This is a genomic window from Microvirga rosea (assembly GCF_020595095.1).
Lineage (GTDB): Bacteria > Pseudomonadota > Alphaproteobacteria > Rhizobiales > Beijerinckiaceae > Microvirga > Microvirga rosea.
On sequence record NZ_JAJDOP010000003.1, the window covers coordinates 288,358 to 403,700 of the forward strand.

Annotated in this window: 100 protein-coding genes, 3 tRNA genes, 1 pseudogene and 1 riboswitch (2 of these 105 only partly in view); of the genes and pseudogenes, 46 read left to right on the plus strand and 58 right to left on the minus strand. The window is 60.6% G+C overall.

What is annotated here, in order from left to right; all coding sequences use genetic code 11:
• The 3 genes from LJD17_RS09350 to LJD17_RS09360 all read left to right on the plus strand — a co-directional run.
• On the plus strand, window positions 1-335 hold the 3' end of the coding sequence (locus tag LJD17_RS09350) for a helix-turn-helix domain-containing protein (RefSeq protein WP_227383905.1). The gene continues 589 nt to the left of window position 1, outside the view; 335 of the gene's 924 nt are visible here — the last part of the coding sequence; its start codon lies off the left edge, out of view; it ends in the stop codon at window positions 333-335.
• A 66-nt stretch (window positions 336-401) separates the two neighbouring features.
• On the plus strand, window positions 402-2,696 hold the full coding sequence (locus LJD17_RS09355; RefSeq protein ID WP_227383906.1) for a DUF1217 domain-containing protein: 2,295 nt from the start codon (window positions 402-404) through the stop codon (window positions 2,694-2,696).
• 48 nt (window positions 2,697-2,744) lie between these two features.
• Window positions 2,745-3,311 carry a hypothetical protein gene (locus LJD17_RS09360; protein ID WP_227383907.1) on the plus strand — a complete coding sequence of 189 codons (567 nt, stop codon included), beginning with the start codon at window positions 2,745-2,747 and terminating at the stop codon, window positions 3,309-3,311.
• A 56-nt stretch (window positions 3,312-3,367) separates the two neighbouring features.
• Here the strand turns inward: LJD17_RS09360 and LJD17_RS09365 are convergent, their stop codons facing one another.
• The 3 genes from LJD17_RS09365 to LJD17_RS09375 are packed head-to-tail and all read right to left on the minus strand — an operon-like array spanning window position 3,368 to window position 6,494.
• Complete coding sequence (locus LJD17_RS09365) at window positions 3,368-4,192, minus strand: carbohydrate ABC transporter permease (RefSeq protein ID WP_227383908.1); 825 nt, start codon at window positions 4,190-4,192, stop codon at window positions 3,368-3,370.
• Window positions 4,189-5,142: a carbohydrate ABC transporter permease gene (locus LJD17_RS09370; protein ID WP_406600791.1), complete on the minus strand. Its 954-nt coding sequence runs from the start codon at window positions 5,140-5,142 to the stop codon at window positions 4,189-4,191. Before LJD17_RS09370 ends, LJD17_RS09365 begins: the two co-directional genes overlap by 4 nt.
• A 20-nt stretch (window positions 5,143-5,162) precedes the next feature.
• Window positions 5,163-6,494 carry an ABC transporter substrate-binding protein gene (locus LJD17_RS09375; protein WP_227383910.1) on the minus strand — a complete coding sequence of 444 codons (1,332 nt, stop codon included), beginning with the start codon at window positions 6,492-6,494 and terminating at the stop codon, window positions 5,163-5,165.
• Between the two features lie 140 nt (window positions 6,495-6,634).
• On the opposite strand from LJD17_RS09375, the gene LJD17_RS09380 reads away from it, so the two are divergent.
• From LJD17_RS09380 to LJD17_RS09395, 4 genes are all read left to right on the plus strand, one after another.
• The gene (locus tag LJD17_RS09380) at window positions 6,635-7,522 is read left to right on the plus strand and encodes a dihydrodipicolinate synthase family protein (protein WP_227383911.1); all 888 of its coding nucleotides are present in this window, start codon (window positions 6,635-6,637) and stop codon (window positions 7,520-7,522) included.
• Complete coding sequence (locus LJD17_RS09385; RefSeq protein WP_227383912.1) at window positions 7,519-8,193, plus strand: GntR family transcriptional regulator; 675 nt, start codon at window positions 7,519-7,521, stop codon at window positions 8,191-8,193. Before LJD17_RS09380 ends, LJD17_RS09385 begins: the two co-directional genes overlap by 4 nt.
• A gap of 6 nt (window positions 8,194-8,199) precedes the next feature.
• Window positions 8,200-9,147, plus strand: a complete 948-nt coding sequence (locus LJD17_RS09390; RefSeq protein ID WP_227383913.1) for a PfkB family carbohydrate kinase — start codon at window positions 8,200-8,202, stop codon at window positions 9,145-9,147.
• A 292-nt stretch (window positions 9,148-9,439) separates the two neighbouring features.
• Window positions 9,440-9,661, plus strand: a complete 222-nt coding sequence (locus LJD17_RS09395) for a hypothetical protein (RefSeq protein WP_227383914.1) — start codon at window positions 9,440-9,442, stop codon at window positions 9,659-9,661.
• 19 nt (window positions 9,662-9,680) lie between these two features.
• Here LJD17_RS09395 and LJD17_RS09400 read toward each other — a convergent pair whose 3' ends face one another.
• Window positions 9,681-11,309, minus strand: coding sequence for an NADP-dependent glyceraldehyde-3-phosphate dehydrogenase (locus LJD17_RS09400; RefSeq protein WP_227383915.1), 1,629 nt, complete (start codon window positions 11,307-11,309; stop codon window positions 9,681-9,683).
• A gap of 140 nt (window positions 11,310-11,449) precedes the next feature.
• The gene (locus LJD17_RS09405; protein WP_227383916.1) at window positions 11,450-12,493 is read right to left on the minus strand and encodes a dipeptidase; all 1,044 of its coding nucleotides are present in this window, start codon (window positions 12,491-12,493) and stop codon (window positions 11,450-11,452) included.
• Window positions 12,494-12,858: 365 nt separating this feature from the next.
• On the opposite strand from LJD17_RS09405, the gene LJD17_RS09410 reads away from it, so the two are divergent.
• From LJD17_RS09410 to LJD17_RS09440, 7 genes are all read left to right on the plus strand, one after another.
• Complete coding sequence (locus LJD17_RS09410; protein ID WP_227383917.1) at window positions 12,859-14,457, plus strand: ABC transporter substrate-binding protein; 1,599 nt, start codon at window positions 12,859-12,861, stop codon at window positions 14,455-14,457.
• Window positions 14,454-15,467, plus strand: coding sequence for an ABC transporter permease (locus LJD17_RS09415; protein ID WP_227383918.1), 1,014 nt, complete (start codon window positions 14,454-14,456; stop codon window positions 15,465-15,467). Before LJD17_RS09410 ends, LJD17_RS09415 begins: the two co-directional genes overlap by 4 nt.
• Window positions 15,467-16,366, plus strand: a complete 900-nt coding sequence (locus tag LJD17_RS09420) for an ABC transporter permease (protein ID WP_264478330.1) — start codon at window positions 15,467-15,469, stop codon at window positions 16,364-16,366. The genes LJD17_RS09415 and LJD17_RS09420 overlap by 1 nt, the downstream gene beginning before the upstream one ends.
• On the plus strand, window positions 16,366-17,196 hold the full coding sequence (locus LJD17_RS09425; protein WP_227383919.1) for an ABC transporter ATP-binding protein: 831 nt from the start codon (window positions 16,366-16,368) through the stop codon (window positions 17,194-17,196). The genes LJD17_RS09420 and LJD17_RS09425 overlap by 1 nt, the downstream gene beginning before the upstream one ends.
• On the plus strand, window positions 17,193-17,933 hold the full coding sequence (locus LJD17_RS09430; RefSeq protein ID WP_227383920.1) for an ABC transporter ATP-binding protein: 741 nt from the start codon (window positions 17,193-17,195) through the stop codon (window positions 17,931-17,933). The genes LJD17_RS09425 and LJD17_RS09430 overlap by 4 nt, the downstream gene beginning before the upstream one ends.
• 54 nt (window positions 17,934-17,987) lie before the next feature.
• A complete protein-coding gene (locus LJD17_RS09435) occupies window positions 17,988-19,508 on the plus strand; it encodes a serine hydrolase domain-containing protein (RefSeq protein ID WP_227383921.1) in 1,521 nt (506 codons plus the stop codon).
• Between the two features lie 184 nt (window positions 19,509-19,692).
• The gene (locus LJD17_RS09440; RefSeq protein ID WP_227383922.1) at window positions 19,693-20,583 is read left to right on the plus strand and encodes a LysR family transcriptional regulator; all 891 of its coding nucleotides are present in this window, start codon (window positions 19,693-19,695) and stop codon (window positions 20,581-20,583) included.
• A 9-nt stretch (window positions 20,584-20,592) separates the two neighbouring features.
• Here the strand turns inward: LJD17_RS09440 and LJD17_RS09445 are convergent, their stop codons facing one another.
• From LJD17_RS09445 to LJD17_RS24350, 9 genes are all read right to left on the minus strand, one after another.
• Window positions 20,593-22,242 carry an MFS transporter gene (locus LJD17_RS09445; protein WP_227383923.1) on the minus strand — a complete coding sequence of 550 codons (1,650 nt, stop codon included), beginning with the start codon at window positions 22,240-22,242 and terminating at the stop codon, window positions 20,593-20,595.
• Window positions 22,243-22,401: 159 nt separating this feature from the next.
• Window positions 22,402-23,199 (minus strand): MBL fold metallo-hydrolase, encoded by a 798-nt coding sequence (locus tag LJD17_RS09450; protein WP_227383924.1) that lies wholly within the window; start codon window positions 23,197-23,199, stop codon window positions 22,402-22,404.
• Complete coding sequence (locus LJD17_RS09455; protein WP_227383925.1) at window positions 23,196-24,005, minus strand: TatD family hydrolase; 810 nt, start codon at window positions 24,003-24,005, stop codon at window positions 23,196-23,198. Before LJD17_RS09455 ends, LJD17_RS09450 begins: the two co-directional genes overlap by 4 nt.
• A 77-nt stretch (window positions 24,006-24,082) precedes the next feature.
• Window positions 24,083-25,396, minus strand: a complete 1,314-nt coding sequence (locus tag LJD17_RS09460; protein WP_227383926.1) for a family 1 glycosylhydrolase — start codon at window positions 25,394-25,396, stop codon at window positions 24,083-24,085.
• Window positions 25,397-25,440: 44 nt separating this feature from the next.
• Complete coding sequence (gene metG, locus LJD17_RS09465) at window positions 25,441-27,033, minus strand: methionine--tRNA ligase (protein ID WP_227384294.1); 1,593 nt, start codon at window positions 27,031-27,033, stop codon at window positions 25,441-25,443.
• The gene (locus tag LJD17_RS09470) at window positions 27,030-28,091 is read right to left on the minus strand and encodes a DNA polymerase III subunit delta' (RefSeq protein WP_227383927.1); all 1,062 of its coding nucleotides are present in this window, start codon (window positions 28,089-28,091) and stop codon (window positions 27,030-27,032) included. The genes metG and LJD17_RS09470 overlap by 4 nt, the downstream gene beginning before the upstream one ends.
• The gene (gene tmk, locus LJD17_RS09475; RefSeq protein WP_227383928.1) at window positions 28,081-28,749 is read right to left on the minus strand and encodes a dTMP kinase; all 669 of its coding nucleotides are present in this window, start codon (window positions 28,747-28,749) and stop codon (window positions 28,081-28,083) included. Before tmk ends, LJD17_RS09470 begins: the two co-directional genes overlap by 11 nt.
• Window positions 28,749-29,963 carry a D-alanyl-D-alanine carboxypeptidase family protein gene (locus LJD17_RS09480; protein WP_227383929.1) on the minus strand — a complete coding sequence of 405 codons (1,215 nt, stop codon included), beginning with the start codon at window positions 29,961-29,963 and terminating at the stop codon, window positions 28,749-28,751. The genes tmk and LJD17_RS09480 overlap by 1 nt, the downstream gene beginning before the upstream one ends.
• Window positions 29,964-30,040: 77 nt before the next feature.
• Window positions 30,041-31,060, minus strand: coding sequence for a septal ring lytic transglycosylase RlpA family protein (locus tag LJD17_RS24350; RefSeq protein ID WP_406600784.1), 1,020 nt, complete (start codon window positions 31,058-31,060; stop codon window positions 30,041-30,043).
• Window positions 31,061-31,516: 456 nt separating this feature from the next.
• Here LJD17_RS24350 and LJD17_RS09490 point away from each other — a divergent pair.
• Window positions 31,517-31,606, plus strand: a tRNA-Ser gene (locus LJD17_RS09490).
• 199 nt (window positions 31,607-31,805) lie between these two features.
• Here LJD17_RS09490 and cobO read toward each other — a convergent pair.
• Window positions 31,806-32,411 (minus strand): cob(I)yrinic acid a,c-diamide adenosyltransferase, encoded by a 606-nt coding sequence (gene cobO, locus LJD17_RS09495; protein WP_227383930.1) that lies wholly within the window; start codon window positions 32,409-32,411, stop codon window positions 31,806-31,808.
• Window positions 32,412-32,514: 103 nt separating this feature from the next.
• A riboswitch (cobalamin riboswitch) is annotated at window positions 32,515-32,703 on the plus strand.
• Window positions 32,704-32,815: 112 nt separating this feature from the next.
• On the opposite strand from cobO, the gene LJD17_RS09500 reads away from it, so the two are divergent.
• From LJD17_RS09500 to cobJ, 8 genes are read left to right on the plus strand one after another with little or no spacing between them, the layout of a single operon-like run.
• Window positions 32,816-33,454: a HupE/UreJ family protein gene (locus LJD17_RS09500; RefSeq protein WP_227383931.1), complete on the plus strand. Its 639-nt coding sequence runs from the start codon at window positions 32,816-32,818 to the stop codon at window positions 33,452-33,454.
• Between the two features lie 18 nt (window positions 33,455-33,472).
• Window positions 33,473-33,868 (plus strand): DUF1636 family protein, encoded by a 396-nt coding sequence (locus tag LJD17_RS09505; protein WP_227383932.1) that lies wholly within the window; start codon window positions 33,473-33,475, stop codon window positions 33,866-33,868.
• 26 nt (window positions 33,869-33,894) lie between these two features.
• Window positions 33,895-34,932 carry a cobalamin biosynthesis protein CobW gene (cobW, locus tag LJD17_RS09510; protein WP_227383933.1) on the plus strand — a complete coding sequence of 346 codons (1,038 nt, stop codon included), beginning with the start codon at window positions 33,895-33,897 and terminating at the stop codon, window positions 34,930-34,932.
• Window position 34,933: 1 nt separating this feature from the next.
• Window positions 34,934-38,248 carry a cobaltochelatase subunit CobN gene (gene cobN, locus LJD17_RS09515; RefSeq protein ID WP_227383934.1) on the plus strand — a complete coding sequence of 1,105 codons (3,315 nt, stop codon included), beginning with the start codon at window positions 34,934-34,936 and terminating at the stop codon, window positions 38,246-38,248.
• Window positions 38,245-39,540, plus strand: coding sequence for a precorrin-3B synthase (gene cobG, locus LJD17_RS09520; protein ID WP_227383935.1), 1,296 nt, complete (start codon window positions 38,245-38,247; stop codon window positions 39,538-39,540). The genes cobN and cobG overlap by 4 nt, the downstream gene beginning before the upstream one ends.
• Window positions 39,537-40,169, plus strand: coding sequence for a precorrin-8X methylmutase (locus tag LJD17_RS09525; protein ID WP_227383936.1), 633 nt, complete (start codon window positions 39,537-39,539; stop codon window positions 40,167-40,169). Before cobG ends, LJD17_RS09525 begins: the two co-directional genes overlap by 4 nt.
• Before the next feature lie 11 nt (window positions 40,170-40,180).
• Window positions 40,181-40,921, plus strand: a complete 741-nt coding sequence (locus tag LJD17_RS09530; protein ID WP_227383937.1) for a precorrin-2 C(20)-methyltransferase — start codon at window positions 40,181-40,183, stop codon at window positions 40,919-40,921.
• A complete protein-coding gene (gene cobJ / locus LJD17_RS09535; protein ID WP_227383938.1) occupies window positions 40,918-41,682 on the plus strand; it encodes a precorrin-3B C(17)-methyltransferase in 765 nt (254 codons plus the stop codon). Before LJD17_RS09530 ends, cobJ begins: the two co-directional genes overlap by 4 nt.
• Here the strand turns inward: cobJ and LJD17_RS09540 are convergent.
• Window positions 41,664-42,416 (minus strand): cobalt-precorrin-6A reductase, encoded by a 753-nt coding sequence (locus LJD17_RS09540; RefSeq protein WP_227383939.1) that lies wholly within the window; start codon window positions 42,414-42,416, stop codon window positions 41,664-41,666. The genes cobJ and LJD17_RS09540 overlap by 19 nt on opposite strands.
• Between LJD17_RS09540 and cbiE the strand changes: the two genes are divergently transcribed.
• From cbiE to cobM, 3 genes are read left to right on the plus strand one after another with little or no spacing between them, the layout of a single operon-like run.
• A complete protein-coding gene (gene cbiE / locus LJD17_RS09545) occupies window positions 42,415-43,668 on the plus strand; it encodes a precorrin-6y C5,15-methyltransferase (decarboxylating) subunit CbiE (protein WP_227383940.1) in 1,254 nt (417 codons plus the stop codon). The genes LJD17_RS09540 and cbiE overlap by 2 nt on opposite strands.
• Window positions 43,665-44,051, plus strand: coding sequence for a cobalamin biosynthesis protein (locus tag LJD17_RS09550; RefSeq protein ID WP_227383941.1), 387 nt, complete (start codon window positions 43,665-43,667; stop codon window positions 44,049-44,051). Before cbiE ends, LJD17_RS09550 begins: the two co-directional genes overlap by 4 nt.
• Window positions 44,048-44,821 (plus strand): precorrin-4 C(11)-methyltransferase, encoded by a 774-nt coding sequence (gene cobM / locus LJD17_RS09555; RefSeq protein WP_227383942.1) that lies wholly within the window; start codon window positions 44,048-44,050, stop codon window positions 44,819-44,821. The genes LJD17_RS09550 and cobM overlap by 4 nt, the downstream gene beginning before the upstream one ends.
• Before the next feature lie 11 nt (window positions 44,822-44,832).
• Here cobM and LJD17_RS09560 read toward each other — a convergent pair whose 3' ends face one another.
• A complete protein-coding gene (locus LJD17_RS09560) occupies window positions 44,833-45,936 on the minus strand; it encodes a cobalt-precorrin-5B (C(1))-methyltransferase (protein ID WP_227383943.1) in 1,104 nt (367 codons plus the stop codon).
• A gap of 70 nt (window positions 45,937-46,006) precedes the next feature.
• Here LJD17_RS09560 and cobA point away from each other — a divergent pair, with 70 nt between their 5' ends.
• On the plus strand, window positions 46,007-46,801 hold the full coding sequence (gene cobA, locus LJD17_RS09565; RefSeq protein WP_227383944.1) for a uroporphyrinogen-III C-methyltransferase: 795 nt from the start codon (window positions 46,007-46,009) through the stop codon (window positions 46,799-46,801).
• The gene (locus LJD17_RS09570) at window positions 46,798-48,120 is read left to right on the plus strand and encodes a cobyrinate a,c-diamide synthase (protein WP_227383945.1); all 1,323 of its coding nucleotides are present in this window, start codon (window positions 46,798-46,800) and stop codon (window positions 48,118-48,120) included. The genes cobA and LJD17_RS09570 overlap by 4 nt, the downstream gene beginning before the upstream one ends.
• Window positions 48,121-48,244: 124 nt before the next feature.
• Here LJD17_RS09570 and LJD17_RS09575 read toward each other — a convergent pair whose 3' ends face one another.
• Both LJD17_RS09575 and LJD17_RS24355 read right to left on the minus strand, forming a co-directional pair.
• On the minus strand, window positions 48,245-50,023 hold the full coding sequence (locus LJD17_RS09575; RefSeq protein WP_227383946.1) for a methyl-accepting chemotaxis protein: 1,779 nt from the start codon (window positions 50,021-50,023) through the stop codon (window positions 48,245-48,247).
• Between the two features lie 264 nt (window positions 50,024-50,287).
• Entirely contained in the window at window positions 50,288-50,632 is a 345-nt protein-coding gene (locus tag LJD17_RS24355) for a PilZ domain-containing protein (protein WP_227383947.1), read from the minus strand.
• A gap of 255 nt (window positions 50,633-50,887) precedes the next feature.
• Here LJD17_RS24355 and rimO point away from each other — a divergent pair, with 255 nt between their 5' ends.
• Window positions 50,888-52,204 (plus strand): 30S ribosomal protein S12 methylthiotransferase RimO, encoded by a 1,317-nt coding sequence (gene rimO, locus LJD17_RS09585; RefSeq protein ID WP_227383948.1) that lies wholly within the window; start codon window positions 50,888-50,890, stop codon window positions 52,202-52,204.
• Window positions 52,205-52,269: 65 nt separating this feature from the next.
• Here the strand turns inward: rimO and pncA are convergent.
• From pncA to LJD17_RS09610, 5 genes and pseudogenes are all read right to left on the minus strand, one after another.
• Window positions 52,270-52,915: pseudogene (gene pncA / locus LJD17_RS09590) on the minus strand (bifunctional nicotinamidase/pyrazinamidase).
• Window positions 52,916-52,997: 82 nt separating this feature from the next.
• Window positions 52,998-54,074, minus strand: a complete 1,077-nt coding sequence (locus LJD17_RS09595; RefSeq protein ID WP_227383949.1) for a BMP family ABC transporter substrate-binding protein — start codon at window positions 54,072-54,074, stop codon at window positions 52,998-53,000.
• Window positions 54,075-54,167: 93 nt separating this feature from the next.
• Window positions 54,168-55,085: an ABC transporter permease gene (locus tag LJD17_RS09600; protein WP_227383950.1), complete on the minus strand. Its 918-nt coding sequence runs from the start codon at window positions 55,083-55,085 to the stop codon at window positions 54,168-54,170.
• On the minus strand, window positions 55,082-56,158 hold the full coding sequence (locus tag LJD17_RS09605) for an ABC transporter permease (RefSeq protein WP_227383951.1): 1,077 nt from the start codon (window positions 56,156-56,158) through the stop codon (window positions 55,082-55,084). Before LJD17_RS09605 ends, LJD17_RS09600 begins: the two co-directional genes overlap by 4 nt.
• Window positions 56,148-57,692: an ABC transporter ATP-binding protein gene (locus tag LJD17_RS09610; RefSeq protein ID WP_227383952.1), complete on the minus strand. Its 1,545-nt coding sequence runs from the start codon at window positions 57,690-57,692 to the stop codon at window positions 56,148-56,150. Before LJD17_RS09610 ends, LJD17_RS09605 begins: the two co-directional genes overlap by 11 nt.
• 203 nt (window positions 57,693-57,895) lie before the next feature.
• Between LJD17_RS09610 and LJD17_RS09615 the strand changes: the two genes are divergently transcribed.
• Window positions 57,896-59,131 (plus strand): UbiH/UbiF family hydroxylase, encoded by a 1,236-nt coding sequence (locus tag LJD17_RS09615; protein WP_227383953.1) that lies wholly within the window; start codon window positions 57,896-57,898, stop codon window positions 59,129-59,131.
• Between the two features lie 75 nt (window positions 59,132-59,206).
• Here LJD17_RS09615 and LJD17_RS09620 read toward each other — a convergent pair whose 3' ends face one another.
• Window positions 59,207-60,175, minus strand: a complete 969-nt coding sequence (locus LJD17_RS09620; protein ID WP_227383954.1) for an AEC family transporter — start codon at window positions 60,173-60,175, stop codon at window positions 59,207-59,209.
• A gap of 69 nt (window positions 60,176-60,244) precedes the next feature.
• On the opposite strand from LJD17_RS09620, the gene LJD17_RS24035 reads away from it, so the two are divergent.
• Both LJD17_RS24035 and hspQ read left to right on the plus strand, forming a co-directional pair.
• A complete protein-coding gene (locus LJD17_RS24035) occupies window positions 60,245-60,370 on the plus strand; it encodes a hypothetical protein (protein ID WP_264478332.1) in 126 nt (41 codons plus the stop codon).
• Entirely contained in the window at window positions 60,367-60,696 is a 330-nt protein-coding gene (gene hspQ / locus LJD17_RS09625) for a heat shock protein HspQ (RefSeq protein ID WP_227383955.1), read from the plus strand. Before LJD17_RS24035 ends, hspQ begins: the two co-directional genes overlap by 4 nt.
• Window positions 60,697-60,774: 78 nt before the next feature.
• On the opposite strand, the gene LJD17_RS09630 is transcribed toward hspQ, so the two are convergent.
• Window positions 60,775-61,560, minus strand: a complete 786-nt coding sequence (locus LJD17_RS09630) for an invasion associated locus B family protein (protein ID WP_227383956.1) — start codon at window positions 61,558-61,560, stop codon at window positions 60,775-60,777.
• Window positions 61,561-61,778: 218 nt separating this feature from the next.
• Between LJD17_RS09630 and LJD17_RS09635 the strand changes: the two genes are divergently transcribed.
• Window positions 61,779-63,590: an extracellular solute-binding protein gene (locus LJD17_RS09635; protein ID WP_227383957.1), complete on the plus strand. Its 1,812-nt coding sequence runs from the start codon at window positions 61,779-61,781 to the stop codon at window positions 63,588-63,590.
• A 128-nt stretch (window positions 63,591-63,718) separates the two neighbouring features.
• Entirely contained in the window at window positions 63,719-64,063 is a 345-nt protein-coding gene (locus LJD17_RS09640; RefSeq protein ID WP_227383958.1) for a hypothetical protein, read from the plus strand.
• A gap of 6 nt (window positions 64,064-64,069) precedes the next feature.
• Here LJD17_RS09640 and LJD17_RS09645 read toward each other — a convergent pair whose 3' ends face one another.
• From LJD17_RS09645 to LJD17_RS09655, 3 genes are all read right to left on the minus strand, one after another.
• Window positions 64,070-64,963, minus strand: a complete 894-nt coding sequence (locus LJD17_RS09645; protein WP_227383959.1) for a serine hydrolase domain-containing protein — start codon at window positions 64,961-64,963, stop codon at window positions 64,070-64,072.
• 4 nt (window positions 64,964-64,967) lie between these two features.
• Window positions 64,968-68,489, minus strand: coding sequence for a transcription-repair coupling factor (gene mfd / locus LJD17_RS09650; RefSeq protein ID WP_227383960.1), 3,522 nt, complete (start codon window positions 68,487-68,489; stop codon window positions 64,968-64,970).
• Between the two features lie 69 nt (window positions 68,490-68,558).
• Window positions 68,559-68,855, minus strand: coding sequence for an FAD assembly factor SdhE (locus LJD17_RS09655; protein WP_227383961.1), 297 nt, complete (start codon window positions 68,853-68,855; stop codon window positions 68,559-68,561).
• An 89-nt stretch (window positions 68,856-68,944) separates the two neighbouring features.
• Here LJD17_RS09655 and recG point away from each other — a divergent pair, with 89 nt between their 5' ends.
• On the plus strand, window positions 68,945-71,062 hold the full coding sequence (gene recG, locus LJD17_RS09660) for an ATP-dependent DNA helicase RecG (protein WP_227383962.1): 2,118 nt from the start codon (window positions 68,945-68,947) through the stop codon (window positions 71,060-71,062).
• A gap of 5 nt (window positions 71,063-71,067) precedes the next feature.
• On the opposite strand, the gene glmS is transcribed toward recG, so the two are convergent.
• Together glmS and glmU are read right to left on the minus strand one after the other, a co-directional pair.
• Entirely contained in the window at window positions 71,068-72,894 is a 1,827-nt protein-coding gene (gene glmS, locus LJD17_RS09665) for a glutamine--fructose-6-phosphate transaminase (isomerizing) (protein ID WP_227383963.1), read from the minus strand.
• 107 nt (window positions 72,895-73,001) lie between these two features.
• Window positions 73,002-74,375: a bifunctional UDP-N-acetylglucosamine diphosphorylase/glucosamine-1-phosphate N-acetyltransferase GlmU gene (gene glmU / locus LJD17_RS09670; RefSeq protein ID WP_227383964.1), complete on the minus strand. Its 1,374-nt coding sequence runs from the start codon at window positions 74,373-74,375 to the stop codon at window positions 73,002-73,004.
• A 182-nt stretch (window positions 74,376-74,557) separates the two neighbouring features.
• On the opposite strand from glmU, the gene LJD17_RS09675 reads away from it, so the two are divergent.
• Together LJD17_RS09675 and mdoH are read left to right on the plus strand one after the other, a co-directional pair.
• Window positions 74,558-76,126 (plus strand): glucan biosynthesis protein, encoded by a 1,569-nt coding sequence (locus LJD17_RS09675; protein WP_227383965.1) that lies wholly within the window; start codon window positions 74,558-74,560, stop codon window positions 76,124-76,126.
• The gene (gene mdoH / locus LJD17_RS09680; RefSeq protein WP_227383966.1) at window positions 76,102-78,291 is read left to right on the plus strand and encodes a glucans biosynthesis glucosyltransferase MdoH; all 2,190 of its coding nucleotides are present in this window, start codon (window positions 76,102-76,104) and stop codon (window positions 78,289-78,291) included. Before LJD17_RS09675 ends, mdoH begins: the two co-directional genes overlap by 25 nt.
• A 15-nt stretch (window positions 78,292-78,306) precedes the next feature.
• Here mdoH and gcvA read toward each other — a convergent pair whose 3' ends face one another.
• The 13 genes from gcvA to LJD17_RS09745 all read right to left on the minus strand — a co-directional run bounded on the left by gcvA (window position 78,307) and on the right by LJD17_RS09745 (window position 92,761).
• Window positions 78,307-79,242, minus strand: a complete 936-nt coding sequence (gene gcvA, locus LJD17_RS09685; RefSeq protein WP_227383967.1) for a transcriptional regulator GcvA — start codon at window positions 79,240-79,242, stop codon at window positions 78,307-78,309.
• A gap of 339 nt (window positions 79,243-79,581) precedes the next feature.
• Window positions 79,582-81,225 carry a Na/Pi cotransporter family protein gene (locus tag LJD17_RS09690; protein WP_227383968.1) on the minus strand — a complete coding sequence of 548 codons (1,644 nt, stop codon included), beginning with the start codon at window positions 81,223-81,225 and terminating at the stop codon, window positions 79,582-79,584.
• 150 nt (window positions 81,226-81,375) lie between these two features.
• The gene (locus LJD17_RS09695; protein ID WP_227383969.1) at window positions 81,376-82,011 is read right to left on the minus strand and encodes a MarC family protein; all 636 of its coding nucleotides are present in this window, start codon (window positions 82,009-82,011) and stop codon (window positions 81,376-81,378) included.
• A gap of 108 nt (window positions 82,012-82,119) precedes the next feature.
• Window positions 82,120-83,658, minus strand: coding sequence for a 3-hydroxyacyl-CoA dehydrogenase (locus tag LJD17_RS09700; RefSeq protein WP_227383970.1), 1,539 nt, complete (start codon window positions 83,656-83,658; stop codon window positions 82,120-82,122).
• Between the two features lie 11 nt (window positions 83,659-83,669).
• Window positions 83,670-84,437, minus strand: coding sequence for an enoyl-CoA hydratase-related protein (locus LJD17_RS09705; protein WP_227383971.1), 768 nt, complete (start codon window positions 84,435-84,437; stop codon window positions 83,670-83,672).
• Window positions 84,438-84,454: 17 nt separating this feature from the next.
• On the minus strand, window positions 84,455-84,886 hold the full coding sequence (locus LJD17_RS09710; protein WP_227384295.1) for a RidA family protein: 432 nt from the start codon (window positions 84,884-84,886) through the stop codon (window positions 84,455-84,457).
• An 8-nt stretch (window positions 84,887-84,894) separates the two neighbouring features.
• On the minus strand, window positions 84,895-85,362 hold the full coding sequence (locus LJD17_RS09715) for an acyl-CoA thioesterase (protein ID WP_227383972.1): 468 nt from the start codon (window positions 85,360-85,362) through the stop codon (window positions 84,895-84,897).
• A gap of 9 nt (window positions 85,363-85,371) precedes the next feature.
• Window positions 85,372-86,583, minus strand: a complete 1,212-nt coding sequence (locus LJD17_RS09720; protein WP_227383973.1) for an acyl-CoA dehydrogenase family protein — start codon at window positions 86,581-86,583, stop codon at window positions 85,372-85,374.
• A 1-nt stretch (window position 86,584) separates the two neighbouring features.
• Window positions 86,585-87,421 (minus strand): enoyl-CoA hydratase family protein, encoded by an 837-nt coding sequence (locus LJD17_RS09725; protein WP_227383974.1) that lies wholly within the window; start codon window positions 87,419-87,421, stop codon window positions 86,585-86,587.
• On the minus strand, window positions 87,418-87,927 hold the full coding sequence (locus LJD17_RS09730) for a MarR family winged helix-turn-helix transcriptional regulator (RefSeq protein WP_227383975.1): 510 nt from the start codon (window positions 87,925-87,927) through the stop codon (window positions 87,418-87,420). The genes LJD17_RS09725 and LJD17_RS09730 overlap by 4 nt, the downstream gene beginning before the upstream one ends.
• A gap of 1 nt (window position 87,928) precedes the next feature.
• The gene (locus LJD17_RS09735; RefSeq protein ID WP_227383976.1) at window positions 87,929-88,696 is read right to left on the minus strand and encodes an SDR family NAD(P)-dependent oxidoreductase; all 768 of its coding nucleotides are present in this window, start codon (window positions 88,694-88,696) and stop codon (window positions 87,929-87,931) included.
• Between the two features lie 2 nt (window positions 88,697-88,698).
• Entirely contained in the window at window positions 88,699-91,053 is a 2,355-nt protein-coding gene (locus tag LJD17_RS09740) for a bifunctional salicylyl-CoA 5-hydroxylase/oxidoreductase (RefSeq protein ID WP_227383977.1), read from the minus strand.
• Between the two features lie 55 nt (window positions 91,054-91,108).
• Window positions 91,109-92,761 (minus strand): benzoate-CoA ligase family protein, encoded by a 1,653-nt coding sequence (locus tag LJD17_RS09745; protein ID WP_227383978.1) that lies wholly within the window; start codon window positions 92,759-92,761, stop codon window positions 91,109-91,111.
• 284 nt (window positions 92,762-93,045) lie between these two features.
• Here LJD17_RS09745 and LJD17_RS09750 point away from each other — a divergent pair, with 284 nt between their 5' ends.
• From LJD17_RS09750 to LJD17_RS09775, 6 genes are all read left to right on the plus strand, one after another.
• Complete coding sequence (locus LJD17_RS09750) at window positions 93,046-94,221, plus strand: ABC transporter substrate-binding protein (protein WP_227384296.1); 1,176 nt, start codon at window positions 93,046-93,048, stop codon at window positions 94,219-94,221.
• Window positions 94,222-94,352: 131 nt separating this feature from the next.
• A complete protein-coding gene (locus tag LJD17_RS09755; protein ID WP_227383979.1) occupies window positions 94,353-95,273 on the plus strand; it encodes a branched-chain amino acid ABC transporter permease in 921 nt (306 codons plus the stop codon).
• A gap of 9 nt (window positions 95,274-95,282) precedes the next feature.
• Window positions 95,283-96,314 (plus strand): branched-chain amino acid ABC transporter permease, encoded by a 1,032-nt coding sequence (locus LJD17_RS09760; RefSeq protein ID WP_227383980.1) that lies wholly within the window; start codon window positions 95,283-95,285, stop codon window positions 96,312-96,314.
• Window positions 96,307-97,062 carry an ABC transporter ATP-binding protein gene (locus LJD17_RS09765; RefSeq protein ID WP_227383981.1) on the plus strand — a complete coding sequence of 252 codons (756 nt, stop codon included), beginning with the start codon at window positions 96,307-96,309 and terminating at the stop codon, window positions 97,060-97,062. The genes LJD17_RS09760 and LJD17_RS09765 overlap by 8 nt, the downstream gene beginning before the upstream one ends.
• The gene (locus LJD17_RS09770) at window positions 97,062-97,760 is read left to right on the plus strand and encodes an ABC transporter ATP-binding protein (protein WP_227383982.1); all 699 of its coding nucleotides are present in this window, start codon (window positions 97,062-97,064) and stop codon (window positions 97,758-97,760) included. The genes LJD17_RS09765 and LJD17_RS09770 overlap by 1 nt, the downstream gene beginning before the upstream one ends.
• 13 nt (window positions 97,761-97,773) lie before the next feature.
• Window positions 97,774-98,598 carry an alpha/beta hydrolase gene (locus LJD17_RS09775; RefSeq protein ID WP_227383983.1) on the plus strand — a complete coding sequence of 275 codons (825 nt, stop codon included), beginning with the start codon at window positions 97,774-97,776 and terminating at the stop codon, window positions 98,596-98,598.
• 15 nt (window positions 98,599-98,613) lie between these two features.
• On the opposite strand, the gene mmsB is transcribed toward LJD17_RS09775, so the two are convergent.
• The 8 genes from mmsB to ytfQ all read right to left on the minus strand — a co-directional run bounded on the left by mmsB (window position 98,614) and on the right by ytfQ (window position 108,076).
• Window positions 98,614-99,810, minus strand: a complete 1,197-nt coding sequence (gene mmsB, locus LJD17_RS09780; protein WP_227383984.1) for a multiple monosaccharide ABC transporter permease — start codon at window positions 99,808-99,810, stop codon at window positions 98,614-98,616.
• Window position 99,811: 1 nt separating this feature from the next.
• Window positions 99,812-101,341 (minus strand): multiple monosaccharide ABC transporter ATP-binding protein, encoded by a 1,530-nt coding sequence (gene mmsA, locus LJD17_RS09785; RefSeq protein WP_227383985.1) that lies wholly within the window; start codon window positions 101,339-101,341, stop codon window positions 99,812-99,814.
• A gap of 78 nt (window positions 101,342-101,419) precedes the next feature.
• On the minus strand, window positions 101,420-102,484 hold the full coding sequence (gene chvE / locus LJD17_RS09790; RefSeq protein ID WP_227383986.1) for a multiple monosaccharide ABC transporter substrate-binding protein: 1,065 nt from the start codon (window positions 102,482-102,484) through the stop codon (window positions 101,420-101,422).
• Window positions 102,485-102,740: 256 nt separating this feature from the next.
• Window positions 102,741-103,571 carry a FadR/GntR family transcriptional regulator gene (locus tag LJD17_RS09795; RefSeq protein ID WP_227383987.1) on the minus strand — a complete coding sequence of 277 codons (831 nt, stop codon included), beginning with the start codon at window positions 103,569-103,571 and terminating at the stop codon, window positions 102,741-102,743.
• 10 nt (window positions 103,572-103,581) lie between these two features.
• Complete coding sequence (yjfF, locus tag LJD17_RS09800) at window positions 103,582-104,544, minus strand: galactofuranose ABC transporter, permease protein YjfF (RefSeq protein WP_227384297.1); 963 nt, start codon at window positions 104,542-104,544, stop codon at window positions 103,582-103,584.
• The gene (gene ytfT / locus LJD17_RS09805) at window positions 104,544-105,548 is read right to left on the minus strand and encodes a galactofuranose ABC transporter, ATP-binding protein YtfT (RefSeq protein ID WP_227383988.1); all 1,005 of its coding nucleotides are present in this window, start codon (window positions 105,546-105,548) and stop codon (window positions 104,544-104,546) included. Before ytfT ends, yjfF begins: the two co-directional genes overlap by 1 nt.
• Window positions 105,549-107,057: a galactofuranose ABC transporter, ATP-binding protein YtfR gene (ytfR, locus tag LJD17_RS09810; protein WP_227383989.1), complete on the minus strand. Its 1,509-nt coding sequence runs from the start codon at window positions 107,055-107,057 to the stop codon at window positions 105,549-105,551.
• A gap of 89 nt (window positions 107,058-107,146) precedes the next feature.
• Window positions 107,147-108,076, minus strand: coding sequence for a galactofuranose ABC transporter, galactofuranose-binding protein YtfQ (gene ytfQ, locus LJD17_RS09815; protein WP_227384298.1), 930 nt, complete (start codon window positions 108,074-108,076; stop codon window positions 107,147-107,149).
• A 190-nt stretch (window positions 108,077-108,266) separates the two neighbouring features.
• Here ytfQ and LJD17_RS09820 point away from each other — a divergent pair, with 190 nt between their 5' ends.
• The 3 genes from LJD17_RS09820 (at window position 108,267) to LJD17_RS24230 (ending at window position 112,883) form a co-directional block, all read left to right on the plus strand.
• On the plus strand, window positions 108,267-110,000 hold the full coding sequence (locus LJD17_RS09820; RefSeq protein ID WP_227383990.1) for an IlvD/Edd family dehydratase: 1,734 nt from the start codon (window positions 108,267-108,269) through the stop codon (window positions 109,998-110,000).
• A 32-nt stretch (window positions 110,001-110,032) separates the two neighbouring features.
• On the plus strand, window positions 110,033-110,965 hold the full coding sequence (locus tag LJD17_RS09825) for a dihydrodipicolinate synthase family protein (RefSeq protein WP_406600785.1): 933 nt from the start codon (window positions 110,033-110,035) through the stop codon (window positions 110,963-110,965).
• 466 nt (window positions 110,966-111,431) lie between these two features.
• Window positions 111,432-112,883: a sensor domain-containing diguanylate cyclase gene (locus tag LJD17_RS24230; protein ID WP_227383992.1), complete on the plus strand. Its 1,452-nt coding sequence runs from the start codon at window positions 111,432-111,434 to the stop codon at window positions 112,881-112,883.
• Window positions 112,884-112,995: 112 nt separating this feature from the next.
• Here the strand turns inward: LJD17_RS24230 and LJD17_RS09835 are convergent.
• From LJD17_RS09835 to LJD17_RS09860, 6 genes are all read right to left on the minus strand, one after another.
• Window positions 112,996-113,072, minus strand: a tRNA-Arg gene (locus LJD17_RS09835).
• A 22-nt stretch (window positions 113,073-113,094) separates the two neighbouring features.
• Window positions 113,095-113,400: an ETC complex I subunit gene (locus tag LJD17_RS09840; protein WP_227383993.1), complete on the minus strand. Its 306-nt coding sequence runs from the start codon at window positions 113,398-113,400 to the stop codon at window positions 113,095-113,097.
• 40 nt (window positions 113,401-113,440) lie between these two features.
• Window positions 113,441-113,517 (minus strand) — tRNA-Pro (locus LJD17_RS09845).
• Window positions 113,518-113,579: 62 nt separating this feature from the next.
• The gene (locus LJD17_RS09850; protein WP_227384299.1) at window positions 113,580-113,990 is read right to left on the minus strand and encodes a DUF192 domain-containing protein; all 411 of its coding nucleotides are present in this window, start codon (window positions 113,988-113,990) and stop codon (window positions 113,580-113,582) included.
• A 57-nt stretch (window positions 113,991-114,047) separates the two neighbouring features.
• Window positions 114,048-114,593 (minus strand): cold-shock protein, encoded by a 546-nt coding sequence (locus tag LJD17_RS09855; RefSeq protein ID WP_227384300.1) that lies wholly within the window; start codon window positions 114,591-114,593, stop codon window positions 114,048-114,050.
• A 194-nt stretch (window positions 114,594-114,787) separates the two neighbouring features.
• Window positions 114,788-115,343, minus strand: the 3' portion of a protein-coding gene (locus tag LJD17_RS09860) for an SIR2 family NAD-dependent protein deacylase (RefSeq protein ID WP_406600786.1). Its footprint extends 209 nt past the window's final position; the window shows 556 of its 765 coding nt (coding positions 210-765); the start codon falls outside the window, past its right edge; it ends in the stop codon at window positions 114,788-114,790.

Sequence of the window (115,343 nt, forward strand, 5' to 3'; positions counted from 1 at the left end):
TCGATCCGAACCTGAATCTCGCACGTCTTGCCCGGCGGAGTGCGGTGCCCGCAAAACAGCTCTCTATCACTATTAACCGAGCGACCGGGCAGAATGTGTCCCGATACATAAACTCTTACCGAATTCGCCACGCGTGCGAGCGTCTTGCCGCCGGCAGCAGCGTGACCAACGCCATGCTGGAGAGCGGCTTCAACACAAAATCCAATTTTAATCGGGAATTTCAAAGAGTTACGGGACAGTCGCCAACGAGCTGGCTCGCAAACGAGCACAACCGAGCGGCCAGAGGGAGGGAGGTTGCTTCGAAGGGCTCAGGCATTCGAGCGGAATTGAACTGATCGCAGCATTCGAGGGAAACCAGACGGACCATTTCAAACGCGGATTTAACCAAGCCAAACAAATAATTGGAACCGAGCTGGCAGCCTAGCTTCAGACAAGGGAAGGAATGTATACTTGCTAAAATCGAGAAGTCCGTTGTTGGAATGGCGATGCTGTCAACATATCTGAACTACAAGCTGATCAACAAAGATCTCCGGCAGAGCCTCGACCGGGTGGCCGACCAGACGACGGTCCTCCGTGAAACGAAATACTATAAAGAGAATATCGGAAAAATTGGCTCGGCCAAAGAGTTCCTTGCCGATCACCGCCTCTACAAGTACGCGATGGAAGCCTATGGCCTGGACGACATGATCTACGCCAAGGCGTTCATGCGCAAGGTTCTCGAGAGTGATCTCAATGATGAGAACAGTTTCGTCAACCGCTTGTCCGATGAGCGCTACAGGGACTTCGCCAAAGCCTTCCAGTTCACAGCCGACGGAACAACGGCGGCAAAGCCGGATATCCAGACCGACAAGCAAGAAGACGATTTGCTTGATACCTATAATCAAGAAATTGCCAACAAAGCTAAGGCGGTTGAGGACGATACCGACTATTACAGCAAGACGGTCGCCAAGCTGACGAACATTGATGGCTTCGTGAACGACCGGCGTCTGGTTGAATATTCACTCAAGGCCTTCGGCATTGATCCGACGTATTATTCAGCCCAGATCATGCGTAAGATCCTGACCAGCGATCCTTCCGACCCAAGCAGTTACATCAATTCGATCAAAGACCCCGCCTACGCCGAGATTGCCGAGTCGCTCCAAGCCTTAGCGGACTCGTTCAACTTCAATTCGGACGGAAGTCTCCCAGCTGGAACTCCTGTCCAAACGACGGCTCAGATTAAATCCCTGACCGAAACCTACGTGCTTTCGGTCCCGGATCGTGTCACGCCGATGGCCGCACAACTGAATACGGATTATTTCGAGAGCAAGGCGTCTCAGATCACCTCGGTTACGCAACTCATGGGTGACGAGAGGCTCTTGAGCTATGTCCTGACGACCTTCGGCCTCGAGGACAACGCGACAACCCGCGCAAACCTTCCCAAAGCTCTGACGAGCGACCTGTCCAATCCAGCTAGCTTTGCCAATACATCGAATAACGACACCTATCGGAAGCTTGCTCAGCTTTTCAATTTCCTACCTGATGGAAAGGTCCCGACGGGCCAAAAGATGCTCGGTCGCGACGAGCTCGCCGAGGTCACCGTGACCTATATGGCAGCCTATGATGACGCCGACCAGAAGGACGACAGCGAGAAAATTGCATTCTACAAGAACATGATCGACGTTGTCGAAGACGTGGACGGATTGGTGAACAACTTCATCCTCTACGACTTCGTCATGGAGGCTTTCGGCCTCGATCCCGACACAGAGTCGAAAACGACAATCCGAAAGGTTCTGACCAGCGATCTGTCAGATCCCAACAGCTTTGCCAATCAGACCCGAGACAGCCGGTACATCAATCTTGCGGAGGCCTTCAACTTCGACGCCTCTGGCAAGCCTCGCATCCCTCGTACGGCCCAGTCGGAGGGAGAAATCTCCTCGACAGCGAGCGCTTACCTGGTCGGCGCGACGGGGCGCGGCCAAACACTGGATCAGGCCAAAACTGAAACCGTCTACTATCGCGAGCAGATCGACCGGGTCACTTCGTTAAAGGACCTGTTGGATAACAAGCGCTTGCTGACCTATGTCCTTGAGGCTTTTGGCGTAACGCTGCCGAGCACTCCAGCCGACTTCATGGAACAGGTCATGAAGAGCGACGTCGACGATCCCGATAGTTTTGCAAATAAGCTCGAGGATCGGCGTTTTGCGCAGATCGCGGCGTCATTCAACTTTGACACCGATGGAAATCTGGTGGTGCGCCCTGAAGACCAGTCGCAATCACGGCGCGGCGTCATGAACACCATCGAACTGCATACGCGACAGACTCTCGAAAAGCAGTCCGGTGAAGAAAACGAAGGTTTACGTCTGGCCCTGTACTTTCAGCGTAAGGCATCGGGCATAACCTCCGTATATAGCATCTTGGCGGATAGAGCGCTTCAGCAGGTTGTCTTCAAGGCTCTTGGCCTCCCTGACGAAATGGCCCAAGCGCCCGTCGATCATCAAGCCGAGCTTTTGAAGAGCAGACTAAATCTCGATGACTTCAAGGACACTGAAAAGCTCGAGAGATTCCTTTCGCGTTTCAGTATCAGGTACGACATGGAAAACGACACCTCCACTTCCCTCGCGACTGCTCTGTTTCAGAATGCGGGCCAGAACGAGGTCAGCGTTAATGCAATGGTGAGCTTCGCTCAGCTCCGGGCATCGCGCTACTATTCGTAGCCAGAATAAGAAACAGGCACTTGAACCGACCAGGCGGTAGTTTCAATAATGAAATCGACGAAAGCCGCCATTTTCGTAAGCGTTGCGCTTTCTGCCGGCCATATCGGTAGCGCCGCTGCGCAATCCGCCGTCTATACGGAGATCAAGGGCGAGGGTTGCAAGCAGCTTAGGAGCGAAGCTGAATATAGTGAATGGCAGTGCCTGGGTCCTGTCGGACAGCGCGTCTTGTTTGCCGATATGGGTTTGATGTTTGGCGTCCAATTTGGAAAGGACGCTAAGCTGCAGCCTCCTTTTCGTGCTGCGGCAGCCTCTATCGGCAACAAGATTGAGTGGCGGCTCGACACCTCCGGACAACCCTACGCCTCTATCTTTCGCGCTTTTGTGAGCGAAGAGATCAATGCACCAAAGAAGCAGCAGGTTCATCAGGTCCTTGTCGTTACAAAGATCGACGGCGCTCGGGCCTGTCATATGGCTTACGTGAACGCGAAACTTCAGAACGCGAATGCAAAAGCCGCTGAGATCGCAGACACGAGAGCGGCTGGTTTCAAGTGCGGGCAGGACATTCCCGAGAGGATCGGTGAACCACAGAGATTTTATGATGCGGAGTCATCATAAAGGCCGCTTCGATCATGAGGCCTCAAGGCTGAATCACCCAACGGATCAATTGGCGCTCACCCGCCCTTCACAGCCCCGGCCGTGAGACCTGCAATAATCTGCCGTTGAGCGATGATAGTCAGAACGAGAACCGGAAAAGTCACGATGAGAGCCGCCGCAGCCAATGGGCCCCAGCTGAGCTGCTCGAACGACAGCATGTTGTAAACGGCAACCGGCAAGGTTCGCGTTTCGCGACCGGCGAGCACTACCCCAAAGACGAAGTTATTCCAGGAAAAGATCACCGCGAGGATGAACGCGACGGTGATCCCTGGCTTTGCAATCGGCAGCGCGACGTGGCGAAAGACGTGCCAGCGGTTGGCGCCATCAATAACGGCAGCCTCTTCGAGCTCAAGCGGTGTCGTCTCGAAGTAGCCAATCATGATCCAGATGACGATCGGGACCGTAATAACCAGATGTGCAATGACTTGCGGCAGGAGGGTTCCCATCAATCCCAGCCACTGAAACAAAAGAAAAAGTGGGATCAGGTAGGATAGTCCCGGCGTCATGCGCGCAATAAGCACCACGACAGCGGCCTTCGTTGCCCGCATGCGTGCAATGCCGTAGCCCGCCGGAACGCCGATCAGAAGGGCGAGCCCAGTCGCAGCTCCCGTGACGATCACGCTATTGAGGAAGAACAATCCGAAGCGATTAGACTCGAATACACCCGTGTAGTTCTTCCAGGCAAAACGCTCTGGGATCAAAATCGGCGGATAAGCAGCGTTATCGACTTCGAACTTGAGTGATAGCGATAGCATCCAAATGAAGAAGAGTACGGCGGGAGACGCCAATACCAACGCCACGAACAGCATTCCAAGCGTATCAAGAGTCCTCCGGACGTTCATGCGCCCCCCTGTACGTCGATCCACTTGGTCCGCTGACGGAGATGCAGCATGAGAAGCGAGAGTGCGATCACGAGAACAAAGAACACGACGGCAATCGCCGAGCCATAGCCGACATCATAGTAAGCGAATGCCACGCTATAGAGGTAGAGATTGATGGTCTCCGAGGCGGTGCCCGGACCGCCTTGGGTGATCGCATAGATGATGTCGAAACTCTTGAGCGCATCGATGGTGCGGATAATGACGGCCACCATAAGAAACGGCGCGACCATGGGAAGCGTAATGTAACGAAAACGCTGAAAGGCGTTGGCCCCATCGATGGCAGCACTCTCGTAAGGCTCGGTCGGAATGGCCGCCAGTCCGCCAAGGACGATCAACATGACGAGCGGTGTCCACTGCCAGGTCTCGACAAGGACAAGCGAGGGAATGACCGTCGCAGGGTTGAACACCCAAGATTGCGGAGGAATGCCGATGAGTGAGAGAAGGTAGTTCAACACCCCTAATTGAGGGTGGAACATCATCGTCCAGACAAGGGCAATCGCTACCGGAGTCGCCATCATCGGCATAACGAAAAGGCCGCGCAAAACACCGCGGAAGGGAACCCGGGCGTTGAAGATAAGCGCAGCAAGCGTGCCGAATATCAGCGGCAGGACCACAGCCAGGAATGTATAAACCAGGGTGTGGCCGACGGAAGCGATGAACCGCTCGTCCGAAGCAAGGCGTGCGTAGTTGGACAGGCCGGAGAAGCGGCGGGCGCCGCCGACGGTCCACTCATGCAGGCTCATCCAGACGGTAAAGCCCCACGGGAAGACGATGACTGAGCCGACCACAGCAACGGCCGGGATCACAAAAGGCCAATAGGTGCTGCGGGGGCGAGCACCTGCAACGGGCGCCGCCTCCGCTACGTTTTTCGGGTGCTGCTCAACAATGGCAGCTATAGGACCATCCTGCATCGCCATAAGGCAATAAACCGCTAGGCTTTCTCGCTGCGCTCAAGGATCGGCTTGAACTGCTCCGTCGCTTTCTTCAGCTCTGCCGCAGGATCTCCACCTGAAATGAGGTTTGTCAGGGCAATACCCATAATATCCCGGAACTCGGTAACTGGCTGGACGACCGGAAGGCCCAGCTTGCTGATCTTTCCGGACTCAACGACGGCATCGATCCACGCCGGCGGCATCTTTACGCCCTTGCGAACGTCCTGATCGTTGAGGATGGAAGGACGGAACGGGACGCCGCCGCCCGCCTGCAGGAGTCGGGCACCCATGAGTTTCGAAATGGCCCATTGGCAATAAAGAAAGGCCGCCTCCTTGTTCTTGCTGGCAGCCGTAACGCCGATGCCATCACCGAAGGTCGCGGAGGCCTGGGCCTTCGGGCCACGGGGCATGACGCCATAACCGACCTTGCCGACGACACGCGATTTCTCAGGGTCCTCAAGCGGTGGGGCGAAACCAACGCCATCGAGCCACAAGCCGATCTTTCCCTGCAAGAATGCAGATTGGCACTCCGACCAGTTGAACCCGGCAACACCCTGTGGCGCAGATTTGGTGAGGAGACGTTGATATAGCCGAGCTGCCTCGATCGCCTCCGGCGTATCCGTCATCAGGTTCCCGTTTGCGTCAACCGGATCGACACCGTAACCCAAAAGAAAACTTGTCCAGACAGGTACATTGGCGTTCTTCAAACCGCGGGCGACGAAGCCGTAAGTGCCCTCCTTGCTGTCCGTCAGCGCCTCCGCGGCCTTCACCATTTCATCGAAGGTCTGGGGATAGGAGAGCCCCTTCTTTGCGAAGAGATCCTTGTTCCAGTACACCATCCAATAATCGACGGAGAAAGGCAGAGACAGCATCTGTCCCTGAGGGTTCTTTGCATAAAGCAGCCCCGCCTGGGAGAAGTCGCTTTCCGTCAGTGTAGGATCGGTCAGCTCGGGATTCTTCATGAAGCCACTGATATCGGCAAGCCAATTGGCTTTCTCGAACTGACGTTTCTGGACGTGATAGCTGATGTGAACCACGTCGAAGCTGGGGCTTCCGGAGTTCAGCTCGATAACGGCTTTCTGCCGCTGCTGCTGCTCCGGGGTCTGCTCGGAGGAGACCTGGATTCCCGTCAGATCGGTAAATTCCTTCTCATATTTCTGAAGCACCTCACCACGCGGACTCTTGATGAGGTTCACGCCGATTTTCGTGCCGGCGTACTTTTTCCAATTGACCTCCGCAAAGGCAGGAAGTGTTCCGCCAAGGCTGCAGGCTGCAGCCGCAGTGGTTGCGAGAAATGTACGGCGCGTGAATGAACGTGCTGTCTCAGACATATGTCAGTTCCCTCCCCTTGTTGCGTTCATCGACCATTCTGGTTCGTTTCTTTGCTTGCAACCGATTAAGCACCATGTAACATGTTAGTGTCAACAGCCCCGTTGAACTGCCTGAACCGTACCGGTTTTCGGAGGTCATCTTGTCGCTCAGCTTCGGCATTAGCCCGGCCCTCGTCACTCCATTTACGGATGGTGGCGTGGACGTTCGACGTCTGGCTGCTCACGCTCAGGATTGTATGGCTCGTGGCTGCAGAACTGCAACGATCTTCGGAACAACAGGTGAAGGGCCATCCGTGGGCTCAGCGGAGCGTGACCGGGTTGCTCGTGAAATGATCAGCCTGGGAGTTCCGGCGGACCGCATGGTGGAAGGCGTCATTGCCTGCTCTCTCGAAGAGGCTGCCGAGAGCACCAGTCGAGCATTGCGGCGGGGTGCAGATGCTGTGCTGCTCGCGCCACCCTTCTACTTCCGGCCTGTGCCCGACGACACGGTCTTTGAATGGTATGCCTCAGTATTCGATGCTGTCGGCACAGGCATCAGAGACGTGCTTCTTTATCACATCCCCGGGATGACAGGGGTTCCGCTATCACACCACGTGATTAAGCGCCTGCTTGAGCGCTTTCCTCGGGCGATTCGCGGAGTGAAGGATAGTGCGGGCGATTCCGAGGCAACCTTTGCGCTGATTAAAGCATTTCCAGAGCTCGAAATTCTTGTTGGCGACGAAAGATACCTCGGACGCGCCTGTGCGGCCGGCGCCGCTGGCTCGATCTGCGGCGTGGCAAATATCGTGCCCGAGGCCATCATCGATTTAGCGAAGGCCGGTGGCGACGATCCTCGGATTGTCGAGCTTGTCGACGAAATCACTCGATACCCGATCATTCCGATGGTGAAGGCCCTACTGGCCCATCTTCGTCAGGACGGCGTTTGGGCCCTCGCCCGTCCTCCTCTTCCGACGATGAGCGGGAGAGATGCGGCTCGCGCGATCGAATTATTGATGCGCATCCGTCAATCTGCCGAAGGTGTCGTATGACCATGGCTCGAGCGGCCCCTCGGGCTGAACTCAAACTTCGCGAGAGGGCCTATGATGCTTTCACTGAGCATCTGTTGCGCAGCGAGATCAAGCCCGGTCAGTTCGTCACTCAGCGCGAGCTCGTAGCCCTCACGGGGCAACCACTCGGTGCCATTCGGGAGCTCATTCCTCGCCTTGAAGCAGAAGGGTTGATCATCACTGTTCCTCAAAGGGGACTCCAAATCCTCCCTCTCGATATTACTCTAGTTCGCAATGCTTTTCAGTTTCGTCTGATCCTTGAGCGTGAGGCGATTGCCATGTTCTGTCAGGCCGCCAGCGATACGGCGCTTCGAGAGCTTGAGGCCAGACATCGATCCATCGTGACCTCGGCGGAGAGACATTTAAGCGAAGATATCATTGCAGAAGCGCAGGACGTCGACCGCGCATTCCACGAAACAGTGATCGACGAACTCAACAATGACATCATATCAAGAGTTTATCGGGTGAATTGGATCAAAGTTCGGCTCATTCGGCAAAGCGAGACTAGCCTTGATGAGCAGCTCGTCGTCCCCGTCATGCGTGAGCACCTCGCGATTATCGATGCGCTAAAACGCCGTGACGTTACTGCCGCCGTCGAGACGGCAACCGCCCATATTATGAATGCGCGGTCCAGAGCGCTCCGACTAGGATAGTCTTAGATGTTCGACGGTAGGCCTGTGATCTGCGTCGGATGCGCGTTTTGGGATACGATCTTCAAAATAAAGGAACTTCCCTCTCGAGGCATCAAAGTGCTTCCAGAGCGCGTTGTTCAATCTGCATCCGGTATGGCGACTGCGGCTGCAGTGACGATCGCCCGCCTTGGCGGTGCGGTTGACCTGTGGGCACGGGTTGGAGATGACGCTGCCGGTGAAAGCTTCCTGAAAGACCTAGCCCGCGAGACCGTTCGAACTGGGTCGATCAGAATAGTTCCAGGCGCCCGCACAGCCATCTCGACCATTCTCGTCGATGATGCCGGCGAGAGGATCGTCGTCCCCTACACCGATTCTTCGCTGGATAGCGATCCAAGCTGGCTCCCCCTTCCCAATGTAGCAGAGGCCAGTGCGGTTCTCGCCGATATGCGGTGGCCCGAAGCGGCGCGGGCATCGTTTGCAGAGACGCGCCGCCGGAATATCCCGTCCGTCCTTGACGCGGACGTCGCTGCCCCCGACCTTCTCCGAGAGATGATAGCCTTGGCAGATCATGTTCTGTTCTCGGAAGTGGCGCTCCAGTCGCTCGTGCCTCACTCATCGCCGCAGGATGCATTGCGAAAGATCGTGAAGGGGCTTAGGGCGAAAGTTGTCGGCGTGACGCTCGGGGCTGCTGGCGCACTGATATGGCAACGTGATACCGAGGACGGAAGAATCCGTCGCTTTCCGTCGATCCCCATTGATGCCGTAGATACATTAAACGCCGGCGATATCTGGCACGGTGTCTACGTCTACGGCTTAGCTTGCAATTGGGACATAGAACGAACAGTCAAGATGGCGAACATTGCAGCCGCTATGAAGTGCGAGCATTTCGGTGGTCGGAATGGTGCTCCATACCTCGCTGAACTTCTTGAGCGCAGTCGCGCTCTCATCCCCACAATGCAGGAGATGCGGGTTTAAAGACAGACTTGATGGGTGGTTGTTTGGAAAAGCTGTACTTGAGTTCGTTCTTGAAGCAGGTTGCGCCTTGTAGATGATGAATTGCTAAGCAAGCCGCCAGGAAACAATACGCTTAGTGGGAACCTAAATCTTTATCCAACCTTTCTTCTGTGACGTTCGCAGATCAGATCTTTGAGATCGTTACTCTGATTTCACAGGGCGTTTTTCCGCAACGGGGGGAGAGATTCATCTGATTCAATCCATGATGTCGCGGAGATTCCTCATCAAATTATAAGCTCGTCAGTTGAAAATAATGAAGAACACCAGTTGGAATTTTGTGGGTACGGCTTGTTACGGCGCCTTGATCGGCATGCTTGCCGTCATCGCACATGAGACCTATGAGGCGCTCTCCGATGAGATCCCGGAGACCGACCCCTTCATTCATGTCATGGGCGAGATGATAATATTTGGCATCGGCGGAGCGATCTTGTTTACCGTTGGTGCAAAGCTCTGGCTCTCGAGCAAAAACGACTGAGCAAGATTATGGTGACTCCTTAAAACAGAAATCTTGTGTTGATAAAATTCGATTTATGCTCGGATACGATCGCATCCAGTAATTGCTTGTTAGGCTCTGTCTGTTTTGTTGCGATCATGGAGCGTATCGAGAAAGAGCGTAAGGCATCAGTGACCGAGAGCGTTCCCTCTGCGGAATCCTTCCTGCCGGTGAACGGAAAAACATCTGGTCCGCGCTGACACTGGCAGTTGATGTTGACCCGGCAGACCTGATTGACGAGCGGATCAACCAGTTGCCCGATTTGATCCGGGCTCGAGCTGAAGATGCTGACCTGTTGCCCGTGCTCGGATGTAATGACGTACTCGAGAGCCGTTTCGAGGTCATCGAACGACATCACGGGGACGATCGGGCCGAATTGTTCCTCGCGGTAGAGCTTCATGCCCTCCTTCACCGGATAAACCACTGCTGGATAGAAGAGCGTACCGCAAGCTGTAGCGCCACCATCGTTAACGACGCTGGCGCCATTTGCTTTTGCGTCCTCTACCAGTTGAGTCATGTAGTCGACTTTGCCTGGCTCCGGCAGCGGGGTAATATTGACCCCTTTCTCCCAAGGCATGCCGACTTTCAATTTCCTGAGTTCTTCGACGAAGCGGCGAAGGAAGGTCTCCACAATGGACTGATGGACGATCAGCATTTTAAGCGCCGTACAACGTTGTCCATTGAAGGACAGCGTCCCAAGAAGGCACTCCTTTACCGCCAACTCGATATCCGCGTCCGGTAAAATGATAGCGGCATTCTTGGCGTCCAATCCCAGAATGGCGCGAAGACGGTGTGCCTTAGGGTGAAGTTTTTTCAGATGGTCGGCGACTTTGCTGGAGCCGATCAGCGTCAAAACATTGATCTTTCCCGTATCCAGCAGACGCGGCACGATCACTGAACCTCGTCCATAGACCGTATTGATCACACCCTTTGGAAAGGCGCTCTGAAAAGCCTCCAGGAGCGGTTGGAACAAAAGGGTTCCAAACCGGGGCGGCTTGAACACGACCGTGTTGCCCATGATCAGAGCAGGAATGAGCGTGGCAAATGTCTCGTTCAAGGGATAGTTGTATGGCCCCATGCAGAGCACGACCCCAAGCGGAGTCCTCCTGATCTGGCCGATTGTTCCCTCAACAACGAGAAAGCGCGAATTGCTGTTGTCGAGCTCTTTCAAGGCATCGATCGTCGCACGAATATAGTCGACAGTTCGATCGAACTCTTTCTCGGAATCGGACTGAGACTTGCCGATTTCCCACATGATCAGCTGAATGACCTCCTGGCGGCGTGAGATCATCTGGCTGGTGAAATCTTGCATGCACGCAATACGCTCAGCAACCGTCATGGTTGGCCAGAGGCCCCGTCCGGCGTCGTAAGCTTCGACGGCTGCTGCGAGGGCCTCCTCGGCTTCGGTCTCGCCTCCCATAGGATAGCTGCCGAGCTCGATCTGGCGGAGATTCCCCCTCTCATCTCGGACGCACACAGGAGACCGAACTATTTCGACAGCGCCATCCCACGGCTTCAGCTGGCCGTTAACCAGATAACTCCTCTGGTGAACCGGAGCGGGCGGACCGAACTGAGCCGGAATCTCGCCCTCTGCTGGAAAGAGCTGCTTTAATTTGTCAGGGCTCATCATCCCGGCCGTTCCCATCAATAAACCTGAGTCGGTTTGGGATATTGCCAGGGCCAGCCGCCCGCGCCTAGCGGGTAATCTCTTGTGTCGGTTTCTCGGCGGTACTCGCTGAGTTTCCCAGCACCGAAAGATGTGACGAAAGGTCAGCCGCCCCAGGTTCGCTCGAGGACCCGGATCCAATTTTCACTGCAGATCTTTCGGACAGCCTGGTCATCGTACCCGCGAAGCCTCAGGGTTTGGACGAGAGCCGGAAGGCAACTGGCATCTCTTAGGGCATCAGGAACCGTGGTCCCATCAAAATCCGAGCCCAGGCCTACCCGATCGATACCGATCCGCTCGGCGAGATAGTCAATATGATCAACAATCTCGTCCAATCGTGTTGATGGATCCTTGCGCCCATCGCGACGAATGAACATGGTACCGAAATTCACTCCCACAAATCCGTCGCTCTCCCGAATGGCATCAAGCTGGCGATCCGTCAGATTCCGGGAATGAGGTGTCAGTCCATATGCATTTGAGTGACTTGCCACGAGGGGAGCGTTGCTCAACTTCGCGATGTCCCAGAAGCCTTGTTCGTTCAAATGGGACAAGTCGATCATGATCCGAAGCTCGTTGCATGCGCGAACAAGGTTTCGACCATGCTCCGTTAAGCCGGGGCCGATATCGGGCGAAGAGGGGAACCGGAACGGCACCCCATGACCGAAGATGTTTTGGCGGCTCCAAACAGGTCCAAGCGACCGAAGACCGGCTTCGTAAAGCACATCGAGCATCCGCAGCTCGGCATCGATCATCTCGGCGCCTTCGACATGCAGGATGGCTGCCAGAACACTTTTCTCCATAGCATTGCGGATTTCCGCAGCAGTTCTGCAGATTTTCACACGGCCCGAGGATGCCCGCTCAACCCGGACGAGCAGGGAGACTAGTTCGAGGGTGGCGTCCCTTGCCTCTTCCAGGGAGGGCGGAAGGGCTTGGGGCTTTCCGTCTTGTCCCATTCCGTTGGATAGCGAGGGGACGAACACGGCGAACAGCCCTCCGGCAAAACCACCAGCCTCCGCCTTCGGCAAATCAAGGTGCCCTACCTGCCCCCCCTGGAGAAAATCCTCCTCTGGGGTCCTGCTTCCCGAGCGCCAGAGCCGAAGCAACACATCATTATGTCCGTCAAACACGGGGATAAGGCTATTGGTCATGTTCGTCACACGAAAGGGCGGGATCGCCGGATGCTTCCCCTGTACGTCCTAACGCGATGCTTCCGCCAATTCGAATTCAGACGAGGGTGATGAGACTCTTGCATAGGACCGTGATGCATGGAGCGCATAACGGATGCCATTTTCAGAATTTGTCACGCCAAACCTCAGGCGTGTACGTTGCCTGCGTCAAGGAGCGGCAGGCGAATAGAGGTTCTCGGGCCCTATGCTCGAAATGAAACTCAGTTTCGCACAGTGCTGGAGCCTTGATTAAACAAAAGCGGCGAGATCACTCATATGAAAAGGAGATCTCAAAGCGGTAGAAGGGCCCAAAGCCCAAAACCTTCCTGACGTGAGGTGAAAACGGGATGCTAAATCGGCGCAATTTTCTCGCAGGTACTGCGGCTGCATCATTTTTCAGCTATGTGGGCCTGTCCGCGGCTTTTGCCGACACCCCCAAGGATATTCTTGTGGTGGTGCAGCAACTCGACAATATGACGAGCCTTGATCCGCACGAGAGCTTCGAAGCGGTCGGCAGTGAGATTAGCAGCAATTGCTATCAGAAGCTCGTCAAGCCCAGTCTCGACAAACCTTCCGAGATCGTCGGTGACCTTGCTGAATCGTGGGACGCAGCAGCTGACGGCAAGTCCCTGACATTCAAACTTCGCAAAGATGCGAAATTCTCAAGTGGGCAACCTGTGACGGCGGAGGACGCTGCGTTTTCCCTGCAGCGGGCCGTGATCATGAACAAGGGCCCCGCCTTTATCATCAATCAGTTCGGCTTCACGAAAGACAATGCGGCCGAGCGTATCAAAGCCACGGATGCCCAAACGCTCGTTCTCACCCTGGCAGAGCCCACTTCGCCATCTTTCCTCCTTTACTGTCTGTCGGCCAATGTAGGCAGCATTGTCGAGAAGAAGATCGCTCTGGAGAAGGCACAAGGCGACGATTTCGGAAACGGCTGGCTTCGCCAGAACACGGCGGGCTCCGGTGCCTGGACACTTCGGGCGTGGAAGCCAAGCGAAAGCATCATGCTCGACGCGAATCCGCACGGGTCCTACAAGGGCAACATCAAGCGGATCATCCTTCGTCACATCGTAGATCCGTCCGCTCAGCTTCTCATGCTTCAGAAGGGTGACGCGGACATTGCGCGCAATCTGACGACGGAACAGCTTCGGACCCTTCAAGGGGACCCCAACTACAATCTGATTACCAAGGGCGTTGCTTCGCTCATGGTCATTTCGATGAATCAGAAAAATCCGAACTTGGCGAAGCCTCAGGTTTGGCAAGCAATCAAGTGGGCTCTCGATTACGAGGGAATGCAGAAGAACATTGTTCCTCTCACCCATGTTGTGAACCAGAGCTTCCTCCCTCAGGGTTTCCCTGGAGCTATCCAAGACAAGCCATTTCAAAAGAATGTTGCGAAGGCCAAAGCCCTGCTTGCTGAGGCCGGTCTTGCGGATGGGTTCGAGGTCACGATGGATCACTACTCGGCGCAGCCCTATCCGGACATCGCCCAGACGATCCAGGCAAACCTTGCGGAAATTGGAATCCGCGTGAAGCTGATGGCCTCCGAGAACCGCCAAGTCCTCACGAAGATGCGAGCCAGACAGCATGAATTGATCCTGACGGCATGGGGATCTGATTATTTTGATCCCAATACGAATTCGGAAGCGTTCTGCGTCAACACCGATAACTCCGACAACGCACTGAATCGGACGTTGGCTTGGCGCTCCGCATGGAAGGACGACAAGTTCACCGAGCAATCCGTTGCCGCTCTCAAAGAGAAGGATCCGACAAAGCGTATTGCCCTCTACGAGCAGCTACAGCGCGATCATATGGCGAACAGCCCCTTCGCCCTGATGATGCAGGCGATGACGACCGCAGCCTGTCGCAAGAATGTGTCGGGGGTTCGTCTCGGCACGTTGTCCGATACCCACTCCTACGCAGGAGTCGGAAAAGCGTGAGCAAAGGACTCAATGCGCTGGCGGGACTTCTCGCCAGCGTCTTTCTCACACTGTTCGGTTTGGTCATAGTGACCTTCCTGATCGGTCGCGTGATGCCTATCGACCCCGTTCTGGCGGCGGTCGGCGATAACGCTCCTCAGGAAGTCGTTGAGCGCGTTCGTCAGGAAATGGGCCTGGATCAGCCCCTGCTGGAGCAGTTCCTTCGTTACGTGGGGCAGCTTCTGCACGGAGATTTGGGTCGGTCGATCCTTACGCAAAATCCCGTCACCAGTGATATCGCCCGGTATTTTCCCGCAACCCTCGAACTCGCGACGGCAGCGATCATCTTGGCGGCCTTGATCGGAATTCCCTTAGGAGTCTGGTCCGCAGTCCGGCAGGGCACGTGGATCGACCAAACGATCCGCGTTGTTTGTCTGGCTGGCCATTCCGTCCCTGTATTCGTGCTCGCCCTCCTCTGCCTCCTCATTTTCTATGCGATGCTTGGAGTAGCTCCCGGCCCCGGCCGGCAAGATATCATCTTCCAGGACATGGTTCCTCATGTGACTGGATTATTGACGGTCGATTCTCTGATCGCCGGAGACTGGGATGCATTCTGGGATGCTCTGGCTCATATGATCCAGCCCGTTTGCATTCTGGCCTATTTCAGCATGGCCTATATTACGCGCATGACACGCGCGTTCATGCTGGATGCCCTAAAGGGTGAATACGTCATCACTGCCCGTGCAAAGGGTCTTCCGCCTCGCAAAGTCATCTGGCTGCACGCTTTTCCCAATGTGGGCGTGCAGCTCGTCACGGTGCTGGCCCTCACCTATGCCGGCCTCCTCGAAGGCGCCGTCGTCACCGAGACCGTATTCAGCTGGCCCGGGCTGGGTCAGTACCTCACCGTCTCCCTCATGAATGCCGACATGAACCCCGTCGTCGGAGCAACGCTTCTGGTCGGCTTGGTTTATGTGGCGCTCAACCTGTTGGCCGATGCCCTTTACCGGCAACTGGATCCCCGAGTCCGATAATGACAGCTTTCTCACAACAATGGCTGCTGACCGAGACGCCATCGTCGCGCAGTCAAGCCGCATGGGGACGGCGCTACCGCGCTTGGTTGGCCCTGCGGTCCAACACGCTTGCAATGATCGGCCTCGTGGTGATCGTGACATTCGTCGTTCTCTCCCTGGCTGCTCCCCTTCTGGCCACGCATGATCCCGGATCACAGGATCTCGCAAACCGGCTGGCACGGCCTTCCGCGGCACACTGGTTCGGGACCGACGAGCTCGGACGGGACCTTTATTCACGGATCCTCTATGGGGGACGTGTTACCCTCGGCATGGTTATCGCAGTCGTCGTTCTCGTGGCCCCTTTAGGCTTGGCGATTGGATGCATCGCCGGGTACTTCGGGGGGATCGTCGATCGCATCCTGATGCGCGTGACCGACGTCTTTCTTGCGTTCCCACGTTTGATTTTAGCCCTGGCCTTCGTGGCCGCGCTAAAGCCCGGAGTCGAGAGCGCCATTCTCGCCATCGCGCTTACCGCTTGGCCGCCATATGCCCGCCTCGCACGGGCCGAGACCATGACGGTCCGCAACAGCGATTATATCGCCGCATGCCGTCTGACGGGAGCTCCTTCAGGACGGATCATTCTTCGGCACGTCGCTCCTCTTTGCATTCCGAGCCTCATCGTTCGGATAACACTGGACATGAGTTCGATCATCATTACCGCTGCAAGTCTCGGCTTTCTCGGTATGGGGGCGCAACCGCCCTCCCCTGAATGGGGAGCAATGATCGCGACTACGAAGCGGTTCATCTTCGAACAATGGTGGGTGCCGACAATTCCTGGAATCGCGATCTTCATGGCCTCCCTCGCCTTCAATTTTCTCGGCGACGGCCTCCGAGACGTCCTTGATCCGAAGCAGCGCTGATGCTTGTCGACATTCAAAACCTCCGTATCGCGTTCGAAAGCCGCTCAGGCATCTTCGAAGCTGTTCGTGGCGTTTCGCTTCATATCGGGACAGAGAAGCTCGGTATTGTGGGTGAAAGCGGCTCGGGAAAGTCACTCACGGCTCGCGCCCTCATGCGCCTCCTACCGACCAATGCGCGGGTTACGGCCGATCGGATGGCATTTGACGGGATAGACATCCTGAATGCTGACGAGAAGGCAATGTTGCGCATTCGAGGAAAGCGCGCCGGGTTTATTCTCCAGGATCCGAAATATTCTCTCAATCCTGTCATGACGATCGGTCGACAGGTCACCGAGGCTTGGAAGACCCACAAAGGTGGAGGGAGAAAGGAAGCGAGAGAGGCCGTGATCGATCTTCTTGCTCAGGTCCGAATTCGCGATCCGCACAGAGTTTATGATCTTTATCCGCATGAGGTTTCCGGCGGAATGGGGCAACGCATCATGATCGCCATGATGCTTGCCCCTGATCCTCAGCTCCTGATTGCCGATGAGCCGACGAGCGCTCTCGACGCTACGGTTCAGGCAGAAATTCTGCGGTTAATGGAGGATCTCGTATCTCGGCGCGGCATGGGGCTGCTTCTCATTAGCCATGATCTTCCTCTCGTGTCGCATTTCTGCGACCGAGTCGCAGTCATGTATGCGGGGCGTATCGTCGAGGAGCTCTCCGCAGGGAGTCTTGCCCAGGCTCAACATCCGTATACCCGAGGACTGCTGAACTGCCTGCCCTCCCTCATCCACCCCAAATCGCGTCTGCCGGTCCTCAACCGGGACGAGGCATGGCTCCAGTCATGATCGATGTTGATCAATTGCGCGTTCGCTTCGGCGACAACGAAGTTGTCAAAGGGGTTTCTTTCCAAGTGCCCAGCGGCGGCAGCTTTGGCATCGTCGGCGAGAGCGGATCGGGAAAATCCACGGTCCTCAGAGCAATGTCCGGACTGAACAGCGCTTGGACAGGCAGAATTGCGATCAACGGCCAGTCCTTGGGAGCGCGTCGGGATCGGGCGTTCTTTCGCACCGTGCAGATGGTCTTTCAGGATCCTTATGGCTCGCTGCACCCGCGGCAAACCATCGATCGTATCCTGAGCGAGCCTTTGCTCGTTCATGGTATCTCTGACATCGAGCGCCGGATTGAGAAGGCTCTTGCCGAAGTCGCCCTACCATCGACGGCACGCTTCCGATATCCCCATCAACTCTCTGGAGGGCAGCGTCAGCGGGTTGCCATTGCAAGAGCCTTGATTTCCGAACCCGAGACATTGCTCCTTGACGAGCCTACCAGCGCTCTGGACGTATCCGTTCAGGCTGAAATCCTGAATCTGCTGGCAGACCTTCGGGAACGACGCCACCTCACTTACATCCTGGTCAGTCATAACCTTGCAGTCGTCACGCATCTTTGCCCTCAGGTTGGAGTGATGATCGGCGGCGAGATGGTGGAACAGCTCAGTGCGGATGATCTTCGCTCTGGGCAAACAATGCACCCTCATACTGCAGAATTGCGCGCGCTCAGCGTCGACCTGGAAGAGGTCCCCTAGCCGCTCCCCTACACTCTCTCGTCTCGGCCAAGGTCGATACGTCAGGAGACAACCATGTCTGCGTGTTCATCGAAATTACATTGGTCCGCCGCGACAAAGGTGACGGAAGAAATCGCTAGTATCTGGGAAAGCGAGGGCGGTCCTGGCGGCGCAGTGCTTGTCTTTGATGAAAACGATAGTCGCATCGAAGCCGCTGGTGGGTTCGAAAGTCTCGCGACCCGCGTGCCCTTCTCGGCTGACACCGGCGTGCGCTACGCCTCCATCACCAAGCATGTTCTGGCCTCGATTGTTCTCCGGACGCCTGAGCTGATCAGCCTTGATGATCGCCTCGGACAACATCTCGCCCAGCTTCGAGCTCCGATGGCGGATGTGACGGTCGGGCAAGCCCTGGACATGACCGGCGGGTTGCCTGACGTGCGCGAGACCCTGTCACTTCTCGGCCTGTCGGTTCATACCGCAACTGAGGCTGAGCCTATCCTGGAATTTCTCGGCGAACTTGCCGCGCTCAATTTCCCGGCGGGCCACGAAATCTCCTACTCGAACACCGGCTACCGCCTCGTCGAAGCAATTCTCAAATCGAAGGGGTTCTTGTTCGACAACTTGGTTCAGGAACAGATCTCCGGGCCTCTCGGCATCGACATTCGCGCGCCGGAGCTTTGGTTCGATCCTGTTTCCAATCTCGCGCCGGGATATTGGAAGTCCCCCAATGGATGGCAGCTGGGAACAGCAGGGCTTCACCTCTCCGCCTCGGGTAGCTTAACCGGCAGCGCGCGCCATTTGGCCAAATGGCTTCAAACGCTCCTTGGGGATCGCGGCCCCGGTGCGGGCCTGCTCCCGCGCTTGGCCGCGCCGCGGCACCTTCATGATGGAAGAGAGACGCAATATGGACTTGGTCTTGCCAAAGCGGGGCTCGGCGAGCGGCAGTTTCTCGGCCACGGCGGCTCCCATGCCGGGTATAAATCTCAGTTTCTGCTGGATCCTGAAACGCGCGTAGGTGTCGTGATTGTGTCGAACCGCGAGGATACCGCGCCCTCCCTTCTCGCCTTGAGAGTCATGGCGGCACTCTTCGGGAAAAGCCTGCCGCCACGTAGCCGATGGATTCCGGACGGTCTCTATGCAACCGAAGCCGGTCCATATTGGCTGGAAGTTTCGGACGGCATCGCAACCTTCCTCGGCACGGGAGATACACTCTATGAAGGAGAGGGCGGCTGGTCGGTGTCTCTCTCAGCCCATATGCCGATGCGACTGCGGTGGACAGGCGAAGCCGTTGAAGGGGAGATCGGCCACGCGGCTCGTCGGTTCTTCCCTGTAAAACCCGATGATACTCTATCTCGTGTTCAGGGACATTGGACGTCCCACCGGTTTCACGCGTCCTTCACGATTCAGGACAGCCGGCTGCAGATGGGTGTCGGACCAGCTCGAACAAGCTCTCCTCTTATTTCCCTTGGTGCCGACCGGCTTCTTATGAATGGGAAGGATGGTCCCTGGCCGAAGCGGCCAAGCCTCGTCTTCGAGGGCGACCACGTCCTGCTGGCATTGAACCGCAGTCGCATCCTTCATTTTGAACGTGGATAGTACAAGGTTGCGTCTGCCCCAATACGGAGATGCTGCCTCTCCGAGAGACGGAAGTCCTGTGACGCGGGTCCTCATTTGCAAGATTTGCCGACTTGGCTAGTGTGCCGCAGCCCCGGCTACGGTCGGTCTCGCGACTGACAGCCGATGGGTGAAGTGAAAGGGCCATCCTCACGCGGAGTCGGGCATGGAAATCAAATGGCTTGAGGATTTCATCAGCCTTGCGAACACTTTGAGCTTCTCACGCTCCGCCGAAGAGCGGCACGTGACGCAGTCCGCCTTCAGCCGCCGCATCAAGCAACTTGAAACGTGGGTTGGCGTCTCTCTCGTCGATCGCGCGACTTTCCCAGCTCACCTGACACAGGCCGGTCAGGAATTTCTCCCGGTGGCTCAGGAGGTTGTCAGCAATCTTTACCGGACGCGAAACGACGTCCGCGGCAGTCAGGGCGTCAAAGCCAATACGCTCAGCTTTGCTGCACTGCATACCCTCTCGATCACATTCTTCCCCCGCTGGCTCCAGAGCCTCGAGCCAAAGTTTGGGACCCTTTCGACCCGTCTGAGCGCAGACAACAGTGTCGAAGGGTTCGTGAATTCCTTGATCGAGGGCGAAAGCGACTTCCTCCTAATCTATGCTCACCCTGCGGTATCCGTCATGATCGACACGGCCCGGTTTGAGTACAGAACTCTGGGGCGTGAGGTCATCATCCCGGTTTCGGCACCTGACCCTAGCGGCCGTCCGCTTCACTCAATCGACCTGAAGGGTGGGCCCTTACGATACTTGGCGTACGGACCCGGGGCCTTCTTTGGACATGCGTTGAAAAGTCTTTTCGATGAGCGTCCTTTGGATCGCGTCACTGTCTACGAAAACACCATGTCCGAAGGACTCAAAGCAATGGTCTTGGCAGGCTGGGGATTGGCCTGGATTCCAGAAAGTATCCTGGTTGACGATCTGGCCCGAGGCCGAGTTGTGCGCGCAGGAGACCCTTCCTGGGACTTGAGTGTGGATATTCGTCTTTATCGGTATCTGGCGAACGATCGCCCCATCGTGAAGCGCTTCTGGGCCGCTCTCGATCAGTAAGCTGTCGTCCTAGTACGTCGTCGGCTGGCGATGGAGCGATTCCGGAGGAACCCCTCCAGTCTGGCGCTCGATCATTCGGCGCACACGAGGCCTTTCCGGACCCTGATGGAGTTCTCGCAGACGCTCACCCACGACCGCGTCCGCCTGGGTCATACGCTGGTTCTGTCGAACGTAATCGAGCCATGTGGGGCTGTGATAGCGTTCTACCCAGATACTGGGATTCTCAAGATCCCGGAGCAGCGTCCAATGTCGCGCTCCGTCACGGCGCCGGATACGTTTGCGCTCCGCCATCACAGCAAGAAAGCGTCGTATATCGTCTTCACGAATGATCCACTCGATCGTGATGACGATGGGTCCACTGCGGGGAAGGATCCGGAGAGCGATTTCCGGCTCTGTCCAGCGATCCAAAGGATCGAGGTTGAGAGACTTCAACTCGGGCAGAGCGAACTTCAATCCCAGCGCGGCACCTGCAACCAGCGCGGACGCCGCGATCAAGAGTGAATTGGCCGTCCCGAAATTCTCTGCGAGCGCACCCCAGATCCAACTTCCGAGTGCCATGCCGCCAAACGTCGACATCTGATAGAGCGCAAGGGCGCGACCTACCACCCAACGGGGCGATGAAAGCTGGACGGTTGCGTTGAAGCTCGATAGGGCCAGAACCCAGCTGGCCCCCGCTCCAGCCATGGCGGCCATTGTCAAACCCAAGTTCGGACTCAACCCGGCGACGGCGGCTCCCACCGCGAAAATCAAAAATGCGATCCGGACCAGCGCCTCCATGGACAAGGCCAGCCTGAGCCGAGCGCTCACGGCGGCACCCGCAACCGCCCCCGCACCAAATGCGCCGAGCAGCAGACCGTATGTGAGTGGCCCCCCACGGATGAGATCCCTGGCGATCAAAGGCATCAGCGCTTGAACGGAGATTGCTGCCAAGCCGAATACACCACCGCGGATAAGCACGGATCCGATATGCGGAGACATGGCGACATATCGAATTCCGGCGGCCATCGCTGCGCCGAGGCTTTCGGGAGGCAATGTCCGTTGAGGCGTTGGAGGATGCCAGCCGGCTAGGACGGCAATAAGGCCGATATAACTGACTGCGTTGACGGCAAAGGCGGCAAACGCGCCAGCTGCGGCGACAATCACACCGCCGATGGCAGGCCCTACGCTTCGGGCGATATTGAAGCCCATGCTGTTCAACGCGATGGCAGCGGGCAGATCATCGCGCGGCACCATCTCACCCACCAGGGACTGCCAAGCTGGCCCGTTAAAGGCAGTCCCACAACCAACCAGAAAGGTGAAGGCAAGCAGCAGCCAAGGGGTAACGAGACCGAGATAGCTGAAGATCGTGAGTGCGATTGACACCCCTAGAAGGAATAGCTGGGAAGCCAACATCAACTTACGACGGTCGGAATTATCCGCAATGGCGCCTGCCGTAAGGGAAAAAAGCATAACCGGAAGCGTTGTGGATGCCTGGACCATGGCAACCAAGTCCGCGGAGCCGCCGATGGACGTCATAAGCCAGGCTGCACCGACGGACTGAATCAGGCCGCCGAAGTTGGAACCTAGACTGGCGATCCAAACTGCGCGGAAAATCCGATGTCGGAACGGCGCCAGGGCCGATGGCCGGCTCCTGGATATATCAGTTTCCTCAGCGTTCATCACCGCAGGACCTTACGGCATTTTTGCCGAGTCGAAACAACTACGGGACAAAATGAACCTCATGAGCCTAACAGGAGGTTGATTCACGTCGGGTTACTCTTCCGCCTTCGGCTCCCTGAATGGGCACCGAATGATCGTATGAAATGCCCTTACCCGGGATCAAGGAACCTCGATCCTCAGTCCGTCGTAAGCGGGTTCTATGTGTGAGGGTAGCCTGCGCGAAAGCTCCTCGTAGTCGAGATCGGTGTGTAAATTCGTAAGAATGGCTCGCTTCGGTCGAACCCTTTCGATCAGCGCCAAAGCCTCGGCGACCGAGAAATGGGTTGGATGAGGCGCATAACGCAAGGCGTCGAGGATCAGCACATCGAGACCGCGAAGGTGATCAACGCTGGCCTCGGGCATCGAGCTGACATCAGGCGCATAGGCAATGCTGCCGAAGCGAAACCCGAGAGCATCGATATCCCCATGAATCATCTTGAACGGAACGGCTTCAAGAGCGCCGCCAGGTCCGTCGACCACCACAGGAACATCCACCTGCAAACGATGGGCCGTCAAAATGGGTGGATATCCGCTTCCAGGCGGCGCTTTGAAACAATAGCCGAACCGGCTCATGAGCAACTCGCTCGTTACGCGGTCCGCATAAATCGGCACACGGCGGTGCATGGCGATTACGAGAGGGCGGAGATCATCGATCCCATGCGTATGATCCGCATGCTCGTGAGTGATGAGCACGCCATCAAGGCGGGAAACCTGGGCACTGAGCAACTGCTCCCGAAGATCTGGGGAGGTATCCACGAGGACACTCGTGGTACCGTTCTCTGTCATCCTCTCGACAAGGACGGAGCACCGTCGTCTCCGATTCTTCGGATTGCTGGGATCACAGGCCCCCCAGCCGACGGCGACCCGTGGCACACCACCGGATGATCCGCAGCCGAGGATCGTCAGCGCTAGCGTCATCCCGTGACAGCCTGTCCGGTAACGCCATCGATCAAGGCGGCTTTGCTGAATAGCCTGTAGAAGTTAGCCGTGGTCATCTCGGCAATCTGGCTCTCATCGACGCCGACGACGTCGGCCAGAACCTGCGCCGTGTGTTTTACAAAGGCGGGCTCATTCGTCTTACCTCGATGAGGCACAGGCGCAAGGTAAGGGGCATCGGTCTCTACAAGCAGCCGATCCCGAGGTACGGCTGCGGCGATCCTGCGGATCTCGTCCGAGTTCTTGAACGTTAAAATCCCGGAAAATGAAATATAGAGGCCAAGGTCCACACCAACGGACGCCAGCTCGGCTCCTGAAGAATAGCAGTGAAGGACCGCCTTGAATGAGCCCTGTTTCATCTCATCCCGCAGGATCACGATCATATCCTCATCCGCGTCGCGGGCATGGATGACAAGGGGAAGCCCGGTCTCGCGGGCTGCCGCAATATGGGTACGAAAGACCCGCTGCTGCACGTCCCGAGGGCTCTTATCGTAAAAGTAGTCGAGGCCGGCCTCACCTATCGCGACACACCGGTTGTGCTCGGACAGCTTGGCCAAGGCTTCCGCGGATATATCCGGTTCAAGCGCGGCGTTATGGGGATGGGTTCCGACCGTGAAGAACACGGCCTCGTTTTGTTCCGCAAGCTCGCGGTACACCTCGAAGCGAGCCACGTGGGTCGAAATCGTAACCATCCGACGGATACCAACTGTACCGGCGGCGGCCAGGATTTCGGGAAGTCGACCCTGCAGATCCGGAAAATCCAAGTGACAATGACTATCGACCAACACGTGCTTTCCCCTTCTGGCCCAAAGTCCACCTTCATAAAGCGGATAGGACAGCGTTCGTCTAGACGGTTCGCGCACTGTTATCTGGAAACCTGATGGCGCTCCTCTTCCTCTTCATTCTGTCGCATCGTCCGGGCAACCTCCCGGCGCCGCCGCACGGGGCGCTCATCGTATTCGCTCGGGAGCGCAACCGGAACCACGAGGCAAACACTTTGGGCGGGGAGGACATCGCGCCAGTCCTGGATAAGTTGCCGGTAGGCTCGCCCAACGGGTCGGATATTACGGTCAAGATCGTAAAGGCCGACCGGACAGACGCGGTTGTTCTCCTCCCGTAGCGCCACATCCCAGTCGACCTGGTCGGTCAGCGAATACCAAGTGAAACCAACCACTGGGACCCCGGTGTTGCGGATTCGCAGGACGTTAGCCCATTGCTTCCAAAGCCAGTTAACCGCTTCGTCCCCGGCCGGGCCCTGCATGATATTGGTTTCCGTATGCATGACCGGCAGCCGATACCGATCGTAGTACTGACGCGTAATCTCGTCGTAACCGAAAACATCTCCGGCTGCACTCGTCACGCCATTTGCCTGAACCCGATGCTCATTGGTGATGTAGTAGTCGTTTCCCATGATGCAGTGATGCCTCAGGGAGGAGCGATCTAGGAAGAAATGGTACTCTTCCCGCGTCATCCCATTATCCATCAGGAATTCGTACATCTCCGAATCGACGCGCCGACCGTAGTTCAGATCGAGGGTGAGGAATCTCTTCGAGTTCATCACCTCCGCAGGCTTGATCGCGGCCGGATTTTCGGCGTGGAAGTACTCCGACGACTCGCTTTGCACGAAGATTGCATCCGGCCGAACCTGCAGAATTCGCTCCATTGCAAGAACATTGGCTTTAACGATGTGTTTGAGGGCGGTCACGAAACCCTTGTCCGTCGTGAGCTGCTCGTTCCACCATCCATATGATGCCGAGAAGAGGGCACAGATGAACATTTCGTTGATAGGAGTGTAGAGCTGGACCCATGGGAAGCGCTTGGCGAAATCTTGCGCGTAGGAGGCAAACAGCTCAGGAAAGTCCGGGTTCTGGAAGTTCTCTATCCAATCCGGGACGCCAAAATGGCAAAGATCGACAATGGGGATGATATCGCGCTGTTCCAACTCGCCGAACGTCATATCGGTGAAGGACCAATCGTAGCGCCCAGGGCCAATGAACGTCTTATGAAGAGGGGGACCGTAGCGCAGAACGTTGATCTCGAGCTCGCGCAGCAGGTCGAAATCTGTCCTCCAATGTTCATAATGGCCGCACTTCTCGAGTTCATCGATGCGGGTGCGGCCATTGTTGATCGTCGGGATGCTGTTCTCGATCCCGGTCGCAAACATGAAGGTTTTAAACATCGAAGCTTCCGCTGATGGCGCAGTGGCCGTCCTAGGCGGAAGTGTTAGACAGCCTCCGCCTCCACATAACGCGGAAAGATCGGCTCAGGTTGCGGGAGAGCTTGGCCGGACTTGAGCCGATAGGTTGCGCCGATGCGCGCCAAAACTCGGTCATCCTCCGAAATTCCGAGCAAATTCAGCAACTTGCCTGCCGCAACCGGTACGAATGGCTGCGCCATAATTCCGATGGCCCGGAGAACTTCAGCCGTAACATAAAGGACTGTTGCCATCCGCGCTGGGTCTTGCTTGCGCAAAACCCACGGTTCCTGAGAGGCAAAATACCGATTGGCTTCGGCCACGACCCCCCAGATTTCGCTCAAGGCCGTATGAAGCGCAAAATCGTTCAGTGCCGCCCGAGTCTTGCCCGGCAAGGCATCCGCTTGCCAGAGAATATCCTGGTCTGCCTGAGACAGCTCACCTGGTGTGGGGACCGCACCCGCGCAATTCTTGGCAATCATCGACAGGGATCGTTGCGCCAAGTTGCCGAGATCGTTGGCCAGATCGGCATTGATGCGGTTGACGATTGCTTCGTGCGAATAGTTGCCGTCCTGCCCAAACGGGACTTCCCGCAGGAAGAAATAACGGAGCTGATCGACGCCATAGGTCTCCGCGAGGTCGAAGGGATCAATGACGTTCCCGACGGATTTTGACATCTTCTCGCCGCGGTTAAAAAGGAATCCATGGCCGAAAACACGCTTCGGCAGCGGAATCTCTGCCGACATCAGGAAGGCCGGCCAGTAAACCGTGTGGAATCGGACGATGTCCTTCCCGATGATGTGAACATCCGCAGGCCAATAGTGCCAGCGTGGATCGTTCTCATCCGGGAAGCCGCACCCGGTCAGGTAGTTATTGAGCGCATCGATCCAAACATACATCACATGTTTCGGATCGGACGGAACCGGTAGGCCCCAGTTGAACGTGGTTCGGCTGATCGACAGATCCTGCAAACCGGAGCGAACAAAGCTGACAATCTCGTTGCGACGAGTTTCTGGGCTGACGAAATCAGGGTTGGCTTCATAGTGAGCAAGCAGTCGATCCTGGTATGCCGATAGGCGGAAGAAATAGCTCTCCTCCTCGATCCACTCTACAGGAGTACCAGTAGGAGCGCGCCAGCTGCCATCGGGCTGCTTGGTAAGCTCCGCCTCGTCGTAATAAGCCTCGTCCCGAACCGAGTACCAGCCCGCATATTTCGAGAGATAGATGTCGCCCCTCTCCTGCATCCGACGCCAGAGTTCCTGGGTGGATGGAAGGTGATCGGCATCAGTGGTCCGAATGAAGCGGTCATATGAGCAGTTGAGGCGATCGGCCATCGCCTTGAATTTTCCGGCCATATCATCGACGAAGGCCTTTGGAGACATGCTGTTCCGGTCAGCGGTTTGCTGGATCTTGAGCCCGTGCTCGTCCGTCCCGGTCATGAAGAACACATCGAATCCGTCGATGCGCTTGAAGCGCGCAATCGCATCAGAGGCGACGATCTCGTAGGCATGACCGATATGGGGAGCTCCATTCGGGTACGAGATGGCCGTCGTGATGTAGAATTTCTCTTTCTCGGCCATAGCTGATCCTTGCTTGAACGACGTGTCCCAACGGCGCCTCAGGCGGCCTGCCGAACGGCATCGGCAAGGTCATCGAACAACGTCAGGATAAAGGGCCGGCGGTCGAGGTTGAAGACATCGATCTCTCTCGCCGAATGGGCGATCTTCTCACATACCTCCACCAAAGGCGCAAGGCGTTGCGCGCCAAGGTTCATTTGAGCATGGAGATGGCCCGAGACCCAGCGCTGCACGGTGTCGAGCATCAGCTCGTAGTCCTCATCGGCATCCCGTCTGGCAAGTGCCTCGGCAAGGGAGAGCACCTGCCCGGTTTCCGTGCGCGGCAGCTGATCGAGCAGCCGCGTGACATGGCCAATGAGTGCCACCTTATCCGCATCCAGAAGCTCCAGCGTTCGCCGCACCGAGCCCTCACCCAGGTTCAGGGCCTGTTCCAGAATCTCCGAGGAAACATCAGCCCACGGGGGGCCTAGGGACAAGATCGCCGACCGGACCGCGGGCGGCGGCAGGGGACGCAACAGCAAACGCCGACAGCGCGAGCGTATCGTCGGCAGGACTCGTTGAGGCGCGTGGCTGACGATTAGGAAAAGCGAGCGCGGAGGCGGTTCCTCGATCAGTTTCAGCAAAGCGTTGGCGCTCGCGCTCGTGAGATCTTCCGCACTGTCGACGATGCAGATGCGATAACCGCCATCGGCTGCCGTGGACGAAAAAGTTGCTAATGCCCGCCGAACGGCATCGACCGGAATCGTCGCCGATGGAGCCTTCTTGTCGGTGGCTGGCGCTCGTCTCAACACGGCCATATTAGGGTGGGACAGTGCAGCAACCTGGCGGGCGATCTGGTTCTCCCTTGAAGTGTCGAGGGTCTTGATCGAGGCGGGATCGAGCCGGGGATCAAGCATGGCCCGGGCGACCCGATAAGCCAGAGTTGCCTTGCCAATTCCTTGCGGCCCGCCGATCAGCCAAGCGTGATGAAGACGGCCGTTGCGGAGGCCCGTCAGAAAGGCCTCTTCCCCTTCGGAATGTCCAAACAATGAAAACTGCTCTCGGGGATGCGGCGCACCATCGAAGCGATCAGGTTCGTCGAACTCTGTCTTGTCACGCGACATGGGAGACTCTTGTCCCGGCGAAATCGGGCAGCCTGTTCTGGAGAGCCGTCCAAATCGCCCGTTCCACGTCGTCGGGATCCTGGGTTGCGTCGATGACAACGCAGCGATCGGGAGCCTCCTTCGCGATCGCCAGAAAGCCTTCCCGCAGCGCGCGGTGGAACGCGATGTCCTCCTGCTCGAAACGATCTGCTCTCTCGCCTTTTCCAGCTTGCCGCTCGCCTGCGCGAGACAGACCGATTTCAGCCGGCAGATCGAGGATAAAGGTCATGTCGGGACGTAAGCTCTTGAGGGCAACCTGCTCGAGACTCTCAATGAGGCTTCGGCTTACTTGGCCTGAAATACCCTGGTAGACCTTTGTCGAATCCGCAAACCGGTCACACAGGACGTGCACGCCGTTTGCCAAGGCTGGAATTATTACCGTGTCGATATGGTCGATGCGCGCCGCAGTGAACAGAAGAGCTTCGGCAAAAGGGCCCATATGTTTGGCCTCTCCGCCGAGAATAAAGGATCTGATCTTCTCGGCTTGAGGCGATCCCCCCGGCTCCCGTGTGGCAATGACCTTGAAATCCAGTCCAGACAGGCGTCGCTGGAGCCGCTCGATCTGCGTGGATTTCCCGGCCCCCTCTCCTCCTTCAAATGTGATGAAGCGACCAGTCATTAGATACGTTCGAGCAAGCTTGAGAAGGCACGCCGCACCCAACCAGTGCTGAATTCCATCAAACCATCCAGAGCACGTTGGCTCAACGTCCCCACTTGGATATCTTCGTCGGCATAGAGCGGAACCTCGACGGCTTTCGTCTCGCCCCTGTTGACCTGAAGCTTGGCCACCTCAGTCCCTTTCTGAACCGGCGCCTTCAGTGGGCCAGTATAGATCACCCGGGCAGTCACTCGCTCCGCCTCTCCACGAGGAACAAGTACACGAACCGGCCGCTTGGAAACAAGCGGGAGTGAGCGTCGGTCGCCGCCGAAGACCTGTGCTTCGCCGACGATCTGTCCTTCCTGGAACAGCTGGCGCGTCTCGAACGCACGGAAGCCCCAGTCCAGCAGCTTACGGGACTCGGCAGCACGGTCTTTGGCCGTCTTAAGACCGTTGACCACCACAATGAGGCGTTGCCCGTTCTGCACCGCCGACCCCACGAGGCCATAGCCTGATTCTTCGATGTAGCCGGTTTTCAGGCCATCTGCTCCAAGATTGAAAGCAAACAACGGGTTGCGGTTCTGCTGGCGTATCTTGTTCCAGATGAATTCGCGCTCCCCGAACATTTTGTAATAGTCGGGGTAGGTCTCGATGATGTGAAGCGCGAGCTTGGCAAGCTCACGTACCGTCACCTTCTGAGTAGGCTCGTGGTAACCCGTTGGATTGCGGAATGTGGACTTCGTCAACCCGATCGCCCGGGAACGCTCATTCATCCGCCGTGCGAAGTTCTCTTCAGTTCCCGAAATGCCCTCGGCAATAGCAATAGCTGCATCGTTGCCAGATTGAACAATGAGTCCCCGCAAGAGATCCTCAAGGCGGACACTCGTGTTCACCTTCGCGAACATGGCGGATCCGCCTGATCCCGCGCCACCCGTCCGCCAAGCATGCTCGGAAATCCCGAATTCCGTATCCATGGTTAGGCGGCCGCTCTTCAGTTCGTTGAAGACAACCTCTGCAGTCATGATTTTTGCCATGCTTGCAGGCTCGACCAAGTCGTCGGCGTTCTTCTCAAAGAGCACGGCCTGAGAGTCCGCCTCAACGAGAATCGCAGTCGGCGCGGACGTTTGGAACGATTCCGCTCGAGCCTCCAAATGAAAGCTGAAGAAAGAAAAAAGGCTAGAAATTACAAAGGCAAAGGCGATATTCTTGATGAAAGATCGATGACGAATAGGCATATTCCAGCTCTTCCCCTAGGAAAGCTGGAATCTGTAGCACAATTTGCGCAAATCAACGCCAGACTTGTGGCGTTCGTTCAGCGAAGGAAACGGCTTTGATCCAGCGCCTTGAATGATTCGCTCTTCTGAAAACCGGTCTTTCCCTCTTCTGGGGCATAATACAACCCAGCCACAACGGGGCGGGACGGAGGAGCGACCTTTACCGAAAGAGAGCTGACCGTAACCGGGGTGACAGCTCCCGGAATTGTGCCCAGATCAAACGGGCGCTCGGGTGGGAGAGGAATGTGCCCCGCTGTGCTGCCGGCGGCCGCCACAGTCTGGGGCTCCTCGGTGGCAGAGGCAAAGGCTCCGGCAACGTTATCCGAGGGAGCCATCGTCCGGAGTGCAACTCTGTCAACAGGAGAACTTGGCTGCGGCGTCGCTGAAGCGATCAAGGTCGGCCCAGCCTTGTTCAACGAGGCTGGCATCCCGTCTGTGCGAAGACTTGCAAGGAGAATCCGATCATCGCTGCCGTTCGTGGAGGCAGGACCGACATAATCGACTTTCACGCGAGCGGTGCCAGCCTGTTTGAAGCCTAGAGCGAGAGCGGCGCGCTCCGATACGTCGATGATACGATTACCGTGGAACGGACCGCGATCATTCACCCGTACGATCATGGAATGACCGTTCTGGAGGTTGGTCACCCGGGCATAGCTCGGGAGCGGCATCGTTGTGTGGGCCGCGGCTACCGAAACGCGGTCAAAAACTTCGCCGTTGGCGGTTTTGCGCCCATGGAAGCTGGAGCCATACCAGGAAGCAAGACCAACGCCGGAATAGCCGGTGGGGTTTTCATGAGGCACATAGGTGCGACCAGCGATCACGTACGGCTTGCCGACAAGTTTCTGTCCCCCGCCCTTCGGAACCGGCTCTCCGTCCGCAACGACGCGTGGACTTGGCGCGACGCCGTATTTCGGGTCAATCCCGCTACGGTTGTTAGAGCAATTAGCCACCGTCAATGCAATCGCGGCCACCCCTGCAACGCGGATGGCGGCCCGGCAATTGAGAAGCGAGCGCTCTGAAACGCCTGCCGTCTCTTCCTCAGCGCGATAACAATCCATGTCGCCTCGCATCCCCTTGTCCGCATCTATTCGCGGCGGCTCGGTATTCCCGAACATTCAGTAAGTGCATTTTGACCTGCTAAAGAAAGGTTAAATGGTCGAGTTGTCAATGGCTAAGTTGCCACATTCGAAACACTATTAATTCATGGAATTATATCAATTAAATCAGTGAGTTGAATTAATCTATTAATGTTCATTTGATGCGCTTGCCACATTTCGTTAACAAGCCTCGCACTGTTCGTTCTGGTTTGCCAGCCGGAACCGCGGACCCTATTAAACTTGTCAGAACGGTCTACGCACATAATAACGTCAGTTTCGGAGAAGGTGCCGCTCTGGGACAAGCCGTCCTTCCTACCTTGGCCTAGGGGTGGGACATGTTGAGTTGACGAGAACCTATCGACGGCCTTAGACACGGCAATCTTGAGAGACTGAGACGGAAATCCAGCTCTGTCTTTCGGAGGGGTGGCCGAGTGGTTTAAGGCAGCGGTCTTGAAAACCGCCGTGGGTGCAAGCCCACCGTGGGTTCGAATCCCACCCCCTCCGCCATTTACCGACACCACAATCCTCCCAAGCGACCGTTGAGAGAACGGCCTGGCTTTGCGTGGCTGTCAAAGGGGCTTCTATAATACCGAAGCTTCAATGCGCCATTCCACTCGAGCTTTTTGCCTCCCACGCCGGCTCGATGGTTTCCAAAAGCCCGGAGCTTTGCCCTGCTATCCCTGACGTCTTGACCTATGGACAGGCATCAAAACTCGATGCCTTCCTGGGCTTTGACGCCGGCAGCGAAGTGGTGCTTCACCAAGGTCATCTCGGTGACCAGATCGGCAGCCTCCATGAGCTCCGGCTTTGCGTTGCGCCCGGTGACGACGATGTGCAGGTCATTCCTGCGCCTCGAGAGAGTTCCTATGATTTCGGCAAGGTCCAGATAGCCGTAGCGCAGAGCGATATTGAGTTCGTCCAGCACCAGCAGGCGGATATTCTCGCGCTCCATCAACTCCTTTGCTTGAGCCCATGCCCGCTCAGCGGCCGCCACGTCGCGAGCCCGGTCCTGGGTCTCCCACGTAAAACCCTCTCCCATCGTGTGCCATTCGATCTGGTCGGAGAATCGCTCGAAGGCAAGGCGCTCCCCCGTTTCCCGTGCGCCCTTGATGAATTGCACGACGCCCACGTTGAAGCCGCGCCCAAGGGCTCGGAGCATAAGGCCGAAGGCCGCCGTCGACTTGCCTTTGCCCGGTCCCGTATTAACGATGAGAAGCCCCTTTTCCACCGTTTTCGAGGCGACCTCACGGTCTTGCACTTCTTTACGTTTGATCATCTTGGCGCGGTGGCGCGCCCCTTCGTCCAAGGTCATGCGGTCGTGTATCCGTGTCAGGGGACCGCACCATGACGAGCGCTGGAGAGGATTTCAAGCCGAGCCTTCGACATCGCGAGGCTTGAAAGTTGTCTCATGCACCGGTAAGCATTGTGGTGACGGTGCTCCGGCGACGGGGTGAAAAGGGAATGCGGTGAGATACCGCGGCTGCCCCCGCAACTGTAAACGGCGAGCCTGCGCTCCACATGCCACTGGGTTTTAATCCTGGGAAGGCGGTTGTGCAAAGCATCGACCCGTGAGCCAGGAGACCTGCCGTCATTACCAGCTTCTGTGGGTCTATCGGACGGGGTGTGCCGGTGGTGACAGTAGTCGTGCGACTGGCAGTCGTTCGATTCCGTCCGTGGAAGCCCAACAGACCTTATGGTCTCCGGACGGAGATAACGATGCCTGCATCCCGCCTGTTTAAGTTTCGCGTTCTCGCTCTGACCCTCGGCCTCGCCGCGGCAACCCCGGCATTCGCCCATCATGCCATGGGCGGGATGATGCCATCGACATTCGCTCAGGGGCTACTCTCAGGTCTGGGGCATCCTGTGATCGGCCTCGATCACCTTGCTGCCCTTGTCGGCGTTGGCCTGGTCTCCTCCCGCTTCACGCGGGGCTTGGTGCTTCCCACGTTCTGGATGATTGCCATGGCAGCGGGCGTCGGCCTGCATCTGGCAAGCGCCGATATTCCCTATGCCGAGCTGCTCGTGGCGGTAAGTGTCGTCATCATCGGCATGGCCGCTACTATTCGTACCACCCTACCCTTCGCGCTGATAGCGCTGCTCTTTGCAGCGGGCGGAGCTGTACACGGCTATGCCCTGGGGGAATCCATCGTGGGGGCGGAATCGACCCCGCTCGTTGCTTACCTAATCGGTCTCGTTGCTATTCAGACGGCTTTGACCACCGGCATCACCCTGGCCGCGCGCCGTCTCTCCAAGACGCCGATCTCGGCCCCTTCCCTCCAGCTCCGCCTTGCGGGCCTCGCGATCACGCTCATAGGCGCAACAGTTACGATTTTGTCTTTGACCGCTACCGCTTAAGCAAAGCGGTCATGAGCCATGCCCTCATCCCCTGAGGAGATCTGTCTTCATGTGTGCATCACCTGCCGTGAGGCGGGTGGCCCTGAAGACAAGGAGTTACGGCCCGGCGCAATCTTGTGCCGGGCTCTTACCGCAGCACTTTCCCAAAAAGGCTCACCTCCCGTGCGAGTGAAGCCGGTGGAGTGTCTTTCCGTGTGCAAGCGCCCTTGCACCATCGCAGTGTCGGCGCCCGGGCGCTGGACATACATCTACGGCGACCTGAAAGCCGATACGGCGGTGGACACCATTATTGATGGACTTCGCCGCTATGCCGCCACATCGGACGGTCTCGTACCCTGGCGGGAGCGGCCTGAGGCGTTCCGCAAGGGCGTGATTGCCCGCATTCCCCCCTTAAAGACAAGCGGTACCGCTTGAGATAAGCGGTCGAAAGGCTCTCCTCCATGAGCGATCTCACCAAGATCCCCTGCACCATCATCACCGGCTTCCTCGGTGCGGGCAAAACCACCCTCGTACGCCACCTGTTGGAGAATGCAGGGGGCCGTCGCCTCGCGGTTCTCGTCAACGAGTTCGGTGATCTCGGCTTCGACGGGTCCTTCATCGAGGGCTGCGGGATCGAAGGCTGCACACAGGACGACATCGTCGAACTGCCGAACGGCTGTCTCTGCTGCACAGTGGCGGACGATTTCGTGCCTGCCTTGAACACGCTGCTCAATCGGCCGAATCCACCTGAGCACATCCTCATCGAGACCTCTGGCCTCGCTTTGCCGAAGCCTCTGGTACGCGCGTTCAACTGGCCGGACATCCGCTCCCGAGTCACAGTCGATGGAGTCATCGCCGTAGTAGACGGGCCTGCCGTCGCCTCCGGCGCGTTCGCCGAAGATCCTGACGCGCTGAGCGCCCAGCGTGCTGCGGATACTTCCGTCGACCATGAGAATCCCCTCGAAGAGGTGTTCGAGGACCAACTCCTTTGCGCAGATATCATCCTGCTCAACAAGATTGATCAGATGCAGTCGGGCGAGCACGCCAAGGCTCTGGCTGAAATCAACGAGCATCTTCCTCGCGCCGTGAAAGTGATCGAGACGGTCCAAGGAAAGGTCGATCCGAAAGTACTGCTCGGCCTCGGTGCTGCCGCGGAAGCCGATCTCGAGGCTCGCCCTTCCCATCACGAAACCGCTGAAGACCACGATCACGATGATTTCGAAAGCATCGCGCTTCCGATTGATCCGGTTGCAACGCCGGAAATGCTGGTCGCCCGTGTCGAACGGGCTGCGGAAGCCTCAGGTGTGTTGCGCATCAAGGGCTTCGCACCGGTGGAAGGCAAACCTATGCGTCTCGTCGTCCAGGGCGTCGGCCGGCGCGTGGGACATCACTTCGACCGCCCTTGGAAGGCGGATGAGGTGAAAGAGGGACGAATGGTGGTGATCGGCCTGAAGGGTTTCGATCTTCAGGCGGTCGAATCGGCTCTGCGCAACGGGTGAGATGCACCTCCTTCCGATCACAACGGTATCGCTCGATGACGGCTCGGAGGCTATCGACCTCCAGCAGCCGTCGGGAGACATTGTGGTTCTGTCCTTCGCGGACAGTGACCTCGGTGTGCTGGCGGCTGCCTACGGACGGAAGCCCGAGGGTCCCTCGCTTCGACTGGCATCACTGCGGCGCTTACGACATCCCCTCTCCGTCGATCTTTACATCGACAAGACTGCCGCAAACGCGCGCTTTGTGCTCGTGCGCTGCCTCGGTGGACGTGATTACTGGCGCTACGGTCTGGAGCGCTTGCTCGACACATGCCGTTCACGGGATGTGAAGCTTGCGGTGATACCGGGAGACGATCGCCCAGATTCGAGGCTCTCAGCCTATTCGACGGTTTCGTCGTCACTTTGCGAAGAGCTGGAAGCCTACTTCCAAGCAGGCGGCATCGACAACATGAGCCGGCTGCTCGCACGGATCCATGCGGAAATCGGTTATTCCGAGACACATCCTGAGCCGCCGCACCCTGTGCCGCGCGCCTTCGCTTGGACGCAGGAGTACGGCATTGCCGAGCCGGCATCATATCTCGAAGAACTGCCGGAGAAAAAACCGCTCGCGCTTATCCTCGCCTATCGCTCAGCTATTCTAGCAGGCGACACTCGTCCGATCGAGGCCCTGTCGGATGCTCTCCGCGAGCGCGGCCTTGCGCCGTTTGTAATAGCGGTTTCCAGCCTGAAGGACGCGGAAGCGGTTGCTACCTTGCGCCAAGCGCTTAAAATGCGCCGTCCCGACATCATCGTCACGACCACCGCATTCTCCGCACGGGACGATGCGGGATTCGTGCTGGACGAAGCCGATTGCCCTATCCTTCAAGCTATTCCTGTCGGGAGCATGAAGGAGGCTTGGGAAGCATCCCCACGGGGGCTTTCAGCTGCCGATCTCGCTATGCAGATCGCTCTTCCCGAGTTCGACGGCCGGATTACAGCGGGCCCTCTCTCGTTCAAGGCTGAGGAACCTGCAGATCCAGCCCTTGGCTTTTCCCATCGCGTGCAGATTCCGGACGCTCCCAGCGTCAATGCGGTAGCATCAATGGCAGCTGCCTGGGTACGCCTCGCCCGCACGCCGCGCCAGGAACGCCGGTTGGCCCTCGTTCTCTCGGATTATCCGGCGCGGGGTGGCCGTGCGGGTTTTGCGGTCGGGCTCGACACTCCGGCCAGCGCCTGCGCAATTCTCGATTTGCTGCAGGAAGGCGGCTACGACGCGAAACGGGATTTTACCTCCGCTGAATTGATGCCGCGCCTTACGGGTCAAGAGCGCTCTTTAGCGGTTCCGCTCGCTTCCTATCGCGCATGGCTGGCGTCCCTTCCGTCCGCGCTACGAACCGCCATTGAAATGCACTGGGGCGAACCGGAGTGCGATCCGACTCTCGACGGGGATACTTTCCGCTTCCGTGCTCTGCGTGCCGGTAACGTCCTTGTCGCTCTTCAGCCCGACCGGGGTCATGGACTGAATCGCAAGAATTTCTATCACGATCCGGAATGCCCCCCGAGCCATGGCTATCTGGCCTTCTATTACGGCTTGAGATCACTGGAAGATATCCATGCCCTCGTACACCTGGGCACCCATGGAACGACGGAGTGGCTGCCCGGGAAGGTGGTAGCACTCTCATCCAACTGCTGGCCCCGCATCGTTACGGGCCATGTTCCGGTGATCTATCCTTTCATTGTCGATGATCCCGGCGAGGCGGCGCCTGCCAAGCGCCGTCTCGGCGCGGTCACAGTCGGTCATCTTACGCCTCAGACCGGCGGCGCGGGATTGCACGGCGAGGCGGCCGCCCTGCGCGAACTGGTGGAAGAGTTTTCCTCCGCTCAAGTCTTCCATCCAGGCCGGGCTGATCTCATTGCCCGAGAGATTTTGGAAAGAGCGAGAACCAGCGGTCTTGCTGCCACCTGCGGAGTTGGCGATTCGACCCGCATGGATGAGGCGCTGACGCGCCTTGATGCTCACCTCTGTGACCTTGGCGAAGTCACGATCCGAGAAGGCCTCCACATTTTCGGCCATGCGTCGGAGGAGTTCGACGCATGTCGCGCTGGTGAGCGCGAGGGTCTGCTGCGCGCCCTTGACGGACGGTTCGTCACTCCAGGGCCTGCGGGATCGCCCTCCCGGGGGCAGACGGACGTACTCCCCACAGGCCGCAATCTCACGACCCTAGACCCTCGTGCGATACCGACACGCGCTGCGACAGAGCTGGGTTGGCGAGGAGCCGCGGAAGTGGTGCGGCGCCACCTTCAAGAGGAAGGCGATTGGCCACGGCGGATCGTGATGGATCTATGGGCCTCGCCCACGCTCCGCTCTGGCGGCGAGGATATCGCCCATGCCCTCGCTCTCATGGGGGCGCGTCCTACCTGGGACCACGCATCAACCCGCGTAACCGGGTTCGAAATCGTGCCTCAGCCGCTTCTCGACCGCCCTCGCGCGGACGTGACCATTCGGGTTTCCGGTGCATTCAGAGATACGTTTCCTGATCAGATCGCGCTTCTCGACCAAGCCGCCCGGGCCGTAGCCGCTCTGGACGAAGAGGATGAGTGGAACGAGCTTGCAGCTGCCCGCAGACGTGGCGAGGCGCTATCCCGCGTGTTTGGCTCACCACCTGGGGTTTATGGCGCGGGCGTCTCTGCCCAGGCTCTGGACGGTAAATGGAACACCAAAGGTGATCTTGGCCTCACTTACCTAGAAGCCACATCTCATGCATTTGGCGCCGTAGGAAAAGCTCACCTTGATACGAGCTTTCCACGACGCGTCCGCCAGGCGGAAGCTCTCGTACATGTGAGCGACGTGGCTGAGCGGGATCTTCTGGATGGAGACTCCGCAGCCGATGTGATCGGCGGCTTCGCAGCGGCGGCTGAAATGCTAGGGTCAAAGCCCGTAATCTACAGTCTCGACACCAGCCGGCCTTTAAATCCGAAGGCCCGTATCCTCGCTGAGGACATGGACCGGCTTGTGCGCGGTCGTCTCACCAACCCTCGCTGGATAGCAGGCCAGCTCCATCATGGCTGGCGCGGAGCCGCCGAAATCGCCCAGGGAGTCGACGCACTCTTCGCATTTGCCGCCACTACGGATGCTGTTTCGACGACCGCATTCGACCTTCTGTTCGCAACACTTATCGCGGATGAAACCGTCCGCAACAAAATTGCTGACGCGAACCCAGACGCCGCCCAGGCCGTTTGGAACCGTCTTGCAGAGGCATGGAAACGAGGCCTGTGGCAAAGCCGCCTCAATTCGGCGGCAGCCCTGTTTGATGAGAAGCGACAAGAGGTGGCGGAATGATCGATCCAACCTCCCCCTTGCGCCGGGGATGGTGCCCGGGTGTGCGACGCCCCATGGCGACCGGTGACGGTCTGCTTGTTCGCATCCATCCGCAGGCCGGCAGGCTGACCACCGGCCAGACCCGACTTATTGCGCAGGCCGCCCAGCAATACGGTAATGGCCACCTCGACGTCACCGCACGCGGTAACCTTCAGATTCGCGGCGTCCGTGAAGAAACCTATGCTCCACTGGCGACCCTTCTCGACAGAGAAGGCTTGGTCGAGCCCGAAGGCAGCGGGCCCAACCGCCTTGCCGTGGTGTCACCGCTTGCAGGACTCGACCCGCGCGATCGTTTCGACACCCTGAAGCTCGCGCAAGCGATAGAGCACCAGGTCGGCATCAGCGATGGTTTGCCGCCAAAGCTCTTCATAGCGGTGGACGGGGGTGGCTCCATGCCGCTCGAGGCCATAGGGGCGGATCTCCTTCTGCTGGCGCACGGCGAGGCCGTTGCCTTCGGTGTTACCACAACCCAAGGCACACGATGGATAGGAGCGTCCTCCTTAAGCTTTGCTCCTGAAGCTGCTCGATTGATCCTCTCTACCTACGCCCAAATGTGGGCGATGGGGAGAACGGCGGTCCGACGATTGCGCGATCTTCCGCCTGATCTCCTGCGGGAACTTGCGAGTATTGCGGAACTCAAAGCCACGTCGGCGCCGAATGCACGCCCCCCCGTGCCGCCGGCAGGCCTTCTGGGAATCGAAGGGGGCCACCAGGCGGTTCTTCTTGCGCTGCCCTTCGGTCGCTGCACCAGTGGACAATTGGAGCAGGTTGCCAGGTGGAGTGAACGGTACGACACCAGGGAAATCCGCCTGTCGTTTACGCGTGGTATTCTGTTGCCGGGGATCGCAGACGCAGATCTCGCCATATTGCGCGACGAAGCCCGAAACGCAGGCTTCATTACCGATGCCTATGACCATCGCCTCTCGCTGTTCGCCTGCCCCGGCAAGCCCGAATGCAAGAGCGCCGTCTCGCATGCCCCTACAGACGCTCTGAGGATCGCAGGCGCTTGCGGCCCCCTGCTCGCGAGAGGCGCAAGCCTCCACGTCTCCGGTTGCAGCAAAGGGTGCGCCCATCCCTCTTCGGCCACTCTGACGTTGGTGGGCCGCGATGGCGGCGGTTACGACATAGTTCTCAACGGTTCAAGCCAAGATGCCGCATCATGCCATCTCTCGATCGAGGAACTTATGAGGCGTCTATTGCCGCTGGATGGATCAGATGATCTTCGTCGTGCACTGCTGGGGAGCGCACCATGAACAACAGTCGTGCTTACATCCGCGAAGGTGCGGAGATTTACCGCCGGTCATTCGCAATTATTCGTGCCGAAGCTGACCTGTCGCGTTTCTCCGGCATTGAGGAACGCATCGTTGTTCGCATGATTCACGCCTGCGGGATGACGGATCTGCCGCAAGATGTGGAGCTGTCGTCTGGCTTCGCCGAGGCTGCCGAGAGGGCTCTCAAGCGTGGTGCCGCGATCCTGTGCGACGCCAAAATGGTAGCGAACGGTGTCACTCGTGCCCGCCTGCCCGCGAACAATCCGGTGATCTGTACTCTCGACGATCCTCGTGTTCCTGCTCTTAGTGCCGAGCTGGGTAACACTCGGTCTGCAGCCGCCATGGAGCTGTGGCGTGAGTATCTCGAAGGTTCGGTCGTGGTGTTCGGCAATGCGCCGACCGCCCTCTTCCGCCTGCTTGAAATGCTCGATTCCGGTGCGCCCAAGCCTGCGGCGGTGATCGGTATTCCCGTGGGCTTCATCGGTGCTGCTGAATCAAAGGAAGCGCTTTCTCGGGACGGGCGTGTCCCATTCCTTGTCGTCCATGGACGCCGTGGCGGCAGCGCCATGGCAGCGGCGGCAGTCAATGCTCTTGCTAATGCGACCGAGTGAGGCGACGCACGATGGCTCAGGACGAAATCCGCTTCTTCGGTCTAGGGCTCGGCCCTGGAAACCCGGATTATATGACGGTGCGGGCCCGCACGGTGCTGGAGACGGCAGACCGACTGGTTCACTTTTGCAAGCGCGGCCGACGCGGCAACGGGCGTACCATTGCGGATGCGGTGGTGGGCGCAGACCAGGAGCGGGAAATTGCCCTCGTCTATCCGGTGACCACGGAGATCCCGGCGGATCATCCGGATTATGCCGCAGCCCTTGCACCCTTCTATGAAGCGGCGTCAGTCCGGCTGCTCTCCGAGATCGAGGCCGGCCGTACCGTCGCCGTGCTGTGCGAGGGTGATCCCTTCTTCTACGGGTCGTTTATGCACCTGTGGTGGCGGCTCAAGGACAGAGTGCCGACTGAGATCGTGCCTGCGGTCTCCGGCATGTCCGGAGCATGGACACGGGCCGGGGTACCAATCACATGGGGGGACGACGTGCTCACGGTAATCCCGGGAACGCTGTCCGAGGCGGAGCTTGTCCGACGTCTGTCGAGTACCGATGCCGCTGTCGTGATGAAGCTCGGACGCAATCTGCCCAAGGTACGCAGCGCCCTCGCCGCCGCCGGTCTTCTGGAGCGGGCGATCTACGTTGAACGTGCCACGATGTCCGGGGAAAAAATCATCCCCCTGCCCGACATGCCGGAAGAAATCGACGCACCCTATTTCTCCCTTGTCATCGTTCCTGGACAGGGAAGGCGCGTATGAGAGGCCGATTGACCGTCATCGGCCTTGGACCGGGCGATCCGCGCTGGCTGACGCCAGCAGCATCCGAGGCGCTCGCTTCGGCCACCGACCTCGTGGGCTACGGACCTTATCTGGACCGCGTGCCTGACAGGCCGGGCCTGCGCCGCCATGCCTCCGATAATCGCGTCGAGCTTGACCGCGCGCGCTTTGCGCTCGATCTCGCTTCAACGGGATGTGACGTTGCTGTGGTATCCGGTGGCGATCCGGGTGTCTTCGCCATGGCGGCGGCGATATTCGAGGCGGTTGAGACCGGCCAGCCTTCTTGGCGTGGGATCGATATCCGCGTAGAGCCCGGCATCACGGCAATGCTCGCTGCGGCGGCTCGCGTGGGGGCGCCACTTGGCGGCGATTTCTGCGCCATTTCACTTTCCGACAATCTGAAGCCCTGGGAGACGGTGGAGACCCGTCTGCGAGCGGCCGTCGCAGCGGATTTCGTGGTTGCGCTTTACAACCCCATATCGAGAGCTCGGCCCTGGCAGCTCGGCTCGGCCCTGGAGCTCGTTGCCGAGCACCGGGGACCCAACACGCCAATCGTTCTGGCTCGGGCGGTAGGACGGCCTGATGAGTGCATCAGGATCCTTGCGCTTTGTGACGTCGACGCCTCCATGGCCGATATGTCCACAGTCGTGATCATCGGCGCGAGCACGACACGGCTGATCGCAAAGCCCGACGACAGTGCACCTTACGTCTACACGCCTCGTTTCTACGGGGTGCGATCATGACGTTGCTCGAGCCATTCCAGCACCGCGTCCACGCAGGTGACCTCCTCAACGCCGTGGGGCTTTTCGGGCCGCGCCACGACGATGACGGGCAGACCGAGGGTGCGCGCAGCAGCAATCTTGGGATAGGTCGCAGCTCCACCGGAGTTCTTTGTTACCACCACTTCGATGCGCTCGCGCAACAGCAGCGCACGCTCGGCGTCCTCATCAAAGGGCCCCCGATTCTGGATGGTGACGACATTCGGAACGGGCAACGCATCGCCCACAGGCTCGATGGTGCGGACCAGATACGAATGCTGGGGCGCGGCCGCAAAGGACGAAAGCTCAAGGCGACCAACGGTGAGAAAGACACGTCGCGGCTCAGCTCCGAGAGCACGAACCGCAGCCCCTATATTCGGTACATCGATCCAGCAGTCCCGCGGCTGTCGCATCCAGGCCGGACGCCGCAAGGCGAGAAGCGGAACGCCGGTTCGCGCGCAAGCCTCAGCGGCATTGCGGGACATGAGTGCGGCAAAGGGATGGGTTGCATCGACGACTCTCTTCACACACTCGTCACGCAGGAAGCGAACCAAGCCCTCAACCCCGCCAAAGCCCCCGATGCGGGTGGGAATGGGCAAGGAGCGCGGATCGCTGGTGCGGCCCGCCATGGACAAAATCGGGTTGAATTCGGATCGTTCACGAAGTTGCGCCACGAGCGCGGAGGCTTCGGTGGTGCCGCCCAGAATGAGAATGCGCATGAGCCCCTTTTCCCTGAATCCTGATCAGAAGTCGAGCGCGGCTCCGGAACGGCCGTGGCTCACGATCATCGGCATCGGCGAGGATGGGCGCAAAGGCCTTTCGGGTCCCGCTCTGGCTGCGTTGGACCAGGCGGATCTCGTAATTGGCGGAGCGCGCCACCTGGAGCTCGCCGCACCACTCTCGGCACCGACGCTCACGTGGCTGAGCCCCTTCGGCGAAAACTACGCCATGATCCTGGCGCGTCGGGGGCAACCCACCTGCGTGCTCGCAACCGGCGATCCCTTCCATTACGGCATCGGCGCAGAGCTTGCCCGGTTGATCCCGGCAGGGGAAATTATTACCCATCCCCACACGTCGGCCTTCAGTTTGGCTGCTGCCCGGATGGGCTGGTCGCTGCCGGAGTGCGAATGCCTAAGCCTCCATGGCCGGGCATTGGAAGTTATCGTTCCGTATCTTCAACCGGGAGCGCGCCTGCTGGCATTGTCATGGGACGGCTCAACGCCGAAGAAGCTCGCGGATCTTCTGACCGCGCGCGGACTTGGAAGCTCCACCATTACCGTGCTCGAGGCTATGGGGGGGGCATTGGAGAAGGTTCGCCACGCTACGGCTTCCAGTTTTAACGTTCTGGAGACGCACCCGCTTAACACAGTGGCCGTCGAGGTCGTAGCAGAAGGAGATTCTCGGATCGTACCCCTCGCGCCGGGCCTTCCCGACTCCTGGTTCGAAAACGATGGCCAGCTTACCAAGGCCGAGATACGCGCCCTTACGCTCAGTGCGCTCGCCCCGCGAGCCGGTGAGATGCTGTGGGATATCGGCGCAGGTGCCGGCTCGGTTGGGATCGAGTGGTGCCTGCGACACCCGCGGAATCGCGGCATCGGCATCGAGCAACGAGACGATAGGGCCCAACGCGCGCGGCGCAACGCTACGGAGCTCGGCGTCACCACACTCGATATCCGGCTTGGCCGTGCTCCTGAAGCTCTTTCGGGTCTGGCTCCTCCGGATGCGGTCTTCATAGGTGGGGGAGTGTCTGAACCCGGCGTATTCGATGCTGCCTGGGTCGCTCTCAAGTCTGGCGGGCGCCTCGTCGCCAACGCGGTCACCTTGGAGGCCGAGACCCTGCTCGGCACTTTATACACTCGTTACGGCGGCACAATGCGGCGCTTGGCGCTCTCGCGGCTGGAGCGCATCGGCGGCATGCATGGTTGGCGGGCGGCAATGCCCGTGACGCAATGGGTCGTGCGAAAGCCATGATCGTCGCAGGTGTGGGATTCAAGCGCAGCGCCGATGCCGATGAAATCGTGCGCCTCGTGAACGAGGCCCTGTCTCGCGCCACCGCGAGAGGTGCCGTACTGGACAAAATCGCAACGATCGAGCCCCTCGCCACGCTGCCCGCTTTCAAGGAAGCAGCCCGTCGCCTGTCTGTTCCGCCCGTCCACATCACAGAGGCAGCCCTGATGGGAGTCGGTCCACGCGTCAGAACTCACACGGCACGCTCGATGGCGGCGCATGGTGTTGGCTCGGTCGCCGAAGCGGCGGCTCTCGCGGCGGGGGGGCCGGAGTCCCAGCTCATTCTGGAGCGTATTGCGTCAGCTTCCGTTACCTGCGCTCTAGTACGAAGAGAGACAGCTTTATGACCGTTCATTTCATTGGGGCAGGCCCCGGGGCCCCCGACCTGATTACCGTCCGCGGACGTACGCTGGTGGCGAGCAGCCCGGTTTGCCTCTACGCGGGCTCCATCGTGCCGCCGGAGATTCTCGCATGGTGCCCATCCGGCGCGCGTATCGTCGATACGGCCCCCCTCGATCTTGACGCTATCGTTGCCGAGTATGTGCGTGCCCATGAGAGCGGTGAAGACGTGGCGCGCCTGCATTCGGGAGATCTGTCGATCTGGAGCGCGATGGGCGAGCAGATACGGCGTCTCGAAGCGCTCGGCATTCCCTATACGATTACCCCCGGGGTTCCCGCTTTCGCCGCAGCCGCAGCCGCCATCGGGCGCGAACTGACGGTGCCGGAAGTTGGACAATCGGTGGTTCTGACCCGCACCTCAGGGCGCGCCTCGTCGATGCCTGAGACGGAGCGGCTTTCCGTCTTTGCGCAGACCAAGACGACCCTCGCAATCCACCTTTCCATTCACGTGATTGAGCAGGTGACAGAGGAATTACTGCCGTTCTACGGCGCTGATTGTCCTGCAGCAGTGGTGTGGCGTGCGTCCTGGCCTGACGAGCGCGTGCTCATGGGCAGCCTCGGCACCCTGGCCGCCATGGTGCGCGCCGAGAAACTGGAGCGCACTGCGGTAATTCTGGTGGGCCAGACACTCGCGGCACGGGATTTTCGCGAAAGCGCCCTCTACTCAGCAAACTACGACCGGCGCTTCCGGCCGAGCTCCCGCGAAAGCAACGCATGACGCGTCAGGATTCAGGTGACTCTAAGGGGCGGTGCGCGGCCGATGAGCGAACCGTTTCGATCGAACACGACAATCTCCAGAGCGATGTCGGAGCCGTGCAGGGCCTTGGCGGCAGTCTTCCAGGCATGTTGCGCTACCACGTCGCCAAGTCGCAATCCGATGCTCTGCGCGGTTTCCAGAACCTCAAGAGCCGTATTGGCATTGCGTGCCGCCTCCACAAAAGCAGATCCCGCCCCTGCCTCGGAAAGACGCTCGGAGAGCCAGCCAAGATCGACCGCTCCGGAGCGGGAATGGAGATCGAGCAGGCCCTGTCCGAGCTTCGTCATCTTGGCGAAGCCCCCTGCAATAGTAACTTTGGATACAGGATTGCGGCGCAGGTATTTGAGCATACCTCCGGCGAAATCGCCCATGTCGATAAGCGCTTGCTCTGGCAGATTATAGAGAGCTTGAACGGCTTTCTCCGAGGTCGAACCCGTGGCTCCCGCAACATGGTCAAGCTCGCTCGCTCTTGCGACATCGATGCCGCGGTAGATGCTGTGAATCCAGGCCGAGCAGGAATAGGGTACCACTACACCCGTTGTACCGAGGATGGACAAACCTCCCAATATGCCAAGGCGCGGATTGAGGGTCCTGCGAGCCAGCGCCTCGCCGCCAGGAATGGAGATTTCCACCTCGATATCCGTCGGGCCTCCGATGGCGCGCACAGCGTCATCGAGGTTGTCATGGATCATCCGGCGCGGCATCGGGTTGATCGCGGGCTCGCCAGGCGAAAGCGGCAACCCGGCGCGAGTGATGGTGCCGACGCCTTCGCCTGCCCGAAACGTCACACCCAGTCCCGGAGCGCCCGCACGCACAGCCGCAATCACCAGTGCACCGTGGGTCACATCCGGGTCATCGCCGGCATCCTTTACGATTCCGACGCGCGCGCCGCCGTCAGCAGCCTCGGCGAAGGCCAAGGTAAACGCAGGCCGCACCCCACCCGGAAGGACAATCTCTACCGGATCGGGAAATTCACCCGTCTGCCAGCCCCAATAGGCGGCTTTGGCCGCTGCTGTGGCGCAGGCCCCCGTCGTCCAGCCACGGCGCAACGGACCGCCGGGTTTCAGTTCCTCCATACACCTCACCATTCATTGCCATGACATCCTATATCGACTTTGAAGCCTCGGGTCATGCATGGAGACATGCATGACCTCGCTTGCAAATCTTTCGCCCTCATTTCTCCCCGGCACGGTCTGGCTCGTGGGGGCAGGTCCCGGCGATCCGGGCCTTCTTACAATCCACGCCCTGAACGCCCTCGGGAACGCCGATGTGGTGGTGCACGACGCCCTTGTCGATTCCGGCATTCTGTCCATGGTCCGAACAGGCGCGGTTCTTGAGCATGTCGGCAAACGCGGTGGCCAACCTTCCACTACACAGAGCGACATCTGCGAGCGTCTCGTTGCGCTGGCGCGTGAGGGCCATCGCGTCGTGCGGTTGAAAGGGGGCGACCCCTTCATCTTCGGCCGCGGGGGCGAAGAAATGCTGGCTCTGGCCAAGGCTGAAATTCCGTTCCGCATCGTCCCGGGCGTGTCCAGCGGGCTGGCTTCGCTCGCCATTCATGGCATTCCCGCCACCATGCGGACCACCAATTATGCCGTTATCCTGGCCACAGGGCACCGGGCTCCCGATCAGAATGCCGATTGGAGGGCCTTGGCGCGCACTGGCGCTCCCATCGTGCTCTACATGGCGGTCGCCAACCTTCCGGGCATTGTATCGGAGCTCATGGAGGGTGGGCTGCCTGGTACCACCCCTGCTCTCGCCGTGCATGGGGTAACCACCTCTTATGAGACCATGGAGGAAACCACGCTCGCGCATCTGCCTCGACTGATCGAGGAAGGCGTGATCCGCTCGCCGACTATTGTTGCCATCGGTGCGATCTCAGGGATTCGAAGCGCGATTCAGAACCATCTGCTTCTGTACGGCGCGGAGGCTGCGCAATGAGTCGTGCCACCGGCCTTCTTATCGCAGCACCGAGATCGGGCTCCGGCAAAACAACGGTGGCGCTTGGTATTCAGCGCGCGCTTGTGCGGCGTGGACTCCGTGTGCGCGGCGCCAAATGTGGGCCCGATTATATCGACCCTGCCTTTCATATGGCGGCGACCGGCATGCCGAGCTTCAACTTCGATAGCTTCGCAATGGATCGCGAATTCCTCAATACGCTTGCGGCACAGAGCGCGGCTGGCACGGACATTGTCATCGCCGAGGGCTCCATGGGTCTTTTTGACGGCGTTCGTCAAAAGTTGGGCCATACCGGCGCAAGCGCTGACATCGCGGCAGTGTTCGGCTGGCCCGTCGTTCTCGTTCTTGACGTGTCCGGCCACGCTCAATCGGCTGCAGCCGTAGCGCTGGGCTGCGCGCGGTTCGACCCCCGTATCGAGATCGCCGGCGTTGTGCTGAATAGAGTGGCGAGCCAACGTCACCGCAATCTCGTAGAAGATGGCTTAGAACGCATCGGGCTGCCGGTTCTCGGAGCCCTGATGCGCAATAACGACTTGATTTTGCCGGAGCGCCATCTCGGTCTGGTTCAGGCTGGCGAGACCGATGAGCTCGACCGGAGACTGGAGCACTTGGCCGACTTGGTGGAGACATCCATCGACCTCGATAAGCTCCTCGCCCTGGGGCGTCCTACGCAAATCGGCCTTGCGACCTGCGGGACGACATTAACGCCACCCGGGCAGCGCATCGCACTTGCGACAGATCAGGCTTTCTCTTTCGTTTATCAGCATGTGCTTGCCCATTGGCGCGCGGCAGGAGCAGAAATCGCCACCTTTTCGCCGCTTGCAAACGAGCCTCCGCCTAACGATGCCGATATTTGCTGGTTGCCCGGTGGCTATCCGGAGCTCCATGCGGGACGCATCGCAGACGCGACAAGTTTCCTCCAGGGTCTTCGCTCTTTTGCGCGAACGCGCCCGGTTCATGGGGAGTGTGGCGGCTACATGGTGCTTGGAGAGGCGCTGGAAGATGGAGACGGCAACGTGCATCGCATGGCTGGCCTCCTCCCGGTCAGCACGAGTTACGCCAAACGCAAGATTCATCTGGGCTACCGCGTCGCGCATCTGCTTCATGACGGCCCGCTTGGGTCAGCCGGGCGACGTCTCGTCGGCCATGAATTTCATTATGCGTCCATCATGCAGGGTGACACAAGCAAAGACACTGCCTTTGCGGCCGTGACGGATGCCGAAGGGACCGATCTAGGGACGATGGGCCACCGCGTCGGAACGACAACGGGGAGCTTTTTCCACGTAATCGCACATTCGTGACAGTGCGTAGGTCAACACCGACAGAAATCCTGCGCGAGGACGGAAAGGCAATTTTTCCAAATCGAAACAGGTCCCGGGATCATCCCGGGACCTGTTTCGCAACTGTAATTCCGCGATAAATGTCTTACGCGGCTTTTACGCCCGACAGGAAAGAGCCGACCTCCTGCCCCAGATCGGAGGAGTGTCGCGCCAGCTCCTGGGCCGCATTCAGCACTTGCGATGCCGCAGCCCCGGTTTCCCCGGCGCCTTGCCGAACGTCCATGATATTCCCGTTCACCTGCTCGGTACCGCGAGCCGCCTCTTGAACGTTTCGCGCAATCTCCGCTGTCGCAGCACCCTGCTGTTCCATGGCGGCGGCGATGCCGACAGAGATCTGTGACATTTCCTTGATTGTCTTCGCAATCTGCTGAATGTCGGCGACCGCCTGTTCAGTAGCCTGTTGGACGGATCCGATCTGCTGGGAAATCTCTTCCGTCGCTTTGGAAGTTTGGCTGGCCAGTTCCTTGACCTCCGTTGCGACCACCGCGAAGCCCTTGCCGGCCTCACCGGCACGGGCCGCCTCGATGGTGGCATTGAGGGCCAGAAGATTGGTCTGCCCCGCGATATTATTAATGAGAGCGACGACGTTACCGATCCGATCCGCGGCGGTGGCGAGTGCCTGAACCGTATGATTGGTGCGCTCGGCGTCGGAGACGGCCTGCTCTGCGATCTGGGATGACTGCCCCACCTGGTGGGCGATCTCGCGGATTGAGATGGAGAGTTCTTCCGTTGCGGCCGCAACCGTCTGAACGTTGGCGGATGTTTGCTCCGCCGCTGTCGCAACCGTGATGGTCCGCGTATTGGTTTGGTCCGCTATGGACGTCATGGATTGCGCGGTCGCTTCCATTTCCGCGGCAGCTGACGCTAGGCCGTTCGTCAGTGCGGAGACGTTGGCTTCGAATCGCTTGGTGAGCTCATCGAGCACCTGGGCACGCCGCATCTTGGCATCAGCCTCGACGGCGGCCGCTTCATCTGCATCCTTCTTCGCGATCATCACGTCCTTGAACGTTTGAACGGCTGTCGCCATGACGCCGACCTCATCCCGCCGCGAAGTGCCTTCCACCGAGACGGAGAGATCGCCATCGGCCAGAGCTCGCATGCTCTCGACAAGCTTCTGAATAGGCCGGGAGATGCTCCGACCAAGACCGAATGCAGCTCCAATCAGGATGACGGTTGCTACGGCAACGATGGCCAGGAAAATATTGCGATAGGTGGCGGCCGTCGCGGCAAGATCGTCGATGTACACGCCGCTGGAGATCGCCCAGTTCCACTTCGAGTACGCGCCCGCATAGCTCATTTTCGGTCCGGGAACGGTTTCTCCGAGCTTTGGCCACAGGAAACGCACATAACCACCGCCTGCCTTTGCGGCGTCAACCTGTTCCCGCGTGAAGAAAACGCCGTTAGCGTCCTTTACGCTGGTCATGTCGTTGCCTTCGATAGACCGGTTCGGGCTCGAAAGAATCACATTCTTGTAGCTCAGAACGACGAAGTACTCGTTGGTGTCGTAGCGAAGGTTGCGAACCAGCTCGAGGGCATCCTGTTGCGCGCGCTCCTGCGGAACACCTTCCCGTTGAGCCTTCGCGTCGATAGCCGCGATCATGCTGACGGTCGACTCGACAAGGTGCTTCAGTTCGGACTGCTTCCGATCGAGAAGGATCGTCGAGATCGTCATCGAGCCATAGATGGCTAGGATTATGAGCGCGAGGATTCCGGCCGCCATACCTGCATAGAATCGCCCCGCAACGCTGGTCAGCACACTGACCGTCCTTCGTGGTTTTGGATTGTTGGACATCATCTTCGTCACGTCACCCGCCCGCATTGCCGCGGGAAGCACGCGCCCCAGCGGCGCGATGGATCGGGTCACGGAGATCGTTGTTCGATGAAGGTAAAGAACAAATTTATAGCTAGGATAAAAATGTGGCGACAGCAGCAAAACTCAAGACAATTTGAGCTAAGAGTTGCACCCGCGACTATTAGATAAGATTATAGTCTCCATGCTTGACTTCCATAACGAAGTTATTTCTTCGGAATTTCTTTGATCGCCGAGCGCTTCTCGTAGAGGAAAGATTCACGTCCACTTCCCGATCCTGCCCTCCGGCGTCTGGGTTATGGCGGGCATAAACGCCCTTCAATGCGCGAAAAGGGGCGGGTACGCCGGATCGGTCCGCCGCTCAGCCTCGCCTGCCCCACACATTTCGAACGAGACGCCGGCATATCCCCCTCCTCTCCAGCGGAGGCATGCCTCAAAAACCTGGAGCGTATGCCCGACGATATAGAGTTTAAAAAAGTCAGGAAGCGGCAGGTCATCACGGATGATGAGCTTCGCGCCACCAGCGGAAATATCGCAAACTTCGCAATGGATCATCGTTTCCGGGCCGGTCACGATCTTGGCCGGCTGTTGAGCACGGCGGCGCCTGCTCCTTCGCAGGTCCAGATTCTTGGGGTATGAAGTCCAGGATATGCCGGATGCCATGTGGATGCCCGAGCAGGAGAATGCCGCTCCGCAACCATGGCTTCCTCCTCCTTAAATGCTCAAGCTCCACAAAGGATGCCTATCCTTAAGGTCGAGGGATCAGTGATCATCGGCCGCGCTGGCGTTCCTGAGGATTGTTGTGGTATTGCGCGGGCCGACGGAGGGTTCTGTCCGTAGTACCGCCATGCTTTCGCACCGTGCGGATAGAGGCGGAACGACCTCGTCATGGAAGCTTAGAAGAGTGGATGTCTGCGGATGAATGCTCCCGCGCCTAAAGTCTCGTTCGTGTCCTTGGGCTGCCCCAAAGCCCTCGTCGATTCCGAACGGATCATCACCCAGCTCCGTGCGCAGGGTTATGAGCTGACCAAGAAGCATGACGGTGCGGACGTCGTGATCGTCAACACCTGCGGCTTCCTCGACAGCGCCAAGGCGGAGTCCCTCGATGCCATCGGTGCCGCGATGGCCGAAAACGGCAAGGTCATCGTCACGGGATGCATGGGAGCGGAACCTGAGCAGATCCGAGACCGCTTCCCCAATGTGCTCGCCATCACAGGTCCGCAGCAATACGAAACTGTCGTCGGCGCGGTCCACCAGGCGGCGCCGCCGGCCCACGACCCGTTCGTGGATCTGGTTCCGCCCCAAGGCGTGAAGCTCACGCCGCGTCATTACGCCTATCTGAAGATCTCGGAAGGGTGCAACAACCGCTGCTCCTTCTGTATCATTCCCAAGCTTCGCGGCGACCTGGTGAGCCGCCCTATCGCGGATGTCCTGCGGGAAGCTGAAAAGCTCGCAAAGGCCGGGGTCAAAGAGATTCTGGTGATTTCCCAGGATACCAGCGCCTATGGGCTCGACCTGAAATACCAGCCAAGCCTCTGGCAGGACCGTGATGTCCGGACCCGCTTTTACGACCTTGCCCGGGAGCTCGGCGAACTCGGCCTTTGGATCCGGATGCACTATGTCTATCCGTATCCCCATGTGGATGAGGTCATTCCGCTCATGGCGGAGGGCCGGATCCTTCCCTATCTCGATATTCCCTTCCAGCATGCGTCGCCCACGGTCCTGAAGGCCATGCGCCGCCCCGCGCACCAGGAAAAGACCCTGGACCGTATTCGCAAATGGCGGGACATGTGCCCGGATCTCGCCATCCGGTCTACCTTTATCGTCGGCTTTCCCGGAGAAACCGATGAGGATGTCGACTTCCTGATGGAGTGGCTCAAGGAAGCCAAGCTCGACCGCGTCGGCTGCTTCCGGTACGAGCCGGTCCAGGGTGCCCCAGCCAACGAGCTTGGAGCCGCAATTCCAGCGGAAGTGAAGGACGAACGCTGGCACCGATTCATGAAGACCCAGCGCGAAGTCAGCACCCGGCTGCTGAAGGCAAAGGTCGGCAAGCGTCTGTCCGTCATTATCGACGAGCCGGGTGCCACGGTCGCCAAAGGGCGCACAAAGTACGACGCGCCGGAAATTGACGGCAACGTCTATGTGGCGTCCCGTCGGCCCTTGCGGGTTGGAGACATCGTCAGCGTCAAAATCGAACGTTCCGACGAGTACGACCTGCATGGGGTCGCGACCTGAGACGCCGCTGAGATCCTGCTCTCCATCGCGGCCGCCTGTCTCCGGTTCGGGCTTTGGAGAGCTGCCTACCGTAGCTCGATCTGCAGGCTCTCGACGAAATGCACTCCGGCTGCCCGGAGGTCTTGCATGGCGCGGTCGAGGGACCCACTGGTGTCTATGGCGCGACAGGCGTCCTGGACGACGAAGGTATCGAACCCCGCGTCTTGCGCATCGAGAGCCGTCCAGGCGACGCAGAAATCCGTCGAAGGCCTGTGCAGAAAAGTCGCCTAAAGCCTCGCTCCTTCAAATAGCCGCTGAGCCCGGTCGGCGTCTGCCGGTCGGCTTCGATGAAGCCTGAGTAACTGTCGATGGCCGGATCGTAGCCTTTGCGGATGACCAATTGCGCGTGAGGAATCTGCAGCTCGCGGGCAATTTCAGCCCCAATCGTTCCCTGTACGCAATGATCGGGCCAGAGAATTTGGGATCCATACGCCAGTTGCACCGTCTCGAACGGCACCTTCCCAGGATGGCTTGAGGCAAAAGACGTGTGACCGGCAGGATGCCAGTCCTGGGTCAGCAGCACATGGCGAAAAAGCCGGGCAAGACGGTTGATGGGCGCAATCACTGCGTGGCCATCAGGCACTGCCAGAGCGCCCCGGGAAGGAAATCGTACTGAACGTCCGTTACGATCAGGACATCGCTGTCGCAGAGGACGATGGGAGACCGGTCCATGGCGATCCTTCCGATCAGAATGGCGCGAAAATGCAAAAGGGCAGCCGATTGCTCGGCTGCCCTGAGAGCTCGAGACGAGGCGTTATTGCGGCAGCTTGTCGTCGATGCCCTTCACGTAGAAGTTCATTCCGAGGATCTGCTCGTCGGACAGCGCACCATTGCCCTTGCACTCGACTTCAGTGCCATCCTGCTTCAACACTGGGCACTTGAAGGGATTGGTCTTGCCGGACTTGATGGCCGCTTCGGTCTCCTCCGCCATCTTCTTCACGTCGTCGGGCATGTTCTTATAGGGCGACATGACCACCATATGGGCGGCAAGCCCGCCCCACGTGTCTTCGGACTTCCAGGTCCCGTCGAGGACAGCTTTCGTCCGGGCGACGTAGTAATCCGACCAGTTGTCGACGATAGCGGTCAGCTGCGCCTTCGGGGCGAATTGCTCCATGTCGGAAGCCTGGCCGAAGCCGAACTTTCCGCGCGCTTCGGCAGCCTGGAGAGGTGCCGGGCTGTCGGTGTGCTGAGCGATGATGTCGACGCCCTGATCGAGAAGCGCCTTTGCGGCATCCGCCTCTTTGGCCGGATCGTACCAGGAGTTGGCCCAAACAACCTTTATCTTGATGTTCGGATTTACCGACTGCGCCCCAAGGAAATACGAGTTGATGCCGGCGACGACCTCGGGGATCGGGAAGGCTCCGACATAACCGATGGTTCCGGTCTTCGACATCTTACCGGCGATTTGACCGATGATGTAGCGCCCCTCATGGAACTTCGCCGCATAAGTCGAGAGGTTCGGCGCCCGCTTGAAGCCGGTGGCGTGCTCGAACTTTACGTTGGGATACTTCTTCGCGACCTTCAGGGTCGGCTCCATGAAACCGAACGATGTGGTGAAGACCAGCTTATGGCCCGTGCGGGCGAGCTGTTCGATCGCGCGCTCGGAATCGGCTTCCGGCACACTTTCCACATAGGTGGTTTCCACTTTATCGCCGAATGCCTTCTCGACGGCTTTCCGACCGACGTCGTGCTGATGGCTCCAGCCGTAATCGCCCACCGGCCCCACGTAGATGAAGCCGATTTTGAGCTTTTCCTGCGCTCCGGCCGTGCCGGCCGTAAGGGCCAGGGCGGTCACGCCGGCTAGAGCGCCGAGGATGGTTCGAAAGGACATGTTAGCTCCCCTGGTTTTAAACAATTCAGGCTTTCGTCGCAGGTCTCGGAAGTTCCTGCAAGTATCGTGATGCTCACAATATCATCGCTTTGTTTAGCGGTCAGGCACGAATGGCGCGCCGAGCGAGCCCGGAGCCCCGATCGCCCGGCCATGGCGCAGCGAAAGCAGCAGAAGCGCCAGGATCGTCGCCAAGTAGGGCACAGCCGAAAGAAGCTGTGACGGGACCCCGAACTGGGCGGCCTGGGCGTGGAGCTGCAACACGGTCGCAGCCCCGAAGATATAGGCCCCGACCAAGACCCAGCCCGGACGCCAGGCTGCGAAAACCACCAGCGCCAATGCAATCCATCCCCGCCCCGCGGTCATCCCCGGAGACCAGAACCGTGTGTAGACAAGGGAGAGATAGGCGCCCGCCAGGCCAGCACAGGCCCCGCCGAAAAGGATCGCGAGAAGGCGCACCCGGAGAACGGGAAGACCCAGGCCATGGGCCGACACATGGTTCTCGCCGATCGACCGCAAGGTCAGTCCGGCTCGTGACCTGCCGAGATAAAGCGCTACCCCGACCGTGAGCAGAAACGACACGTAAACGAAGAGGTCCTGCTCAAAAAACAGGCGACCTACAATCGGGATGTCACTGAGAACCGGCACGGACAAAGGCTCGACCGGATTGCGTCGCGCGCCGACGAAAGGGGCGCCGATCAAGCCGGAGAGTCCCAAACCCAGAATGGTCAGCGCAAGTCCCGAACCCACTTGGTTCGCCGCGAACCCGAGAACCGCGAGGGCAAAGATCACCGCCATCGCCATTCCGGCCAGCATTCCGGCGCCGACGCCCAAAATGGTCGAATCGAAGGTAACGGCCGCCGCAAAGCTGCAGGCTGCACCCATGGCCATCATGCCCTCGACACCGAGATTGAGAACACCCGAGCGCTCCGTCACGAGTTCCCCGAGAGCCGCGATGAGAAGCGGCGTGGAGGCTGTGACGATCGTCAGGAGAATGGCCTCGAACGTGGTCATTTACGCCCTCCCCGGCTGACGATTCGGATGCGGTAGCTCACCAGTGCATCGGCTGACAGCACACACAGAAGCAGGATACCCTGGAATGCCTGGGTCAGATCGAGCGGCAGCTTGAGCAGGATCTGCGCGCTTTCACCGCCGATAAAGGTCAACGCGACTACGAGCGCGGCCACGAGAATGCCGAGGGGATTCAGGCGTCCCAGAAAGGCCACCGTGATCGCCGTAAAGCCGTATCCCGGAGAGATCGAGGGTTGGAGCTGACCGATCTGTCCGGACACCTCGGAAATACCGGCAAGGCCTGCAAGGCCGCCGGAAATGGCGAACACCGCAAGGGTCGTGTTCTTTGCGCTGAACCCGGCAAATCTGGCGGCTCTTGGGGCGTCCCCGGTCAGACGCAGGCGATACCCGAAGAGCGTCCGCCCCAGAACGAGGGCGGTCACCAGAACCGCAAGGACTGCAAAAACCGTTCCGTAATGAACGCGACTGGCCTCGCCAAGGGTCGGAAGAGTGGCCGCCGGGTCGAACGTGACCGATTGCGGGAAATTGAAGCCCTTCGGATCCCGCCATGGGCCGCGAACCAGATAGTCGAGGATCAGCTGCGCCACATAGACGAGCATCAGGCTCGTCAGGATCTCGTTGACGCCGAAACGGGTCTTCAGAAAGGCCGGGATGAGGCCGTAAAGGGCGCCGCCGAGGATACCGAGCACAAGCATGGCCGGCAGGACCCACGCGCCCGCTTCGGTGCCGTGGGTTCGGAGGGCCAGCCATCCGCCGAGAACGGCACCGATAACATATTGTCCCTCCGCCCCGATGTTCCAAAGGTTGGCGCGAAAGCAATAGGATAAGCCGATGGCGATCAGCGCAAGCGGGGTTGCTTTGACGAGCAGTTCCTGGATGGACCAGGGGTCGCTCAAAGGCTGTATGACATAAACCTGGAAGGCTGCCACAGGTGAACGGCCGAGAAGCCAGATCACCAGGCCCGCGATCAGAAAAGCCGTGATGAACGCGAGGACAGGGGCCAGAGCGCGCATGGCAGGAGCCACGCTCGCGCGCGGCGTCAACTCAAACCGCATGAGATGCCCCGTGCAACTGCGCTTCTCCCAACATTTCCAGGCCCACGGCCTCTTTGGTCCATTCGGTGACTTTTCGTAGCGGACTGAGATGCCCTTGGTGGATGACGGCCATTCTGTCAGCGATTTCAAAGAGCTCGTCGAGATCCTGACTGATCACGACGACGGCGCTTCCTTCCCCGGCAAGGTCGACCAGGGCTTGCCGGATCAAACGCGCAGCGCCGGCGTCGACCCCCCAAGTGGGCTGATCGACGATGAGAAGCTTGGGCCGACGGATAATCTCACGGCCGATCACGAACTTCTGGAGGTTCCCGCCAGATAGCTTGCGGGCCTGTGGATCATTCTCGGGGGTCCGGACATCGAAACTCTTCACGATCCCTTGGGCCAGACGCCGTGCCGCATTCAGGAGGATGAAGCCGGATCTGCTCACTTCTGCGGCGGCATGAGAAATCAGCGTGTTCTCGCTCAGGCGGTGCGTCGGTGCCGCCGCATGGCCCAGCCGCTCCTCTGGAACGAAGGCGGCGCCGAGGCGACGGCGGGCGTCGATCCCCTCGGTACCGCAGGCTCGACCGGCAATGCGGATAATGTCCGCTCGCTCCACGGTCCGCTCCCCCGAAAGGGCTGCAAAGAGTTCGCTCTGCCCATTGCCGGCGACGCCGGCGATCCCGACGACTTCTCCTGCGTACGCGGTCAGGTCGATATCCCGCAATGCCTGTCCATGGACATCCGCTGGCGCCAGGGAGAGACCGCGTACTTCGAGCATGTCTCCTTTTGGCTCGTGGGGAATGCCGGAGCGCACCTCGCCGATCTCGGCCCCAACCATCATGGCGGCGATTTCGCGCGCGCTCCGGGCCCGAGGATCCAAGGTTCCGACGACCCGTCCGCCCCGCAGGATCGTGGCGCTCCGGCAGAGGCGGCGGACCTCCTCCAGCTTGTGGGATATGTAGAGGATCGAGCAGCCGTCGGCCGCCAGCTTGTCGAGCGTGACGAACAGGTGCTCGGCTTCTTGTGGGGTCAGAACCGACGTCGGCTCGTCGAGAATCAGCAACCGGGGATTTTGCAGGAGGCAGCGGACGATTTCGATCCGCTGACGCTCGCCCGCAGAGAGCGTCCAGACAGCGCGGTCAGGCTCAAGGGCAAGTCCATAGGCTCGACTGACGTCCCCCAATCGCTCCCGAACCCGCGACAAGGTCCAATTGCCGGAAAGCGCGACAGTGATGTTTTCCGCAACCGTCAGCTCGTCGAAGAGGGAAAAGTGTTGAAACACCATGCCGACCCCGAGCGTCCTCGCCTCGACCGGCGATCCGATCGCGACAGGCCGGCCTTCCCACAGAATCTGTCCCTCGGTCGGCTCGATCACGCCGTACAGGATTTTGACCAACGTCGATTTGCCGGCGCCGTTTTCGCCCAGGAGTGCGTGGATTTCACCGCGCTCGATGGTCAAATCGATATGGTCGTTAGCCAGGAGGTCGCCGTAGCGTTTGCTGATGCCCTTAAGCTCAACAAGGGGCTGCGATGATGAAACGTCTGCCGTCACGCATTACGACTCTGGCTGGAGGTTAAGGAGGAGCCGACGCCAAGCCTGCACGTCCAACTTGAACCGATTGGAACAAGCCTGCGTCGACATGGACATCGTCCGGGCATCCGATCATAGGGATGAGCCATATGGGTCCGCAATGGCGAATGCTTGCTTTATTGTGGGTGTTTCTCCATTTGCTTCGTCTGGGATGAGGGTTGAGCGTGTCCGGTAGAACTCATGACATCATCATCGTCGGCGCTGGGGCAGCCGGCCTTTCGGCGGCCCTCGCCTTCGCGCGGGATGGCTATCGAACGGCCCTTGTCGGCCCCCTGGATGTCCGCCGGGATGGTCGTACGGTGGCGCTGCTCAGCGGATCGGTCCGATTTCTCGAAGCGCTGGGCGTGTGGTCGGATCTGCGGGCGGATGCAGCTCCGCTCGAGACGATGCGCATCGTCGACGATACCGGAAGCCTTTTCCGCCCCCCACCGGCGTCGTTCCGGGCGTCTGAAATCCGGCTCGACGCGTTCGGATGGAATATCGAGAACGTCACGCTCGTAGAAGGCCTTGCGAAAGCGGCAGGACAACACGCTTCCCTCACCCTCCTGCCCCAGCAGGCGACCGCCTTCGAGGCCGATACCGAGCGTGCCGCCGTCACGCTCGCGGATGGCTCCCTTCTCACGGGCAGCCTCGTGGTGGCGGCGGACGGACGCAACTCGCGATTGAGGCAAACCGTCGGCATCGAGACGCGCACATGGTCGTATCCGCAGACGGCGGTGACCGCGATTTTGCGGCACGACAAGCCCCATCGGGACATGTCGACGGAATTTCACACCCGTCATGGTCCCTTTACGCTGGTTCCGCTCCCGGGCCGAAGGTCGAGCCTGGTTTGGGTGACCCGGTCGGAGGACGCCAACCGCCTTCACGCCCTTGATGATGGGGATCTCGGCTTGGCCATCGAGCGTCAGGCCCATTCGCTGCTCGGCCGCATGCATCTCGATGGCCCCCGCGGCCTCGTCCCTATGGGCGGCCTATCGGTTACGCGATTCCAGGCCAACCGCCTCGCTCTCGTGGGCGAAGCTGCACACGTTTTTCCGCCCATCGGCGCTCAGGGCCTCAATCTGGGCCTTCGCGACGTGGCCGCTCTCCGGGACTGCGTCATAGATGCGGGAGATGAAGGGCAAGAGCCGGGCTCCGAGAATGCCCTGGGCCGCTATCAGCGTGGCCGCGATCTCGACGTTCGCCTCCGCACAGCCGCCGTTGATGGCCTGAACCGGACTCTGCTGGCGGGTTTCCTCCCCGCCGACTTCCTGCGGGGTGCCGGCCTGCTCGCCCTCACCAGCATTGGTCCGCTCCGCCGCGCGGTGATGCGTGAGGGCGTCTTGCCGCGGATGGGCTCTCCCCGGTTGATGCAGGCCGTGACTTCGACGCACCATGCGGAACAGTCTGCCTATCCATAAGGGCCAACCGGGTTCCTCATTGCGCCTCTTCGTTGCCGTTTCCATCGGAATGGCAACGATAAGCCACTGGCATCCTTACGGAAATAGATCGTAGGGGAGCGCCCCGATGCGGATGGTGTAGAGCAAGGCCGTCAAAGTCACCATGGACGTGACCGTGCCCATCAGAACGCAAGCCGACGCACGCTCGACGCCGACGTTATACTGGGTTGAAATCACGAAGATGTTCAAAGCCGGCGGCAGCGCCGCCATGGTGATGGCCGCATAGGTCCAGACCGGACCGAAATCGCCGAGGGCCGAGAGCAGCACCCACACCAGAAAGGGATGCAGGATCAGCTTGATGAGGACCAGAGCCGGAACCTCGGCGGGAATACGCCAGAGGGGACGCAGGGCAACCGTCACGCCGAGAATGAACAAGGCGCAAGGCGCGGCGGCCCCCGAAAGCCATGTAACCATGAGGTTGAGGGCGGACGGCAGTTCCAAATGCAGGTAGCTGGCAGTGACCCCGAGCGCCGTCGCCACATTGAACGGGTGAGTGACGACACGCCACAGGATCCGGCGAAGGGTCGCGCCGAGGGTCAGCTTCTCGAGTCCGGCAACGGACATGAGAAGGGGGACCAGCGAGAACAGCAGCAGATTGTCGAACACGAAGATCAGAACGACGGGCGCGCTCGCAGCGGAGCCTATGGCCGCGAGCACAAGAGGCGGCCCCATATAGCCGATGTTGGAGTAAGACCCGGCCACACCCTGCATGACAGATTGAGCGATGTCTTTCGTGTGCCGCCAACCAGCCGCGAAAGAGAGCGCGAAGGCACAGAAGGTCGAAACCGTGGTGGCCACCACGAAGGACCAGTTCGTCAGTTGATCTAAGGACTTGTCAGCGATCAGCCGGTAAAACAGGCACGGAAGCGCGATGTAGATCAGGAAGAACTGCATCCAAGCGAGGCCCGCCTCGGGCTGCTTGACGACCCGGCCGCAGAAAAAACCAAGGCCGATGAGGCCGAAAAACGGCGCGAGAAGATTGATCAGCCCGATCAGGTCGGACATGGCGGGGCTCCGGAACAGAATCGCTCCAGCTCGTTCTGCCGGGTTTGCGCAAGCGCAGCAATGCTGCCCATGAAGGCCGTCCCGACCTGCCCCGCATGGCTCGCCCGGGCCGGAAGTCTCATGATCGTGACGGCAGGCGGGTTTGGAGATTCCGCGAAGCCTCTCTATATCGGAGGCATGGAGTTCAAGTCATGAAAGCGGGTTTAGCCAAATTCGCGATCGGTCAGGTGGTGAAACACCGGCTTTTCGAGTTCCGGGGGCTCATCTTCGATGTGGATCCCGAGTTCGACAACACCGAAGAATGGTGGCTGTCCATTCCTGAGGAAATCAGGCCGGACAAGGACCAGCCCTTCTATCACCTCTTCGCTGAAAACGCGGAGACCGAATATATCGCCTACGTATCCGAACAGAACCTGGTGCCGGATTCCTCGTCCGAGCCTCTCCGCAATCCCCTGATCGAAGAAATGTTCGACCGGGACGAGAGAGGCCTTTACCGGGCCAAGCCGATCCTGGCCAACTAGGCTCAAGCAGGAACCGACGTTCGAAAACAAAAAACGCCGGGCACCAAGCCCGGCGTTTTCATGTCGGATGTCGTGAGATTACGGCTTCGGTGCCGGGGCGGCAGGAGCTGCCGGAGCGCCGGGAGCCGCAGAGGCGTCACCGGTGCCGAGCTTCTTGCGGAGCTCTTCGCTCTTCTTCTCAAGCTCTTCCTGAAGCTTCTTCTGCTGCTCCTCCAGAACCTTAGGGTCGATCGGCGGGCCGTCGAAGGCCTTGCCGAACCCGGCAGCCGGCACCGCGAAGGTAACGAGGCGGCCGGCCTGATTCTGAACGCTGACGTTCAGGTTCTGGCCCTTTTTCATGGAAGCGACGAAATCGTCCTTCACTTCGGCCTCTGCGAAGCAACCGTTCGGGAAGCAGACGGCGTAGCGGCCATCGGTGGGCTGACCCTGGTCGACAGCGAAGCGGATGCCCGGCTGCAGCAGGAGGCCCAGCGGCATCAGGAAGCGGACGATCTTCTTGTTCTGCGGTCCCTTCACGTCATAGAGGGCGACGGCGAGAACCGGCTGGCCCTGATCGGACACGAAGTCGCGGGTGGTGTAGCAGATTTCCGAATTGGTGCCTTGGTCCTTGCCGCAGACCTTCGTCCAATCGGGCTGGGAAGGTTCTGCCTTCACCTGAACCACCATGGGTCCATTCCCCTGGGCCTGTCCGCCCTGAGCGCCCGGAGCCGGTTGGCCCTGCGGAGCAGCTGCGGGAGGCTTTGCCGGAGCCGGAGCGGCGGGCTTGGTCTGCGCCAGAGCCGGCGCCGCACTCAAGATAAGTGCCATAGCCGTGGCAAGGCCACGGGTGCCCCCCAGGCTCGCGAGGCGGGTCGCGAATGACATGTCGTAGATCCTCTTTTCAGTCAAAAGGTCGGCTTCTGGATTGGCCGTATAATCGGCGCGGAGTGTAACCTTCAAGGGAACGGTTGAATCTTTGCCGATTAAGGCGAAGACATGACGTGTGGCGCTCCTTTAACCTTTCGTGAAGTAGGTTTCCAGTCGCTCCGGCCAACTTTCTTTATAATATTCCACCTTCACGCCTGCCCGGGGCAGGAACTGCCATGAGCCGACAACGCCGAGGACTCTTGGGAATTCTCCTTGCCGCAGCGCTCGTCTGCGTCGGTTTTCGTCCGGCCGGCGCGGTCGACGCTCCGCGGCACGGGATCGCCATGCACGGGGAGCCGGCGCTCCCCGAGGGCTTTTCCCACCTGCCCTATGCAAACCCCGACGCTCCGCAGAACGGGCGAATCATCCTCGCCCTCCAGGGCAGCTACGACAGCCTCAATCCGCTGATCGTGCTGGGTGTCGCTCCCGATGTCGTTCCCCGCTACGTGCTTCAAAGCATGATGATGCGGTCGCTGGACGAAGCTTTCACCGTCTATGGCCTCGTTGCCCGTTCCGCCGAGATGCCGGACGACCGGAGTTCCGTCACCTTCAACCTGGACCCCCGGGCCCGCTTTTCCGATGGGCATTCGCTGACGGCGGAGGATGTGCGGTTCACCTTCGAACTGTTGCGGAAGCACGGAAAGCCGTTCTACCGCTCGAGCTTCGGTCAGGTCCGTGCGGTCGAGGTCGAGAACCCTCATCGAATCCGCTTCGACCTGTCGGGCGCGAACGATCAGGAGCTGCCCCTCAATATCGCTATGATGCCGATCTTCGCGGCGCACGCCACCAACCCTGAAACCTTTGCCAACACCACTCTGACTCCACCCGTCGGATCGGGCCCCTTCGAGGTCACCGAGGTCCGGCCGGGCGAGCGGGTCGTGCTGAAGCGACGCCAGGATTACTGGGGCAAGGATCTCCCGATCACCAAAGGGCTCTATAACTTCGACGAGATCCGTTACGATTTCTATCGTGACGCCAATACGATGTTCGAGGCCTTTAAAGCGGGACTTTATGATTACCGCCTGGAGGGAGACCCTGACCGCTGGTCGACTGGATATGATTTTCCCGCCGTCCGGGACGGTCGGATCGCGCTGGAGACCCTGCCGATCCGGACGCCGAAGGGCATGAACGGGTTCGTGTTCAACACACGCCGCCCGCTGTTCGCAGATCCCCGCGTCCGGGACGCCATCGGGCATCTCTTCGACTTCGAATGGGCCAACCGGAACCTGTATTATGGATTGCTGACCCGGTCCGACAGCTACTTCGCCGGATCGGATCTCTCCGCCATCGGTCGCCCTGCGGGAGAGCAGGAACTCGCGCTGCTTGCTCCGTTCCCTGGAGCTGTGCGGCAGGACATCCTGGAAGGCCGCTGGTCTCCTCCCGCCTCCGATGGCTCGGGACGCGACCGCGATCAGGCCCGCAGGGCCCTGCAGATGCTGGATGAAGCCGGTTGGTCGCTGGATGGGGCCACCTTACGCAGAAAAGGCAGCGGCGAGGCATTCTCGTTCGAGATGCTGGTGAATTCCCGGCAGCAGGAGCGTTTGGCACTCAATTTCGCCCAGTCCCTGTCCCGCATTGGAATTCTTGCAAGGGTGAGGCTTGTCGACGACGTTCAATTCTGGCGGCGTCTTTCGACCTTCGATTTCGACATGGTGCAATGGGTTTGGCCCGCTTCCGCCTCGCCCGGGAACGAGCAGCGCAACCGTTGGAGCTCGGCGGCTGCGCAGCGGGGTGGGTCCCTCAATTACTCAGGAGCATCGTCTCCGGCCATCGATCGGTTGATCGATGCTCTGCTGGAAGCCCGCACCCGGGAGGATTTCGTCTCCACCGTCCGAGCCCTGGACCGGGTTCTCCTATCCGGCTTCTACGTCGTCCCCTTGTTTTACCTGAATGATCAATGGCTTGCCCATCGCAGCGGCCTGAAGCACCCGGACAATCTGCCCCTTCTCGGTACGTCGATTGACACTTGGTGGTGGCAGCCTCCGTGACTTCCGGCCCATTCGGGTTAACTTGGCTGTTCCGTTGTCATTCATCTGCCGCGTGAAACAATCGGACATCTTAGGCGTTAGAGGCATGTCCCAAACGTGCCGCTACGTTTCGCTGCAGGATGCCGGAGATGAACGGGTTGCAGAAGGTTCTTGTTGTCGACAATGGTGAACGCGAGCCGGACAGTGCCCTGTCCGCCGAACTCGCCGGCATGGGTTATGCCAGCGTTACGGCCCCCTTCGAGGCCGCGGACGATGTTCTCGCCCTGATGCCGAGCCCAGCGGCCGTCGTTCTGCAGATGCCCCGGCACCCCAATTGGACTGAACGACGCCGTTTTCTTGAATTGGCCCACCGGTTGCGGGCCTCGTTGTCTCCGAGCGGTATTCCGGTCCTGATTACCGGCGGCGTGAGCGGCGCTCTCACCATGCTTCAGAACGAACTCGGCACCCAGGCGGTTGCAACGCCGGAACTCTGAGAACCATCAAGCGCCGATAAGCTCAAAGGCTTTACGTTCCGTCGGGCCTGCGTCCTCGCAGGCCATGAACACGGACGCGGCTGGGCCGCCGACCGTCGGTTGAAACACGGCAACGGTGCTTCCCGGCCCTCCTCCCGTATGGCCGATGACAGCCAGCCCCGATGTCGCGCTCCCGATCATCACACCCAAGCCGTATCCGGGGTCCAACCACGGCCTGTCCGGGATGGGGCCAGGCAATTCATACGCCGTCGCCATTTCCGCCATGAATGGAGGAGCTAGCAGTTCCCCCGACCGCAGCCGGTTCAAGAGAAGGGCTGCATCGCACACCGTGCCGATCACAAGTCCATGATACACCCAGCCCGGATCATAGGCCGTCGCCGATCCCAACTGAACCTCGCGGAGATCCCCGCGCGTCACGGCCAATCTGGGAGTGTCGAGGCGTAAAGGCTCAAAAACCAGCTCGCGCAAGGCAATGACGAGATTTGTCTCCGTCGTTTCCTCGATCAGCCTGGCGACCAGACCATAGCCGAGGTTTGAGTAGCCCCACCCCTCTCCCGGCTCATAGCGAAGGCGATCGGCCTCGCATCTGTCCCAAACTTCCTCAAACGGCCAGGACCTGTCGCCCCTCGCAACGGCGTCGGCATAGGCTTGCAACCCCCCATAATCGGGCAGCCCGGCCCGATGCTGAAGGAGCTGCCTGAGGGAATAGGCTCGTCCTCGCAAGGGCTGATCGAGCGACAGCCTTCCATCTTGAACCAAACGCAAGGCCGCCGCGGCCAGGACCGTCTTCGTAAAGCTCCACCACGGCACGATCAGGTCTGCGTCGCTTCCCGCCTCGAGCCTTCCCGCCTTCACGACCGCCCAGGCAATGGAGGGCTGGCTTTCGGACGTCTCGGCCACGTTCCTAGGCCGCCTTCTTCTCGGCGATCCGCACGAGGCTTCTGAGAATCGTGGTCGTTGCCTTGATCCGTTCGTCCGCGCTCTCCACGTCGCGGATGAACACGATCTTCATGTCCGGACGCACCTTGGCGAAGGACCCCTGCTCCGCCACGTAAGAGACGAGTCCCGTCGGATTGGCGAAGGCATTATCCCTGAAGGACACGATAATTCCCTTCGGGCCGCCATCCACCTTCTCCACGTTGGCTCTCCGGCACAGAACCTTGATCGACATGATCTTGAGGAGTTGACTGACCTCGGACGGCAGGGGGCCGAAGCGATCGATGAGCTCCGCCCCGAACGCATCGATCTCCACGTCCGTTTCCAGGGTCGACAGGCGCCGGTAAAGGCCGAGGCGCAGCTGAAGATCCTGAACGTAGCTCTCCGGAATCATCACGGGCGCGCCGACGGCGATGGTCGGCGACCATTGATCCTCAGCGGGCTCCTCGATGCCTGCCTTCAGCTGGGCGACGGCCTCTTCAAGCATCTGCTGATAGAGTTCGTAGCCGACCTCCTTGATGTGGCCGGACTGCTCTTCGCCCAAGAGATTGCCCGCGCCGCGAATATCGAGGTCGTGCGAGGCCAGCTGGAAGCCGGCGCCGAGCGTATCGAGGCTTTGCAGCACCTTGAGACGGCGCTCCGCCTGCACCGTCAGGGGCTTGTTCGCCGGCACCGAAAAGAGCGCATAGGCCCGGGTTTTCGAACGGCCGACCCGGCCTCGCAGCTGATAGAGCTGCGACAGGCCGAACATGTCGGCCCGGTGGACGATCAGGGTATTGGCGGTCGGAATATCGAGCCCCGATTCCACGATCGTGGTCGACAGCAGGATGTCGTACTTGCCCTCGTAGAAGGCCGTCATGACGTCCTCCAGCTGGCCGGCCGCCATCTGGCCGTGCGCGACCGCGACCTTCGCTTCCGGCACTTCCCTGTCGAGGAAGGCCTTGACCTCGCCCAGATCGTCGAGGCGCGGCACGACATAGAAGGCCTGGCCTCCCCGATAGCGCTCCCGCAGCAGGGCCTCGCGGATCAGCAAAGGATCGAACGGCGTCACGAAGGTTCGAACGGCCAGCCGGTCCACCGGCGGTGTCGTGATCAGCGAAAGCTCGCGCACGCCGGTCAGGGCCAGCTGGAGCGTTCGCGGAATCGGCGTGGCCGACAGGGTCAGCACGTGAACCTCGGCCCGGAGTTCTTTCAGGCGCTCCTTGTGCGCAACACCGAAATGCTGCTCCTCGTCGACGATGATCAGGCCGAGGTCCTTGAACTGGATCGACTTGCCAAGAAGCGCGTGCGTTCCGACCACGATATCCACGGACCCGTCGGTCAGCCCTTCCTTGACCTTCTTCATCTCGGCGTTGGGGACGAACCGCGAGGCCTGCGCGATATTGAGGGGCAGGCCGCGGAATCGCTCCGTGAAGGTTTTGAAGTGCTGACGGGCCAAAAGCGTCGTCGGCACCACCACGGCAACCTGCTTGCCGTTCATGGCCGACACGAACGCCGCCCGAAGAGCGACTTCGGTCTTGCCGAAACCGACATCGCCACACACGAGACGATCCATGGGCCTGCCCGACCCCAAATCGTCGAGAACGGCCTCGATGGCGTTGAGCTGGTCCTCGGTTTCCTCATAAGGAAAACGAGCCGAGAATTCGTCGTAGAGCCCGTCCGGCGGAGGCAGGCGGGGAGCATCCTTGAGGATACGGGCCGCGGCGATCTTCATGAGCGCACCCGCCATCTCGCGGATGCGCTGCTTCATGCGGGCCTTGCGCGCCTGCCAGGCCCCGCCACCGAGCTTGTCGAGCTGAACCTCGGTCTCCTCCGATCCATATCGGGTCAGGAGTTCGATGTTCTCGACGGGGAGGAAGAGCCGGTCGCCCCCGGCATAATGAAGTTCGAGGCAGTCATGCGGGGCGCCGGCGGCCTCGATGGTCTTCAGCCCCTCGAAACGACCGATGCCGTGGTCTACGTGAACGACGAGATCGCCCGGCGTCAGGGCCGCGACCTCGGTGAGGAAGTCCTGCGGCCGCTTGGACTTGCGCTTCTGGCGTACCAGACGATCGCCCAGGATGTCCTGCTCGCTGATGACCGCGAGATCACCGGCCTCGAAACCGGACTCGAGGCTCCAAACGCCGATGCCGATCTCGATGCGCGGCAGCGCCAGCGCGTCGGAGAGCCTCGGAACGAGGCTCGTCCGGCGCAGGTCGTGATCCTGGAGGACATGGGTCAGCCGCTCGCGCGAGCCCTCAGACCAGGCGCCGAGAATCACGCGCTTTCCCGCCACCTGAAGGTCGCGGATGTGCTGAACGACGGCCGTGAACACGTTGCCGCTTTCATCGGCCCGCTCGGCGATGAAGTTACGTCCGCGCCGCGCCTCGCAGTCGATCACCAGGCGCTCGGTCGATTCGGGCATCGCAAAGGGCGACAAGCGCGCCAGCGGCAGGGACGCCGTCCGGGAAGCCCACTCGTCGGGCTTCATATACAGGGCATCGGGCGGAAGGGGTTTGTATGGCGCGACGCCGGTCTGGCTCTGGCCTACCCCCTCGCGGCGGGCATCGTAGTAATCCTTGACCTGGGACAGGCGTTCGGCCGCCGCGTCATCCGCCAGCGCGTCGAAGATGACCGGAACATCGGCCACATAATCGAGAAGCGTGTCGAGATGGTCCTGAAACAAGGGGAGCCAGTGCTCAAGGCCCGGATACCGGCGCCCTTCGCTGATGGCCTCATAGAGCCGATCGTCCCGTGTCGGAGCGCCGAACGCCGCCACATACGCCTGACGGAAGCGCTTGATGCTCTCCGTCGTGAGCTGGACCTCGCTCATCGGGACCAGGTCGAGGGACCGGAGCGTTCCCACCGTGCGCTGCGTTTCCGGATCGAACGACCGGATGGATTCGAGGGCATCGCCGAAAAAGTCGAGGCGGACGGGGTTGGGAAGCCCGGCCGGATAGAGATCGATGATGCCGCCGCGCACCGCATATTCGCCCGTGTCGCGGACCGTGCCGGTGCGGAGGAAGCCGTTGGTTTCGAGCCAACCGACGAGCAAGGTCGTATCGACGACGTTGCCGGGAGCCGCCGAAAAAGTCTCGGCGGCGATGCGGGAGCGCGGAGGAACCCTCTGAACGAGGGCATTGACCGTCGTCGAGAGGATCCGCGGGCGCTCTTCGGAGGTCTTCGACCGCGCCAGGCGCGCCAGCGTCGTCATCCTCTGCGCCGTCACGCCCGCATTCGGCGAAACGCGATCGTAGGGCTGGCAATCCCACGCCGGGAACGGAAGGATTTCTATCTCAGGGGCGATGAATCCGAGGCTGTTGGCGAAATTCTGCTGCCGCAATCCGTCCCGTGCCACATGAACGAGGACCGCCGGACCCTCCACGTGGCCGGAGAGGCTGCGGGCGATGTCGGCGACGGCAAGTGCATCGAAGCCATCCGGCACGCTGGAAAGCGTCAGGTTCTGGCCCTTCTTCAGGGCGTCGACGGCGCGGAGCAGAGCGGGTTTCATGGTGGAGTCGGCCAAATATGAAGAACGCGGGCCTGTCGGCCCGGTTCAAAAGCAAAGGGACATGAGAACTCAAACGTGAATCGGGCTGGTATGGGAATGAAAGCCCTTCAGCCTGCGGAACACGGCCGTATCGTAGTTCGCCGGCGTTTCTGCCTCGCCCGTGATCCAGGACAGCAGGTCCCGATCCGGGACTTCGATGAGGCGCTCGAACTCGTCGAGATCTTCGTCCGACATGGTACCGATCTCCGCGTCGGCGAACCGGCCCATGATGAGGTCCATTTCTCTCATGCCCCGATGCCAGGCGCGAAACAGGGTTCTCCTCCGGCGCACATCGAGGTCGGCGCTGGTGCGTGTCGTTCCGCTCATGGAGATTCTCCATTTGTTCGATGAAGGGCGTCGCGTCGGGGCGGCTGGGCCGCTATATAACCATCCTGATCCGACTTGCCACCGCCAGAATGTCATTGCGCCCATCCATTCTCGACCCCTTCTTCGCTCCGGCGACCACGTTGCCCGGTGTCGGCCCCAAGATCGCGCCCCTGCTGGACCGGCTGCTGGGCGAGCCCGGGCGGCCGGCCAGGGTGATGGACCTGTTGTTTCATCTCCCCAACGGAGGCGTTGCCCGGGAGATGAAGGGCTCCATCGCGGATGCTCCTGTCGGCGAGCCGGTGACCCTTTCCGTGACCGTCGCCGCACATCGCCCGCCTCCGCCCGGCCGCCGGGCGCCATACCGGATTCTCGTCGAGGACGAGACCGGAGACGTCGTGCTCGTGTTCTTCAACGGGCAGAAGGCTCGCCTCGAAAAGCTCCTGCCGTACGGTGAGCGGCGCTATGTGTCGGGCAAGATCGAGCTTTGGGACGGCATGCGCCAGATGGTCCACCCGGACCGGATCCTGGATGACCGCGGCATCGAGAATCTGCCCGCCGTCGAGGCCATCTATGGCCTGACCGAAGGGCTGTCCTCGCGTATGGTGGGGCGTTACATGAGCGTCGCCCTCGAACGCCTGCCGATCCTGCCGGAATGGCAGGATCCGGCGTGGCTCGCACGCAACGCCCTGCCTCCCATGGCCGATGCCCTGGCGCTCCTCCACCGGCCCGACGATGCGCGAGCCCTGTCCGAGGAGGCCCTGGCGAAATCGGCTCCCCGGCGACGGCTGGCCTACGACGAACTCCTGGCCTCGCAACTGGCGCTCGCCCTTGTCCGCAGCCGGATGCGTCGGCTGCCCGGCCGGGTCAACGCGGGCGATGGTTGGCTGGTCGAGAAGTTGAAGCGTGCCCTTCCCTTTGGGCTGACGACATCGCAGCAGAAGGCCGTGGAGGACATCCGGGCGGACCTCATCGCCGACAAGAAGATGCTGCGGCTGCTCCAAGGTGACGTCGGATCAGGCAAGACCGTCGTGGGCCTCCTGGCGATGGCAAGCGCCATTGAAGCCGGACGGCAGGCCGCCATGATGGCACCGACCGAAATTCTAGCCCGCCAGCACTTCGAGCGCCTTGCTCCCATGGCTTGGGAGGCGGGTCTCACGATTGCGCTGCTGACCGGCCGCGACAAAGGCGCCGAACGTCGCGCTGTTCTTGCCGGCCTCGCCGATGGCAGCATTCAGATCGCCGTCGGCACCCATGCGCTCTTTCAGGAGGGCGTCGTGTTTCAGGATCTCGGCCTGGCGGTCGTCGATGAGCAGCATCGGTTCGGGGTGCACCAGCGCCTCGCTCTGGGAGCGAAGGGCGAGGCGGTGGACATCCTCGTCATGACCGCAACGCCGATTCCCCGCACACTCGCCCTCACCTATTTCGGCGACATGGACGTGTCGGTGCTGAACGAGAAGCCTGCCGGACGAAAGCCGATCGCCACCAAGCTGATTTCCATTGACCGGCTCGACGAGGTCGTCGGGGCCATCGGACGCGCTATCGCTAACGGCGATCAGGTTTACTGGGTCTGCCCTCTCGTCGGCGAATCGGAAACCGTCGATCTGGCGGCGGCCGAGGAGCGCTTCGAACAGCTGCAGAGCATTTTCGGCAATCAGGTCGGCCTCGTCCACGGCAAGCTCGCCGGCCGGGACAAGGACGCGGCCATGGAGCGGTTCTCCAAGGGGGAAACCAAGGTTCTCGTCTCCACCACGGTGATCGAAGTCGGCGTCGACGTTCCTCAGGCGACCATCATGGTCATCGAGCATGCGGAGCGCTTCGGGCTGGCGCAGCTGCATCAGCTCCGTGGCAGGATCGGTCGAGGATCGCGATCCTCGACCTGCCTTCTCGTCTACAAGGGACCGCTCGGACAAACGGCTCAGGCCCGCCTCGAGATGATGCGGCAGACGGAGGACGGCTTCCGCATTGCCGAGGAAGATCTGCGCTTGCGTGGCGAAGGCGAGGTTTTGGGAACACGCCAATCCGGCCTTCCCGGTTTCAAGCTCGCCCGGCTCGAGGTGGATGGCGACCTTCTCGCGGCGGCGCGGGACGATGCACGCCTCATCGTCGACCGCGATCCCGAGCTGACCAGCGAGCGTGGGCAGGCCTTGCGGGTCCTGCTCTATCTCTTCGAGCGAGACTCGGCCATTCGCCTGCTGCGAGCCGGCTAGCGGAGCTACTCGACCGTGACCGATTTTGCGAGATTGCGTGGCTGATCCACGTCTTTGCCCATGAAGACGGCTGTGTGATACGCAAGCAGCTGGATGGGGACCGAGTGAACGATCGGCGCCACGATGGGATGCACCATCGGCATCACGATTGTCGCCATCGTATCCAATCCGGCCTCAAGAGCACCTTTTTCATCGGTGATGAGAATGATGCGGCCGCCGCGAGCCGCAACTTCCTGCATATTGGATACGGTCTTTTCGAAAACCGCATCATGGGGAGCGATGACGATGACCGGCATGGTTTCGTCGATAAGGGCGATGGGTCCGTGCTTCAGCTCGCCGGCCGCATATCCTTCCGCATGAATATAGGAAATTTCCTTCAGCTTGAGGGCCCCCTCAAGGGCAAGCGGATAGGAGGTGCCACGGCCGAGATACAGGACGTCCTTTGCCTTCGATACCTCGCGAGCCAGGATCTCGATCTGGTGCTCGCGCTTGATGGCATCGCTCATATGCCCCGGCACGCCGATCAGGGCATCGACGATGGACTTTTCCTCGTCGGCGCTGAGCGTTCCGCGAGCGCGGCCAGCCGCGATCGCAAGCGTCAGAAGAACGGTCAGCTGGCACGTAAAAGCCTTCGTGGACGCAACGCCAACCTCGACCCCCGCCAGTGTCGGCGCGATCACGGCGCTCTCGCGTGCCATCGTGGAGGTCGGAACGTTCACCACGGACAAGGTATGCTGGCCCTCAGCCGTTGCATAGCGCAAGGACGCCAGGGTGTCGGCCGTCTCGCCTGATTGTGAGACGAAAAGTGCGAGCCCGCCGGGCTCCATGGGAGCCTCCCGGTACCTGAACTCGGACGCCACATCGATCTCAACCGGGATGCGCGCGAGCTTTTCAAACCAGTACTTCGCGATGAGTCCGGCGAGATAGGCCGTACCGCAGGCGGAGATGGAGATGCGCTTGAGTTCCTTGAAATCGAAGGGAAGATCGACCGGCAACTCCACGCGCCCGGCGACAAAGTTGACGTAATGAGCAAGCGTCCGTCCCACGACTTCCGGCTGCTCGTGGATCTCTTTCGCCATGAAGTGGCGGTAGTTGCCTTTGTCGGCGATGAAGGCTCCCGACAGGATCTTGTGGCGGGGACGATGCACGGACTGGCCACTCTCGTCACGAATGTCGACCCCACGGCGGCGCAGAATCGCCCAGTCGCCATCCTCCAAATAGGCAATCTCGTCCGTGAACGGCGCCAAAGCGAGCGCATCCGAGCCCAGGTAGGTTTCACCTTCGCCATAGCCGATGGCCAGCGGCGCGCCATGACGCGCGCCGATCATGAGATCGTCCTCGCCTGCGAAGAGGAAGCCGAGGGCGAACGCTCCGCGCAGACGTGGCAACGTCACGGCGACGGCTTCGATGGGGCCACGCCCCTGGCGCATTTCATGGGTCACGAGCTGCGCGACGACCTCCGTATCCGTTTCCGTCTCGAAACGAATGCCCTTCGCCTCGAGCGCGGCCTTCAACTCCCGGAAATTCTCGATGATACCGTTATGGACGACCGCGAGCCGGTCCGTCGCGTGGGGATGCGCGTTAGTCTCGTTCGGCTTGCCGTGGGTCGCCCACCGGGTGTGACCGATCCCGATGATGCCGGACAAGGGCGCCTGCGACAGCTTGGTCTCGAGATTACGGAGTTTTCCTTCGGCCCGGCGACGATCCAGCCGTCCGTCCTCAAGTGTTGCGACGCCGGCGGAATCGTAACCGCGATATTCGAGCCGCCGTAGGGCTTCGACAATCTGCTCGGCGACAGGTTCCTTGCCGACGATCCCAACAATTCCGCACATGTCTCGCCATGTCCCTTGAAGGCTTTTCGCCCGTTAAGCTTCGTTTTGCTACAAAGGCAGTCGGCTTATCTCAAATCAACTTGCATGACCGATTGTGACATATAGCATCACTTGGACTTTGCGGCCTGGGACTTAATACGGAAATTCCGCGCCCATTCCTCCTTGGTCACCTGGCGTCCACGTCCCAGAGCAAGGGCATCTGCCGGCACATTCTCGGTCACGACCGAACCCGATCCCACAAAGGCACCGGCACCAATGCGGATCGGTGCGACGAGAGATGAATTGGAACCGATAAAGGCTCCGTCCCCGATTTCCGTGCGATACTTGCTGAAGCCGTCATAATTGCAGGTGATGGCTCCGGCGCCGATGTTCACGTCGGCTCCGACGGTGGCATCGCCAAGATACGTGAGGTGGCTGACCTTCGCGCCGGTCCCGAGTTGGGTGTTCTTGATTTCAACGAAATTGCCGATTTTGGCCTTTTGGCCAATCTCCGCGCCTGGGCGCAGGCGGGCGAACGGGCCAATGCCCGCACCCGCCCCGACTCTCGTTCCCTCGAGGTGGCTGAAGCTGTGGACCACCGCGCCGTCTTCGACTGTCACCTCGGGTCCGAAGACAACATTCGGCTCTACGACGACGTCGCGACCGAGTTTCGTGTCGTAACTGAAGAACACCGTCTCCGGCGCCACAAGCGTTGCACCGCCGGCCATCGCGCGCTCACGAAGGCGCTGTTGGATCATCGCCTCGGCCTGGGCTAGCTGCATCCGGTCGTTCACCCCGTGAACTTCCTCTTCGGGCACCGTCACGGCAACGGCCTTGTGACCGAGCGATCGGGCGATGGCGACCGCATCGGTCAGGTAGAACTCGCTTTTGGCGTTCTTGTTGTCGATTTTCTCGAGCAGGGAGAGAGCCACGTCGCCGCGCAGCGCCATCAAGCCGCCGTTGCAGAGGCGGATCTGCCGCTCCGCCTCGCTGGCATCCTTATGTTCGCGGATATCGAGAAGCTGATCGCCGGACAGGATGAGCCGGCCGTAGCCTGTCGGGTCCCGCGCCTCGAAGCCGAGCGAGACGACAGCCGCCCCCGCCGCCAGGGGCGCCCTGAGTTGAGCCAATGTTTCAACGCTGACCAGGGGCGTGTCGGCATAGACGACGATCACGTCATCCGGCTTCCTTGCCAATGCGTCTTTGGCGCTCAAAACCGCATGACCGGTCCCGAGGCGCTCCGTTTGAACGAAGATCTGAGCATCCGCGAAATGCCTGCGGGCATCTTTCGCTACGTCATCTCGATCGGGCCCGATCACGACCGCGACCTGATCGGCACCGGCAGCCGTAACGCTTGCCAGGACATGCCCAAGCATCGAGCGATTTGCGATAGCGTGCAAAACCTTCGGCTTGTCGGATTTCATCCGTGTGCCCTCCCCGGCCGCGAGAACGACGGCAAGGCAGCTCCGGGAAGACGCATGGGAGGTCAGAGAGGACGTCATAGAGTTTCATTCCAGCGGCGGTTAGCAAGGCTGCTAGCCCATTCCGGGGTATTCCGGCAATCTTCCGTTTATCAAAATGCTTGTGCCCTGCACCAATTCGTTTCCTTCCGCCCTATCTTTGCTGATATGTACGGGCTCACTTCTGTCTGGCTGATCAGCCCTGTTCACACATGAGTATCGACGTGCCGGTTTCGAAGGCTTCGCGCCTCTTCCATCCTCGCCGACGCGATATGCTGGCCTATCTCGGCGTTTCCATCGCCGGCCTCGCATATGCGTCGCCTCTTCGCGCACAAACCTTCCAAGCCACCTTGCAGGCGCGGATGGGCGATGGGCAGCGATTTGACCCGGCCATTGTGGTCGACATCGCGCGTCAGCTCGCCAAAAAGCCTTTTGTGGCGCCGCCCAACGATCTGCCGGATGCGTTCTCGAGTCTCAATTACGAACAGTATATCGGGATCAAATCCCTTCAGCAGCCCATCTGGCTGCAGGAAGGTCGCGGCATCGCCGTCGAGCCGCTTCACAGGGGATTCGTGTTTACGAACACGGTCGATATTTTCCTCGTCGAAGACGGCGCCGTCCGGCGGATCGGATACGATCCCTCCAAGTTCGACTTTGGCAAAATCAACGTCCCGGCAGGGCTTCAGGACATCGGTTATTCGGGCTTCAGACTTCTGGCGACCTCCGGCGACGGACCGCCGTTCGACTTTGCGATCGTTCAGGGTGCGACCTTTTTCCGCGCCGTTGCCCGCGGCCAGAATTTCGGCGCCATCGCGCGAGCCCTGACCCTCAAGCCGGCTGATCCCAAGGGAGAAGAATTTCCTTCGTTCCGCGCCTTCTGGCTCGAGCGCCCGGCAATCGGCAGCAACAGCCTGACGGCTCACGGCATCGTCGATTCGGAGTCGGCGGCGGCCGCCCTGCGGATGACTTTCAGGCCCGGAGACATGACCATCGTCGATGTCGAGATGACGCTCTTCCCACGGGCGAATCTCGATCACGTCGGGATCGGCGGCATCGGGTCGACCTATTTCTACGGCGCGAACGATCGCCGGAACGCCGATGATTTCCGGCCAGCCGTCTACGAGTCGACAGGTCTTCAGATCCTGAACGGAAAGGGTGAGTGGCTATGGAGACCCCTCCAGAACCCCGACACCCTCCAAATTTCCGCCTTCGTCGACGAGTCGCCCCGAGGGTTCGGCCTCATCCAGCGAGACCGGTCCTTCGAGACGTTTCAGGATGACGAGGCTCGCTTCGAACGGCGCCCGAGCCTGTGGATCGAGCCTCTCGGCGACTGGTCGCAGGGGAGCGTGCAACTCCTGGAAATTCCGACCGACGCGGAAATCAACGATAACATTCTAACATATTGGCGCCCGAAGGCCCCGATGGCGGCAGGGACCGAGGTTCCGTTCGCCTACCGGCAGTACTGGTGCTGGACTCCCCCCGAACGTCCTCCCCTCGCGACCGTGGCGAGCACCCGGGTCGGGCGCGGATCGGCCGGTCGGAGGCGGAGATTCGCTGTCGAGTTTTCAGGTGAGACCTTGGGAGAGACCCTGCCGGCCGACCTCAAGTCCGTTCTGACAGTCAGCCCAGGTTCATTTCAAAACCTTAAGGTTTGGCCTTATCCGGAACGAAAGGCGGTGCGTGTCGTATTCGACCTTGACCCCGGCAATGAAAACGCGTGTGAGATGCGTCTCATCCTCGAAGCAGGCGGGAAGCAGATAAGCGAAACATGGCTTTATCGTTGGACACCATAGGTCCTGACGCGACAAACGCGACGCAGGTGCGGCCTGAACCCAGCATGCCGCCCGAGAACCGTCTCGAGATGCCGACGCAATCGCTTCGGCGCTGGTCGTCGTCCAACGAGCGCAAACCCATCATCATGCGCGCGCCCTGGAGGATGCGCCTTGCGCGGCTTTTCGTCTTCGGCGGCGCACTTATCCTCACAGGCTATGGCACCTACGAGATGTACCAGGTGGTGTCGGTCAGCCGAACCACCGTGCTCCAGTGGCTGCTGGTTGCACTCTTCACCGTCAATTTTTCCTGGATCGCAGTCGCCTTCACCAGTGCCCTGCTGGGCTTCTTCGCGCTCCTCTTCCAGTCGCGAACACCGGCGCCCCTGCCGGACTCATTGTCGTGCCGCACGGCCATCGTCATGCCGGTCTACAATGAGCAGACTTCACGAACCTTCGCGGCCCTGGAGGCCATCTACGAGTCGGTTGAAGCGACCGGGCTGGGTGCCCGGTTCGACTATTTCATCTTGTCGGACACAACGGATCCCGAAGCCTGGATCGCGGAGGAGCGAGCTTTTCTTGATTTGCGGCAGCGCCTGGGCCCACAGGCTCGCTTCTACTACAGGCACCGCGAGAAGAACCATCACCGCAAGGCCGGCAACATCGCGGATTTCGTGACCCGCTGGGGCGGCCATTACGAACACATGCTGGTTCTCGACGCGGACAGCCTCATGACCGGCGACTGCATCGTCAGGCTTGCGGCGGCCATGGAGGCCGATCCCGACGCCGGCATCATCCAGTCGCTGCCCCTGATCATCAACCGCAACACCCTGTTTGCCCGACTTCAGCAATTTGCGGCCCGGGTGACGGGGCCCGTGATCGCCACCGGTCTGGCCGTTTGGATGGGCCGGGACGGAAATTACTGGGGCCATAACGCCATCATCCGGACCAGGGCCTTCGCAGAGCAGGCCGGCCTGCCGGATCTCAAGGGCAGGCCTCCGTTCGGCGGCCATATTCTCAGCCACGACTTCGTGGAAGCGGCGCTCCTCCGGCGGGCGGGCTGGGATGTCTATATGCTTCCGGATCTCGGCGGATCCTACGAGGAAAGCCCGCCTTCTCTCATCGATCTCTCCGCGCGGGACCGCCGCTGGTGCCAGGGCAACCTCCAGCATATGCGGGTCATCGGAGCCAAAGGGCTGAAGCTGCCGACGCGCCAGCACTTCGCGACCGGGATCATGTCCTATCTGGCGTCTCCGTTCTGGTTGTTCCAGCTCATCGTCGGTATCGCCCTGGTGCTGCAGACGACGTATATCCGACCGGAATATTTCGCCCGGGACTTCCGGCTCTATCCGATCTGGCCCCGGTTCGACCCTGAACGGGCCCTTGCGCTGTTTGCGCTCACCATGGGAATCCTGCTGGCGCCGAAAATCTTCGGCACCTTGCTCGTGCTCCTGAGAGGACAGGAGCGACGGGCCTGCGGCGGCGGAATCCGGGTTGTGCTGTCGTCGCTGCTTGAAATGATTCTCTCGGCCTTGCTCGCTCCTATCCTGATGCTGATCCAGTCGGGTTCGGTGTTTCAGATCCTGCTCGGCCGCGACACCGGATGGCAGCCGCAGCGCCGGGACGACGGGTCGATTCCGTTAAAAGATATCGTGCGGCGCCATCGATGGCACACGGTTCTGGGAGCTTTGAGCGGCATTTCGGCTTTCATGATCGCCACTTCGCTGTTCCTTTGGATGTCTCCCACGATCCTCGGCCTGCTGCTGGCGATCCCATTGTCCTGGTTGAGCGGTCAGCTGGGCGCCGGCCTTGCCCTGAAGCGGATTGGATTGCTGCGTACTCCCGAGGAAGCCACGCCCCCAGCGATCGCGATTCGCGCCAACGAACTGCAGCAGCGAAACGCTACGTTCGCGTTTGACGATCAGGACGGATTGTTCGCCCTCTATTGCGATCCTCACTTGCGGGAGCGGCATGTGGACATGCTTTCCCCCGCCTCGCGACGCAGGCGCGGCGAAATCGAGACTGACCGGGCGCTGGCGGAAGCAAAGCTTGCGGACGCTGAGACCGTCCATGATGTCTTGAGCTGGTTGAAGCCTAAGGAGAGGATTGCCATCCTGAAGGATCCGGCGCTCCTCACACGCTTGGTCGGCCTCAAGAGCGGTTCCACCGACGCGAAGGCTGCCGAGTGACGGCAGCGCCGCTCGTCATGCCGATGCGGCTTGAGCCTGCGGAGGCTGGGACCCTTCCGCATCGCCCGCGACCTCGCTGATGAGCCAGTCGCGGAAGGCCTGTATCTTCGCAGCGCGACGGCGGGCCTTGGGATAGACGATCCAGTAGCTTCGGTCCGCCGTGACGACCAGATCGAAGGGTTTAACGAGCCGTCCGGCCGCCAGATCTCCCCGGAAGAAGAAGGGATTGACCATGGCGACACCCTGCCCCGCCATGGCGGCCATTCCTTCGAATTGCTGCGCCCCCAGGGAAAAATCCGGCCGATTCGAAAGATCGGCCTGTGGAACGCCTGCCGAATTGAACCAGTCCATCCACCAGGGGTCGCTAGGAGCGATCAGAGGAAGCTTCAGGAGATCCGCCGGTGTTCTCAAGTCCGCCTGCTGGAGCAGCTCTGGACTGCAGACCGGGGTGAACTGATTCGGAAAAAGCAAGTGCGCTTCGAGGCCTGGCCAGACCCCCGTGCCGCTCCGAATTCCCACATCGAAATCGTGCTTGGCGAAATCGATGATCTGCTGGTTGATGTCGATTTGCACGACGATGCCCGGATGAAGCTGCTGAAAGCGGCCCAGCCGCGGAACAAGCCAGTTGGCCGCGACGGTCGTCACCGTGGTGATGCTCAGCGTCGTCTGAACGGCCTCATCGATGCCGTCGAAGGCGTTCCTGAGAAGCTCGAACGCCTCCGTAACTGCAGGAGCCAGTTGGCTGCCGCGGGCTGTCAGCGAGACGTGACGGGCATGCCGGGTAAAGAGAGGTGCACCGACGCGATCCTCCAGCATGCGGATCTGATAGCTTACGGCAGCTTGAGTCATTCCCAGCTCCTCGGCAGCCCGGGTAAAACTCTGGTGGCGCGCCGCCGCCTCGAAGACGCGGACGGCGCTCATGGGAGGGAGCTTGAGAGACTGTTTGGACATGGTCGATCCATAAGGCTTCCTTATGGCAGCCATCTGGCTTTCGCTTTGTCAAGCCCGGCGGAGAGGCGCATCCTTTTCCCATATCAAGGAGCTTCCCTGAGGCTCGATCAAACTCGGATGGTTGCCATGAGGTATGAAGACGTCCGTCGCCTGCGCGGCGTAGAACACCTTTGGTTTCGCATAAAGCTGTGGTGGAAACCGATGCCCACCTGCCTGCATGGACCGTTGATTTCCAACTTCAGCCACCTTTCAGATCATGAAAGACGCGATATCGGCTTGCCGGAGCAGGTTCGGTACGCGGACTGGCATGTCTTGAAGGAGAGAGGCGGCTTATCCTGATCAGGAGCTCAATCGGCTCGGCTTCAGGTCGCCTGTCTGCTCGAGAAGGGAATGAGCCGTCGCTGCAATGTGAGCCTCGATCCGCTTCAGGTCGCGAACGATGTCGAGCTGAAGCGCGGAGGTATCGCCGATGGACTTGCCGGACCGCAGCTGCTCGAAATGCCGCTGCGTGATCGTCCGCTCCAGGTCGCGGAAGCGCTCCTTCTCGGCAACGAGGCGGCGGGCCGATCCGATGTCCTGGAACATCAGCACCGATGCGGCAAGCTGGAGGTGCTCCAGCAGTTTGCCGTGCATGTTGTCGATGTCGGCAAGGCTGTCCTTCGGCAGGCGCAGGTGGTTTTTGATGCGCTTCGCGGCGAGCTCCATCAGGTTCTTGTCGATGATATCGCCCACATGTTCCAAGTTAATGGCGAAGGCCAGGATATCGGACAGGCGCTTGGCCTCTTCGTCGCTCAGAGCCTCGTGATTGATGGAACTTAAATAACGGCGAACGGCGCTGTACAGCCGATCGACGACGTCGTCCGTCCGGCTGATGGCATCGACGCGGCTGACATCCCCCTCATGGAAGAGGTCCTGCGAACCCCTGAGCATCGTCTCCACGATATCCGCCATCCGAAGGACCTCACGGGCTGCATTCGACAGGGCAACGGAAGGCGTGTCCAAGGCATCCGTATCGAGATATTGCGGAACGCTGGGATCCGAGGCCCGGACCTTTTCGGGAAAGAGACGGAGCAGAAGGGTCGCAATCGCCGGAAGCGGCAGGATGAACACCGCCGCGAGCACGACATTGAAGAGGGTATGGAAATTCGCTGCCAACCGCGATGGGTTGGGGTCGAACATGCTCATATACGCCAAAAGCGGATCGATCAGCGGAAGCGCGACGGCGCAGCCCACAACGCGCATGGCCAGGTTCCCGAACGGCACACGCAGCTTCACCGGATCGCCTCCGGTCCCTTCCAGAAGCGGATTGAGGGAGCTGCCGAGATTGGCGCCGAGAACCATCGCCAGAGCGGAATGGGAATCGATCACACCGGCGGAGGCGAGCGACATGATGAACAGCAAGGCCGCCACGCTGGAATGGGCCGCCCAGGCAAGGGCGGCGGCCAGGAGTACCAGGATGAGCGGATCGGGAGCGATCGAAGCCAGGAGACTCTTGAGGACGACCGACGACTCGATCGGACGAATGGTCTCCGTGAGAAGGTGCAGGGAGAGGAGCATGAGCCCCAGGCCGATGACGACCCGGCCCAGATCCCTGGCGCGGCTCGTCGAGCCGCGGCGGAAACCCATGTAGCCGCCGAAGATCAGAAACGGGAAAATCAGGCTGATATCGAAGGACAGCACCTGGACGATCAGTGTCGTACCGACATTCGCCCCGAGCATGACCGCGAGAGCCGGGATCAGGTCGACCGCTCCGCCCGCCGTGAAGGACGCAACCATCAGGGCGGTGGCCGTGCTGCTCTGCAGCACCGTCGTCACTCCGAGACCCGCCAAGAACGCATGGAGGCGCGTCTTCAGGCCCACCCCGAGGATCCACCGCAGGTCACTGCCGAAGGCCCGCTGCACACCGCTGTTGACCATGTTGATGCCCCACAGGAGGAGGGCGATCTCGCCAAGGAGATGAATCAGGACGGCGGTTGCGGACATTCATTCCTCAGGGTTGCGGGAGAACTCAAACGTTCTGCATACCCCCCTTAGGCCCAGGCCGCAATCAGGTTGCCGGCTAATAATGAGAACCTGTTCCAGAAAGCTCCGAAAAACTGTCGATTCGGGGAAACTCCCCTCCCCCAACAGGCCTCAGATCGGAGGCAGTTTGAGCCATTCGGCGAGCGCGGAAACGATCAAATTCACCGAGAGGGCCGCCAGGATCACGCCCATGACGCGGCGGAGCACGTTGATCCCTCCCCGGCCGAGGAATTTCCCGATCACGTCGCCGAGAAGGAAAATGCTCAGGAGCAGCCCCAGGACGACGGCCAGAACGCCGAAGGTCGACATCTGCTCTGCGAGGGTGAAACGGTTGTTGTCGGTCAGGATGATGATCGACAGCATGGCCCCCGGGCCGGCGATGATGGGCGTCCCCAGGGGGTAGACGGCAACGTTCAGGGCATTGCTGGACGCCTCCGTCGCCGCACGCGCGGCTGACGGTGGTTCGGACAGGACCATCGAAACCGAGAATAGCAGAAGGATGATGCCGCCTGCGATCTGGAAGGAGATCAGCGAGATTCCCATCGCATGCAGGAGAAACTGGCCCGCGATGCCGAAGAACATCAGGATGAAAAATGCGAACCCGACGGCCATCAGGGCAGCCCGCCGCCGCTCGCTCCCGCTCAATTCCGTGGTCGCCCCGAGGAAAAGCGGCAAATGACTGATCGGATCGAGCATGGCCCAGAGCGTGAAGAACTGATTCAGGATGAGTTTTTGGTCTTCAAGCATGAGGGGGACTCGTTTGGGTCAGCGGCAAACAGGACCCGGCCGTACCAGCTCCAGTACGGCCCAGGTGCCAGGAAATCAGCGGGTTAGCAATCCGACTTCGGTCTGGCGCTATGCGAGCCGCTCCGGTGCCGTCAGGGGAATTCCCAGCATTGCGCGGCGTTTGAGCCAGGGGGACGGGCGGTAGCGCGGATCACCGTAGAACGCATGACAGGCTTCCAGTATCTGCAGGATCCTCGCAGGACCCAGCTCGTCTCCGAAGCGAAGCGAGCCGCGTGGATATCCCAGTCCGATCTCGGTCGCCGCATTGATGTCCTCGGGAGCCGCGATGCGCTGCTGAGCAATGTCCGCACCGACATTGACGATGCAGGCGATGATGCGCTGCGCGATGAAGCCGGGACTGTCATGGATGACTGTGACGGCGGTTCCATCGGCGGCAAGAAGCCCTTGAATTGATTGGATTATGTTAGGGGCCGTGGCGGGAGTGTGCATCATCGTGCGCCGATGCTTGAGACCGAGCAGGCAGTCCACGGCAACGGACCGGGCCGGATCGACTGTCTCGGCCAATGCTGCCGTCGTCGTGTCCTCGCCGTAGGGGGTGAGAACGACCATCGCTTCCGGCGATGGCCGCTCGCCGGTTTCCACCGCGGCGCCGGCCTGCTCGAAAATCAGACGCAGGTTTGCCGCGTCCTTGGGAAACCGGTTCGAGACCCAGACCGGCCGGGACGTATCAGGAGACGGCATCGGCGGCTCCGGTGTCTTATCCGCCTTCCCGTTCACGTAGCGATAAAAGCCCTGCCCGGTCTTGCGCCCCAGCAATCCCGCCGCCAGGCGCTGCGCCGACATGCCGACGGGGCGGTAGCGCGGTTCCTCGTAGTACTGGTGATAGATCGACTCCATTACCGGATGAGATACATCGAGCCCTGTCAGGTCGAAGAACTCGAACGGGCCGAGGCGGAAACCTGCGGCATCGGTCATGACCCGGTCCACATCGCCCACGTCGGCGATCCCCTCCGAGACGATCCGCAGGGCTTCCGTTCCGAACGCACGGCCGGCATGGTTCACCAGGAAGCCCGGTGTATCCGTGGCACGGATCGGCCTGTGCCCGATCCGGCGGGCCAGATCGGTCAGTGCAACCAAAACGCCATCATCGGTCCGGGCTCCTCCGATGACTTCGACGATCCGCATCAGAGGGACCGGATTGAAGAAATGGAATCCGGCGACCCGTTCGGGGCGACGAACCTTCGCGGCGATGCCGGTTACTGAAAGAGATGAGGTATTTGTCGCCAGGATGCACGCCTCGTCGACGACGCCCTCGAGGGCAGCCATGACCTCATGTTTAACCTCCAGCCGCTCCGCGACCGCCTCGATGACGACGTGACAGTGCGAGAGGGACTGGTAAGGGCTGCCCGCTGACGGCTCCGCGCCACGGATCCGTTCGACCGCGGCGTCCGCATCCGTGGCGGAGAGCAAGCCTTTTCCGACTTTTCGCCTGATCATGTCGGCACAGAAGGCCCGCGCCTCATCGACGGCTTCCGGTCGAGCGTCGGCCATGATGACGTGAACTCCGGCCTCCGCCGCCACCTGGGCAATCCCGCGCCCCATGATTCCTGCGCCCACAATGCCCAGGGTCAGGTCGTCGCGCGCCATGTCGATCATCGTCAGCGTCCGGTGAAGGAAGGGGGCCGCTTTTCCAGGAAAGCCGCCATGCCCTCCTTCTGGTCGGCGGTTCCAAACATGAGCTGAAACGCATGGCGCTCCAGCACGAGCGCGGATTCCAAGGGAAGATCGCTGCCTTGAAGAACCAGCTCCTTGATCTTGCGGGCAGCAAGCGGAGGCAGTGCTGCGATTTGGCGGGCCAGGTCGATGGCCCGCTCAAGAACCTCCGCGTCCGGCACCACTTCGCTCACGAGGCCCATGGCCTCCGCGTCCCTTGCCATGACGGGCTCGCCCGTCAGCAGGATTTTCATGGCCTTGAACTTCCCAACAGCACGGACGAGGCGCTGTGTCCCCCCGGCTCCGGGGATGATCCCGACCTTGATTTCAGGCTGTCCGAACCGCGCGCCCTCGCCTGCGATGATGATATCCGCATGCATCGCGAGCTCGCAGCCACCTCCAAGGGCAAAGCCATTGACGGCCGCGATCAGCGGCTTCGGAAAATCCTTTATCGGTGCCCATGTCCGTTCGCCGGCCCGCAGCATCATGTCGACAGGCTGAGCGTTCGACATTGCCTTGATGTCGGCTCCCGCTGCGAAAACCTTGTCGGTTCCGGTCAGCACGGCACAAGACACGCCGTCATCGGCCGCGAGGTCGGTAAAGATCTCCGCAAGACGCTCCCGCACAGCTCTGCTCAGCGCATTGCGCGCTTCCGGCCGGTCGATCCGAACGCAAGCAACGGCCCCAGGCAGCCGTTCGAGAACAACGTCCATCAAGGCTCCTCCGTCACTTAAATGCTTTTGGGAACAACCGCGGTTGCCTCGATCTCGAGCAACGCTTCCTTCTCGACGAGCCGAACGACCTGGACGAGGGCCATGGCAGGGTAGTGGGGACCCAGCACTTCGCGGTACGCCTTTCCGAGATCCCGCAGGTTGGCCAGGTAGTCATCGATATCGACCACATACCAGGTCAGCCTCATCAGGTGTTGGGGGCCCGCGCCTCCCTCCGCAAGAATGGACCGGATATTGAGAAGGGTCTGCCGGGCCTGCGCCACGAAGCCCTGCGGGAAAACGCCAGCCTCGTCCCAGCCCACGATCCCGCCGGTTACGAGGAGCCTGCCCTCCGCCATCATTCCGTTGGAATAACCTTTCGGCTGCGGCCAGTTCTTCGGGTGCAAAGGCTCCACCCGACCGGGAGAGGCTGACGGAATCGTTGTCTTGATCGCGGATGTCACTGAAGGTTCTCCCAGTAGCGCTCGAGGGCTGCGCGCAAATCGTCGGGCAGCGGGATGGAGCGGTGGGTTTCGAGGGAAGTGGTGACCATGACCATCCGTGCGACAAGGATCGGCTCCTCCGCACGGGTTGCATGAATATGAAAGGTCAGGGACGAACGGCCGATCCGCTCGATCACAATGGCGCAGTCCAGGTGATCGCCCATGAATCCGGGCTTTGTGAATTCAGCGCCGGCACTGACGAAACCGAGCCCGGTTCTCCGGGGCCCGATCATGTCGTGGTAATCGATGCCGAGACACTCGCAAAACCAGTCTTCGACGACGCCGTTGAGGATGTCGAAATAGCGCGCGAAGTAAACGATACCGGCCGGATCGCAATGGGAGAACCGCACCGGCACCGTCGTCCGCCATGCGCGGTTCACGGCAGTCGGCAAAGTCGCTTCGGAAGAACGGATGTCGCTCATCATCCGCGCGCCTCAAGCCGACGCCCGGTGCGAGGCCGTCCCGGGATGGGACTGTGCCGCCAGCAGTTTCAGCATCTCACGGGCGATGACGACCTTTTGGACCTCGGTCGCTCCCTCGTAAATGCGCAGTGCCCGGATGTCGCGATAGAGCTCCTCAACCTTCATGCCCTTACGCACACCCGCCCCACCGAAGATCTGCACGGCCTTGTCGATCACGGTCTGAGCCGATTCCGTGGCGTGGAGCTTGGCGAGTGCCGCCTCCCGGGTAATGCGCGGAGCACCGTGGTCTTTCGTCCAGGCTGCCCGATAAACCGCAAGCGCGGATGTATCCACCAGGGTCCCCATCTCGGCTAGGGCCGCCTGCGTCATCTGCAAATCCGAGAGGGGAGCGCCGAAGAGATGGCGCGAGGACGCGTGCTTTAATGCCTCATCCATGGCCCGTCGCGCGAAGCCCAGGGCCGCGGCGCCGACGGTTGAACGGAATACGTCCAGGGTTGCCATGGCGACCTTGAATCCTTCGCCCGGCGCCCCGATACGATGGGACAGCGGAACACGGCAGCCCTCGAACCGGAGGGTTGCAAGGGGATGCGGGGCGATGGTGTCGATACGCTCTTCGACGATGAGCCCGGGAGTGTCTGCGTCCACCATATAGGCCGAAAGCCCACGAGCGCCCGGCCCCTCGCCCGATCGGGCGAACACCACGTAGTGATCCGCAATGCCGCCGTTCGAAATCCAGGTTTTGACGCCGTCGATCCGCACATGTCCCGCTCCGTCGGGCGTCGCGGTGGTGGCCATCGCAGCCACATCGGAACCTGCCTCCGGCTCCGACAATGCGAAAGCCGCAATGGCCTCTCCCCGCGCGACGCGGGGCAGATAGAAACCCTTCAAGGCATCGGAACCGAACAAGGTGACGGCGCCGGTTCCCAGCCCCTGCATGGCAAAGGCAAAGTCCGCAAGGCCATCCCGATAAGCCAGCGTCTCCCGCGCCAGGCAGAGAAGGCGCACGTCAAAGGCCGGGGTCAGTCCGCCGTAATCGTGCGGAACGACGACCTTGAGCCATCCGTCCTCGCCAAGTCTTCGCACGAGTGCGCGGCAGGAGCCGTCCACGTCGTCATGGTCGACTTCTTCCTCGAGAGCCGTGTCCGCCCACTCTCCCAACGCGTGCGCAAACCGGCGGTGCCGCTCCTCGAAGAACGGCCAGGACAGGAAACTTTGATCGATCATCTTAGTCTCCTTGAAAAACGGGCTTCTCTTTTGCTGCGAATGCCCGGTAGGCACGGGCGAAGTCTTCCGTGGTCATGCAGAGGGCCTGCGCGACAGCCTCAGCCTCGATCGCCTCCTCAACCGACATGGCCCATTCCATGGCAAGCATGCGCTTCGTCATGGTGTTGGCAAAGGTGGGGCCGGTTCCGATCCCGTGCGCGAGACGCGAGGCCTCCTCCAAGAGGGTCTCCGCCCCGACGAGGCGGCTGAAGAATCCCCAACGCTCGCCCTCCTCCGCGCTCATGAAGCGGCCGGTATAGAGAAGCTCGGAGGCCCGCCCCTGCCCGATGATCCTCGGCAGGATGGCGCAGGCGCCCATGTCACAACCGCCAAGGCCTACCTTGTTGAACAGGAAGGCGACTTTTGCGCCCGGAGACGCAATCCTGATATCCGACGCCATGGCAACGATAGCGCCTGCGCCGGCGCAGATACCATCGACCGCCGCGACGATCGGCTGGGGAGCCGCACGCATCGCCTTGACCAGCTCACCTGTCATCCGCGTGAAAGCCGTCAGTCCCTTGGTGTCCATTTCGACGAGCGGTCCGATGATCTCGAAGACGTCGCCGCCTGACGAGAAATTGCCCCCCGCACCTGTGATGACGATCGCCTTGACGGCTTCGTCCCGCGCGCAGGCGTGGAAGAAATCCGTAAGTTCCCGATAGCTCTCGAACGTGAGAGGATTCTTCTTCTCCGGACGGTTGAGCGTGACGGTCGCCACCGGGCCCTGCACGGAGAGGAGGAAATGGCGGGGCGAGTACTCTGCCAGCGGCAGGGTCACCTGATTGGCCAAATGGGTCATGCCGCTTCTCCCGACATCGCGCGGCGAGCGGAAAACTTGGTCTTTGCAAGAAGCCGCATCAGATCCCGCTGTTCCTTTTCCGTCAGGCCGCCGAAAAGATCGGCGATCCACGCCTCATGCTCTGCGGCCATTGTGCGGAACTCCGCTCTCCCGGTGGTCGTCAGCCTGATGATTTGCGCCCGGCGATCCAGCTCGGACACGCGGCGCTCGAGATGGCCGGATGAAACCAGCCGCTCCACAAGGCCGGTCAGATTGCCGTTGGATACCATCATCCGCTTCGACAAGTCCGACAGGGTCATGCCATCGGGAGCTTTGTCGAGCTGCGCCATCAGGTCGAATCGGGGTAGCGTCACGTCGAAACGTTCCCGCAGGCGACGCCGAACCTCGCCTTCGATCAGGGTGGAACAGGTCAGGAGGCGCAGCCAAAGCCGCAACTCGTCCCGATGATCCTCGGGCAGTTCGAACGCCTTCGTCTCGGCATCCAGGGGAATGGCTTGATCGCTCATGTCAGATCTCCCCCCCGGCCACCGGAATTGCCTGCCCCGTAATGGCGGAAGCTCCATGGCCACAGAGCCAGAGCACGGCATCGGCCACCTCGCGAGGGGTAACAAGGCGTCCTTGCGGGTTGTGTTTAACGAACTCTTTCAAAGCCTCTTCACGGCTTCGGCCGGTTTTCTCGACGATCCGGTTCAGGCTTTCCCCGACGAGATCCGTGTCCGTATATCCTGGGCAAACGGCATTGACGGTTACCCCGGTCCTTGCGGTTTCCAGCGCAAGAGCCCGTATGAATCCGATCACCGCATGCTTGGCCGCGCAATAGGCGGTCACATAGGGATATCCCTTCAGTCCGGCCGTTGACGCAACGGCAATGATGCGACCGAATCCCTGGTCCACCATTGATGCAAGCGCCGCCTGTGCCGCGTTGGTGACGCCCAACAGGTTGACGTCGAGCATCTGCCTGAACGCATCGGGGCCGGTCTTCAGGAAAGGTGCGGAAATGGCCGATCCTGCGTTGGCAATCACCAGATCGACGGCTCCCCGATCGCCAGTCGCAGCGTGGAAGGCCGCCTGTATCGAATTCGAATCCGTGACGTCGGCGACAACGTACCCGTGAGCCGCCCCGTCCCGCACGGCACTCTCCAGAACCGCGCGATCACGGCCCAGCACGGTCACCGACGCCCCGGCCCCGGAGAGAACCTCGGCAATGGAACGACCGATGCCGCGCCCTCCTCCGGTGACCAGGGCGTGACGGCCCTGAAGCTCGATGCCATTCATAACTATTCAGCGGCGAGAGACGTGGCTCCCGCCTCCATTTTCAGTTCAGCCCGCGTCTTCGGCTTCGCACGGAGCTTCAGCTCCTCGAAATCCTGGCGATCGCGAACGGAGTTACGGAAGATCTGCTCCTTACCCGCAAGGTACTGGGGCGGGCAATGAATATCGCCGGCGCCGTACCAAGCTGCGGCCTTCATGGTGAAGAACGGATCGACGAGATGCGGCCGGCCCAAGGCGACGAGGTCGGCGCGTCCGGCGGCCAGGATCGTATTGACCTGATCAGCCGTCGTGATGTTGCCGACGCACATGGTGGCGACTTTCGCCTCGTTGCGGACCTGATCCGAGAAGGGTGTCTGGAACATTCGGCCGTAGATAGGCCTCGCCTCCCGCACCGTTTGCCCGGTCGACACATCGACGAGATCGACACCATGCTCGGCAAACGCCTGCGCCACGGCTACCGCTTCCTCGCCGCTCAGCCCCCCTTCCGCCCAGTCGGTTGCCGAGATGCGAACGGACATCGGCTTGTGAGCGGGCCAGACCTCGCGCATGGCGTCGAAGACCTCGAGAGGATACCGCAGGCGATTTTCGAGGGAGCCGCCGTATTCGTCCGAGCGCCGGTTCGTCAGAGGGGAGATGAAACTCGCCAGCAGGTATCCGTGGGCGCAGTGCAGCTCGAGCATGTCGAACCCGGCTCGCGCACCTCGCTCCGCGGCGGACACGAACTGCGCTTTGATCGCATCCATGTCGGCGCGGGTGGCTTCACGGGGCACCTGACTATCGGGAAAATACGGAATGGGCGAGGCGGAGCAGATATCCCACGCGTTCGCTTCGAGCGGGCGGTCGATGCCCTCCCACATCAGCTTCGTGGCTCCCTTGCGGCCCGCATGACCAAGCTGAAGGCAGATCTTCGTTGCCGAGTGGCCATGGATGAAATCCACGACCCTCTTCCAGGCTTTCTCCTGCTCGTCGTTCCAAAGCCCGGTACAGCCTAAGGTGATGCGCGCCTCGGGCGACACACAGGTCATTTCGGTGAAGATCAGGCCGGCGCCGCCCGTCGCCCTCGAGCCGTAATGCACCAGATGCCAGTCTCCGGGCACCCCATCCACCGCCGAGTACATATCCATCGGCGAAACAACGACGCGATTCGGGATGGTCATATCCCGCAGCCGCATCGGTTGGAACATGGGAGCGATCGGCTTTTCGATCGACACGTCGAAGCCCGCCTGCCGCACGTGGCGGGCGAACATACGGTCCACTTCCCGCACGAATTCCGGTGCCCGGAGGCGGAGGTTGTCATACGTGATGGCTTTGGAGCGTGTCATCACCCCAAAGGAGAACTGGACCGGATCGAAGTTCCAGAAGCGTGCAACGTGCTCGAACCAGACCAGGGACACATCCGCGGCGTGCTGGGTCTTTTCCACCTCCTCGCGGCGGCCGGTCTCGTAGAGAGCCAGCGCTTTCTCCACGGATTGATCGCGCAGCAAGGACTCATAGAGCGCGATGGCGTCTTCCATGGCGAGCTTGGTGCCGGAACCGATCGAAAAATGCGCCGTCGCCTTCGCGTCCCCCAGCAGCGCCATGTTGCCGCGAACCCAGCGCTTGTTCCTGATCATGGGGAAGTTACGCCAGATCGACCGGTTGGTCAGGATTTTATGCCCATCCAGGAACCAGCCGAACACCTGCTCCATCAGAGCCGCCGCTTCGGCTTCGGTCTTGTGGCCAAGCCCTGCGCGTTCGAAAGTCTCCGGGTCGGTCTCGAAGACCCAGGTGGAGCGATTCGCTTCGTATTGATAAGCGTGCGCGATGAACGGCCCCCACTCGGTCTCCTGGAAGATGAACGTGAAGGCGTCGAGAGGCTTCGTCGAACCCATCCAGGCGAACTTGTTGGGACGCAGATCCACCTCAGGGGCAAAATGCTCGACATAGCGTTCGCGAAAGCGGCTGTTGATTCCATCCGCGACAACTACGAGATCCGCGTCGGCGAAAATGCTCTCGTCGTCGATGTCAGCTTGATAATGGAGCTTCACTCCGAGTTCCGCCGCACGGTCCTGGAGGATCAGCAGCAGGGTCCGGCGCGAGCACCCGCAGAAGCCGTTTCCGCCGACGCGGTGGACCGTTCCCTTGAAGTGAATGGCGATGTCGTCCCAATAGGCGAATTCCCGGGTGATGCGGTCGTAGCTCGGCCGGTCGTACTTCTCGAAGTTGTCGAGGGTCGCGTCCGAGAACACGACACCGAACCCGAAGGTATCGTCCGCGCGATTCCGCTCGTAGACGGCCACATCCGCCTGCGGCCATTGTTTCTTCATGAGGATGGCGAAATAGAGCCCTGCGGGTCCTCCGCCGACGATAGCCGTTTTCATGACAAGCCCATCCGACGCTGCATAAGATTTATTTTAAGCTTAAAACAATTGGACATCAAGCAGCAGAGGCCTGGTCCGCCCCGCTTTTCGACGGTCCCGCCATTTGGCGCAGGGCAAACCGCTGCAGCTTGCCGGTCTGGGTCTTGGGAAGAGCTTCCACGTATTCGATCGCGCGCGGATACTTGTAGGGGGCGATCTCGGCCTTGACGTGCTCCTGCAGAAGCTTGGTGAGATCAGGGCTCGCGGAATGCCCTTCCCGCAAGACCACGTAGGCCTTGACGATCATACCCCTGTCGTCGTCCGGCGCGCCGACGACGCCACACTCGGCCACGGCCGGATGGGTTAGAAGCGCCGCCTCGACCTCGGGGCCGGCGATGTTGTAGCCCGACGAGACGATCATGTCGTCCGAGCGCGCCTGGTACCAGAAGTACCCGTCCTCATCCAAAAGGTAGGTGTCGCCCGTCACGTTCCAGCCGTCCTGGACGTATTTGCTCTGCCGTTCGTCGGCGAGATAGCGGCAGCCCGTTGGTCCGCGAACCGCCAAGCGGCCAACAGCCCCCGGAGGGAGATCCCGTCCCATTTCGTCGATGATCTTGGCCTCGTAACCCGGCACCGGCTTGCCGGTGGCGCCGGGACGGATCTCCTCCTCGCAGGCGGCGATGAAGATATGGAGCATCTCCGTGGCGCCGATTCCGTCCATCAGGCTGATTCCGGTGGCGTCCTTCCAGGCCCTGAAGGTGTCCCGCGGGAGCGGCTCGCCGGCGGAAACGCATTTCCGGAGGTGGGAAATATCGTAATCCTTGAGTTTGGGCAGCATCGCCCGGTAAGCGGTCGGCGCGGTGAAGCAGACCGTCGCCCCATACCGCGCAATGGCGGGCAGGAGGTCGTCGGGACCGGCTTTTTCGAGAAGAACCGTCGAGGCGCCGATCCGCATGGGAAACAGGACGATCCCTCCCAGGCCGAACGTGAAGGCGAGCGGGGGCGAACCGATGAAGCGGTCCGACTGAGCGGCACGCAGAACATTGCCCGCGTAGGCATCGCAAATCGCCAGCATGTCCCGATGGAAATGCATCGTGCCCTTGGGCTCGCCCGTAGTGCCGGAGGTGAAGCCGATGAGGCAGACATCGTCCGACGCCGTCTCGACGGCCTCGAACTCGGGCGAGGCATCGGCGAGCAGCGCGTCGAGGCCGTCCTGTCCGGAGCCTCCCCAGTAAACCACGTGCTCCAGCTCGGAAACGAGGCCCCGCGCCTTCTCCATTTCATCGGCCAGGCGGTGGTCACAGAACGCGATCGTGATCTTGGCCTTGGTGATCGGGTAGGCGATTTCCTTTGCGCGCAAAAGCGGCATCGTCGCCACCACCACGCCGCCTGCCTTGAGGACCGCGAGATAGAGCGCGACCATCATGGGATTGTTCGCCGAGCGGAGCAGAACCCGGTTCCCCGGGACAAAGCCGAGCTTCTCCACAAGCACGTTGCAGATCCGGTTCACCCGTTCCTGAAGCTCTTTGTAGGTCAAGGTCTCGGACGGACTGACGAGACACACGGCGTCGCCTCTGCCCTCCTCAACCCATCGATCAAGAAAGGCCCACGCGCAGTTGAGGCGCTCGGGGTAGCGCAGTTCCGGCCGGTCATGAATGAAAGCCGGCCATTGATCCTGCGGAGGGAGGTTTTCTCTTGCAAAAGTATCGACGTGAGCCGTGTACGCCATCGTCCGTTCCTCTGTCCGGTCATGTCGGACGGGCGTCGTTCGTCGCGCCCGCTTCGGCGGAACAATCCGCTTGAAGAATTCCTAAAATTATTTAAAGCTTCAAATATTGCTTGGCAATCCCGAACTGGGAACAGAGTCGACCGGCTCGACAGAAAAGGAGTGTTCGGTCGGCTCGAATTGCGGCAGATTACGGCCGAGCATCGGCGAGACCCAATCGAGTCCCGCCGGAACAACGATGCAGCGCGGTCCACCGTGCGCAGGGAACAGCCACTCGGGAGTACATGATGAACCTGACAATCAAATGCCTGGGCTTCGCAGCCGCCATGGGCTTGGCGGCCTCGCCGGCCCTGGCGCAGGAGAAGCTCAAGGTCGGCCTCGTTTTGACCCTTTCGGGCCCATCCGCGGTTCTGGGGCAGCAGGCCCGCGACGGCTTTCAGCTCGCCGTCAAGGACCTCGGCGGCAAGCTCGGCGGACGTGACGTCGACGTGATCGTCGTCGATGACGAGCTGAAGCCAGATGTCGCCGTCACCAAGGTCAAAGGACTGCTGGAGCGCGACAAGGTCGATTTCGTCGTCGGCCCGATCTTCTCGAACGTCGCGGTGGCGATCCAGAAGCCGATCGTCGACGCCAAGACGTTCTACATCAGCACCAATGCGGGTCCTTCGAACCTCGCCGGCAAGAGCTGCAGCCCGTTCTTCTTCGCGACGTCGTACCAGAACGATCAGAACCACGAGGTGTTGGGCAAGGTGGCTCAGGACCGGGGCTACAAGAAGGTCTACCTGCTGGCGCCGAACTACCAGGCGGGCAAGGACGCCCTCGCCGGGTTCAAGAGACACTATAAGGGCGAGATCGTCGAGGAATCCTATGTTCCGCTGAACACCCTCGACTTCCAGTCGGAACTCGCCAAGATCGCCTCCATGAAGCCCGATGCGATCTTCACCTTCATGCCCGGCGGCATGGGCGTGAACCTCGTGAAGCAGTACCGCGCCGCGGGATTGGCGGATCGCATTCCGTTCCTGTCCGCCTTCACGGTGGATGAATCCACACTCCCCGCCCAGCAGGACGCGGCTGTCGGCATGTTCGGCGGCTCGAACTGGGCGCCCAATCTCGACACACCCCAGAACAAGACCTTCGTGAAGGATTACGAGGCGGCCTACAACTCCGTTCCCGGCTCCTATTCCATGCACGCCTACGACGCTGCGCTCCTGATCGACAGCGCCTTGAAGGCGACCGGCGGCAAGACCGAAGACAAGGACGCGCTCCGCGCCGCCCTTAAGAAGGCCGATTTCAAGTCCCTGCGCGGCGACTTCAAGTTCGGCACCAACGGCTTCCCGATCCAGGATTTCTATCTGGTGAAAGTCGCCAAGCGGTCGGACGGCAAGTTCCAGACCGAGATCGAAGAAAAGGTATTCGACGACTATACGGATGCCTATGCCAAGGAATGCGCGGCCACGAACTAAAGCTGCGAGCCGAGCGTCCGAGCCCCGTTCCGCCGTTGGGACGGGGCTCGTCCTTCACAGCAGAAGCGATTTGATCCGGACGGCTGGTGACGGCACCGATCCAGACACCTCCGACATCGCCTTGAGTGCCGATGACAGCAACTCTTCTTCTCATCCAGGCCCTGAACGGTCTTCAATTCGGGCTAATCCTGTTCCTGATCGCCGCGGGATTGACCCTCGTGTTCGGCGTGATGGACTTCATCAATCTGGCCCATGGCGTTCAGTACATGGTCGGCGCCTATCTGGTGGCGGCGTTCAGCGCCTGGACGGGAAATTTCGGCCTTGCGCTTCTCCTGGCATTGCCGACCGCCCTCGCCTTCGGGCTGCTTCTCGAAGTGCTGATCTTCCGTCATCTTTATGACCGCGATCACCTGGATCAGGTTCTCGCGACGTTCGGCGTGATCGTTTTTCTGAACCAGGCGGTCAAATTCATCTGGGGCGCCGCGCCGCTCAACGTGCCCGTGCCCGAAATCTTTTCCGGATCGATCGAAATCACCGACGGGCTGCTTTATCCGGTCTATCGGCTGGTGATCATCGCAGCGGGCCTTGCGGTCGCCCTTCTTCTGTATGTTCTGGTCAGCCGCACCCGCGTCGGCATGCTGGTGCGCGCCGGCGCCACGAACCCCCAGATGGTTTCCGCCCTGGGCGTCAACATTCAACGACTTTTCATGGTGGTCTTCGGGTTTGGCGCCATGCTGGCGGGCTTTGCGGGGGCCATGGTGGCTCCCATCCTCTCGGTCGAGCCCGGCATGGGCGACAACATCCTGATCCTTGCCTTCGTGGTGATCGTCATCGGCGGAATCGGCTCGATCCGGGGCGCGTTCCTGGCCGCCATTCTGATCGGTCTTGTCGATACGGTCGGAAGGTCCTTCGCGCCCAATATCCTGCGGTTCTTTCTCGATCCCGCCACGGCAAGCCAAACCGGGCGTGCCGTCGCGCCGATGCTGATCTACATCTTCATGGCTGCCGTGCTGTTTTTCCGGCCCTCCGGCCTTTTCCCGGCCAAGCGATAGGGTGCTCCCATGACGGACATCGCGCGCATGCAATCGGCTTCCATTGTGCCTCCCGCCCCTCGGATCGAACGCGTTCCGCTCATTCTCTTCGGCGCCCTGGCGATTGCCCCTTTCCTTGCCGCCCTGTCCGGGGCGGAAGGCTATGTGCTGTCCTTGCTGTGCCGCGTCATGATCTTCGGCCTCGCGGCGCTCTCGCTCGATCTGATCCTCGGCTATGGCGCGCTGGTCAGCTTCGGTCACGCGGCGTTCCTCGGCATCGGCGGCTACGCTGTCGGGATCCTTGCGAGCCACGGGATGGAGGACGCCCTTGTGCAGATTCCCGTCGCGCTTGCGGCATCCGGCCTGTTCGCCGCGATAACCGGCACGATATCGCTGCGCACCAAGGGCGTCTATTTCATCATGATTACCCTCGCCTTCGGCCAGATGCTGTTCTTTCTCGCCACGTCCCTGGCCGCCTATGGTGGCGACGATGGGTTGACCCTTCCATCCAGAAGCCTCCTGGCGGGCACGACCATTCTCAAGAACGACCGTGTCTTCTACGGCTTCTGCTTCATCTGCCTTCTCGGAGTATACGTCCTTGCCCGGGAGATCGTCTCCTCCCGCTTCGGCCGGGTCCTGCGCGGCGCGAAGGAGAACCCGACCCGCATGGAAGCCATCGGCTTTCACCCATTCCGTTTCCAGCTCCTCGCCTATGTGATCAGCGGCATGATGGCAGGTCTTGCCGGTGTCCTCCTTGCCAATCAGGCCGAGTTCATCAGTCCATCCTTCATGACATGGCAACGCTCGGGCGAGCTGATCTTCATGGTGGTTCTCGGCGGGCTCGGGAGCCTTCATGGCGCCATCGTCGGCGCCGCCGCCTTTCTGCTGCTCGAGGAATTCCTGCCGGAGATCCTTCATCTGGCGAGCTTCATGCTGAGCAGCGACCTCCAGTCTCGCCTCGTCGAGAACTGGAAGATGGTGTTCGGCCCTGTCCTGATCCTGATCGTCCTTTTCGTTCGGGGCGGCATCATGGGGCTCGTTCCGGGAGGGCGTCATGACTAAGCCGCTTCTCGAACTGCGCAATCTGCGCAAGAACTACGGAGCCCTGATCGTCACCGACGATGTCAGCCTTTCTGTTCCGGAGGGCGAGGTTCACGCGATTATCGGGCCGAACGGCGCCGGGAAGACCACTCTGATCCATCAGATCTCGGGCCTTGCTCCATCCGGATCCGGTCAGGTGCTGTTCGACGGGCAGGATATCACCGGCCTGCGTTTGCATGAGCGGGCGCGGCGCGGACTGGCCCGGTCGTTCCAAATCACGTCGGTCCTCCCAGGATTTTCCGCCCTTGAGAATGTCGCGCTCGCCGTTCAGGCGCGCTCGGGTTCAAGCTATCGCCTTTTCGGGAATGCTGCGCGGGAGCCGGACCTGAACGGTCCAGCCATGGAATGCCTCAACCTGGTCGGGCTCGGCAGCCGGTCCCACGTGCTGGCGGGCCTCCTCTCCCATGGCGAGAAGCGTCAACTGGAACTGGCCATCGCGCTGGCGACCGAGCCCAAACTTCTCCTTCTCGACGAGCCTCTCGCAGGCACGGGACATGAAGAATCCCGCCGAGTCGTCGAGGTGCTGCGACGGTTGCGGAGCCGGACCACGATCCTGCTCATCGAGCACGACATGGAGGCGGTCTTCTCTCTGGCGGACCGCATCAGCGTCCTCGTTTACGGACGATTGATCGCCACGGGCACACCGGAACAAATCCGTCACAATCCGGAAGTGCGCGCCGCGTATCTCGGCGAGGAGGAGATGGCCTGATGCTCTCGGTTCGCAACCTGCAGGCCTCCTATGGCGCCGCCCAGGTCCTGTTCGATGTGTCTTTCGACATCGGACCCGGAGAGGTCGTGACCTTGCTCGGCCGGAACGGCATGGGAAAGACCACCACGATCCGTTCCATCATGGGTCTGCTGCACCCTCACGGAGGCGAGGTCCGCTTCGATGGCACCCCGGTGACCGGCCTTGCGCCTTACCGCGTCGCCAAGGCCGGGATCGGCCTCGTGCCGGAAGGAAGGCAGATCTTCCCGACCTTGTCGGTCGAGGAGAATCTCGTGGCGACGGCCTCCTCCCGACTTGGCTCGCGACGCTGGACCCTCGATGCCGTCTACACCCTTTTCCCCCGCCTTAAGGAACGACGGACCAATCTCGGGACGCAGTTGTCGGGTGGCGAGCAGCAGATGCTCGCGATCGGACGCGCCCTGATGACCAACCCGAAGCTCGTCATCCTAGACGAGGCGACGGAAGGATTGGCGCCGCTCATCCGGGCGGAAATCTGGGATTGTCTGAAGCACCTTCGGTCCGAGCATCAGTCGATCCTGGTCATCGACAAGAACGTCAATGCTCTCGCGGCCTTCGCCGACCGTCACGTGATCCTTGAAAAGGGGCAAACGGTCTGGACCGGGACCAGCGCCGAGCTTTTGGCCGACGCCACGCTCAAGGATCGTTATCTGCACGTTTGAGGAGATTGCGCCGGTGACGGACACACAGCTCGATTTCGAAGCCGAGTACAACAATCGGGCGCGGGTCGCGGATCATGGAGTGCATATCGCCGGATGGCACCGGGACGCGGCCGTCTACAGAGCCACGGCGCCTTGCGAGATCGATGTCGCTTACGGTCCGGGAGAACGGCACTGCCTCGACCTGTTCCATCCGCCGGGGGGTGACGCGGGTGGCCCGATCGTGCTGTTCATCCATGGCGGGTACTGGCAGGCCTTCGACAAGTCTTCCTCGAGCCATCTCGCCCGCGGTGCCAATGAACGCGGTTTCACGGTCGCCATACCCAGCTACGATCTGGCGCCGAATATCACCCTGAGCGGTATCGTGGCCGAGATGGAAACGGCAGCCGATTTCCTCATGCAGCGTTTCGGGCGGCCGCTCGTTGCCACAGGTCACTCCGCGGGAGGTCATCTGACCGCATGCCTCATGGCTCGAAGCACGAAGAACCTGAAGCGCCCCATCCGGGCCGGAATGCCGATTTCGGGACTGTTCGACTTGGCTCCCCTTGTTCCGACTTCGATCAACAAAGCGCTCGGCCTCACCGTCGAGGAAGCGCGTCGCCTTAGCCCGATCTACGACAAGCCTCCTGCGGACAGCCGCATCGTTGCCGTCGTCGGTGGCGCGGAAAGCAGCGAATTCCTCCGTCAGTCGCGGGACTTCGTCACTCAATGGACGGCCATGGATGCGATCGCCAAGGTCCATGAGGTTCAGGGCGCGCACCACTTCGACGTGATCGCCGGGCTCGCCGATCCTGGCAGCGCCCTGACCGAACGCCTGGTCGAGCTCGCGGCCCATGCATGACCCGGCCCCTCCGGCTCATTTCTTCTTGTTGTATACGTCCAACGTCACGGCTGCCAGGAGCACCAGGCCCTTGATGACCTGCTGGTAATCGATCCCGATGCCGAGGATCGACATGCCGTTGTTCATCACCCCCATCACGAAGGCACCGATGACGGCACCCGTCACCTTGCCGACGCCGCCGTAAGCGGAAGCGCCGCCGATGAAGCAGGCGGCAATGACGTCGAGCTCGAAGCCGAGGCCCGCCTTGGGCGTTGCCGTATTGAGACGGGCCGCGAAGATCAGGCCCGCCAGCGCCGCGAGCACACCCATGTTGACGAAGGTCAGAAAGGTCAGCCGTTCGGTCTTGATACCGGAGAGCTTCGCGGCCTTTTCGTTGCCGCCGAGGGCATAGATTCTCCGGCCGATGGTCGTCCGGTTGGTGACGAACGCATAGAGCGCCACGAGTGCGAACATGATCACCAGGACGTTCGGCAGCCCGCGATAGGTGGAAAGCAGGTAACTGAAACCGATGAGAAGAACCGCCAGAAGCGCATTCTTGAAAACGAAAAACCCGAAGGGCGCCGTTTCGACCGCGTGCTTCTGCTGGTTCAGCCGGGTCCGATAGCTGAAATAGATCAGGGCCGCGGTCGTCACCACCCCGAGCGTGAGGGATGTGAGATTGATCGTATCGATCACCCCGACATCGGGAATGAAGCCCGAACTCAACCTTTGGAAGGTCACCGGGAACGGACCAACGGACTGGCCACCGAGAAGCGAGAGCTGGAGCCCCTTGAATACAAGCATTCCGGCGAGCGTCACGATGAAGGACGGGACCTTCAGGAACGCGACCCAATAGCCCTGGACGGCTCCGATCAAGGCCCCGACAAGGAGGCAGATGATGATGGTCGGAACGAAGTGGATGTCGAACTTCACCATCAAAACGGCCGCAAGCCCGCCGATAAAGCCCACGATCGAGCCGACCGACAGGTCGATATGGCCCGAAACGATGACCAGCAGCATGCCAAGCGCCATGATGACGATGTAGCTGTTCTGAAGCACCAGGTTGGTGAGGTTGAGCGGCTTCAGAAGAGTGCCGCCGGTCATCACCTGGAAAAACGCCATAATGACGAGCAACGACACGAGCATGCCGTAGTCGCGGAAGTGCGTCTTGAGGAAGCTCCCGTAGGATTCCCGCTTCTCGACGCGAATGTCGCTCGAAACTCCGGTGTCCATCTCAGCGCCTTCCCGATTTCACGATTGAATGCATGATCTTTTCCTGGGACGCCTCGGCCGCCGCAAATTCGCCGATGAGCGCCCCCTCGTTCATCACATAGATCCGGTCGCACATTCCGAGCAGCTCCGGCATCTCCGAGGAAATCAGGAGGACACCCTTGCCCGCATCGGCCAAGCTATTGATGATGGTATAGATTTCGTATTTCGCTCCGACGTCGATACCGCGGGTCGGCTCGTCCAGAATCAGGATTTCCGGGCTCGCGAAGAGCCACTTGCTCAAAACGACCTTCTGCTGGTTCCCGCCCGAAAGGTTGACCACCTGCTGATAGACGTTGGCGCTGCGGATCCTGAGCTTGTTTCGGTAATCGTTGGCAACCGCGAGCTCGCGCATTTCGTCGATAACGGCATTGCTGGAAACGCCACCCAAATGCGCCAGGGTGACGTTTTTCACGATGGTTTCGTCCAGGACCAGACCGTAGGTCTTCCGATCCTCCGTCACATAGGCGATCCCGTTCGCAACCGCGCGACTCACGGTGCTGACGTCGATTTCCCGTCCGTGAAGGAGAACCCGGCCCCGGATATTCTGGCCGTAGGTCCGCCCGAAGAGGCTCATGGCGAATTCGGTCCGGCCGGCGCCCATGAGACCGGCGATGCCGACGATTTCGCCCTTTCGGATGTGAAGGTTGATGTCCTTCACCATATGCCGGTCCGCATGAATCGGGTGGTAGGCGTTCCAATTTTCGACCGCGAAGATCGGGTCTCCCACATGGGACTCGCGCTTAGGATACCGGTCCTCCATGGCGCGTCCGACCATGCCGCGGATGATCCGGTCCTCGCTGACAGCCTCGCCGCGGCAATCGAGCGTTTCGACGGTGCTGCCGTCCCGAAGCACGGTGATCGAGTCGGCCACCTTCGAGATTTCGTTCAATTTATGGGAGATCAGGATCGATGAAATCCCCTGCGCCTTGAACTGCAGCAGGAGTTCGAGCAGCGCGTCGCTGTCCTTTTCGTTGAGGCTCGCTGTGGGCTCGTCGAGGATGAGAAGCTTCACCCTTTTCGACAGGGCCTTGGCGATTTCGACCAGTTGCTGCTTTCCGACACCCAGGTTCGTCACCAGCGTATCGGGAGACTCCTTCAAGCCGACCCGCTCCAGCAGTTCCTTGGTTCGGGCGAAGGCCCGGGACCAGTCGATGACTCCGTAAGACGCCTGCTCGTTGCCGAGGAAGATGTTCTCGGCGATGGACAGAAGCGGCACCAAGGCGAGTTCCTGGTGAATGATGATGATGCCGAGCTTCTCGCTGTCGGCGATGCCCTTGAAGCGGCGCTCCTCGCCTTCGAAGACGATGTCCCCCGAATAGGTCCCATACGGATAAACGCCGCTCAGAACCTTCATCAAGGTCGATTTGCCGGCACCGTTTTCACCGACGAGAGCATGAATCTCCCCGGCTTCGACCGTGAGATTGACGTTGTCCAGCGCATTGACGCCCGGAAACGTCTTGGTGATCCCCCGCATCTCGAGGATTGCTGCCATTTCATCCCTTTCGATCAGGAACGCCGGACGGGACGCGGGCTCGGCCCTGTGCAAGGGCCGAGCCCGCCTCGCGCGGTCTCACTTGATCTGGTTTTCCTTGTAGTAGCCACTGTCGACGAGGATCTGCTTCCAATTGGAGGCATCCACGCTGACCGGCTTCAGCAGGTAAGAGGGAACGGTCTTGACGCCATTCTCGTAGGTCTTGGTGTCGTTCACCTCCACGGTCTTACCGGACAGGATGGAATCGACCATGTTCGCCGCCACCTTGGCCAGCTCGCGGGTGTCCTTGAAGACCGTCGAAGTCTGCTCCTTGGCGAGGATCGATTTCATGGACGGAATTTCGGCGTCCTGGCCCGTTACCACTGGCATGGGCTGCTTCGGCGTACCGTAGCCGACGCCCTTGAGCGACGAGATGATACCGATGCTCAGACCGTCGTACGGCGAAAGAACCGCGTCCACGCGCTTGTCGTTGTAGTAGGCGCTGAGGAGGTTATCCATGCGGGACTGCGCGACAGCCCCGTCCCAGCGGAGGATCGCCACCTTGTCCATTCCGATCTGACCGCTCGCCACCACGAGCTTGCCGCTCTTGATGTAGGGGTCGAGGACCGACATGGCGCCGTTGTAGAAGAAGAATGCGTTGTTGTCGTCGGGCGAGCCACCGAACAGCTCGATGTTGAACGGCCCCTTGCCTTCCTTGAGGCCAAGAGCCTTCTCGATGTAACCGCCCTGAAGCACGCCGACCTGGAAGTTGTCGAAGGTCGCGTAATAGTCGACGTTCTTGGAATTGCGGATCAGCCGGTCGTAGGCGATGACCTTGATCCCTTTGTCGGCCGCCTGCTGAAGGGCATCCGACAAGGTCGTTCCATCGATTGCTGCAATGACCAGCACCTTCGAACCCTTGGTGATCATATTCTCGATCTGGGCGAGCTGGTTCGGGATTTCGTCTTCCGCGTATTGCAGATCGACGTCGTAACCCTTTTCCTTCAGGGACTTGACCATATTGTTGCCGTCGTCGATCCAGCGGGCCGACGACTTGGTCGGCATGGAAACGCCGATAAGTCCCTTGCCCTCGGCATGGGCGGCTCCGGCAAGCCCGAACGCTCCAAGAGCGAGGGCGGCTATCGTGGCTGTAAGTCTCTTCAAGTTCGTTCTCCCTGTACTTTGGACCGTACGCCTTCGAAGGGCTGGCTTGGTCCTTGCGACCTCAAGTCGTCGAATACGGTGTTCTTGTTCGGCGCCTTGGGCGAGGACCCAATCGCAGCGCCTCGGGAGCACTCTTCTTCCGGAGTGCTTGCTTTCAGTACGGCCGGGGTGAACCTAGAGGATCAAGCCAGCCCAGACCATTAATACTATAATACAAGCGAGGCTCTTCAAGCGGCAGCTCGTGGCGCTTAAGCTCCTACGATCCCCCAGCCTTCGAAAAATTCGCGGGCTGGCCCTCCATGGTAGCACCCGGCTCTGCTTGGGAAAATCCGTGCAGGCTCACGGTGGTGATGGCCCCGGCCTGGGTCGTGATGCCCACGCGGTCGGCAGTTTGGACGATCAGGGTCGACATGGCGTGCCCTGCCCCGGCAGCATCCTGCCGCTCGATCGCCTCGAACACCGCTCGGTGGAGCTTCATGACGACTGCGAACCGGTCTTCGCTCGAGACTGGGGAACTGACGTCGAACGACGTCGCAAGGGCCGCTCCGATGACCGAACCGATCGACTGCAGGAACGGATTTCCCGAGGCCTCCAGGATCGCCTGATGAAAATCCAGGTCCGACCGGGTGAAACCCTGCCGGTCGTTACGGCAACGCCCCATGCCCTCAAGGGCATCACGCATATGCTCCAATTGCTTGGGCGAGCGCCGAAGCGCGGCGGTCGCGCAGGCAAGGGGTTCGAGAGACTGGCGGATCTCGAAGAGCCAGCCCAGGAATCTCGCGTCGACTCCAAGCTGGAGATGCCACTCCAGGATGTCGGCGTCGAACATATTCCAGTTCTCTCGCCCCAGAACCCGCGTACCGACCTTGGTCTTCGACTCGATCAGGCCCTTGGCCGCGAGGGTTTTCAGGGCCTCTCGCAGCGCCGTCCGCGAGACGCCGAAGAACTCCATGAGCTCCGCATCGCCCGGCAGCGTGCTGCCGACCGGATAGCGGCCCTGCATGATGCTGTGACCGATGCCATGGGCGACCAGATCGTGCGCGGAGCGGGTTCTGTGGGGTGTCGGAAAGTCGTTTATGGAGACCATGGGCAGTCCCTCACGCCTGACCGGACCGGGCGGAAGCCATCGCCAGCCCCCGCTGCAAGACGATGAAGGCAAACAGCAGGGCTCCGATCGCGATCTTTGTCCACCAAGAACTCAATGTCCCCTCGAAGGTTATGTATGTCTGGATCAGGCCCTGGATCAGCACGCCGATGAGCGTTCCGATGATGGTGCCATAGCCTCCCGTCAGCAGAGTGCCGCCGATGACGACCGCCGCGATCGTATCCAGCTCCACCCCCGTCGCGGCCAGGGAATAGCCCGCCGAGGTATAGAACGAAAAAATGATCCCGGCGAGCGCGGCGAGGAAACTCGACAGCATATAGATCCGGATCGTCGTCCTCCCCACCGGCACGCCCATCAGCTCCGCCGAGGTTCGGTTGCCGCCCAGGGCATAAACGTTTGCGCCGAAGCGGGTGAAGTGGGCAAGGACGATTCCGCCCGCGAAGATCAGAAGCATGACGAGGGCGATGAACGTCAGGCGTCCTCCTCCCGGCAACGCAAAGGCGATGTCCGTGATCTGACCGTAGGCCGGCGCGTTGATAGGGATCGAGTCGGTTGTCAGGACGAAGCACAGCCCCCTCGCCAGGAACATCCCCGCGAGCGTGACGATGAAGGCGGGGATTTGGAATGTGTGGATCAGAAAACCCATCCCTGCTCCGAAGAGAGCCGCAAGGCAAAGCACGAGCACGAACGCCAGATAGGGATTGAGGCCATGCTTCTCGATCGTGACCGCCAGGAACACCCCCGTGAACGCGATCACGGAACCGACCGACAGGTCGATGCCGCCCGAGAGGATCACGAACGTCATGCCGACGGCAACGATGCCGAGAAAGGCGTTGTCGGTCAGGAGATTGGCGACCACCCGGGTCGAGGCGAAACTCGGGAAGTGGGCGAGGCAGATGAGATAACCGACGACGAAAACGGCCAGCGTAATGAGAACCGGGAGGTGACGCTTGATCATTTCTTGGCCCTCAGCACGGCACGAAAGCCCCCGAAGACGGGGGATTGCGCCAGGAGAACGGCGAGCACGACGATCGCCTTCACGATGAGGTTGTACTCGGGCTGGAACCCGCTGAGCAGAATTCCGGTATTCATCGCCTGAATGATGAGAGCACCCACAACCGACAGGCCGAGGCTGAAGCGGCCGCCGAACAGGGACGTTCCTCCGATCACCACCGCCAGGATGGCATCGAGTTCGAGCCAGAGACCGGCATTGTTCGCGTCCGCCCCACGAATGTCGGCGGTGACGATCAGGCCGGCGATCGCCGCACAAAGGCTGCACCACATATAGACCGCGATCGTCACCGCCCGCGTGCTGATGCCTGCGTAGCCGCTCGAGCGCACATTGGCGCCGATGGCCTCGATGAAGAGCCCAAGGGCCGTGTATCGCACCACCAGATGCGTAATGATCAATACGACGATGGCGATCACCACAGGCATCGGGAGCATGAGGAAGGAACCGCTGCCGATGGCGGCGAAGCCCTCGCTGACGAAGGTGATGATTTGCCCTTCCGTGATCAGCTGCGCGAAACCGCGCCCCGCCACCATCAGGATGAGGGTCGCAACGAAGGGCTGGATCTCGAGCACCGCGACGAGAAAGCCGTTCCAGAGGCCGCAGAGGAGCCCGATGCCGGCCGCAGCCGCGAGAGCTGTGGGAAGCGGATAGCCTTGGGCCGTCAGGGTCGCGGCGGTCGCGCCGGCGATGGCCATGACGGCGCCGACCGAAAGGTCGATGCCCCTCGTGGCGATGACGAGAGTCATTCCCAGGGACAGAATGGCGACCGGCGCGCCACGGTTCAGCACGTCGACGACGCTGCCGAACAGGCGGCCATCCTGAATCCTTATGGCGAAGAAGTCGCGAAAGACGAACCAATTGACCAGAAATACGACGAGGAGCGCCAGCAACTGCGGCAGCCCTTTGGGAAAACTACGGGGCGCTTGAGCCCTGATCACGCCGCTCATTCAATGGCTCGCAATGGTTGTCATGATGCTGTCGGCGCTGACCTCCGCGCCCGACAATTCCCGTACATGCCGACGATCGCGCAGAACAACGACGCGGTCGCTGTAGGAGGCAATTTCCTCCAGTTCCGACGAGATGACCAGAAGGGCGAGCCCGTCCTCGCAGAGGCGCTCGATCAGGCGGATGATTTCCGCATGAGCGCCCACGTCGATCCCACGGGTGGGCTCATCGAGAATGAGAAAGCGCGGCTCCGTGGCAAGCCAGCGGGCGAGCAACGCTTTCTGCTGGTTTCCGCCGGACAGGAGGCCGATGGGCTTTTCCGCATCGGGCGTTCGAATGTCGAGCAGCTTGATGAAGCGGTTGGCGATGTCGTCCTGGATGCGGCGCGGCAACCTGTTCAGCCATCCTCGCTGGGCCTGTAGCGCCAGAATGATGTTCTCGCGGATGGAGAGTTCTGCGACGATCCCTTCGGTTTTGCGATCTTCCGGCGTAAATCCGAAGCGAAGCCTGGCCGCATCGCGCGGAGACGCGATCCGCACCGGCTTTCCGTCGACGAAGGCCTCCCCGGTATCCGCTCGCTCGATCCCGAAGACCAGTTTGGCGGTCTCCGTACGGCCGGATCCGAGAAGCCCTGCGAGCCCCACCACCTCGCCCGGACGGATCGCGAGGTCGAAGGGCTCCAGAAGCCGGCGCTTGCCGTAGTTCCTGAAAGCCACCAAAGGCTCTCCCGTGACGGCCCTCCGGTGCGCGCGATGGAGGGCCTCGGCGGCCAGCTCTCGGCCCAGCATCATGGACACGAGCTCGATGCGCGGCAGATCCGCGATCGGGCGCGTGCCGATGAGGCGGCCGTTCCGCAAAATAGTGACCCGGTCGCAGAGCCCATAAACCTGATCGAGAAAATGCGTGACGAAGACAATTCCGATTCCCCGCTGCTTCAGCCCGTTGAGGATCCGGAAAAGAGTTTCGACCTCCTGGGTGTCGAGGCTCGCAGTCGGCTCGTCGAGGATCAGCACCTTCGCCGAGAGATCAACCGCGCGGGCGATGGCGACGATCTGCTGGACCGCGACCGAGAAGCTCCCCAGGGGATTGGCGACGTCGATGTCGAGACCATAGCCCGCCAGGATCTCCGAGGATCTCCGGCGCATCTCGGCGGTCCGGACAAGGCCGAACCGGTGCGGCTGACGGCCGATGAAAAGGTTTTCCGCGACCGAAAGATTCGGTAGCAGATTGACCTCCTGGTAGACGGTGCCGATGCCGAGGGAGAGCGCATCGGCGGGGTTCTGCGGCGCGATCTCCTGGCTGTCGAGACGGATGGTTCCGCCATCTCGCTTGAAAACACCGGTCAACACCTTGATCAGCGTCGACTTTCCAGCGCCGTTCTCGCCGAGGAGCCCATGGATCTCCCCAGCCCGCAATGTGAAATCGACATGATCGAGCGCTTGAACGCCCGGGAAGCCCTTTGTGAGTCCGCGGATTTCAAGGAGTTCGGGCTCTTCTCTGATGACCTGCATTCTGTTTCCGCCGGGGATGCAAGAGCCGCCGATGGGCGGCGGGCTCGGGAGAGCGCGGGAATGAAAGCCGCCCTCTCCCGGCGAGGACCTTAGTAGAGGTCCTTACGCTTGCTGTACTCGGCCTGTGCGGTCTCAGGGGTGAAGACCTTGGACTCCGTCTGGATCCATTTGGGCGGCTGTTTTCCGTCCTTCTTGTAGGCGATCAGCGCATCGAAGGCGGGGCCCGCCATGTTCGGCGTCAACTCGACCGTGACATTCGCCTCGCCGTCGCCCATGGCCTTGAAGATATCCGGCACGCCGTCGATGGACACGATCTTGATGTCCTTTCCAGGCTTCAATCCGGCTTCCTTGATGGCCTGAATGGCCCCGATCGCCATGTCGTCGTTGTGAGCGTAGACGGCGCAGATGTTCTTTCCGCCGCCCTCGGCCTTGATGAAGCTCTCCATGACTTCCTTGCCCTTCGTGCGCGTGAAGTCACCCGACTGGGTGCGGACGATCTTCATGCCGGGATTGGCCGCCACGACCTGATCGAACCCCTTCTTGCGGTTGATCGCCGGGCTCGAGCCGACGGTGCCCTGCAGCTCGACGACGTTGCACTTCCCGCCCGTTTCCTTGGCCAGCCACTCCCCGGCGACCTTGCCTTCGTAGACCGTGTCCGAGGTCACGGCGGTGAGATAGAGAGACTCGTCCTTCGTATCGATGGACCGGTCGAGGAGGACGACCGGAATCTTGGCGTCCTTGGCTTCCTTGAGCACCGCATCCCAGCCGGTCGAAACCACGGGAGCGATGAAGATCGCGTCGACGCCCTGAGCGATGAAGGAGCGGACGGCCCGGATCTGGTTCTCCTGCTTCTGCTGGGCATCCGAGATCTTGAGGTCAATTCCGCGCTTTTCGGCCTCGCTCTTCGAAACCTTCGTTTCGGCGGCACGCCAGCCCGATTCGGATCCGACCTGCGAGAAGCCGACGGTCATTTTGGTCTGGGCCAGGGCTGAACCGGATCCCAGCACCAGTGCGGCCATGCCGATAGTCGCCAAAAAATGTCGAGCCTTCATGCGTTTTCTCCCTGGAGGACTTGTTCTTCGACTTTAGCAGCCTTAACAGCCGCCTATTAGTACTATTATATGAAGCAAACGAAGCGCCTATTCAACCATAGTCGCGGTTCTCCGATCCGGTGCCGCGGCGCGAGATCTTCAAGGGCACGCAAGAAACATGAATGATGACAAGAAGCGCCAGCTGCGCAGCCAGGCCTGGTTCGGGCGCCAGGACAAGATGGGCTTCTATTATCGCTCGTTTCTCAAGAACAGCGGCTTCCCCCAGGACCAGTTCGAGGGGCGGCCGGTCATCGGCATCTGCAATACCTGGTCGGAACTGAACCCCTGCAATTCCCACTTCCGCACGATTGCCGAGCACGTCCGTTACGGCGTCCTGGATGCAGGGGGCTTTCCTCTCGAATTCCCGGTATCATCGCTTGGCGAAGTCACCATGCGCCCGACTGCGATGCTGTTTCGCAACCTCGCCGCCATGGACGTGGAGGAGGCCATTCGCGCCCACCCCCTCGACGGCGTCGTTCTGCTCATGGGGTGCGACAAGACCACCCCTGCCCTGCTGATGGGAGCCACTTCCGCCGACCTGCCGACCATCGGCGTCTCGGGGGGACCGCAGCTCCGGGGGGTCTACCGGGGCAAGTATATCGGGTCCGGCACGAACATCATTTCCATGAGCGAGCAGCTGCGCGCTGGAGAAGTGACGCTCCAAGAGTTCCACGAGGCGGAAGGGGGAATGAACCGGTCTCATGGGCATTGCATGACCATGGGCACCGCCTCGACCATGGCGTCGATGGTCGAGGCGCTCGGCGTCGGCCTTCCCGAAAACGCCGCGATCCCGGCGACGGACGCCCGCCGCAACCATCTCGCCCGCATGGCCGGCCGCCGCATCGTCGAGATGGTGCATGAGGATCTGGTTCTGTCGAAGATCCTGACGCGGGAAGCATTCGAGAACGCCATTCGGGTTCTGGCGGCGATCGGCGGCTCGACCAATGCGGTCGTCCATCTTCTGGCTATCGCCGGACGGGCCGGCGTCGACCTCAGCCTCGACGATTTCGACCGCCTCGGGCGCGACGTTCACTGCCTTGTCGATCTCATGCCGTCCGGGCAGTTCCTGATGGAGGATTTCTATTATGCCGGGGGGCTACCCGTGGTCCTTCGCACGCTCGGCGAGCGCGGGCTCCTGAACAAGGATGTGCTCACGGCGAATGGCCGTCCGCTGTGGGAGAACGTGAAGGACGCGCCATGCTGGAACACGTCCGTCATCACGTCTTTCGACGAGCCCTTCAAGGCCGATGCAGGAATCGCGATCCTGCGCGGGAACCTGGCGCCCGACGGCGCGGTCATCAAACCGTCCGCCGCCTCCCCGGAGCTGATGAACCATACGGGCCGGGCGGTCGTCTTCGAGACCATCGAAGAACTCCATGAGTGCATCGACGACGACGATCTCGACATCGACGAGACCTGCATCATGGTTCTGAAGAACTGCGGCCCCAAGGGATATCCCGGCATGGCGGAGGTGGGCAACATGCCCCTGCCCCAGAAGCTTCTGCGCAAGGGCGTGCGGGACATGGTGCGGATTTCGGATGCGCGCATGTCGGGAACGGCCTACGGCACCGTCGTTCTGCATGTGGCCCCGGAAGCGGCTGCCGGCGGCCCCCTCGCCTTGGTCCGGAACGGCGATCTCATCACCCTCGACGTGGCGGCCCGGAGCTTGCATCTCCATGTGGATGCCGCCGAGCTGGAGAGCAGACGCGCGGCCTGGACGCCGCCTGCTCCCCATGCGGCCCGCGGCTATGCGAAGCTCTATATCGACCATGTGCTCCAAGCGGATAAGGGCGCCGACCTGGACTTCCTCGTCGGCCGTACGGGCTCCCCGGTTCCCCGCGACAACCACTAATTCCTAACTCAACTGACCGAGAGGATATGATCTTGCCTCAAGCCACCGCTTCCCGCCCCTATCGCGGCGTCTTTCCCGTCGTGCCCAGCATTTTCGACGAGAGCGGCAAACTCGATCTCGAAGGCCAGAAGCGCGCTGTCGACTTCATGATCGATGCCGGGTCGGACGGCCTGTGCATCCTGGCGAACTTTTCCGAGCAGTTTGTCCTGTCGGACGAGGAGCGCGAGGTCATCATGAAGGAGGTTCTCGATCACGTCGCGGGACGGGTGCCTGTGATCGTCACGACAACGCATTTTGCGACCCATATCTGCGCCGAGCGCAGCCGCCGGGCACAGGATGCGGGCGCGTCCATGGTGATGATCATGCCCCCCTATCACGGCGCGACGATACGGGTCTCCGAGAACGGAATTTATGAGTTCTACCGGGCGGTATCGGAGGCCATCGACATCCCGATCATGATCCAGGACGCGCCTGTCGCCGGGACGCCCCTGTCCGCCCCGTTCCTGGCCCGCATGGCGCGGGAGATTCAAAACGTCGCCTATTTCAAGATCGAGGTTGCGGGAGCCGCCGCAAAGCTCCGGGATCTTCTGACTCTTGGCGGCGACGCCATAGAAGGTCCTTGGGACGGTGAGGAAGCCATTACCCTGATGGCCGATCTCGACGCGGGCGCCACGGGCGCCATGACCGGAGGGGCGTATCCGGACGGTATCCGGCAGATCATCGACCCGTACGTCGCCGGGCGCCGCGAAGAGGCCATGCGGGCCTATGAGCGATGGTTGCCCTTGATCAACTATGAGAACCGGCAATGTGGCCTCCTGGCATGCAAGGCCCTGATGAGGGAAGGAGGCGTCATCAGGTCGGATGCCGCGCGTCTTCCCCTTCAGCCGCTCCACCCCGAAACCCGCAAAGGACTGATCGAGCTGGCGCGACGCCTCGATCCTGTGGTCCTGCGTTGGGGCCGCTAGGGGCGGCATAGAGACTACCGAATCGTGCGGCCGTCTTAACGCCAAGGAAGAGTTCGCGAGGTTTCTGAGATTTCCCTCAAGAACGCTTCCTTATGACTATATTCCTCTAAATACTCGTTTTTATAGGGCGGATCACCACGCGATTGCGGAAGTGTACTTTTTAAGGAACCCTTTCGCACTTTACTCCGAACAACTGAAAAAAACGTGCTTCCCTTTTATTGACGTTAAGGAAGTTCTGAGATTATTGGCTCGTTGTTTCTCGCAACCCACCTTTCAACAGTATAGATTATAAACGGACCGAACAATTTGTTGGATCCGGCCGAAAAAGGTGGGAAACACCGCTTCGAAATTCAGGGGCACAGCTTTGCCGAGCGATCCTTCATATGAGGCTGAGAGCCCTCAGCCTTCTCGCACGGCCTGGTTCCGACGAAATCTTTCTTCGACTCGCTGGCTTCAAACCTTCATCGTGCTTGTGTGCCTCGCCATTCTTGGTCTCGAGGGCTGGCGCGACTGGACCGAGTACGACAAGGCTCTGGACGACGCCCAGGTCCAGACGGCAAATCTCGCGCATTCCTTGAAGCAGCATGCCGAGGATACGTTCGAGATGACCGACTATGCTCTTGCGGCCGTCACCGAGATGCTTCAAGCGGGCGGTACATCAAGGGAAGAGATGGAGCATCTCCATTCCATTCTCGTGAACCGGGTCGCCCTCCTGCCGCGGATAAGAGAAATCAGCGTCTACGGGTCGGAGGGCCAATGGCTTGCGAGTTCTTCGCAAGAACTGTTCCCCGACAAAAGCAGCCAGGCGGACAGCCCCTATTTTGCGCATCACCGCAACAACCTGAGCCGCCGCCCTTATTTTTCGCCGCCGGACCGGTCGCGCCCTCTGGGACAGCGAAACACGACGATCTCGCGCCGTTTCACGAACTCCAACGGATCCTTCGGGGGAATTGTCGTCGCAACGATAGACCCGAGCTATTTCGCGAGATTTTACGCGCACTTCGTGATCGGGCGCCAAGGTGCCATCGTGCTTTTTGCGAAAGACGGGACGGTCATTTCTCGGTTCCCTTTCATAACGCAATTTACCGGCAGCGATCCCTCCAAGGTGTCCTCCATCATCGAGCAGATGGCGCCTGCTCCTTCCGGCAATAACCGCTTCGTATCGCCTCTCGATGGCATCGACCGGATCACCGGATATGACAGCGGCGACCACTTTCCCTTCGTCGTCCTGGCGTCAGTCAGCTACGATGAAGCCATCGCCGATTGGCGAACGGAGGTCGTCGTCCGCGGCGCCGGCATCGGCCTGCTGGCCGGCGCGATCGGACTGCTCGGCTGGGGTCTCGTGACCCAGCTGAAACGACGGGAGAGCGCCGAAGCCAAGCTTGCCGTCCTGGCCAGAACGGACGGTCTCACGGGCTTAGGCAACCGTCGAAGCTTCGATGAGCGCTTGGCACAGGAATGGCGTCGGTCCGTCCGGGAAAAATCATCCCTCTCCCTCCTGCTGATCGATGTGGATCAATTCAAGCAATTCAACGACGTCTATGGACACCAGGCGGGCGACGACTGCCTGCGGGCGATCGCTCGTGCCGTTGCGGGGATTGCACGCCGTCCAAGCGATCTGGCGGCGCGGTATGGTGGGGAAGAGTTCGTCCTGCTGCTCCCTGCCACTGCCGAGAAAGGGGCGGCGCAACTGGCCGAAGAACTCCGCTCCAGCGTCGAGGCATTAGGGCTTCCTCACTCGAGGAACGAACCTAAATGTGTCGTGACCGTCAGCGTGGGAACGGCGACACTCAACCCGCCGTCCGGCATTCCGAGCGAACGGGACAATGCCTTGGTCATGCTCGCCGACCACGCCCTGTACGACGCCAAGCGTCAGGGTCGCAACAAGGTCGTCATCGCCGCGAGAAACGCGGCCTGAGAGGGCATTCGTCCATCCAACTCAGCTGTCGCAATACAGCAGGAAAACCGCATAACGCCTTGGCTGTGCTATAGATTCTGTATGATCATTCAGACGCGAGGCGAGATTCGAATGGCGACCCCGGCAGGGCTCGAACCTGCGACCTGCCGCTTAGAAGGCGGCTGCTCTATCCAGCTGAGCTACGGGGCCGTGCCGCCGGCTTCTTCGACCCTTAGTGGGTCCAGGGGCCGACGCGGTTAAACTTGAAATTATCCGAATAGGACATGGTGCGCCGCTTTACCTCGTGCGGCTCCTCGACCCGGTAGGCGATCCCTTCGCGCTCGGCGTAGGCGATGGCTTCCTCTTTGGTATCGAACCACAGGCGAAGCTGCTGGCGCGTGTCGCCGGAGCTGGTCCAGCCCATGAGCGGCTCGATCTCGCGCGGCTTATCCTGCTCGAATACCAGCAGCCACTGCTTGGTGCGGGCGAGTCCGGACTGCGTGGCGGCTTTCGCGGGCTTGTAGATCCGTGCGGGCATCGGCTTTTCGATACTCTCTCAAAGGTCCTTCCCGGCGACATGGTCGGGGCGGCAGGATTTGAACCCGCGACCCTCTGCTCCCAAAGCAGATGCGCTACCAGACTGCGCTACACCCCGCCTCAGTCACCGGAGAGGCTGTTGGCTATCACGAGGACCAACGTTCAGCAAGCACCTAGATGTCATCGCTTGAAAAGCGGATGATCTATCCGGTCGCCGGCTTTGATCCCGAGCCGGGCCGCAGTCCCCGCATTCAGCTCGAGGACAGCCAGAACCGGCTCACCGGAAGGAATGGTCCGGGTGGACAAGGGTTCCGTATTGGCCGCAATCCGGGCGATCGTTCCATCCGGGCGGATGAACAGCATATCCAGGGGCAGATAGGTGTTCTGCATCCACATGGCGACCGGCTCCACGCGGCCGAAGTCGAACAGCATGCCTTGATTGGCAGGCATCGCCCGGCGGTACATGAGGCCCTGGGCCCGGTCCGCGTCGTTCCGGGCGACTTCCACCTGGAAACTCTGACGCTGCCCGCCCTGCGGGAGGATGGAGAGGGCCTCGAGCGCCTGCTGCGCCAAAGCAATACCGGAAGTCATCGCGCCGAAGACCAGCGCGATCGCAAGGGGACGCACAAACCGCATGATCGTCTATCGTCAGTGTGAATGCGGCAGCGCCATGTCGGCGAGACGCACCTCGGCAGCCATAAGACCCTTCGATCCGTCGCCGAAGCGGACGAACACCCGCTCGCCCGGCTTGAGTTCGGCGATGCCGTAGCGCCGCAAGGTTTCCATGTGAACGAAAATGTCCGGCCGCCCCTCGCCTTGCGTCAGGAATCCGAAGCCCCGAAGCCGGTTGAACCACTTGACCACCGCAGGCTCGAGCCCGCTGGTCGGCACCACCTGCACATGCGTGCGAGGGAGCGGCAACTCGGACGGGTGAAGCGCCGTCGACTCGTCCAGGGACAGGATGCGCAGGGCCTGCAATCCGCGGGGGCGTTGAACCGCCTCCACGACGATACGAGCGCCCTCATTGGCAGCCTGGTAGCCGTCGCGTCTCAGACACGTCACGTGGAGAAGCACATCGGGCATGCCGTTGTCGGGGACGATAAAGCCGAACCCCTTCGCGACGTCGAACCATTTGATTCGGCCGCTGACCTGGACAAGATCGAGGGATTTCTCCTCAGAGACACCGTCCGTCATCTCGCGACGGCCGTGTTCGACTGATGCTGCGTCTTCCCGCAAGTGGAAGAGATTGGCGCTGTAATCGTTATTCATGAAGAAACCCGCACTCGAATCAGAACCCCGACTCTTAACGAGAAGATAACATTGTCCTGAATCTGGGGAAGCATGAAACGACCATCGGGGGGGTATGTTTTTCTTAGCCGGCGAAAAGCCTAACGGCCGCCCGGAATGCATTCCGACAGGACAGGACCGATTTCCCCATGGATCACAAGATCCGCGATCGGGTCGAGCGGGGTCGGCTCGCGGTTGAGAATAACGAGTTTCGCGCCGTTTTCCTTGGCCATTGCCGGAAGCGACGCTGCCGGATGGACGACCAGGGACGATCCGACGGTCAGAAACAGATCGCACGCCAATGTGAGCTTGAGAGCCTTGCGCATCGCGGATTCCGGCATCGCTTGACCGAATGAGACGGTCGCGGATTTCACGATGCCGCCGCATGTTTCGCAGACCGGAGCTTCACCGCTCGCCTCGAAACGTGATCGGACCCAGCCGAGATCGTATCGCCGACCACAGGAAAGGCACGTGGCGTACGTGCCGTTTCCGTGAAGCTCGATGACCTGCGTCTCCGGCACGCCCGAAGCCTGATGGAGGCCGTCGATGTTCTGCGTGATGATCCCCGGCATCCGCCCGGATTCGACCAGTGAGGCGAAGGCCTTGTGTCCCCGGCTGGGACGGGCGCCCCGATAGAGATCGTCCATGATGAATTTA

Excerpts from the sequence above, each read along its gene's own strand:
- LJD17_RS09360 (WP_227383907.1), top strand. The coding sequence starts at position 2,745 with ATGAAATCGACGAAAGCCGCCATTTTCGTAAGCGTTGCGCTTTCTGCC.
- LJD17_RS09365 (WP_227383908.1), bottom strand. The coding sequence starts at position 4,192 with ATGAACGTCCGGAGGACTCTTGATACGCTTGGAATGCTGTTCGTGGCG.
- LJD17_RS09370 (WP_406600791.1), bottom strand. The coding sequence starts at position 5,142 with ATGCAGGATGGTCCTATAGCTGCCATTGTTGAGCAGCACCCGAAAAAC.
- LJD17_RS09375 (WP_227383910.1), bottom strand. The coding sequence starts at position 6,494 with ATGTCTGAGACAGCACGTTCATTCACGCGCCGTACATTTCTCGCAACC.
- LJD17_RS09385 (WP_227383912.1), top strand. The coding sequence starts at position 7,519 with ATGACCATGGCTCGAGCGGCCCCTCGGGCTGAACTCAAACTTCGCGAG.
- LJD17_RS09390 (WP_227383913.1), top strand. The coding sequence starts at position 8,200 with ATGTTCGACGGTAGGCCTGTGATCTGCGTCGGATGCGCGTTTTGGGAT.
- LJD17_RS09395 (WP_227383914.1), top strand. The coding sequence starts at position 9,440 with ATGAAGAACACCAGTTGGAATTTTGTGGGTACGGCTTGTTACGGCGCC.
- LJD17_RS09400 (WP_227383915.1), bottom strand. The coding sequence starts at position 11,309 with ATGATGAGCCCTGACAAATTAAAGCAGCTCTTTCCAGCAGAGGGCGAG.
- LJD17_RS09405 (WP_227383916.1), bottom strand. The coding sequence starts at position 12,493 with ATGACCAATAGCCTTATCCCCGTGTTTGACGGACATAATGATGTGTTG.
- LJD17_RS09410 (WP_227383917.1), top strand. The coding sequence starts at position 12,859 with ATGCTAAATCGGCGCAATTTTCTCGCAGGTACTGCGGCTGCATCATTT.
- LJD17_RS09420 (WP_264478330.1), top strand. The coding sequence starts at position 15,467 with ATGACAGCTTTCTCACAACAATGGCTGCTGACCGAGACGCCATCGTCG.
- LJD17_RS09425 (WP_227383919.1), top strand. The coding sequence starts at position 16,366 with ATGCTTGTCGACATTCAAAACCTCCGTATCGCGTTCGAAAGCCGCTCA.
- LJD17_RS09430 (WP_227383920.1), top strand. The coding sequence starts at position 17,193 with ATGATCGATGTTGATCAATTGCGCGTTCGCTTCGGCGACAACGAAGTT.
- LJD17_RS09435 (WP_227383921.1), top strand. The coding sequence starts at position 17,988 with ATGTCTGCGTGTTCATCGAAATTACATTGGTCCGCCGCGACAAAGGTG.
- LJD17_RS09440 (WP_227383922.1), top strand. The coding sequence starts at position 19,693 with ATGGAAATCAAATGGCTTGAGGATTTCATCAGCCTTGCGAACACTTTG.
- LJD17_RS09445 (WP_227383923.1), bottom strand. The coding sequence starts at position 22,242 with ATGAACGCTGAGGAAACTGATATATCCAGGAGCCGGCCATCGGCCCTG.
- LJD17_RS09450 (WP_227383924.1), bottom strand. The coding sequence starts at position 23,199 with ATGACGCTAGCGCTGACGATCCTCGGCTGCGGATCATCCGGTGGTGTG.
- LJD17_RS09460 (WP_227383926.1), bottom strand. The coding sequence starts at position 25,396 with ATGTTTAAAACCTTCATGTTTGCGACCGGGATCGAGAACAGCATCCCG.
- LJD17_RS09470 (WP_227383927.1), bottom strand. The coding sequence starts at position 28,091 with ATGTCGCGTGACAAGACAGAGTTCGACGAACCTGATCGCTTCGATGGT.
- tmk (WP_227383928.1), bottom strand. The coding sequence starts at position 28,749 with ATGACTGGTCGCTTCATCACATTTGAAGGAGGAGAGGGGGCCGGGAAA.
- LJD17_RS09480 (WP_227383929.1), bottom strand. The coding sequence starts at position 29,963 with ATGCCTATTCGTCATCGATCTTTCATCAAGAATATCGCCTTTGCCTTT.
- LJD17_RS24350 (WP_406600784.1), bottom strand. The coding sequence starts at position 31,060 with ATGGATTGTTATCGCGCTGAGGAAGAGACGGCAGGCGTTTCAGAGCGC.
- cobO (WP_227383930.1), bottom strand. The coding sequence starts at position 32,411 with ATGACCTTGGACGAAGGGGCGCGCCACCGCGCCAAGATGATCAAACGT.
- LJD17_RS09500 (WP_227383931.1), top strand. The coding sequence starts at position 32,816 with ATGCCTGCATCCCGCCTGTTTAAGTTTCGCGTTCTCGCTCTGACCCTC.
- LJD17_RS09505 (WP_227383932.1), top strand. The coding sequence starts at position 33,473 with ATGCCCTCATCCCCTGAGGAGATCTGTCTTCATGTGTGCATCACCTGC.
- cobW (WP_227383933.1), top strand. The coding sequence starts at position 33,895 with ATGAGCGATCTCACCAAGATCCCCTGCACCATCATCACCGGCTTCCTC.
- cobN (WP_227383934.1), top strand. The coding sequence starts at position 34,934 with ATGCACCTCCTTCCGATCACAACGGTATCGCTCGATGACGGCTCGGAG.
- cobG (WP_227383935.1), top strand. The coding sequence starts at position 38,245 with ATGATCGATCCAACCTCCCCCTTGCGCCGGGGATGGTGCCCGGGTGTG.
- LJD17_RS09525 (WP_227383936.1), top strand. The coding sequence starts at position 39,537 with ATGAACAACAGTCGTGCTTACATCCGCGAAGGTGCGGAGATTTACCGC.
- LJD17_RS09530 (WP_227383937.1), top strand. The coding sequence starts at position 40,181 with ATGGCTCAGGACGAAATCCGCTTCTTCGGTCTAGGGCTCGGCCCTGGA.
- cobJ (WP_227383938.1), top strand. The coding sequence starts at position 40,918 with ATGAGAGGCCGATTGACCGTCATCGGCCTTGGACCGGGCGATCCGCGC.
- cbiE (WP_227383940.1), top strand. The coding sequence starts at position 42,415 with ATGAGCCCCTTTTCCCTGAATCCTGATCAGAAGTCGAGCGCGGCTCCG.
- LJD17_RS09540 (WP_227383939.1), bottom strand. The coding sequence starts at position 42,416 with ATGCGCATTCTCATTCTGGGCGGCACCACCGAAGCCTCCGCGCTCGTG.
- LJD17_RS09550 (WP_227383941.1), top strand. The coding sequence starts at position 43,665 with ATGATCGTCGCAGGTGTGGGATTCAAGCGCAGCGCCGATGCCGATGAA.
- cobM (WP_227383942.1), top strand. The coding sequence starts at position 44,048 with ATGACCGTTCATTTCATTGGGGCAGGCCCCGGGGCCCCCGACCTGATT.
- LJD17_RS09560 (WP_227383943.1), bottom strand. The coding sequence starts at position 45,936 with ATGGAGGAACTGAAACCCGGCGGTCCGTTGCGCCGTGGCTGGACGACG.
- cobA (WP_227383944.1), top strand. The coding sequence starts at position 46,007 with ATGACCTCGCTTGCAAATCTTTCGCCCTCATTTCTCCCCGGCACGGTC.
- LJD17_RS09570 (WP_227383945.1), top strand. The coding sequence starts at position 46,798 with ATGAGTCGTGCCACCGGCCTTCTTATCGCAGCACCGAGATCGGGCTCC.
- LJD17_RS24355 (WP_227383947.1), bottom strand. The coding sequence starts at position 50,632 with ATGGCATCCGGCATATCCTGGACTTCATACCCCAAGAATCTGGACCTG.
- rimO (WP_227383948.1), top strand. The coding sequence starts at position 50,888 with ATGAATGCTCCCGCGCCTAAAGTCTCGTTCGTGTCCTTGGGCTGCCCC.
- LJD17_RS09595 (WP_227383949.1), bottom strand. The coding sequence starts at position 54,074 with ATGTCCTTTCGAACCATCCTCGGCGCTCTAGCCGGCGTGACCGCCCTG.
- LJD17_RS09600 (WP_227383950.1), bottom strand. The coding sequence starts at position 55,085 with ATGACCACGTTCGAGGCCATTCTCCTGACGATCGTCACAGCCTCCACG.
- LJD17_RS09605 (WP_227383951.1), bottom strand. The coding sequence starts at position 56,158 with ATGCGGTTTGAGTTGACGCCGCGCGCGAGCGTGGCTCCTGCCATGCGC.
- LJD17_RS09620 (WP_227383954.1), bottom strand. The coding sequence starts at position 60,175 with ATGTCCGACCTGATCGGGCTGATCAATCTTCTCGCGCCGTTTTTCGGC.
- LJD17_RS24035 (WP_264478332.1), top strand. The coding sequence starts at position 60,245 with ATGAAGGCCGTCCCGACCTGCCCCGCATGGCTCGCCCGGGCCGGAAGT.
- hspQ (WP_227383955.1), top strand. The coding sequence starts at position 60,367 with ATGAAAGCGGGTTTAGCCAAATTCGCGATCGGTCAGGTGGTGAAACAC.
- LJD17_RS09630 (WP_227383956.1), bottom strand. The coding sequence starts at position 61,560 with ATGTCATTCGCGACCCGCCTCGCGAGCCTGGGGGGCACCCGTGGCCTT.
- LJD17_RS09635 (WP_227383957.1), top strand. The coding sequence starts at position 61,779 with ATGAGCCGACAACGCCGAGGACTCTTGGGAATTCTCCTTGCCGCAGCG.
- LJD17_RS09640 (WP_227383958.1), top strand. The coding sequence starts at position 63,719 with ATGAACGGGTTGCAGAAGGTTCTTGTTGTCGACAATGGTGAACGCGAG.
- mfd (WP_227383960.1), bottom strand. The coding sequence starts at position 68,489 with ATGAAACCCGCTCTGCTCCGCGCCGTCGACGCCCTGAAGAAGGGCCAG.
- LJD17_RS09655 (WP_227383961.1), bottom strand. The coding sequence starts at position 68,855 with ATGAGCGGAACGACACGCACCAGCGCCGACCTCGATGTGCGCCGGAGG.
- recG (WP_227383962.1), top strand. The coding sequence starts at position 68,945 with ATGTCATTGCGCCCATCCATTCTCGACCCCTTCTTCGCTCCGGCGACC.
- glmS (WP_227383963.1), bottom strand. The coding sequence starts at position 72,894 with ATGTGCGGAATTGTTGGGATCGTCGGCAAGGAACCTGTCGCCGAGCAG.
- glmU (WP_227383964.1), bottom strand. The coding sequence starts at position 74,375 with ATGACGTCCTCTCTGACCTCCCATGCGTCTTCCCGGAGCTGCCTTGCC.
- mdoH (WP_227383966.1), top strand. The coding sequence starts at position 76,102 with ATGGCTTTATCGTTGGACACCATAGGTCCTGACGCGACAAACGCGACG.
- gcvA (WP_227383967.1), bottom strand. The coding sequence starts at position 79,242 with ATGTCCAAACAGTCTCTCAAGCTCCCTCCCATGAGCGCCGTCCGCGTC.
- LJD17_RS09690 (WP_227383968.1), bottom strand. The coding sequence starts at position 81,225 with ATGTCCGCAACCGCCGTCCTGATTCATCTCCTTGGCGAGATCGCCCTC.
- LJD17_RS09695 (WP_227383969.1), bottom strand. The coding sequence starts at position 82,011 with ATGCTTGAAGACCAAAAACTCATCCTGAATCAGTTCTTCACGCTCTGG.
- LJD17_RS09700 (WP_227383970.1), bottom strand. The coding sequence starts at position 83,658 with ATGGCGCGCGACGACCTGACCCTGGGCATTGTGGGCGCAGGAATCATG.
- LJD17_RS09705 (WP_227383971.1), bottom strand. The coding sequence starts at position 84,437 with ATGGACGTTGTTCTCGAACGGCTGCCTGGGGCCGTTGCTTGCGTTCGG.
- LJD17_RS09715 (WP_227383972.1), bottom strand. The coding sequence starts at position 85,362 with ATGATGAGCGACATCCGTTCTTCCGAAGCGACTTTGCCGACTGCCGTG.
- LJD17_RS09720 (WP_227383973.1), bottom strand. The coding sequence starts at position 86,583 with ATGATCGATCAAAGTTTCCTGTCCTGGCCGTTCTTCGAGGAGCGGCAC.
- LJD17_RS09725 (WP_227383974.1), bottom strand. The coding sequence starts at position 87,421 with ATGACCCATTTGGCCAATCAGGTGACCCTGCCGCTGGCAGAGTACTCG.
- LJD17_RS09730 (WP_227383975.1), bottom strand. The coding sequence starts at position 87,927 with ATGAGCGATCAAGCCATTCCCCTGGATGCCGAGACGAAGGCGTTCGAA.
- LJD17_RS09735 (WP_227383976.1), bottom strand. The coding sequence starts at position 88,696 with ATGAATGGCATCGAGCTTCAGGGCCGTCACGCCCTGGTCACCGGAGGA.
- LJD17_RS09740 (WP_227383977.1), bottom strand. The coding sequence starts at position 91,053 with ATGAAAACGGCTATCGTCGGCGGAGGACCCGCAGGGCTCTATTTCGCC.
- LJD17_RS09745 (WP_227383978.1), bottom strand. The coding sequence starts at position 92,761 with ATGGCGTACACGGCTCACGTCGATACTTTTGCAAGAGAAAACCTCCCT.
- LJD17_RS09750 (WP_227384296.1), top strand. The coding sequence starts at position 93,046 with ATGAACCTGACAATCAAATGCCTGGGCTTCGCAGCCGCCATGGGCTTG.
- LJD17_RS09755 (WP_227383979.1), top strand. The coding sequence starts at position 94,353 with ATGACAGCAACTCTTCTTCTCATCCAGGCCCTGAACGGTCTTCAATTC.
- LJD17_RS09760 (WP_227383980.1), top strand. The coding sequence starts at position 95,283 with ATGACGGACATCGCGCGCATGCAATCGGCTTCCATTGTGCCTCCCGCC.
- LJD17_RS09765 (WP_227383981.1), top strand. The coding sequence starts at position 96,307 with ATGACTAAGCCGCTTCTCGAACTGCGCAATCTGCGCAAGAACTACGGA.
- LJD17_RS09770 (WP_227383982.1), top strand. The coding sequence starts at position 97,062 with ATGCTCTCGGTTCGCAACCTGCAGGCCTCCTATGGCGCCGCCCAGGTC.
- mmsB (WP_227383984.1), bottom strand. The coding sequence starts at position 99,810 with ATGGACACCGGAGTTTCGAGCGACATTCGCGTCGAGAAGCGGGAATCC.
- mmsA (WP_227383985.1), bottom strand. The coding sequence starts at position 101,341 with ATGGCAGCAATCCTCGAGATGCGGGGGATCACCAAGACGTTTCCGGGC.
- LJD17_RS09795 (WP_227383987.1), bottom strand. The coding sequence starts at position 103,571 with ATGGTCTCCATAAACGACTTTCCGACACCCCACAGAACCCGCTCCGCG.
- ytfT (WP_227383988.1), bottom strand. The coding sequence starts at position 105,548 with ATGAGCGGCGTGATCAGGGCTCAAGCGCCCCGTAGTTTTCCCAAAGGG.
- ytfR (WP_227383989.1), bottom strand. The coding sequence starts at position 107,057 with ATGCAGGTCATCAGAGAAGAGCCCGAACTCCTTGAAATCCGCGGACTC.
- ytfQ (WP_227384298.1), bottom strand. The coding sequence starts at position 108,076 with ATGGCCGCACTGGTGCTGGGATCCGGTTCAGCCCTGGCCCAGACCAAA.
- LJD17_RS09820 (WP_227383990.1), top strand. The coding sequence starts at position 108,267 with ATGAATGATGACAAGAAGCGCCAGCTGCGCAGCCAGGCCTGGTTCGGG.
- LJD17_RS09840 (WP_227383993.1), bottom strand. The coding sequence starts at position 113,400 with ATGCCCGCACGGATCTACAAGCCCGCGAAAGCCGCCACGCAGTCCGGA.
- LJD17_RS09850 (WP_227384299.1), bottom strand. The coding sequence starts at position 113,990 with ATGACTTCCGGTATTGCTTTGGCGCAGCAGGCGCTCGAGGCCCTCTCC.
- LJD17_RS09855 (WP_227384300.1), bottom strand. The coding sequence starts at position 114,593 with ATGACGGACGGTGTCTCTGAGGAGAAATCCCTCGATCTTGTCCAGGTC.